Raw genomic sequence first — 112422 nt, forward strand, 5'->3', positions numbered from 1 at the left:
GCTGGTGGTGGCGAGCCGGCCGCCGGCCGACGCGGTGGCGCCGGACCTCGCGGTCCGCGCGCTGGCCCGGTTGACCGGGGTACGCGGCGCCGTGCGCCAGCACCTCGCGCCGCTCACCGTCGCCGAGGTGGCCGAGGTGCTGACCCAGGTGTACGACGGTGCCCGCCCCACCGAGCCGGTGGCCGCCGCGGTCTGGCGGCGTACCGGCGGCAACCCGTACGTGCTGACCGAGCTGCTCGCCGCGCACGCCGGCCGGGGTCCGGACGGCCTGGTCGACGAGCCGCTGCCCGAGCACCTGGTGCCCCGGCCGGCGGCCCCGCCCGACGCGGAGCTGACGAGCCGGGAGATCGAGGTGCTCGGCTGTCTGGTCGCCGGGATGTCCAACAAGCAGGCCGCCCGGGCGCTCGGCATCTCGGTGCGGACGGTGACCGTGCACGTGTCGAACCTGCTGCGCAAGACCGGTTCCGCGTCGCGTACGGAGGCGGCGCTCTGGGCGGTGCGGCACCGGCTGCCGGTCTCCGCGCCGCCGGGCTGACCGGTCAGCGGCGCGGGTAGCGCAGCAGCAGGCTGGCCCGTACCTGCTCGTCGCCGTCCGCGGCGTAGCTGTGCGGTACGTCGGACGTCCAGCGCAGGTAGCCGCCGGGGCCGGCGGTCAGGGGGGCGTCCACCGGCCCGGCGCGCAGCACGCCGGAGAAGACGGTGACGTGTTCGGTGACCCCGGACTGGTGCGCGGGGGAGAGCTGCGCCGGTCCAGGGCTGACCCGCATCCGGTACAGCTCGTACGTCGCGTCGGTGTCGGAGAAGACCTCCAGCAGGGTGGCGCCGACCGCGGCGCCGCGTACCGTCGGCGTCTCGGCCGGCCCGGAGAGGACGGCGGTGAGCGGCACGCCGAGCTGCGCGGTGACCGCGTACAGGGTCTCCAGGGTCGGGTTGCGGGTGCCGTTCTCCAGGCCGGAGAGGGTGGCCTTCCCGACGCCGGCCAGCCGGGCCAGCGTGGACAGCGACATGCCCCGCTCCTCGCGGAGCGCGCGGACCCGCGGGCCGACCGTCCCGAGGGCTGGATCGGGATGTGCTGGAGGCGTGGCCATGCCGCTATGGTGCTACACGTCGCCGTTCCGTAAACGGAACGGCTGGCGGAGGGGGAGGCCCATGGCGGGCAGACTGCAACCGGTGCTGGCCGGGATCGTGACGGCCCTGGTCGGCTTCGCCAGCTCGTTCACCGTCGTGCTCGCCGGCCTGCGCGCGGTCGGCGCCGACGATGCGCAGGCCGCCTCCGGCCTGCTGGTGCTCTGCGTGGCGGCCGGGCTCTGCGCGGTCTGGCTCGGGCTGCGACACCGGCTGCCGATGGCCGTCGCCTGGTCCACCCCGGGCGCCGCGCTGCTGGTCGCCACCGGTCCGGTCCCCGGCGGCTGGCCGGCCGCGGTCGGGGCGTTCCTGGTCGCCGGCCTGCTGATCGTGGCCGCCGGGCTGGTCCCCGCGCTCGGCCGGGCGGTCGCGGCGATCCCCGCGCCGATCGCCAGCGCGATGCTCGCCGGAGTGCTCCTGCCGCTCTGCACCGCTCCGGTCCGGGCGCTGGTGGAGCTGCCCCGGCTGGCCGGGCCGGTGGTGCTCACCTGGCTGGTGCTGCACCGGTTCGCCCGCCGCTGGGCGGTGCCCGCCGCGCTGGCCGTGGCGGCGGTGGCCATCGCGCTGACCGCCGACGGCGCCGGGCCGGCCCGGCCGCGCCTCGCGCCGGTCGTCGAGCTGACCGCGCCGGCCTGGACGGTGTCGGCGATCGTCGGGCTCGCGCTGCCGCTGTTCCTGGTCACGATGGCCGCGCAGAACGTGCCCGGGATGGCGGTGCTCGCCGGGTACGGCTACCGGGCGCCGCTCGGCTCGGCCCTCCGGGTGACCGGGCTGGCCAGCGCGCTCGGCGCGCCGGCCGGCGGGCACGCGGTCAACCTCGCCGCGATCACCGCCGCGCTGGCCGCCGGCCCCGATGCGCACCCGGATCCGGACCGGCGCTGGATCGCCTCGGTCACCGCCGGGATCGGCCTGGCGATGCTCGGCCTCGGCGCGGGCGTGGCCACCGCGCTGGTGTTGCTCTCCCCGCCGATCCTGGTCGAGGCGGTGGCCGGGCTCGCGCTGCTCGGTGCGCTGGCCGGCGCGGTCTCGGCGGCCGTCGCGGAACCGGACGCCCGGGAGGCGGCCGTGGTCACCTTCGTGGTGACCGCGTCCGGGGTGAGCCTGCTCGGCGTGGGCGGCGCGTTCTGGGGCCTGCTCGCGGGCTGGCTGATGCTGCTGCTGTTCCGCCGCCGGCGGCCCGGTGGGGACGACCCGTCGGCCACGGCCCGCTCGGCTGCCGAGACCGTGCAGCCGGTCGACCCGGTGCCTCCGGTCGACGGCGTGCCGGCTCCCGTTGCCGGGCAGCCGGTCGGCACCCCGCCAGCGGCCGACGGGGTTGGCGGCCGCGGGCGGACGTCGTTGTCGGTGCCGCCGGTCCGTTGAGGGTCGGTATGGGGCCGCTTCCTTTGGAGCTGAATCGTCTACGTCATCACCCCGCCGGGCGGCCGAATCAGGACGCCCCGTCGACCTCGAGGCCGATCTCCATGAGGCGTAGGCGTACCCCGGTGACGTTCTCCTCCACCATCCGCTTCAGCGCCCGGGCGTTGTCCAGCGTGTCGAGGACGACCAGGGCGTGGCTCAGCCCCAGGTCGTCGTCGTCCGCGCCCCACCAGCCGCGGACGAATCCCGGGCTCTGCCGGGTCACCTCCGCCATGTGCGTGAACTGGCCCGACCGCTCCTCGGGATCCGACGAGGTGCCGCGCTGCTCGCCGATGACCATCCACATGCGACCAGCCTAGAGTGGGGCGGAGCGGATCGGCTGGTGGGCCCGCCGGCGGGTCGGTCGTGCTTGCCGGTGTCGGCGCGGCGATTCGTTTACGACATCAGCTCCACAGCGCGCGTGCACCGACCCCCGTCGGCGCACCGGCACAGGACCGGGCTCACTCCTCCTCGGGCAGCTCCGTGGCGGGGACGGTGAGGCGTACCTGGTCGTCGGAGACCGCGGCGATCCGGTCGGCGAGCACGTAGACCGCCCCCGTGCGGGCCAGTTCGGTGGAGACCTTCAGGTAGCCGCTGCGGAGCAGCCGGGCGGCCAGGTCGGCCGGCACCTCCGGCTCCTCGACCGCCGCCGACTCGATCAGCTCGTCGAGGCTGCTGCCCGGGTCGGCGGTGGGCGCCTGCACGGTGACCGCGGTCGGATCCCCCCGCTGGACGAGATCCACGGTGCCGACCTCGACCCCGGTCGAGTCGACCACCCGCATGCCGGTGGTGACCCGGGAGACGATCGCCTGCTGCTGCGTACCCTGCTGGTTCATCCAGGCGCGGTTCCCGGGCGGACCCTGCACTAAACGGGCGGGGTCCAGCCGCTCGGCGGTCGGGGCGACAGCTCGCGCCAGCCGTCCGGCCCCTCCAACAGGGCCCGGACCGTCTCCTCGGCCTCGTCGGCGCTGGCGTACTCGTAGAACTGGGAGACCCCCTCGGCGCCGCCGGCCCGCTGCTCGACGTGCCAGCGGTCCCCGTCCACCCGGAGGAAGACGTCCCGCCGGGCCAGTCGCCCCCATTTCCCGTTCCACCAGTGCCTGCGCTGCTCCATGGCGGGACTCTATCGAACATGTGTACGACGCGGGACGGCCCCTGCGGGATTCCCACAGGGGCCGATGTGCATGCGGTACGTCAGCGACCGACGGGCGGCTCGTTCCGGCGACCCAGCACGTCGTCCAGCGCTCCGCGCTGCTGCCCCGGGGTGGCGTGACCGGCGGTGACCAGCGCGTCCCGGATCTCGGTGAGCAGCCTGACCTCCTCGCTCGGCGCCTTCGGCGGCGGCTCCTCGCCGCGCCGCCGACGCTCGGCCAGCTTGTTCATCGGGAACACCACGAGGAAGTAGAGCACCGCCGCGGTCAGTAGAAACGTGATGAGCGCGTTGAAGAAGTTCGCCCACAGGAACTTCTGTTCCCCGAGCGTCCACACACCGGCGGTCACCTCGGTGCCGCCACCGAGCAGCTTGATCAGCGGCTTCAGGAAGCTGTCCGTGAAGGAGCTGACCAGTCCGGTGAACGCGGCGCCGATGACGATGCCGACCGCCAGGTCGACGACGTTTCCGCGCATGATGAAGTCTTTGAAGCCCTTGAGCATCCGTACTCCTGTGCTGTCCGATTTTGTGTCCCGGACAACCTATGCCCCGGAGGGCGACTCCAGGAAAGCACCGGCCTCGATCGCCGCGCGGGCCGGATCGCCCTCGGAGATCGCGGCCACCAGTCGACCGTGGTCGACGTACCGCTCGGGCTCCAGCGCGTCGCCCATGGCCTGCGCGACGGTGCTGCGCAGCGCGGCGCCGACCGAGGCGTACAGCTCGGCGAGCATGCCGTTGTGCGCGGCGGCGACCACCGCGGTGTGCAGCGCGGCGTCGGCCTCGACGAAGTCGTCCACCCGGCCGGAGCGCCAGGCGGCCTCCCGCGCGGCGAGCGCGGCGTCGAGCGCCGCCAGGTCATCGGGGGTACGCCGCAGCGCGGCGAGCCGGGCCGCCTCCACCTCGAAGGCGCGGCGCACCTCGACCACCTCGGCCATCCGGTCGTCGGTGAGCCGGCGAGCCACCACCGGGGCCAGCTCGTCGGTGGACACCACGTACGTCCCGGAGCCCTGACGGCACTCCAGCACGCCGGCGTGGACCAGGGCGCGGACGGCCTCCCGGACGGTGTTCCGCCCGACCCCGAGCGCGGCGACCAGCTGCGGCTCGGTCGGGATCCGGCCGCCCACCGGCCACTCGCCGCCGAGGATCCGGGCCCGGAGCTGGGCGATCGTCTCCCGTACCCGCTGGCCGCGCGGCGGCACGGCGACGGAATCGACGGGCGGTGTCACCGGTTACACCTGCTGCCGAAATTCATCCCATGATTGTAGGTTCGAGGTCATGACCCCGCCAACCGCCAGCACCGAGGCCCCGATGCGGGACCGGACCCCGACCGCCGAGGGCACGCCCACCACCGACGTGACGCCCGGCCCGTCCCCGGCCGCCACGCGGGTCGGCGCCCCGTCCCCGGCCACCGGGGGCGCGCTGGTGCTGGTCGGCATGCTGCTGGTCGCGCTCAACCTGCGGGCCGCGGTGACCAGCCTCGGCGCCCTGCTCGACGAGGTGCGCGGCGGCCTGGGTCTCTCCGGCACGATGGCCGGCTTCGTCACCACGCTGCCCACCATCGCCTTCGCCGGCCTCGGCGCGCTCACCCCGTGGCTGGTCCGCCGGTACGCGCCGGCCCGGGTCCTGGTCGTGGCGATGGTCGCGCTCACCGTCGGCCAGGTGCTCCGGGTGGCGACCGACTCCGCGGCGGTCTTCGTGCTCACCAGCGCGCTGGCGCTGGCCGGCATCGCGGTGGCGAACATCCTGCTTCCGATGCTGGTCAAGCAGCACTTCCCGCACCGCACCGGGCTGGTCACCGGGGCGTACACGATGGCGTTGACCATCGGCACGACGGTGGCTGCCGCCTCCGCGGTGCCGGTCGCGCACGCCGTCGGCTCCTGGCGGGCCGGGCTGGGCGTCTGGGCCGGGCTGGCCGCGGTGGCCGTACTCCCGTGGGTGCCGCTGGCGCTGCGGGCCCGCGCCACCCGGCAAAGGGCGACCCCGGCGGCCGTCGCCACCCCGACCCGGGTCCGGCCCGAGCGGACCCGGCTGGGCTGGGCGATGGCGGTCTACTTCGGCGCGCAGTCGCTCAGCGGGTACGCGATCATGGGCTGGCTGGCGCAGCTCTTCCGGGACTCCGGCTACGCGCCCGAGGCGGCCGGGCTGCTGCTGGCCGGGGTGACCGCGCTCGGCGTGCCGGTCGCGCTGGGGATGCCGACCCTGGCCGGCCGGCTGCGCACGCTGCGCCCGTTGGTGCTCGCGCTGACCGCCTTCTCCACCGCGGCCTACCTGGGCCTGGCCCTCGCACCGCGCGGCCTGGCTCCGCTCTGGGTGCTGCTGCTCGCCCTCGGTCAGGGCGCCTTCCCGATGATCCTCACGACCATCGGGCTGCGCGCCCGCACCGCCGAAGGCACGGTGGCGCTGTCCGCCTTCGCGCAGAGCACCGGATATGTGATCGCCGCGCTCGGCCCGCTGCTGGTCGGCATCCTCTACGAGGCGACCGGGGGCTGGACCGCACCGCTCGGCTTCCTCCTCGTGGCCCTGGTCGTGCAGACCGGCGCGGGCATGGTGATCGCTCGTCCCCGCTACATCGAGGACGAGCGCTGAGGGAGAAGGATCAGGAGGAGGCCGGCGTGGGGTCACCCGCGACGGCCTGCTCGACCGTCGGGTACGTGTGCAGCACCTCGACCAGCCCGCTCACCTCGAGGATGCGCAGGACGCCGCGCTGCGGGGCGGCCAGCCGGACCACACCGCCGGCCTCGTCGCAGCTGTTCTTGGCCCGGACGAACACCGACAGCCCGGTGGAGTCGCAGAACGACACCTCCGACAGGTCGAAGACGAGGCGGCTGCGCCCCTTGTCCAGCAGATCCGTGATCTGGTCCTGCAGCTGCGGTGCCGTCGCCATGTCCAGCTCGCCCGCGACCGACACGACGACCACGTCGCCGCGCTGTTCCGTGTGCACCGTCAGGGACATTCGTCGACCTCCTGTGTTCGGTGGAACGGTATCCCACGAAGCGGGGGACACGCAGAACGGGAGCCGAGACGGGTGCCCACGATCATCCTTTGCCCCAGGGCAAGTAGTCTGACGTGCCCCGGTGATAGAGTCCGGCCGGTTCGCGAGTCCAGGGAGGTCACCATGGCGTTGAGCGCCGAGGAAAGCGGTCGGCTCGCCCGCTTGCTGAGTGAGCACGCGGACCGGCTGACCCAGCGTTGGACGGAAAGGGTCGGCGCGTCGCTGCGCGGCCGCCTCAGCCAGGCCGAGTTCGCCCGGCAGGTGCAGGAGCTGCACCGTAGCATGATCGACGCGACGCGGAACGGCCTCACCGAGCTGTCGGCCGAGCAGGGTGGCGAGCTTCGTGCCGTGCTCGCCGAGCTGTCCCGTGGCCGGGCCCGGCAGGGCTTCACCGCCACCGAGACGGCGATCAGCGTCTTCGCCGTGAAGGACGTGCTCCTCGAACTGATGGAGGAGAGCCCGGACGCCGGCACGCTCCGCGACTTCGTGGCGTTCTCCGCGCTGATCGACCAGATGGGGCTGTTCACCTTCGAGAGCTTCGTGCGCACCCGGGAGAGCCTGATCGCCGACCAGGCCGAACAGCTGCTCGAACTCTCCACCCCGGTGGTGAAGATCTGGGAGGGCGTGGTCGCCGTCCCGCTGGTCGGCACGCTCGACTCGGCCCGCGCCCAGGTGGTGATGGAGCGGCTGCTCCAGACCCTGGTCGACACCGGCTCGCCGTACGCGATCATCGACATCACCGGTGTGCCGGCGGTCGACACCCAGGTCGCCCAGCACATCCTCAAGACGGTGGTGGCCGCCCGGCTGATGGGCGCCGACTGCATCATCTCCGGCATCCGGCCGCAGATCGCCCAGACCATCGTCGCCCTCGGCATCGAGTTCGGGGACATCGCCACCAAGGCGAGCCTCGCCGACGCCCTGCGCCACGTGCTTCGGCTGACCGGCGTCGACAGCGCCCGCCGCCACCAGCGCCGGGAGTCCTGATGGAGCGGGTGCCGGTCCTCAAGATCGGCGACATCCTGCTGGTCTCCATCCAGGTCGACATGTCCGACCAGACTGCCGTGACGCTGCAGGAGGACCTGGCCGAGCGGATCGTCGCCACCGGCTGCCACGGCGTGATCATCGACATCACGGCGCTCGACATCGTCGACTCGTTCGTCGGGCGGATGCTCTCCACCATCGCGTCCATCTCCAGGGTGCTCGACGCCGAGACGGTGGTGGTCGGGATGCGTCCCGCCGTGGCCATCACCCTGGTCGAGCTCGGGCTGTCGCTCAACGGCATCCGGACCGCGCTGAACGTCGAGCGCGGCATGGAGCTGATCGCGGCGGCGCGCGCCGACGAGTGGGTGCTGACCGACGGCGACGAGGACGCCGAAACGACGGCCACGACATGACCGCCGGTGTCGACCTGGGCGCGCCGCAGATTCAGGCGATCCGCAGCGACGACGACGTCGTCCGGGTACGGCAACTGGTGCGTACGGTGGCGGTGGCCGCCAAGCTCTCGCTGGTCGACCAGACCAAGCTGGTCACCGCCGCCAGCGAGCTGGCCCGCAACACCCTGATCTACGGCGGCGGCGGCAGCGCCGAGGTGGCCAGCGTCGACGACGGCCGCCGGCGGGGGGTACGCATCGTCTTCGCCGACTCCGGCCCGGGCATCCCGGACCTCGACCTCGCCCTCACCGACGGGTACACCACCGGCGGCGGCCTCGGCCTCGGCCTCAGCGGGGCCCGTCGGCTGGTGGACGACTTCGACGTCGTCACCGCCGTCGGCGAGGGCACCCGGATCACCATCACCAAGTGGTCCCGATGAACGGGGACGTGGTCGCCGACCACGGTCTCTGGTTCCGGGTGGAGAGCAGCAGCGCGGCCAGCGGCGTACGCCGGGCGGCCGAACGGCTCGGCGCCCAGTTGGAGCTGGGCGAGCGGCGGATCGCCGACCTGGCCATCGTCGCGGCCGAGCTGACCAGCAACCTGGTCAAGCACGCCCAGGAGGGGGTGCTGCTGCTCCGCCCGGTGCGCCGGGCCGGGCGGGCCGGAGTGGAACTGGTCGCCATCGACTCCGGGCCCGGCATGGCGGACCTCACCGTCTCCTCGCAGGACGGGCACTCCACCACCGGGACGCTCGGCATCGGCCTGGGCGCGATCGCCCGGCAGGCGAGCTGGTACGACGGCTACTCCCGGCCCGGCCGGGGCACCGTCCTCGCCGTGCAGCTCTGGTCCGGGCCGGCGCCGGCGGAGTCCTGGGCGGGTGGGCTGGTCCGGCCGATCACCGGCGAGCAGGTCAGCGGCGACGGGTACGCCGTCCGGATCGCCGAGGAGCGACGCCAGGTGTTGGTCTGCGACGGACTCGGGCACGGCCCGCTGGCGGCGGCCGCCACGGAGGCCGCGCTGCGCGCGTTCCGGACCGCGCCGGTCGGCCCGCCGGGCGCGGTGGTGGAGCACCTGCACCGGGCCATCGCGCACACCCGGGGCGCGGCGCTGGCGGTGGCCGAGCTGGACCGGGCCGCGGGCTTGCTCCGGTACGCCGGTCTCGGCAATATCGCTGCCATGATCGTGGTGGCGGGCGAGCGGCGGCGGGGCCTGGTCTCGCTGCCCGGCATCGCCGGCCATCAGCGCCCCGTGGTACGGGAGTACGACTACCCGTTCGCCGCCGACGCGACGCTGGTGATGCACAGCGACGGCGTGGTCGACCGCTGGGACCTCGCCGACTACCCCGGCCTGGTCGAGCGGACCCCCCTGGTGACGGCCGCCACGCTGCTCCGGGACGCGGGCACCCGCCGCGACGACGCCTCCGTACTGGTTGCCCGGGCATCGTCGTGACCCCGCCGGCCGGCGCATCCCCGCTGCTGCAGATGGCGCTCCGGGTCGAGCACGACATCTTCCTCGTCCGGCAGCGCGGTCGCGAGGTCGCCGCGGCGGTCGGCCTGGAGCACCAGGACCAGGTCCGCATCGCCACCGCGCTCAGTGAGGTGGCCCGGGACCTGCTGGGTAGCGTCGGCGGGGCGGACGTCACCTTCTCGGTCGGCTTCGATGTCGTCGCCGGGCGGCCTCTCCTGTACGTGGACCTCGCGCCGACGCGCCCGCTGCCCGGCGGCGGCTACCAGCCGCAGTCCGGCGCGGTGGCGCGGCTGGTGGACATGCTGGGCGTCGTCACGGACGAGGGGGATACGGTCGTGAGGATGTCCCGACGTGTCCCGGCCGACTCCCCGGCGCTGACTCCGGAACGCCTTGCCGAGCTCCGTGCGGAGCTGGGCAGCAGCGCTCCGGGCTCCGTGCTGGACGAGCTGGCCGCCCAGAATGGTCAGCTGATCGCCGCGCTGGACGAGGTGCGCAGCCAGCGCGACGAGCTGGAGGTGCTCAACTCCGAGCTCCAGGAGACCAACCGTGGCGTGATGGCGCTCTACAACCAGCTCACCGAGGAGCTGGAGGAGACCAACCGCGGGGTGGTGGCGCTCTACGCCGAGCTGGACGAGAAATCCGCCCAGCTGCGCGCGGCCAGCGAGTCGAAGAGCCGCTTCCTGGCCAACGTCAGCCACGAGCTACGCGCCCCGGTCACCGCGATCATCGGGCTGTCCCGGCTGCTCGCCGACTCCGCCTCCGATCCGCTCACCGCCGAGCAGGCCCGTCAGGTCGGGCTGATCCGCTCCTCGGCGGCGGACCTGCTCGGTCTGGTCAACGAGCTGCTGGACCTGGCGAAGGCCGAGTCGGGCCGGATCGAGCCGAACTGGACGGACGTCGACCTGCGCGCGCTCTACGGCCAGCTGCGCGGCACCCTGCGCGCGCTGGCCACCCGGCCGGAGGTCGAGCTGGTGGTGGAGGAGCCGTCGCATCCGGCCCTCGTCCGCGCCGACGAGGTGCTGCTCGCCCAGGTGCTGCGCAACCTGCTGCACAACGGGCTCAAGTTCACCGAGCGGGGCGAGGTGCGGCTGCGCGCCCAGCGGCGGGACGACCGCTGGGCGCTGTCGGTCTCGGACACCGGCGTCGGGATCCCGCCGGAGCTGCACGAGCGGATCTTCGAGGAGTTCTACCAGGTGCCCGGGGCGACCCGGGTCGGCGGCACGGGCCTCGGCCTGCCGTACGCGCGCCGGCTGGTGACCCTGCTCGGCGGCACGCTGGAGCTGTCCAGCGAGCCGGGCCGGGGTAGCACGTTCACGGTGACCCTGCCCGCGGGCGGAGCGTGACGGTGGACGGCGGCGCGACGACCGTGCTGGTGGTCGACGACAGTCGGGCCAAGCGCTACCTGCTGGTCAGCTGGCTGACCCGGGCCGGGTTCGCGACGATCGAGGCGGAGAACGGCGCCGAGGCGCTGGCCCGGGTGGAGACCGACCCGGTGGACCTGGTGGTGCTGGACGTCCGGCTGCCGGACCTGAGCGGCTTCGAGGTCTGTAAACGGATCAAGGAACGCAACCCGGCGACCCCGGTCATCCACGTCTCCGCGCACGCGGTCGACGTGGTGGACCGGGCGCAGGGGCTGACCCGGGGCGCCGACGCGTACCTGGCCGAGCCCATCGAGCCGGAGGAACTGGTCGCCACCGCGCACGCGGTGCTCCGCTACTACCAGGCGCGGCAGCGGGCGGAACTGCTCGCCGAGCGGCTGGCCGCGCTCGCCGACGCCACGGTGCAGATGCACGCCGCCTCGAACTTCGTCCGGCTGCTGCAGGCCGCGGCGGCCGGCGCGGCGCAGATCTTCAAGAGCCCGGCGGCCGTCGTCGCGGAGACCTTCGACGGCGACTGCCTGGCCGGGGTCGTGGCCGGGCCGGACGCCGAGCCCGAGGTCGTCCCGTGGGCGGTGGACGACACCGGGGTGCCGATCGGTGCCACCGTCCGGGTGGACGAGCCGGCCGAATGGGGGTGGATCGACTGGCCGGCCGGCGACACGGTGACCGTGGCCGCCGCCAAGCTGCGCGAGGACCGGCCCCCGCTCTACGTGGTGGTGCCGACCTCGACCCAGACGGTACGCACGCCGGTGCTGGTGCAGCTCGCCCAGGCGATCGCCTCGGCGGTGGAGGCGCAACGCTCCTTCGACGAGGAGCACCGGATCGCGGTCACCCTCCAGCGCAGCCTGCTGCCCCGCCGGCTCCCCGAGGTCGCCGGCCTCGACCTGGCCGTGCGGTACGAGCCGGCCAGTGCCCGGACCGAGGTGGGCGGCGACTTCTACGAACTGGTGATGCTCGACGGGCACCTGCTGATGGCGATCGGCGACGTCGCCGGCCACTCGCTGCACGCCGCGACGGTGATGGCCGAGCTGCGGCACGCGGTGCGGGCGTACGCCGTGGAGGGGCATCAGCCCGGGGTGATCCTGGATCGGGTCAACGAGCTGATGCGTACCCTGCTGCCGAACGAGCTGGCGACCATCTGCGTGCTGCTGCTGCACCCGGCCAGCGGGCTGATCCGGCTGGCCAGCGCGGGGCACCTGCCGGCGCTGGTCAGCGCGGACGGTCGGGTGGAGTTCGTCGAGCAGGCCGCCCCGCTGCTCGGGGTCCGCGCGCCGCGCCCGCCGGACCTGGAGTTCGTACTGCCGGCCGGCGCGACGCTGGTCCTCTACACGGACGGGCTGATCGAGCGGCGGGACGCCACGATCGACGAGGGGATGGCGGCGCTGGGCGCGGTCGCCAGCCGGGTGGACGACGACCTGGACCAGTTCTGCCAGCGGCTCCTGGTCGAGCTGGCCCCGCCGGAGATTCACGACGACGTCGCCGTGGTCGCGGTCCGCCGCCACTGACGCCGGCGCCCCCTTCGCTCGCGGCGGGACGGCGGGTCAGCGCAGCGAGCGGGCGTAGGCGGCGGGGGAGACCCCGGCGACCGCGGTGAACTCGCGCACCAGGTGAGCCTGGTCGCTGTAGCCGAGGTCGCTGGCGAGCACCGCCCAGTCCAGCGGACCGCCGGCGGCCTGCTCGATCGCCTCCTGGAGCCGGTACCGCCGGATCACCCACTTCGGACCGACGCCGATGTGATCGAGGAAGAGCCGCTGCAGCCGCCGGGTGGAGCTCCCGTGCCGGCGCGCGAAGTCGTCGACCCGCAGGATGGAACGGTCGGCGCGGATCTCCTCCACCAGCGCGCTGGCCTCGGCGGCGAGTGGATCCGGTGCGGGCGCCCAGCCGGTGAGCAGCTCGTCCAGCCGCCGGCACCGGTCGTCGTCGCTGCCGGGGCAGACCGGGCCCGCGGCGCGGAGGCCGACGGTGGCGAGCGGCCGGCGCCGGCCGGTCAGCTCGGCGACCGGGCGCGGCCAGAAGGGCCGGAAGCCGCCGGGCCGGAACAGGACGCCGCTGACTCGGCCGGTGCCGTGCAGGGTGATGACGAAGAGTTCGTCGCCGGGGCCGGCCACCTCGGCGGTCTCCGGACCGCCGTCCTGGCCGTGGAACACCACGTTGACCGCCGGATGCGGTACCACCCGCTGGGCGAAGGGCTCGGTCAGCTCCCAGTCGATGAGCCAGTAGTGCTCGACGTACGGGCGCAGCGCGGGGGTGGGCAGCCGGCGGCGGAAGCGGACCTGCCGCAGCAGCCGGCCCGGGTCGAGGATGCCCCGACTGTCCCGCCGCGCTTGCTGTCGCATTTTTTCAAGACCACCTTCATACGCTGGCCCTATGAGTACGAAGACTAGTGAGTTGCTGGCCGTCGCCGCACCTCGGACGGTGGCGGTGGTCCGGGGCATCACCGACGATCAGCTCGACCTGCCCACGCCGTGCCCCGACTACGCGGTGCGCGATCTCCTCAACCACCTGTACGACGTGGTGGTCAACTTCCAGGAGCTGGCCCGGAAACGGGAGGTCGACTGGTCGGCGAAGAACGACCACCTGACCGAGGGCTGGCGGGACCGGTTCGCGGCGGAGGCCACCCGGCTGGTCGAGTCCTGGGAAGACCCGGCCACGATGGAGGGCGTCTCGCCCGGTATGGGCCTGCCGCAGGAGACGGTCGGCCAGATGGCCCTGACCGACCTGACGGTGCACGCCTGGGACCTGGCCCGGGCCACGGGCCAGCACCTGGCGGTCGAGCCGGAGGTCCTCGCCGCGCTGCACGGCTTCATGGACCGGATGGGTGACACCGGCCAGCAGATGGGCGCCTTCGCCGAACCCGTCCCCACCCGCGCCGACGCCACCGACCTGGACCGCCTCCTGTGCCGCACCGGCCGCAACCCCACCTGGCGCCCTTGACATTCACTATTCGCTGAGTGAATAGTAGCGAGCGTGTCCACTCAGCACGTACTGCTCGGGTTGCTGGCGGGTGGGGCGCGGCACGGGTACGAGCTGAAGCGGGCTCACGACGCGCGGCTGCCCCGGGCCCGACCGCTCGCCTTCGGGCAGGTCTACGCCACCCTGGCCCGCCTCCAGCGGGACGGGCTGGTGGTGCCCGCCGGACAGGAGCGGGACGGCGGCCCGGACCGCACCGCGTACGCGCTCACCGACCAGGGGCGGGCCGCACTGGAGCACTGGCTCGGCACCGTCGAGCCACCCATGCCGTACCTGGCCAGCACGCTCTTCGCCAAGGTGGTCGTCGCGCTGCTGGCCACCGATGTCGACCGGGCCCGGGCGTACCTGACCGCCCAGCGCCGGGCGCACACCGAGCGGCTGCGTGAACTGACCGCGGTCAAGACCGCCCCCACGGCCAGTCTGGACGACATCGTCGCGGCCGACTTCGCCATCGCTCACCTCGACGCCGATCTGCGGTGGCTGCACACCACCCTGGACCGGGTCGCCGACTGGCACCGGGAGGTGCACTCGTGACACAGCTGGCAGCTCGCGGCGTGGTCAAGGCGTACGGCAGGACGCCCGCGTTGGCCGGGGTGACCGTCGACGTCGCCGAGGGGGAGATCGTCGCGGTGACCGGCCCCAGCGGCTGCGGCAAGTCGACCCTGCTGCACTGCCTGGCCGGCATCCTCCGCCCCGACGCGGGCGAGGTCACCTGGCGCGGCGAGCGGATCGACACCTGGTCGGAGGGGGCCCGGTCCCGGCTGCGCCGCACCGAGTTCGGGGTGCTCTTCCAGTTCGGTCAGCTCGTCGCCGAGCTGACCGCCGCGGAGAACGTCGCCCTTCCGCTGCTCCTCGCCGGCACGGGGCGGCGGGTGGCGCGGACGGCGGCGCTGACCTGGCTCGAGCGGCTGGGGGTGGCCGACGTGGCCGACGTCCGGCCGGGCGAGATGTCCGGCGGGCAGCAGCAGCGCTGCGCCACCGCCCGGGCGCTGGTCACCGAGCCCCGGGTGCTCTTCGCGGACGAGCCGACCGGCGCGCTGGACACCCTCGCCGGCGAGCAGGTGCTCACCCAGCTGGTCCGGCTCGCCCGCGAGCAGCGCACCACCGTCGTGCTGGTCACCCACGAGCCGCGCATCGCCGCGTACGCCGACCGGGAAGTGGTGCTCCGGGACGGCCTGGTCGACCACACCGGGCTGGGCCTGGACCTGCCGCTCGCGGGCGGCCACCGGTGAGGCCGGCCACCCTGCTCCGGCTGGCCGTGGCCGGCACCCGGACCGACACCGCCCGGGTGGCGCTGACCGCGCTCAGCGCCACCCTCGCCACCCTGGCCGGGCTGGCCGCGGCCACCGTGCTGGCCATCCCGACCCAGGTCTGCTGCGGGGGCCGGAACCTGTCCGAGCAGTACAGCAACGCGCTGCTCCGCGAACCGGGGCTGCGCGGCGGCACGGCGCTGGCGCTGCTGCTGCTCACCGTGCCGGTGCTGGCCCTGGCCGGCCAGTGCGCCCGGCTCGGCGCCCCGGCCCGGGACCGCCGGCTCGCCGCGCTGCGGCTCGCCGGGGCCACCCCGGGCCAGGTGACCCGGATCGCCGTGCTGGAGACCGGGGTGGCCAGCCTGCTCGGCACGCTGGTCGGGCTCGGCGCGTACCTCGCCGGCCGGGAACTGCTGGACCGGCCGGACGCGCGGGGCCGGCTCGCCCTGCCCACCGACGTGCTGCCGCCGGTCGGCGTTCTCGCGGCGCTGGTGGTCGGGCTGCCGCTGCTGGCCGCGCTGGTCAGCGCCGTGCTGCTGCGGGGGGTCAGCGCCACCCCGTTCGGGGTGGTGCGGCGGGGCGTCCGGGAACGCGCCCCCGGTCCGTGGGCCGGCCTGCTGATCGTCTCCGGGCTGGCCGCGTTCGCCTCGTTCAACCCGCTGCTGAACTGGTACCAGGACCGCCACCGGACGCCACCGGTGCTGCTGCCCCCGCTACTGCTCCTCGGGGGCGGCCTGGCCGCGCTGGTGGGCGTGGTGATCGGCACGGGCTGGCTGTCGTACACGGCGGGCCGGCTGCTGCACCGGTACGGCCGCGGCCCGGCGGCGCTGCTGGCGTCCCGCCGGCTGACCACCGATCCGTGGGCCGGCAGCCGCACCTTCGCCGCCCTGCTGGCGGCCGTCGTCGTGGGCGCCGGCGCGGCCGGCATGCGCGCGATGATGCTGGCCCAGGTCGAGGTCCACCGGCGTACCGGCGCTGTCGAGGACACCGACGGCTTCTACCTGCGCACCATGGACCTGGTCGACCTCGCCGTCGGCGTGGCGATGGCGATCGCCGCCGGCGGGTTGGTCGTCGCGCTGGTCGAGGGGATCGTCGCCCGGCGGCGGGCGTACGCCGCGCTCGTCGCCACCGGGGTGCCGCGCGGCGCGATCGGCCGGTCGATCGCCTGGCAGGCTCTCGCCCCGGCGGTGCCGGCGGTCGGGGTGGCGCTCGCCGTCGGCTTCTTTTTCAGCCGCGGTGTCGCCGGCGGCCCGGTCCGGGGCGGTGGTGCGATGGTCAAGGTGTGCGACGCCGGGGAGCAGCTCTGCGCCGACCCGGCGACCCGGGCCCAGCACGTCCGGTTCGTGTGGGTGCCCGAGCTGACCGTCTTCCCCGACGTACCGCTGGGTCAGCTGGCCTGGGTCGGTGCCGGCGCCCTCGCCGCGGTGCTGGTGACGGTCGGGGTGGGCCTGGTCTTCCTGCGCTCCAGCACCGCCGTGGAGGAGCTCCGGACGACCTGATGTGACGCTCTCGCCGCCGGAAACGCTGTTAAGTCCGGAGGCCCGCCGGTCGGGCCCCGTGCCGGCCCGCTCGGCCGGCGGAACACGGAACATCGGGAGATCACCAGCATGCAGAACCAGCCCGGCGGCGCGCCGCCGGTGTTCGTCGACCGGACCGGACGGCGTCGCCGGCTCACCGTCATCGCCGGTGCGGCGATGGGCCTCGGCCTGCTGACCAGCCTCGGGCTGATCCTCGCCGGCCTCTTCTTCGACTCCTCCGTGCCGCTGCCCGGCTGGTCGGAGACGAGGCAGCGGGCCCCGATCGAGGCCGGGGTGGACGCACCCGGCGAGGTACGCCCGGAAAGCAGTCCCAGCCCGCAGCCGGCGACCTCCGGACCGGCGCAGTCGGCCGCGCCGACCTCGGCCGGTGCCACCACCGCGACCAGGACCGTCGCCCCGCTGCCCCGGCAGTCCACCAGCCCGCCCGGCCAGGGCGCGGAGCGGCGCAGCACCGCCAAGCCCAGCCGGACCGCGGGCAAGCCCTGACGATGCCGAGACACGTGGCGCGGCCCGATCCGCGGGCGCACTGGTTGCTGCTGATCCTCGGTCTGCTCGTCCTGCTCGCCGCGCTGAGCTTCAACGGGCTGGTCACCAACGTCGGCGGCGGCTCCGGCCCGTCGGACGCCCCCGCCTCACCCGGCCCTCGGCAGGTCAGCACCGGTGGGCCGGTGCTGCGGCTGGACGGGCCGACGCCGGTCGCCCGGCGGCTGCCCCCGCGGACCGTCGCGCTCACCTTCGACGACGGTCCGGACCCGCGCTGGACGCCGCAGGTTCTCGACGTGCTGCGCCGGCACCACGCCCACGCCACCTTCTTCGTGGTCGGCGCCCGGGTCGACGAGCATCCGGAGCTGGTCCGGCGGATCCTCGCCGAGGGGCACGAGATCGGCTCGCACACCTTCACCCACGCCGACCTGACCGCGGTCCCGAGCTGGCGCGCGAGGTTCGAACTCGCCTGGACCCGCAGCGCGATCGCCGGGGCCACCGGTCGCGAGGTGACCCTGCTCCGGCCGCCGTTCTCGTCGACCACGGCCTCCCTCACCGACGCGCAGTACCAGGCGCTGCGGGCGGCAGCCGGCACCGGCCACGTGGCCGTGCTCGCCGATCGGGATCCGAAGGACTGGCAGCGGCCCGGCGTACCGGCCATCGTCCGGGCCGCCAGCCCGCCGAGCGGGGCGGGAGCGGTGGTGCTGATGCACGACGGCGGCGGCGACCGGGCCCAGACCGTGGCCGCCCTCGACCAGCTGCTGCCCCGGCTGACCGGCGAGGGCTACCGGTTCACCACCGTCTCCGCGGCGATCAGCGCGCCGGACTCGATGGTGCCGGCCGGGGCGGGCGCCCGGCTCAGCGGCACCGCGCTGCGCTGGGCGCAGGTCGGCGCCGGCTGGCTGGCCGGGGCGATGAACCTGCTGCTCGGCGTCGCGCTGGTGCTCGGGATCGCCCGGCTCGCCGTGCAGGTGGTCTGCGCCCAGGCGCACGTCCGTCGGGTCCGCCGGCCGCACGGCGGCCGGCCCGAGGTGACCGGCCCGGTCTCGGTCATCGTGCCGGCGTACAACGAGGCGGCGAACATCGCCGCCACGGTGCGGTCGCTGGTGGCCAGCGCGTACCCGGCGCTGGAGGTGATCGTGGTGGACGACGGTTCCAGCGACGGCACCGCCGACATCGTCGAGCGGCTGCGGTTGCGCGGGGTGCGGGTGATCCGGCAGGCCAACGCCGGCAAGCCGGCGGCGCTGAACACCGGCATCCGGGCCGCCCGGGCGAACCTGCTGGTGCTGGTCGACGGGGACACCGTCTTCCAGCCGGACACCGTGTACCGGCTGGTGCAGGGCTTCGCCGATCCGACGGTCGGCGCGATCTCCGGCAACACCAAGGTGGCGAACCGGCGCCGGCTGCTCGGCCGCTGGCAGCACCTGGAGTACGTGATCGGCTTCAACCTGGACCGCCGGATGTACGACGTGCTGGAGTGCATGCCGACCATTCCCGGCGCGATCGGCGCGTTCCGCCGGGAGGTGCTGCTCGCGGTCGGCGGCGTCCCGTCGGACACCCTCGCCGAGGACACCGACCTGACCATGAAGGTGCTCCGGGCCGGCTGGCGGGTGGTGTACGAGGAAGGCGCGATCGCCTGGACCGAGGCGCCCTCGTCGCTGCGCCAGCTCTGGCGGCAGCGCTACCGCTGGTGCTACGGGACCATGCAGGCGATGTGGAAGCACCGGCACGCGCTGCGGGAGCCGGGCGCCGGCGGAAAGCTGGGGCGGCGCGGGCTGCCCTACCTGACCGTGTTCCAGATCCTGCTGCCGCTGGCCGCCCCGGCGGTCGACGTCTTCGCCCTCTACGGGCTGCTCTTCCTGCCCTGGTCGGCGCTGCTGCTGGCCTGGGCGGGCCTGCTCCTGCTCCAGAGCTGCACCGCCGCGTACGCGCTGCGGCTGGACCGGGAGCGGTACGGCCCGCTGTGGACGCTGCCGCTCCAGCAGCTGGTCTACCGGCAGGTGATGTACCTGGTGGTGGTGCAGTCGGTGGTCACCGCGGTGGTCGGCAACCGGCTGCGCTGGCAGCGGATGGTGCGTACCGGCGAGGCCGCCGCGCTGGTCGCCGGCCCCGCCGCCCGCTGACGCCGCCGGGGCCGGGGCTCGCGCCGGACCCGGCGGCATGGCCGGGATCGGGCCGGCGGCGGCGCGGTGCCGGCCCGGTCAGCGGCCGTCGAAGAGGCCCGCCGACCAGGAGACCACCACGCCGATCACGGCCGAGCAGCAGCAGATGAGCAGGGCGGCGGCGACCACGGCGAGGATCATCCAGGCGGTGCCGCGCCGGGCCGCGGCCGGTGTCGCCCCGGGTGCCGCCGCCTGGTCGTCGCTCACGGCGGCAGTCTATGCGTGCGTGGCCCAGCCGGGTCCGGCCCGATCGCGCCCGCCCCGGGCGGATCCGCCGGACACCCGCCGGGTCCACGTCGCCCCGGGGGTGCCGGCCCGCCCGGCGGAACCTGCCAGTGCGGCGGGCCGGTGGGCGGTCGGGGCAGGATGGGGCGATGGAGCTGATCTCGATCGACGACGTCCGGGCCGCCGCCGACGATCTCGCCGGGCCGGTGGTCCGTACCCCGCTGCTGCCGACGCTCTGGGACGACGAGCTGTGGCTGAAGCCGGAGAGCCTGCAACCCGTGGGGTCGTTCAAGCTGCGCGGGGCGACCCACGCGATCGCCCGGCTCGGCCCGGCGGCCCGGGCCCGGGGGGTGGTGACTCATTCGTCGGGCAACCACGGCCAGGCGCTGGCCTACGCGGCGCGGGCCGCGGGCGTCCGGTGCACGGTGGTCGTGCCGGAGGGGGCGCCGGGGGTCAAGGTGGACCGGATCCGGGCGCTCGATGCCGAGGTGGTGCTGGTCCCGCCGGTCCGGCGGCTCGCCGAGGCGGAGCGGATCGCCGCGGACACCGGAGCGGCGCTGATCCCGCCGTTCGACCACCCGTGGATCATCGCCGGGCAGGGCACCGTCGGCCTGGAGATCATCGCGGACCTGCCGGAGGTGGACGTGGTGCTGGTCCCGGTCGGCGGCGGTGGGCTCTCCGCCGGGGTGGCCACGGCGGTGCGGGCGCTCCGCCCGTCCGCGGCGGTGATCGGGGTGGAGCCGCTGCTCGCCGCCGACGCCCGGGACTCGCTCGCCGCCGGTGAGCTGGTGGTCTGGGACGTCGAACGGACCTACCGGACGGTCGCCGACGGGCTGCGGACCCAGCTCTCCGCGCTGACCCTCGCCCACCTGCGGGACCGGCTCGACGGCATCGTCACGGTGACCGAGGAGGAAATCCTCGCCGCCACGGGTCGGCTGGCGCGGGAGGCGCGCCTGGTCGCCGAACCGAGCGGCGCCGTGGCGGTCGCCGCCCGGCTCTTCCACCGCGAAGAACTGCCGCCCGGCCGCACCGTCGCCGTCGTCACCGGTGGCAACGTCGACCCGGCGCTGCTCGCCCGCCTGACCGCCGCCGCCTGAACCCTCCCGTGCGCTTTCCCGGAAAGCGTGGCTATCCGGGATCGAACAGCCACTCTTTCCGGGAAAGCGCTGGTGCCGTCGCGGCGTGGGCCGGGGGTCAGGGGCGGGCGAGGCGGTCCAGGATCCAGGCGTTGATGAACGCCTCCTCGCGCCAGGAGTCGTACCGGCCGCTGGGGCCGCCGTGGCCGGCGCCCATCTCGGTCTTGAGGAGGTAGTCGCCCTGCGGGGCGACCGCCCGCAGCCGGGCGATCCACTTGGCCGGCTCGTGGTACAGCACCCGGGTGTCGTTCAGGCTGGTCACCGCGAGGATGGCCGGGTAGTCGACCGGAGCCACGTTCTCGTACGGGGTGTACGACTTCATGTACGCGTACACCTCGGGGTCGTCGAGCGGGTTGCCCCACTCCTCCCACTCGGTGACGGTCAGCGGCAGCGACGGGTCGAGGATCGAGGTGAGTGCGTCCACGAAGGGCACCTGCGCCACGATGCCGGCGAACGCGTCCGGGGCCAGGTTCGCCACCGCGCCCATCAGCAGCCCGCCGGCCGAGGCGCCTCGGGCCACGAGCCGGTCGCTCGCCGTCCAGCCGGCCTTGACCAGGTGTCGGGCGCAGGCGACGAAGTCGGTGAAGGTGTTCTTCTTGGCCAGCAGCTTGCCCTGGTCGTACCAGCGCCGGCCCAGCTCGCCGCCGCCGCGGATGTGCGCCACGGCGAAGATGACCCCCCGGTCGAGCAGGGAGAGCCGGGCGACCGAGAACCACGGGTCCATGCTGGCCTCGTACGAGCCGTAGCCGTAGATGACGGCGGGTGCGGAGCCGTCGCGCGGGGTGTCCCGGCGGCAGACCAGCGAGATCGGCACCCGGGTGCCGTCGTCGGCGAGCGCCCAGTCCCGGTGCTGCTCGTAGTCGGCCGGGTCGTACGGCCGGCCGTCCGGACCGGGCCGGACCGGCTTGCGCTTGCGCAGCACCATCTGGCGGGTGACCAGGTCGTAGTCGTAGACCGAGTCCGGGGTGACCAGCGAGGTGTAGCGCAGCCGCACCTCGCGGGTGCGGTACTCCGGGTTGGCGTCCAGCCCGACGCTGTAGATCGGTTCGGGGAAGTCGATGTCGTACGGGTCGCCGCCGCCGACCGGGAGCACCCGCAGCCCGGTCAGCCCGTTGGTGCGCAGCGACACGAGGAGGTGGTTCTCGAACGCGTCGACGGACTCCAGCCGGGTGCCCGGGGAGTGCTCGATCAGCGGCGTCCAGTCGCCGGGCGCGTCGGCCGAGGTGAAGGCCAGCGCGAAGTCCTCCGCGCCGTCGTTGTGCAGGATCAGGAAGCGGTGCCCGTGGTGCTCCACCGCGTATTCGACGCCCTGCCGGCGCGGCGCGATGATCGCCGGTGCGCCGGTGGGGTTGGCCGCCGGGATCACCCGTACCTCGCTGGTGGTCTTGCTGTGGATGTCGATGACCACGAACCGCTCGGAGCGGGTCAGCTCGACCCCCACCCAGAACCGCTCGTCGTCCTCCTGGTGCACCACCACGTCCTCGCCCGGCCCGGTGCCGACGGTGTGCCGCCAGACCCGGTTGGGCCGCCAGGCCTCGTCGACGGTGACGTAGAAGAGCGTCGAGGCGTCGGCCGACCAGGCGGTGCCGTAGAAGGTGCCCGGGATCTCGTCGGCGAGCACGTCGCCGGTGCCGAGGTCCTTGATCCGCAGGGTGAACCGTTCGTCGCCGGCGAAGTCGGTGGAGTAGGCCAGCCAGCGCCCGTCCGGGCTGACGTCGAACGCGCCGAGCGAGAGGAAGTCGTGCCCCTCGGCGAGCAGGTTGCCGTCGAGCAGCACCTCCTCCCCGTCGAGCGGGGCGCCGTCGGCGCTGACCGGGGGCGCGGTCTCGCCGTCGCGGACGGCCCGGCGGCAGTGCACGCCGTACTGCTGGCCCTCGACCGTGCGGGTGTAGTACCAGTGCCCGTCCTTGCGGGTGGGCACCGACAGGTCGGTCTCCTGGGTGCGCCGGCGGGTCTCCTCGAACAGCTCCGCGCGCAGCCCCTCCAGGTGGGCGGTGCGCGCCTCGGTGTACGCGTTCTCCGCGGTCAGGTGGGCGATCGTCTCCGGGTCGTCCTTGGCGGCGAGCCAGGCGTACTCGTCGACGACGGTGTCGCCGTGGTGGGTGCGCTCGGTCGGGACACGCTTGGCTACGGGTACGGGCGACGGCTCCAGGTCGCGGCGCGGCGACAGACGCGCCGAGCTGGAGTTGTCGGGGGTCTCGGTGGTCACGGCGTCACGTTACCGGCCGGCGGCACACCGTCGCCGGGTACGCGCGGCACCGGTTCCGGCAACGCCGCCACCACCTCTTTCGAACACATGTACGATGACCCGCATGGCGGCTGCAGCGAGCTTCACGGACCGGCCCGGAGCCCTCGAGATCACCCAGCGACTGGCGGAGATCTGCGGTCCGCCGTTCGCCCGCTTCGCCGGCCCGGCCGACGAGGTGGCCGGCCGGACGGCCCGCTGGGTGGCGGTGCCGGGCGGCCCGCACGCCGCCGCCGAGGTGTTGCGGCTGGCCGCCGCCCACCAGCTCACGGTCGTCGCGCGCGGCGCCGGCACCAAGATCGACTGGGGTGCCGCCCCGGCCCAGGTCGACATCATGCTCGACACCGGCCGGCTGGCCGGCATCTGGCACGAGCCGCAGGGCTCGCCGCTCGCCGAGATCGGCGCCGGCACCCCGATCCGCGCGGTCCAGGCGACCCTGGACCGCACCGGCCAGCGACTGCCGATCGACGCGCCCTCGCCCGGGGCGACCCTCGGTGGGGTGCTCGCGGCCGACGAGGCCGGCCCGCTGCGGCACCGGCACGGCAGCCCGTGCGCACAGCTGGTCGGGGTCCGCTACCTGGACGCCGACGGCGAGCTGGTCAGTCTGGGTGCGGCCGGCACGGCGCTGCTCGGCCGGGCCGGTCCGGCGGGTGGCGCGGCGGCGCTGCTCGGCACCGGCCAGGTGCCGGGACTGGACGTGGCCCGGCTGCTCTGCGGCTCGCAGGGCGGCCTCGGCGTGCTGGTCTCGGCCACCATGCGGGTGCAGGCCGTGCCGGCGAGCCGGGTCTGGGTCACCCGGCCGGTCTGGACCCCGCTGGAGGTGCACGACCTGGTCCGGGCGGTGCTCGCCGCCCGGCTCGACCCGGCCGCCGTCGAGCTGGACCTGCCCGTCCCGGTCCCGTTGCCGCGCCGCCGGGTCCACCCCGACCACCCGTCCGTCCTCGGCCGGCCCGACCACCCCGCGGTCGCCGGGCGGTCCGCCGGGCCGGCCGCGGCGGGGAGCCTGGTGGCGCTGCTGGAGGGCGGTCCGGCTGACGTCGCCGAGCGGGCCGAGCGGCTGGTGGCCGTGCTCGGCGGGGAGGCGGTGGTCGGGCACGCCGCCCCGGAGTGGTGGGGGCATTACCCGTTCGCCCCGGGCGAGACGGCGCTGCGCATCGAGGTGCCCATCAACGACCTGCACGCCGCGGTGTACGCGCTGCGCGACGCGGCCGGCGGCCCGGTGCCGGTCCGCGGCTCCGCCGGGATCGGCACGGTGCACGCCGCGCTCCCCGGCTCCCTCCCGCCCGAGCGGGTGGCGTCGATCCTCGCCGCGGTGCGCGGGGTGCTGCTCGCCCGGCAGGGGCGCTGCGTCGTGGTGGCCGCGCCCGCGCCGGTTCGCCGCGCCGTCGACCTCTGGGGTGACCTGCCCACCCTGCCCCGCCTCCGCGCGGCCAAGGAGCACCTCGACCCGCACCAGCGCCTCGCCCCCGGCCGCCTCCCCGGCGGCCTCTGACCCCACCCCCGCTTGCCGACGAGCTTGGTGTCCGGAACCGGCTCGCGGGGGACGAAAACCCTTGATCGACACCGGCGGCGGGAGGCCGCCGAGGGTCAGAGAGCGTCGTTGCGGAGGACGAGGAGGGCGATGTCGTCGCGGGGAGCCTCGACCGAGAAGCCGATCGCGGTGGCGCGCAGCCGGGCGGCCACCACGTCGGCGGAGTAACCGGCCAGCGGGGCCGCCGCGTCGCGCAGCCGCTCGGTGCCGAAGAGCTCCCGCCCGCGGCGCCGCTCGGTCACCCCGTCGGTGTAGAAGATCAGCGCGTCACCCGGACCGAGCGGCACCTCGGCGGTGGGCGTGGCGATCGAGTCGAGCAGCCCGAGCGCGGTGCCGCCGGTGCCGACGAAGGTGGCGCCACCGCCGCCGCGCAGCAGCACCGGCCGGTCGTGCCCGGCCAGGTGCAGGGCCACGTCGAGCTGCCCGCCCCGGCCCGGCTCGACCGCCGCCATCGCCAGCGTGCAGTACCGGCCCCCGCCCCGCTCGACGAGCGTCTCGTTCAGCCGGCCCAGCACCTCCGGCAGCGGCTTGCCGTCGCCGGCCAGCACCCGGATCACGTCCCGGACCAGGCCGGTGACCGCCGCCGCCTGGACGCCCTTGCCCGACACGTCACCGATCACCACCAGCCAGCGACCGTCCGGCAGCGGCAGCACGTCGTAGAAGTCGCCGCCGACCTCGGCGTCGTCGCCGGTCGGGACGTACTCGGCGGCGAAGCCGATGCCCTCCACCACCGGGAGCACCGGCGGCAGCAGGGACTGCTGGAGGGTCTGCGCGACCCGGCGCCGCTCGGCGTGGATCCGGGCGTTCTCGATGGCCAGGGCGGCCCGGCGGGCCACGTCCTCCAGCACCGAGACCTCGTCCGGGTCGTGGCGGTGCCGCTGGTGCCGGCCGACCGCGAGGGTGCCGAGCCGCTGGCCGCGGGCGATCAGCGGGACGGCGAAGCCCTCCATCGGGGCGCCGAGCGGGACCTGCGACGCGCTCCGCGACGCCTCGCGCAGCCGGGCCTGGATCGACTCCGGCCCGGTCTCCTGGAGCACCTTGTGCAGGTGCGGCAGCACCGACTCGTCGGCGTGGCTGGACGCGGCGAGCCGCAGCCGGCCCCACTCGTCGGTGGTGTGCACCGCGCACCACTGGCCAAGCCGGGGCACCACCAGCTGCGGGATGAGCGCCATGGTCAGCTCGACATCCAGGGACTGGGCCAGCAGCTCGCTCGCCTCGGCCAGGAAGGTCAACCAGGCCGACCGGCGGACGTCCGCCCGGCGCAGCCGGTCGTTCTCCAGGTGCAGCGAGAGCCGCTCGGCGGCCAGCACGGCCAGCGGCCGGGCGTACGCCGACGGCGCCGCGTCCAGCTCCAGCTCGCCCGCGTACGGCCGGTGCACGGCCAGCGGCACCCGGATCAGCTCGTTGTCGTTGCGGGGCTGGCGGCCGTACCGGCCCAGGACCTGGGTGCCCTGCCCGTCGCCCCGGTCCAGCCGGACGACGCCACCGGCCGCGCCGACCATCTCCGCCAGCCGGGTCACCAGACCGGTGGCGAACTCCGGCAGCGGGTCCTCCGCGTACGGGTCGGGGCTGGTCTGCATCAGCTCGCTCATCGCGGCCGCGCTCGGTGCCCCGTGCTCCGCCTCGTCGCCCTGGCCGCCGGCGCCGTTGAGCGGGGCGTGCGCCTCCGCGACCGCGGCCGGCCGGGTGGGCGGGACGGCCCCAAGCCGGTCCAGCCGGAACCAGACGCCCTTCCCGGTGGGCAGGTAGGTGGTGCCCCAGCGGCTGGCGAAGTGGTCCACCAGCAGCAGCCCGCGGCCCCGCTCGGCGACCTCGGTGATGTCCTCGGTGTCGTTGCGCACGCCGACGACCAGCTCGTCCACCGGGCCGACGGCGAAGTCGGAGACGGTCACGGTGAGCCCGGTTCCGTCCGCCGCGACCTCGATGTCCAGTTCGGTGCGGGCGTGTTCGACCGCGTTGGTGGACAACTCGGTGGTGAGCAGCAGCGCCTCGTTGAGCAGTTCCTCCAGGTCCGCCTCGGCGAGGACGGACCGGACCAGGGCGCGGGCGGCGGCGGGCGTACGCCGGTCGGCCGGGAGTCGGACCCGCCGGACGTGCTCGTCCGAGCCGTCGGTCATGTCCGGTCCCGTCTCCGCTGACACGCTCCGTATCCTCCACCGCCGCCGCCCCGGCTGCCAAACCGGCCCGACCGGCCGCCAGGGGTCCGGATCTTCGGCGGCGAAGCCCTCTGGCGGTGGGAGCCGGCGCGGGGTGACCCGTGGGCGTGGCGAGCCGTCGCACACCTTGGCCTCGACGGGAACCCGGGCAGAATGGTGGGATGGCGGCCTGTCGGCACGAGCCACTGGCCCCGAGCTGAGCGAGGAATGATGACCACGGCGAAACAGTCGATAGCCGCGGACCCGTCCGCTCCCGATCACGAGGCGCTGCTCGGCGAGCTGGTGGAGGCGCTGCGGCGGGTCCGCCGCGGCGACCTCAAGGTGCGGCTGCCCCGCCGGGCCGGCCTGGCCGCCGAGGTGGCGGACGCCTTCAACGACGTGGTGTCGCTGCAGGAGCGGCAGCACCTCGACCTGCGCCGGATCAGCCGGATCGTCGGGCGGGACGGCCGGCTCACCGAACGCCTCGACGACGAGGGCCTGGACGGCTCGTGGGCGGAGGGCCAGCGGGCGATCAACTCGCTGATCGACGACCTGGGCCGGCCGACCACCGAGATCGCCCGGGTCATCGTGGCGGTGGCCGACGGCGACCTCTCCCAGCACATGGCGCTGGAGATCGACGGTCGCCCGCTGCGCGGTGAGTACCTGCGCATCGGCCGCACGGTGAACACGATGGTCGACCAGCTCTCGTCCTTCTCCAACGAGGTGACCCGGGTGGCCCGCGAGGTGGGCACCGAGGGCAAGCTCGGCGGTCAGGCGGACGTCCGGGGCGTGGCCGGCACCTGGAAGGACCTCACCGACTCGGTGAACACGATGGCGTCGAACCTGACCGGCCAGGTGCGGTCGATCTCGCAGGTGGCGACCGCGGTGGCGAAGGGCGACCTGTCGCAGAAGATCACGGTGGGCGCGCGGGGCGAGGTCGCCGAGCTGGCCGACACGATGAACTCGCTCACCGACACGCTGCGGCTCTTCGCCGAGCAGGTGACCCGGGTGGCCCGCGAGGTGGGCACCGAGGGCAAGCTCGGCGGTCAGGCGGAGGTGCCGAACGTCGCCGGCACCTGGAAGGACCTGACCGACAGCGTCAACTCGATGGCGTCGAACCTGACCGCGCAGGTGCGCAACATCGCCCAGGTCTCCACCGCGGTCGCCCGGGGCGACCTGAGCCAGAAGATCACGGTCGCCGCCCAGGGCGAGATCCTGGAGCTGAAGGACACCGTGAACACGATGGTGGATCAGCTGTCGTCGTTCGCCGACGAGGTGACCCGGGTGGCCCGCGAGGTGGGCATCGAGGGCAAGCTGGGCGGGCAGGCCCAGGTGCGCGGGGTCTCCGGCACCTGGCGCGACCTGACGGAGAACGTCAACCAGCTCGCCGGCAACCTGACCAGCCAGGTCCGCAACATCTCGCAGGTCTCCACCGCCGTGGCGAAGGGTGACCTGTCGCAGAAGATCACCGTGGACGCGCAGGGCGAGATCCTGGAGCTGAAGAACACGGTCAACACGATGGTGGATCAGCTGTCGTCGTTCGCCGACGAGGTGACCCGGGTGGCCCGCGAGGTGGGTACCGAGGGCAAGCTGGGCGGCCAGGCCCAGGTCAAGGGCGTCAGCGGTACGTGGCGGGACCTGACCGACAACGTGAACTCGATGGCGTCGAACCTGACGTCGCAGGTTCGCAACATCGCCTCGGTCACCACGGCCGTGGCGAAGGGTGACCTGTCGCAGAAGATCACGGTGGACGCCCGGGGCGAGATCCTGGAGTTGAAGTCCACGGTGAACACGATGGTGGATCAGCTGTCGTCGTTCGCCGACGAGGTGACCCGGGTGGCCCGCGAGGTGGGTACCGAGGGCAAGCTGGGCGGCCAGGCGGAGGTCAAGGGCGTCAGCGGTACGTGGCGGGACCTGACCGACAACGTGAACTCGATGGCGTCGAACCTGACGTCGCAGGTGCGCAACATCGCGTCGGTCACCACCGCGGTGGCGAAGGGCGACCTGGGCCAGAAGATCACCGTGGACGCCCAGGGCGAGATCCTGGAGCTGAAGAACACGGTCAACACGATGGTGGATCAGCTGTCGTCGTTCGCCGACGAGGTCACCCGGGTGGCCCGCGAGGTCGGCATCGAGGGCAAGCTCGGCGGCCAGGCGCAGGTGAAGGGGGTCTCCGGCACCTGGCGGGACCTGACCGAGAACGTCAACCAGCTCGCCTCGACGCTGACCACCCAGCTCCGGGCGATCGCCCAGGTTTCCACCTCGGTGACCCGGGGCGACCTGACGCAGCGGATCGCGGTCAAGGCGCAGGGCGAGGTCGCCGAGCTGAAGGACAACATCAACCAGATGATCGTCACCCTCCGGGAGACGACCAAGAAGAACGCCGAGCAGGGCTGGCTGGACTCCAACCTTGCCCGGATCGGCGGCCTGCTCCAGGGCCAGCGGGACCTCGGCGAGGTGTGCCGCATGATCATGATGGAGGTCACCCCGCTGGTCGACGCGCAGCTCGGCGCGTTCTTCCTGGCGGACAGCTCCGACGGCAGCATGCGGCTGCGGCTGACCGCGTCGTACGGCTACGTGGCCCGCGGGCACGACGTGACGTTCGGGCCGGGTGAGGGTCTGGTCGGGCAGGCCGCCCTCTCCCGCCGGACGATCCGGGTCAACGCCCAGCCCGACGGGCGGCTCGTGCTCCGCTCGGGGCTGGCCGAGACGCCGCCGGCCGACCTGGTGGTGCTGCCGGTCCTGTTCGAGGGCGAGCTGCTCGGCGTGATCGAGTTCGCCGGGGTGACCACCTTCTCCGACCTGCACCTGGCGTTCCTGGAGCGGCTGGTGCTCACCATCGGCCTGGCGGTGAACACCATCCAGGCCAACCGGCGTACCGAGGAGCTGCTGGCCCAGTCCCAGCGGCTCGCGCACGAGCTCCAGGAGCAGTCGGCGGAGTTGCAGCGGACCAACGCCGAGCTGGAGGACAAGGCCCAGCTGCTCTCCGAGCAGAAGGGCAACATCGAGACGAAGAACCGGGAGATCGAGCTGGCCCGGCTCGGCCTGGAGGAGAAGGCGCAGCAGCTCACCCGGGCGTCGGCGTACAAGTCCGAGTTCCTGGCGAACATGAGCCATGAGCTGCGGACGCCGCTGAACTCGTTACTGCTGCTGTCCCGGCTGCTGGCCGAGAACTCAGAGCAGAACCTCACCCGTAAGCAGATCGAGTTCGCCCGGACGATCCACAGCGCCGGATCGGACCTGCTCTCGCTGATCGACGACATCCTCGACCTCTCCAAGATCGAGGCTGGTCGGATGGACGTGGAGCCGACCGAGGTGCGCTTCTCCGAGATCCGCGGCTACGTCGAGCAGGCGTTCGCGCCGCAGGCCGAGGAGAAGGGCCTGGACTTCCAGGTCCGGGTCGACAAGGACCTGCCGGCGGCGCTGGTCACCGACGCGCAGCGGTTGCAGCAGATCCTGCGCAACCTGCTCTCGAACGCGGTGAAGTTCACCGACCACGGCGCGGTGACGCTGCGGATCGGGCTGGCGCCGGAGAACGCGGTGTTCGACCTGCCGGCGTTGACCAACGCCCGGCAGGTCATCGCCTTCACGGTGATCGACACCGGCATCGGCATCTCGGACGACAAGCTGTCGTTGATCTTCGAGGCGTTCCAGCAGGCCGACGGCACGACCAGCCGGCGGTACGGCGGCACCGGGCTGGGGCTGTCGATCAGCCGGGACCTGGCACGGTTGCTCGGCGGCTCGATCACCGTGTCGTCGGCGCCCGGGCAGGGCTCGACCTTCACCCTCTTCGTACCGGACGTGCTGGCGCCGGACGCGGTGGTGGCGCCGCTGCCACCCTCGCCGAGCCGCGCGGGCCTGCCGTCGTCGCTGCTCATGCCGATGGAGCTGCCCGAGGCTCAGGAGACGCCGGCGACCCGGCGGCTGGAGGGGGTGACGGTGCTGATCGTCGACGACGACGTCCGCAACGTCTTCGCGCTGACCTCCGCATTGGAACTGCACGGGATGACCGTGTTGTACTCGGACAACGGGGCGGACGGGGTCCGCCTGCTGGCCGAGCATCCGGAGGTGGACATCGTGTTGATGGACGCGATGATGCCGGACCTGGACGGATACGAGACCACCCGGCAGATCCGGCGCAATCACCGCTTCGCTGACCTGCCGATCGTCTTCCTGACGGCGAAGGCGATGCCGGGCGACCGGGAGTCGGCGCTCGCGGCCGGTGGCAGCGACTACATCACCAAGCCGGTCGACCTGGACGAGCTGATCGAGCTCATGACGTCCTGGATCGGCCGGAGTCGAGGCGAGGAGCATTCGTGACCCAGATGGCCAAGGCGCTGCTGGTGGACGACCGGCGGGAGAACCTGATGGCCCTGGAGGCGATCCTCCAGGGGCTTCCGGTCCAGTCGGTGGCGGTGGAGAGCGGCGAGGCGGCGCTGAAGCAGCTCCTGGTCGACGACTTCGCGGTGATCCTGCTGGACGCGCAGATGCCGGACATGGACGGCTTCGAGACCGCCAGCCACATCAAGCGGCGGGAGCGCACCCGGCACGTGCCGATCATCTTCCTCACCGCGGCGGACAAGGACGCCCAGCTCGCGCTGCGTGGCTACGCGGTGGGCGCGGTCGACTACCTGACCAAGCCGTTCGACCCGTGGGTGCTGCGGGCGAAGGTGTCGGTCTTCGTCGAGCTGTGGGTGAAGACCCGGCAGCTCGCCGCCCAGTCGGACGTGGTGCGGGAGCGGGACGCCCAGTGGCGGGTGCTCACCGACGCGGTCGACGAGGCCACCACGCTGCTGCGGGCCGACGACGGGACGGAGGCCCGGGACCGGGCGGTGGACATCCTGGAGCAGGCCCGCTGGGGCAGCACTTCCTGACGGTCAGGCGTCGGCGATGCGGCCGTGCCCGGTAGCGGCGCGCCGGGCCCGCCACCGTTCGCCGAGGGAGTCGATCTCCTCCTGTACGAAGAGGAAGAAGTCCCGCATCTCGGCCACCCGCTCGCCGGCCGGGGTGGCGCGCCCGTGCAGGGCGTCGACGCCACCGCTGGCGATGTCGATGAAGTTCTTGTAGAGCCCGGTCTTCGTGACGGTGGCCTCGTACCAGGGGTTGTCCGGCATCCGGTAACGGTCCCGACGGGAGCCCTTGACCGGCTCGCGGACCAGCATCCCGAACTGGGTGAGGTAGCGAACCGCGCCGGAGACCGCCGCGGCGCTGACGTCGAGCCGCACGCCGATCTCGGCGGCGGTGAGCGGTTCGTCGGCGCTCATCACGGCGAAGAGCACCCGGGCGGCCATCCGGGGGAAGCCGACCTCCGCGAACGCCATCGCCATCCGTTCGACGAAGAGGTGAACCTCTGTTTCGTCGGGTCGGGGTGGGCTGGCGTCGGTCATCTGCCGCGTCTCCTTCGCGTTCGTCGCATCTGATCGTCTCTCAGATCTCACTGTCTTCACAACTTTGTGAAACGAGTGTAACTTCCGAAGTATGGAAACTCCCATTGAGGTGTCCGGCCTCGTCAAGACCTTCGGCCGCACCCGGGCGCTCGACGGGCTCGACCTCTCCGTCCGGGCCGGCGAGGTGCACGGCTTCCTCGGTCCCAACGGCTCCGGCAAGTCGACCACCATCCGGGTGCTGCTCGGTCTGCTCCGGGCGGACGCGGGGGCCGTCCGACTGCTCGGCGGTGACCCCTGGCGGGACGCCGTCGCCCTGCACCGCCGGCTGGCGTACGTCCCCGGTGACGTCACCCTCTGGCCCAACCTCTCCGGCGGCGAGGTGATCGACCTGCTCGGGCGGATGCGCGGCGGGCTCGACCCGAAGCGCCGGGCCGAGCTGCTGGAGTCGTTCGAGCTGGATCCGCGCAAGAAGGGCCGGGCCTACTCCAAGGGCAACCGGCAGAAGGTCGGCCTGGTCGCCGCCCTCGCCTCCGACGTCGAGCTGCTCATCCTCGACGAGCCGACCTCCGGGCTGGACCCGCTGATGGAGGGGGTCTTCCAGCAGTGGGTCGGCCGCGCCAAGGCCGACGGCCGGACGGTGCTGCTCTCCAGCCACATCCTGGCCGAGGTGGAGGCGCTCTGCGACCGGGTGACGATCATCCGCAACGGCCGGACCGTGGAGACCGGCACCCTCGGCGAGCTGCGCCACCTGCACCGCACCTCGATCGACGCCGAGCTCACCGGCCCGCTGGACGGGCTCGCCACCCTGCCCGGCGTGCACGACCTGCGGGTCGACGGCAACCGGGTCCGCTTCGACGTGGACACCGTCGCGCTGGACGCGGCGCTGCGCCGGCTCACCGAGATCGGTGTCCGGAGCCTGGTCAGCCAGCCGCCCACGCTGGAGGAGCTGTTCCTGCGGCACTACGAAACCACCGACGAGGTGGTCGCATGAGCACCCTCACCGGCACCCGCCACCTGGTCCGGCTGATCCTGCGCCGGGACCGCGTCCTGCTCCCGCTCTGGGTGCTGGTCCTCGCCGTGCTGCCCGTCTCGTACGCGAAGAGCTTCTTCGCGCTCTTCTCCACCGCCGCCGAGCGGGCCGCGTACGCCTCCGGCACCGCCCGCAACCCGTCGATCGTCGCCCTGCTCGGCCCCGTGTACGGCGAGAGCGTCGGGGCGCTGACCGCCCAGCGCGGCGGTTTCCTGCTGGTGATCGTCGCGCTGGCCAGCCTGCTCACCGTGATCCGGCACACCCGCACCGAGGAGGAGGCCGGCCGGCGGGAGCTGCTCGGCGGCACCGTGCTCGGCCGGCACGCCGGGCTGACCGCCGCCCTGCTGGTGACGTACGCCGCCGACCTGCTGCTCGGCCTGGTCACCGCCGTCGGGCTGCTCGGCACCGGCCTCCCGGCCGCCGGCTCGCTGGCGTACGGGCTCGGCACCGCGCTGGTGGGCGTCGTCTTCGCCACCGTCGGCGGGCTCGCCGCGCAGCTCACCGAGACGGCGGGCGGCGCGCGCGGGATCGGGATCGCCGTCCTCGGGGCGGCCTTCGGGCTCCGGCTGGTCGGGGACACCGCCCGCAACGACTGGCCGAGCTGGCTGTCCCCGCTCGGCTGGGCGCCCCGACTGCGGGCCTACGAGGGGGAGCGCTGGTGGGTGCTGGCGCTGCCGCTGGCGGTGACCGTGCTGCTCGCCGCGGCCGCGTACCGCATCTCGGTGCGCCGGGACCTGGGCGCCGGGCTGCTGCCGCCCCGGCTCGGGCCGGCCACCGCCGGGCCGGCCCTGTCCGGGCCGTTCGGCCTGGCCTGGCGCCTGCACCGGGGGCAGCTGCTCTGGTGGTCGGTCGGCTTCGGCCTGCTCGGTCTGATCCTGGGCGGGGCGGCGGAGGCCGCCGGGAAGTCGGTCGAGGGCAACCCGCAGCTGGAGCAGATCATGGCCCGCCTCGGCGGCGCGTCCGGGCTCGCGGAGGCGTACCTCGGTGCCACGCTGAGCCTGGCCGGGCTGGCCGCCGCCGGGTACGGCATCCAAGCCGCGCTCCGGATGCGGGCCGAGGAGACCGGCGGGCTGGCCGAGCCGGTGCTGGCCACCGGCGTGCACCGGACCGGCTGGCTGCTGTCGCACCTGCTCTTCGCCCTGCTCGGCCCGGTGCTGGTGCTCGCCGTCACCGGGTTCACCACCGGCCTGACCTACGGGCTGAGCGTGCGGAACGTGCCGGGCGAGCTGCCCCGGCTGGTCGGCGCCGGGCTGGCCCAGGTGCCCGCCGCCTGGGTGCTGGCCGGTTTCGCGGTGCTGCTCTACGGGCTGCTGCCCCGGCTCGCCTCGATGGCCTGGGCGGTGCTCGCGGTCTGCGTGCTGCTCGGTCAGCTCGGCGCGGTGCTGGAGCTGAGCCAGTGGCTGCTGGATCTCTCCCCGTTCACCCACACTCCGCAGGTGCTGCGTGACCAGTGGCCCGCCACCCCGCTCTGGGCGCTCTCCGCGCTGGCCCTGCTGCTGGCGGCGGCCGGCCTGACCGCCTTCCGCCGCCGCGACCTGCCCACCACCTGACCCTGCCACCGTTGATCAAGAGGTCTGCGTCGGGCATCCGGCTCCGGATGAGGCAGGCCTCTTGATCGGCCGAGGGGCTCGCGGGATGCGGGTCAGGAGGCGGTCTCGTTGCGGATCATCAGGGCGGAGCGGAGGCCGGTGATGTCCAGGACCCGGAGGAGGAAGTCGCCGACGTTGCTCAGCACCAGCAGGCTCTGCGCATGGCTGGCCTTGCGGCTGAGCACGACGAGGGTGCCGAGGCCCTGCGAGTCGCAGAAGGTCACCCCGCCCAGGTCGAGCACGATGCGGGGTGGGGGATCGGCCAGCACCTCATTGACGACGGTCGACAGCTGGGCGGCCGTGAGCATGTCGATCTCACCGGCCAGGCGAAGCACAGCTTCGTCGCCCGTTCGGTGTACGGTGATGGACAGTTCGGCACGATCCACCCGGTCACCCTATCGCGACCTCGACCACCCGGCCCGCCGAGCGGGTGCCGCTGGCGTCCCGCCGGGTGAGCCCGGTAACCCCGGTGCGGGGTGGCTGCCGATTCGCCGTCCGGCGCTGACACAATGACGAAATCGTGACCGATACCTTTTCCCCCGGATCCGGCCGCTACCCGGCCGACGCGCCGGCCTCCGAGGCCCTGTTCGACCGCGCCAAGGCCATCGTGCCCGGCGGGGTGAACTCCCCCGTGCGCGCGTTCCGTGCCGTCGGTGGCACGCCGCGCTTCATGGTCCGGGGGGAGGGTCCCTGGATGTACGACGCCGACGGCCGGCGCTACGTCGACCTGGTCTGCTCGTGGGGGCCGCTGATCCTCGGCCACGCGCACCCCGAGGTGGTGGAGGCCGTCCGCGAGGCGGCCACGTTGGGCACCAGCTTCGGCACGCCCACCCCCGGCGAGGTGGAACTGGCCGCCGAGATCGTCGACCGCACCCCGGTCGAGCAGGTCCGACTGGTCAACTCCGGCACCGAGGCCACCATGTCGGCGATCCGGCTGGCCCGCGGCTTCACCGGTCGGCCGAAGATCATCAAGTTCTCCGGCTGCTACCACGGCCACTCCGATGCGCTGCTCGCCGCCGCCGGCTCCGGCGTGGCCACCCTCGGCCTGCCCGACTCGCCGGGCGTCACCGGCGCGGCGGCCGGCGACACCATCGTGCTGCCGTACAACGACCTCACCGCGGTCGAGGCGGCCTTCGCGGCCGAGGGGCCGCACATCGCGGCGATCATCACCGAGGCCGCCGCCGGCAACATGGGCGTGGTCGCGCCGCGCGACGGGTTCAACCAGCGGCTCGCGGCGATCGCCCACGCGTACGGCGCGCTGCTCATCGTCGACGAGGTGATGACCGGGTTCCGGGTCTCCCGCGCCGGCTGGCACGGCGTCGACCCGTCCGACGCCGACCTGTGGACGTACGGGAAGGTGATGGGTGGCGGCCTGCCCGCCGCGGCCTTCGGCGGGCGCACGGAGATCATGTCCAGGCTCGCCCCGGCCGGCCCGGTCTACCAGGCCGGCACCCTCTCCGGTAACCCGCTGGCCTGCGCCGCCGGCCTGGCCACGCTCCGGCTCGCCGACGACGCGCTCTACCGGAAGCTCGACGACACGGCCGCCGTCGTGGGCAAGCTCGCCGCCGACGCGCTGGCCGCCGCCGGGGTCCCGCACCGCCTGTCGTACGCGGGCAGCATGTTCTCGATCTTCTTCACCGACGCCGACGTGGTCGACTACGACAGCGCCCGCACCCAGCAGGTGCCCGCGTTCAAGGCGTTCTTCCACGCGATGCTCGCCGCCGGCGTCTACCTGCCGCCGAGCGCGTTCGAGTCGTGGTTCGTGTCGGCGGCGCTGGACGACGCCGCCCTGGAGCAGATCGCCGCCGCCCTGCCGGGTGCGGCGACGGCGGCGGCAGCGGCGGGTCACGGGGGGGTAGGGACGTGAGCGAGACGGTGGTCCACGTGCTGCGGCACGGCGAGGTGTACAACCCGGAGGGCATCCTCTACGGCCGGCTGCCCGGCTTCCGCCTCTCCGAGCTGGGCGTCCAGATGGCCAAGGCCGCGGCGCAGGGGCTCGCCGAGCGGAACGTCGTGCACGTGGTGGCCAGCCCGCTGGAGCGCGCCCAGCAGACCGCCGAGCCGATTGCCGGGCAGTTCGGCCTGCCGGTCGGGGTGGACGAGCGGCTGATCGAGAGCGCCAACTGGTTCGAGGGTAAGAAGGTCTCGCCGGGCGACGGCTCGTTCCGCGACCCGCGCAACTGGTGGGTGCTGCGCGACCCGGTCACCCCGTCCTGGGGCGAGGCGTACCAGGCCATCGCGGAGCGGATGTTCGCCGCGCTGCACGCCGCCCGGGTCGCCGCCGAGGGGCGCGAGGCGGTGCTGGTCTCCCACCAACTCCCGATCTGGACGCTGCGCCGGTACGTCGAGCGCAAGCGGCTCTGGCACGACCCCCGCAAGCGGCAGTGCGGGCTGGCCAGCCTCACCTCGTTCCACTTCGACGGCGCCAAGGTCGTCGGCATCGGCTACTCCGAGCCGGCGGCCCACCTGATCGCGATCTCGCCGACCGCCCGGACGGCCAAGGGGGCCTGATGCGCACCCGGAGGCCCCTCGCCGCCCTGCTCGCCGCCGTCGCCGTCGCGACGGCGCTGGTCGGCTGCACCGCCGGCAGCGAGGAGAGCAAGTGCGCCAACTCCGGCGGCATCATCGAGTGCGCCCCGGACCAGCGTTCGGCGGCCCCGAAGATCGCCGGTGAGCTGCTCGCCGGCGGCAACTACGACGTCGCGCAGGCCCGCGGCCAGGTCGTCGTACTGAACTTCTGGGGCTCCTGGTGTGCGCCCTGCCGGGCGGAGGCCGACGACCTGGAGGCCACCTACCAGGCCACCAAGGGCGCCGGGGTGACCTTCCTCGGCATCAACGTGCAGGACAGCAAGGACAAGGCGGCCGCCTTCGAGGAGGGCCGGGTCACCTACCCGAGCCTCTTCGACCCGGCCAGCCGGCTCGCGCTGGCCCTGGACATCCCGCCGAACACCATCCCGGCCACCGTCGTCCTGGACCGGGACGGCCGGATCGCCACGGTGATCCGGGCCGCCGTCACCCAGGAGGGCCTGCGGCCGATCGTCGAGCGGGTCGCCGCCGAGCAAACGGTCTCCGGATCCCGCTGATGGGCGACGCGTTCCGCGAGGTCGCCCAGTCGGGGCCGCTGCTGCTGGCCATCGGCGCGGCGGCGCTCGCCGGCCTGGTCAGCTTCCTCAGCCCGTGCGTCCTGCCGCTGATGCCGGGCTACCTGTCGTACGTCACCGGCCTGGCCGGCGCCGACCTGGAGGGCCGGGCGCGGACCGAGGCCCGGCCGGCCGGCGGGGCTGCCCCGACCGACGCCCAGGCCGGCGGCGGGGTGGCGGTGGCGGCCGGTGGGGTGGCCGTCGCGGCCCGGCCGGCGGCCGCAGTCAAGGGGCGGGTGCTCGCCGGGACGCTGCTCTTCGTCGCCGGCTTCACCGCGGTCTTCACCGCCACCGCGATCCTCTTCTCCAGCGTCGGCAAGGTCTTCTTCCAGCACGAACGCGCGCTGGAGATCGCCATCGGCGCGCTGGTGGTGGTGCTCGGGCTCGGCTACCTCGGCGTGATCCCCGGCATGCAGCGGGAGTTCCGGATCAACCGGTTGCCCGCCGCCGGGCTGCTGGGCGCCCCGGTCCTCGGCGCGGTCTTCGCGCTCAGCTGGCTGCCCTGCACCGGCCCGACACTCGGCGCGGTGCTCGGCATGGCCACGGTCGGCGGGCAGACCGACCGCGCCGTGGTGCTGGCCGTGGCGTACTGCCTCGGGCTGGGGACACCGTTCGTCGTCTTCGGGCTGGGCTTCCACCGCCTGCTCGGGGTCTTCCGCGCCGTCCGGCGCAACAGCCGCTGGGTCACCCGGATCGGCGGCGCCCTGCTGATCATCATCGGCCTGGCGCTGGTCACCGGCGGCTGGCAGAGCTTCGTGATCTGGTTGCAGACGCACGTCGGCGTGGGCGAGGTGAGCATCTGATGACGACCGTGGACGAGCGGCCGGCCGCGCCGGCCGGGGCGCCGCGGCGACGGGTCAACCCGGTGCTGGCCCTGCTGCGCAACTCGTGGCGGCAGCTGACCAGCATGCGTACCGCGCTGATCCTGCTCTTCCTGCTCGCGGTCGCCGCCATCCCCGGCTCGGTGCTGCCGCAGCGTGGGGTCAACCCGGAGAACGTCAACCGGTACTTCATCGACCACCCCGACCTGGCCCCGAAGCTCGACCGGATCGGCGCCTTCGCGGTCTTCGGCTCGATCTGGTTCTCCGCGATCTACCTGCTGCTCTTCACCTCGCTGGTCGGCTGCATCCTGCCCCGGATCCGGGATCACCTGCGGGCGCTGCGGTCCCGGCCGCCGGCCGCGCCGAAGCGGCTCGACCGGCTGCCCCAGCACGCGGTGCTGGCGGCCCCGGCCACCGCGGATGCGCAGGCGATCGCCGCCGTGCTGCGCCGCCGCCGGTGGCGGGTCCAGGTGCGCGGGAACGAGGTCTCCGCCGAGAAGGGATACCTCAAGGAGACCGGCAACCTGCTCTTCCACATCTCGCTGGTCGCCGTGCTGCTCGGGGTCGCGCTCGGTTCCTGGTACGGCTGGCACGGCAACCGGCTGCTCGTCGCGGGCGCCGAGAACGCGTTCTGCAACACCCGGCAGCAGTACAGCGAGGCGTCCCTGGGCCCGCGCGTGGACAGCGCCGACCTGCCGCCGTTCTGCCTCACCCTGGACGACTTCCACGCGAAGTTCCTGCCGTCCGGTCAGCCGGCCAGCTTCCGGGCCACGGTGACGGTGGACGAGCCGGACGGGTCGAAGCGGACCGCCGACTTCTCGGTCAATTCGCCGCTGCGGCTCGGCTCGGCCAACGTCTACCTGCTCGGGCACGGGTACGCCCCGATCCTCAAGTACACCGACAGGTACGGCCGGAGCCAGACCAGCACGGTGCCGTTCCTGACCACCGGCGACGCGAACCTCACCGGCGAGGGCGTGGCCGCCTTCCCGGACGCCAACGTCGACCCGAAGACCGGCAAGCGGGCGCCGGACCAGCAGGTCGCCTTCGACGGGCTCTACCTGCCGACCGCCCCGGACGCCGCGCCGTTCGTCGCGTCGGCCTTCCCCGAGGAGCGGAACCCGGCGGTCGTGCTGGTCGCCTACCGGGGCAATCTCGGGCTGGACGCCGGGATCCCCGGGTCGGTCTACAAGCTCGATCAGCGGCAGGTCGACAACGGCAAGCTCAAGCAGCTCGGCGACAAGAAGCTCGGCGTCGGCGAGAAGTGGACCCTGGACGACGGCAGCACGCTGGAGTTCCTCGGCACCAAGCCGTACGTCACCCTCGCCGTCCGGTACGCGCCGGGGCAGTCGCTGCTGCTCGCCGCCTGCGTGGTGCTGCTCGCCGGGCTGATGGGTTCCCTCTTCGGCCGGCGGCGGCGGGTCTGGTTCCGGGTGACGCCCCCGGACAGTGGATCTCCGACGAACGGTAGTAGCTTGGTGGAGGCCGGTGGCCTGCCGCGCACCGAGCATCCAGGATTCGCCGACGAGTTCGCCCAGCTGGTCGCCGCGGTCCGCGACGACGAGCGGGGCGCCGGGCGGGCGCGAGAAGGAGTCGAGTGATGTCCGCACTCTCCGACCAGCTGATCATGTACGCGACCCTGACCTACCTCGTCGCGATGATCAGCCATGCCGTCGAGTACGCCCTCGGCAACGCCCGGGCGGTGTCGGCGAAGGCGGCCACCCCGGCCCGCGAGCTGGTCGGCGCCGGCGTCGGCGGTGCCGGCGGGACGGTCGAGGAGCCGGTCACCCCGGCCGAGTCCCGGCACAGCCGCTCGGCAGCCCGGGCCGCCCTGGCCGGGCGGATCGCCACCTGGCTCACCACGCTCGCCGTCGCGCTGCACCTGGGCGCGGTGGTCAGCCGGGGCATCGCCGCCGAGCGGATGCCCTGGGGCAACATGTACGAGTTCGTGCTGACCGTCACCTTCATCGGGGCTGCGGCCTGGCTCGCGGTGCTCTGGAAGCAGCCGTCGCTGCGTCGGCTCGGGCTGTTCCTCACCCTGGTCATGGTGCTGCTGCTGGCGTTCGCCCAGTTCAAGTTCTACGTGCAGGTCTCGCCGCTGATGCCGGCGCTCCAGTCGTACTGGTTCGTCGTCCACGTGTCGACGATCATCTTCGCCTCCGGCATCTTCCTGCTCGGCGTGGTGCCGGCGGTGGCGTACCTGATGCGGGCCGGCTGGGAGCAGGGGCGGCGCAGCTTCCCGTACACGCTGGCCCGCCGGCTGCCGGCGGCGGCCGGACTGGAGCGGATGACCTTCGCGCTGCACGCCTTCGCCTTCCCGATCTTCACCTTCGCGGTGATCGCCGGGGCGATCTGGGCCGAGGCGGCCTGGGGTCGGGCGTGGGGCTGGGACCCGAAGGAGACCTGGGCGTTCATCTCCTGGGTGGTCTACGCCGGCTACCTGCACGCCCGGGCGACCCCGAGCATCAAGCGGAACGTGGCCACCTGGATCGCCATCCTCGGCTTCCTGACCATGCTGATGAACCTGTTCGGGGTGAACTTCTTCTTCACCGGCCTGCACTCGTACGCCGGCGTCAGCTGACCGACGCCGACCGCCGGGAGCCCTCGGGGTCCCCGGCGGTCGCGTCGTTTCCGGGAATCAGGAGACGGTCACCGCCGCGGTGTCGTTGGCCGGGTTGTCATCCATGCGCGGGTAGTTGTGGAGGATCCGAACCTCGCCCGACACGCCGAGCGGGCCGTCGACCCGCAGGTCGAAGCCGACCAGGAAGGTCTCGCCGGCCGCGAAGACGCCCCCGGGCTTGGTGCAGTACCAGGTGACCGGGGTGGTCGGGTCCGACTCCTCCTCGCTGCCGCTCGGCCAGCAGTTCGCCGGGCGGTTGGTCACGGTGGTCCCGGTGGGTGCCGTGAAGGTGAACCGGGCCGCGTTGTCGCCGGAGATGGTGGCGTCCGGTACGCCAGGGCCGTCGTTGCGCAGGCCCATCTCGACCCGGACGGTGTCGCCGGCCGACCCGGTCGCGGTCGCGCCGAGCGCGACCACGTCGAAGGCGCCGTGGATCGCGCGCAGGTAGTACTGGCCGGACGGGTACTGGTGATCGGGTCCGAGCACGTCGACCGGCTCCCCCACCTGGCGCAGCCGTAGCGACTGGTCGGCGTCGCGGCGGGTGAAGGTCACGCCCGCGGGCAGCAGACCGGCGGTGTCGGCGGGGGCCACGGTCTGGGTGATCCGCTTGTCGCCGAGCGCGGCCGGACCGACCGTGGTGGCGAAGCCGCCGGGGACCTCGTACCGGGCGCCGGGGGCCAGTTCGCCGCCGATGGTGCAGACCACGATGGTGCTGAGCTGGTCACCGGCGCCGTACCGGCAGTTGCGGTAGGCGGCGGGCTCCAGGCCGACCGGGAAGCGGAGGGTGACGCGCAGGTCGTCCACCGGCCGGTCGCCCGCGCTGATCAGCCCCACCGGCATGGCGAGCCGGTCGCCGGTAGCCGTGCCGGTGACGTACTCGTCGACCACGTCGACCGCGTCCGGGCCGGCGTGCACGGTGACGGCGGCCTGCTGCGCCCATCCGTCGACGCCGTCGGCCAAAACGGTGTAGCTGATGGCCCCGGTCGCGCCGTCGGCGGCGCCGGTCACCGCCCGGAGCACGATCGGCAGGGTGCCGTTCAGGGTGCCGAACTCGTCCGGCGTGGCGGACGGGGGCATCGGACAGGTGACCGCCGCGGCGTCGGTGGCGCACCAGTCCGGGAAGGCGGCGGTGGCCACTCCCGTCAGCCCGGTCAGGTCGAAGGTCACCCGGGGGTTGGTCGCCCCGGTGCTGCTCAGAGCCAGGCCGGCGGTGCGGGCCGGGGCGCCGGTGGCGCCGACGGTGGTGTCGCCGAGCCAGCCGCTCACCCAGCCGGGGTCGGTCTCCGCCGACGCGGGGCTCGCCACCGCGCCGACCATCGTCGCGGTCGCGAGCGCCGCCGCGCCGACCCGGAATGCGCCGGTGTCGCGCACAGATCTCATCGGACTCCCTTGAGGAAGGTGGACCGACCGGGCATCGGGCCCGATCGGCGCGCCGATCCTAAGGGGAGGCGGTACCGGAGCTGGTCCCCGTCCCCGTCCCCGGGCGACGCCGGCTGAGCACGTCGTCGACCCGCAGGGTCACCTGGTACGCCACCTCGGGCAGGTCGGACAGGTCGAGGCGGTCGGCCCGGAGGGCGAACTGGGCGTGCAGCTCGCGGGCCACGGCGTCGCGGATCTCCACCAACAGCGGGGAGAGCCCGTCCGGGTCGCCCGACACGTACGCGTCGTCCATCGGCCCATCCTCCGCCGCGCCCAGCCGGGGCAGGGCCCCGTGGCTCCTGCCCCGGCTCCGGGGACGCCGAATTTCACGCCGGGACGGGGTCAGCCGCCGAACCACCCGGGCACGTCGAGGCGGAAGAAGTTGGCCGAGGCGACCGTCCGCAGGTCGTCCTCCAGCGCGGCGACGCGCTCGGGGCCGAGCGTCGCCGCCCAGCGGTCGCGCAGCTCGTCGAAGACGACCGCCGAGCGGCGCAGCCCGTCCAGGCCGCGTTCGGTCACCCGGACCAGCTTGCGCCGGGCGTCCGCGAGGTCGTCGGCGCGCTCGAGGTAGCCCAGGGCGACCAGCCGGTCCACCGTCTTGCCGGCGGCCTGCTTGCTGACGCCGAGACGTTGCCCCAGCTCGGAGGCGGTGGTGCCGTCGACGCCGACGGCCTGGAGGACGAAGCCGTGCGCCGGCCGCAGCTCCGGGTGCCCCTGCCGGGCCAGTTCGGCGTGCAGGTCGTCGATGAGCGTGCGAAAGCCGGCGAGCAGCAGCAGCGGCAGCGCGAAGCCGGGACGGTCAGGCGTTGCCATACTCGACAACCCCGTTTACTATTTGGTCAACCACGTTGACTACCCTATCCGAGGGGAACTGCCTTGTCCCGACCGGTCTTCACCGCCCACACTCCCGACACCGCGCCCGCCGCCGCCCGCCCGACCCTGGACGCCGTGCAGAAGAATTTCGGCTACCTGCCCGCCGCCGTCGCCCTGATGGCCGAGTCCCCCCAGCTGCTGAAGGGCTTCCTCGGCGCCAACGCCGTCTTCGAGGCCGGCAGCCTGGCCCCGGTGGAGCGGGAGGTCCTGGTCCTCACCGTGGCCACCCGCAACGAATGCCATCTCTGCGTCGCCATGCACACCCCCACCCTGTCCGGCCACGGCGGTACGCCGGAGCTGGTCGGCGCGCTGCGGGCCGGCACCGAACTGCCCGACGCGCGGCTGGAGGCGCTGCGCCGGTTCACCCTCGCGGTCCTCGACCACCGGGGCGCCGTCCCGGACGCCGACCTCGCCGCCTTCCTCGACGCGGGTTGGCAGCCCCGCCAGGCGCTCGACGTGGTGCTCGGCGTCGGCACGTACACCATCTCGACCTTCGCGAACCGGCTCACCGGCGCGCCGCTCGACCCGTCCCTGGCCGCGTACGCCTGGCAGCCGGCCGCCTGAGCCGGCTCAGCCGCGCAGGAACGGCAGCAGCAGGGCGGTCAGCTCGGCCGGGCGCTCCTCGAACAGCCAGTGGCCGCAGTCCTGCACCACCTCGCCGGTCACCGTGTCGGCGTACCGGCGGACCTGCGCGGCCACCTGCTCGCCGAGGCTGGCCCGGGCGCCCACGGCCAGGACCGGCATCGGCAGCCTGGCCGACCGGTACCCGGCGTTGTCCGCCACGTCCTGCGCGAACGCCCGGAACCAGTCGAAGCTGGCCCGCAGGTGGTCCGGGTTGCGCAGGTGCCGGGCGTACTCCTCGATGTCGTCCGGGCCGAGGCTGCCCTTGTTCACCATGATCGAGTCGGTGAAGCGGTCCACCCAGAGCCGCTCCCGGCCGGTGATCAGCTGCTCCGGCAGGCCGTTGCCGACGTTGAAGAAGCCGAAGTTCCACACCGCCGGGCCGGCGGGGGTCAGGGCCGGGATCTCGTAGAGGCTCTCGTCCGGGATCGGCGCCTCGGTGAGCACCAGCCGGGACACCACGTCGGGATGGGCGGCGGCGTAGGCGTACGCGACCATCGTCCCCAGGTCGTGGCCGACCAGCCGGATGTCGTCGCTCAGGCCGAGTCCGGTGAGCAGCCCGTGCAGGTCCGCGGCGAGCGTCTTCTTGTCGTACCCGCCGGCCGGGGCGTCGCTGTCGCCGAAGCCGCGCTGGTCCGGCGCGACCACCTCGAACGAGCGCCCCAGCTCGGGCAGCACGTGCCGCCACATGTGCCAGCACTGCGGATAGCCGTGCAGCAGCACCAGCGGGGGCCCGCTGCCGCCCCGTACGTAGTTGAGGGTGACCTCGCCGACCCGCGCCCGCTGCTCGGTGAACCCGGCCGGAACCCGTCCCTCGCCCATCGTCGCCCCCTCACCGCAGGATCGCTCGACTACCCGGCGGCGGCCCCGGCATGCCCGGGCCGCCGCCGGCATCGGCCGCGTCACACCACCCGGCGTCGGCGAGCGGGAGGCCGGTACGGGAGACTGGCTCCCATGGCGGCTCGTGGCTTCCCGTACACCGATCTCAAGGACTTCCTCGCGGCCCTGGAGCGCGCGGGCGAGCTGCGGCGGGTCAGCGTCCCGGTCGACCCCACCCTGGAGATCAGCGAGGTGGTCACCCGGACCGTCCGCGCCGGCGGCCCGGCGCTGCTCTTCGAGCGGCCGACCCGCGGCGAGATGCCGGTGGCGATCAACCTCTTCGGCACCGAGAAGCGGATGGCGATGGCGCTCGGCGTCGACTCCCTCGATGAGATCGGCGCGCGGATCGGCGCGCTGATCAAGCCGGAGCTGCCGGTCGGCTGGTCCGGCATCCGCGAGGGCCTCGGCAAGGTCATGCAGCTCAAGTCCGTGCCGCCGCGCAAGGTGAAGACCGCGCCCTGCCAGGAGGTGGTCTACTCCGGGGACGACGTCGACCTGAACCGGCTGCCCGGGCTCCAGGTCTGGCCCGGTGACGGGGGCGTCTTCCACAACTACGGGCTGACCCACACCAAGCACCCCGAGACCGGCAAGCGCAACCTCGGCCTCTACCGCCTCCAGCAGCACAGCCGGAACACCCTCGGGATGCACTGGCAGATCCACAAGGACTCCACCGCCCACCACGCGGTCGCCGAGCGGCTCGGCGAGCGCCTGCCGGTCGCGGTCGCGATCGGCTGCGACCCGGTGGTCTCGTACGCGGCCAGCGCGCCGCTGCCCAGCGACATCGACGAGTACCTGTTCGCCGGCTTCCTGCGCGGCGAGCGGGTCGAGATGGTCGACTGCCTCACCGTCCCGCTGCAGGTGCCGGCGCACGCGCAGATCGTGCTGGAGGGCTACCTGGAGCCCGGCGAGCGGCTGCCCGAGGGCCCGTTCGGCGACCACACCGGCTTCTACACCCCGGTCGAGCCGTTCCCGGTGCTGCACATCGAGACGATGACCATGCAGCGGAACCCGGTCTACCACTCGATCGTCACCTCCAAGCCGCCGCAGGAGGACCACGGCCTGGGCAAGGCCACCGAACGGATCTTCCAGCCGCTGCTCAAGCTGCTGATCCCGGACATCGTCGACTACGACCTGCCGGCCGCCGGGGTGTTCCACAACTGCGCGATCGTGTCGATCCGCAAGCGCTACCCGAAGCACGCGCAGAAGGTGATGAACGCGATCTGGGGCGCCCACCTGATGTCGCTGACCAAGCTGATCGTGATCGTCGACGCCGACTGCGACGTGCACGACTACAACGAGGTCGCCTTCCGCGCCTTCGGCAACGTCGACTACGCCCGCGACCTGCTCCTCACCGAGGGCCCGGTGGACCACCTCGACCACGCGTCGTACCAGCAGTTCTGGGGTGGCAAGGTGGGCGTCGACGCGACCCGCAAGCTGCCCACCGAGGGTTACACCCGCGGTTGGCCGGAGGAGATGACCATGTCGCCGGAGGTCACCTCCCTGGTCGACAAGCGCTGGAAGGAGTACGGGATCTGATGGCGGTCCTCGACGCGCCGGCCGAGAAGCCGGGCCGGGTGAAGTCCTTCCTCAAGCTCGTCACGATCGAGCACTCGGTCTTCGCGCTGCCCTTCGCGTACCTGTCCGCGCTCACCGCGATGCGGGTCGACGGCGGGCACGTCCGCTGGCTCGACCTGCTGCTGATCACCGTGGCGATGGTCGGGGCGCGCACGTTCGCCATGGCCGCCAACCGGATCCTCGACCGGCGGATCGACGCGCGGAACCCGCGTACCGCGAACCGGGAGCTGGTCACCGGGGCGGTGAGCGTGCGGACGGCCTGGACCGGCGCGGCGGTCGCGCTGGTGGTCTTCCTCGCCGCCGCCGCCCTGCTCAACCCGCTCTGCCTGGTGCTCGCCCCGCTCGCCGTGGTGCCGCTGGTCGTCTACCCGTACGGCAAGCGGTTCACCAACTGGCCGCACGCCATCCTCGCGATCGCCCAGGCGGTCGGCCCGGTGGGGGCCTGGCTCGCGGTGACCGGCACCCTCGCCGGCTCCGGGCCGGCCTGGCTGCTGGGCGCGGCCGTCGGCCTCTGGATCGGCGGCTTCGACCTGATCTACGCCTGCCAGGACGACGAGGTGGACCGGAAGATCGGCGTGCACAGCGTGCCCGCCCGGTACGGCCGGCGCTTCGCGCTGCACGCCTCCACCGTCGCGCACGTGGTCACCTTCGGGCTCTTCATCTGGTTCGGCGCGCTGGTCGGCTTCGGCTGGCTCTGGTGGATCGGCCTGGCGTTCACCGCGGTCGCGTTCGGCTACCAGCACCTGGTGGTCACCCCGACCGACCTGAGCAAGGTCAACCGGGCGTTCTTCACCGCCAACGGCTTCGTCGGCATCGCGCTCTTCGTCTTCGCGCTGCTCGACCTGGTGGTCCGGCTCGACCTGCGCCCCTGACCGGCGGGCTCAGGACCCGGGGGCGACCGGGTAGCGGGCGCTTTCCAGCGTCCAGTCCACCGTGCCGCGAACGGCGTGGGCCACCCCGTCGAGATGGGCGGTGACCGCCTCGTCCAGCGTCGGACCGAACGACGGCACCGCCGCGCGCAGCGCCACGAACCGGGCCATCCCCGCCCGCCAGCGCTCGGCCACCAGCTCCACCGCCGTCTCCACCGGTACCCGTTGCTCCGTCGCCACCGCCAGCACCAGGTTGTGGCCGCCGGCGCTGGCCCGGTCCTGCTCCAGCGACGCCAGGTCGTTGAACCAGGAGAGCAGGTCGTTGCCGAGGTGGGCGATCCGGCGCAGCGCGGGATGGTGGTAGACCGCGTCGGGTAGCGGCCGGCCGGCCGCGAACTCGATCAGCGGGTACGACACGTAGGCCGCCGAGGTCGCCCGGCGCAGCGCCACGTACTCCGCCACCCCGGGCGCCCGGCCGGTGGCCTTGGCCACCGCCTCCCGCCAGGCTCCGTCGAGGTGATCGGCGACGGCGTCGGTGAAGCGCGCCCGCCAGCGGGCCGGCATCCGCCGCCGCGGCTCCCGCCAGGCCTGTACGAGCAGCCGCCGCAGCGGCCCGGAGAAGCTGGGATGGCGCGCCCGCGGCCCCTCCCGCAGCAGGCCGAGCACCCCGTCCCGCAGCGCCCGGATCTGCGGTGGCGTCAGCCGGTCCGGCCGATCGCACGCGTCGTCGACCAGGAAGAACCAGGTGAACAGGGCGGTCAGCACCCGCAGGTCCGGCTCGGTGGCGTCCGGGAAGAGCCGGCCGGCGTACCGGGCGAAGCCGGCCCGGTCCAGCCGGTCCAGCGCCGCGGCGTCCAGCGGCAGGCCGAGGCGGGTCAGCTGGCCGAGCAGCCACACCTGCGTCGGGTCGGCGTACGGGGAGAGCCGGGGCGCGATCGGGCAGGCGGACCGCAGCGCCTGGAGCACCGCCTCCGTCATCCCGAACCCTCCCTCTGCCCGTGGATCGCCGACGGAAGCATGGCAGCTACCCGCGACGAGTGTGGTCCGGCGGGACAACGATGCGTGTCCCGGGACAAGCGGGACGCTCCGGACCCGTACCCGCCGGGGGTGCCCGCCCGGCTTCGGGACCGACCAGGCAGGCTTGTCGCATGCGTGAACCATGGGTGGTGGGCGTCTCCGGCGCCTCCGGCACGCCGTACGCGGCGGCGGTCGTCCGCGGCCTGCTGGACGCCGGCGAGGCGGTCGACCTGATCGTCTCGCGGGCCGCCCGGCTGACCATCCTCGACGAGACCGGCCGGCCGTTCCGGGACGGACACTGGGCCGAAGACCTGGCCGCCTGGCTGGGGCGCGACCTGGCCGGCGCGGACCTACGGCACTGGCCGGCGGGGGACCTCGCGGCGGGGCCGAGCAGCGGCTCCTACCGGGTCCGCGGCATGGCGGTGGTGCCGGCGAGCACCGCGGCCTGCGCGGGGATCGCCATCGGGCTCTCCAAGGACCTGCTGCAGCGGGCCGCCGAGGTCAACCTGAAGGAGCGGCGGCCGGTGGTGGTGGTGCCCCGGGAGACCCCGGTTACCCGCAGCCACCTGGAGCATCTCATCGCGCTGCACGACGCCGGCGCGGTGGTGCTGCCGGCCAGCCCCGGGTTCTACGGTGCCGGCGCGTCGGCGACCGCGCAGCAACTGGTCGACTTTGTGGCCGGCAAGGTGCTGGACGCGCTCGGCGTGCCCCACACGCTGTTCCGTCGCTGGTCCGGCGAACTGGCCGCGGCCCAACGGGACGCGGACCGGTCCTGACGGCCGGTCCGCGTGCCGATCCGTAGTCAGTACATGCCGGCGTTGGCCGGTCCGGGGCCGGTCGAAGCGGTCGGGCCCACGTTGCGTGGCTTGCCCATGTCCTCCGCCTCGTCCAGCATGCCCTCCCCCTCAAGCAGGGCCCGCACCTCGGATTCCCGAAACCGGCGATGCCCGCCTGGAGTCCGGATGCTGCCGATCCGGCCGGCCGCCGCCCAACGCGTCACAGTCTTCGGGTCAACCCGAAACAGCGCGGCGACCTCACCCGGTGTCAGCAGGCGATCTCCAGTGTCCACAGCCCCCTCCTCGCGTCGACGAAGCCCCCGGCTGAACACACTGCCCCCGGCCGGTGCGAGCCCAGAGCCGTCATGAGGGACGTATGGCAATTACAGCACCAGCGACCTGGCCTGTCCGCCAAAACGCGAAAAACGCACGGCTTGAGAAGTTAGTAAATGCTACCGGCAGAGAACTCCCATGACCATCTGTTTGTGAATGGGTACATGTTGTCACGTTCAACTGCTGCCGAGCGTCGGACGTTACGCCCCAACGGCTAGGGTCACAATCCGTGGACGCGATCGACCTGAGCCTTGTGGAACTGCTGCGCGGCAACGCCCGCCTGTCGTACGCCGAGCTGGCCCGCCAGGTGGGCCTCTCCGCCCCGGCCGTGCACGAACGGGTCGGCAAGCTGGAGAGCAGCGGGGTCATCCGGGCGTACCGGGCCGAGGTGGAGCCGGAGGCGATCGGGCTCGGCGTGACGGCGCTGATCGGCATCGTCGAGGACTCCGGCGGCGACACCGACGACGTGCTGGAGGCGTTCCGGGTGATGCCGGAGATCGAATCCTGCTACTTCATGGCTGGCGTGGAGTCCTTCCTGCTCAAGGCCCGGGTGGGCACCATCGCCGAGCTGGAGCAGCTGATCGTCCGGCTGAACCGCACCCCGGGCGTGGCCTCCACCCGTACCGGGATCGCGCTGTCGACCAAGTGGGAGAACCGCCCCCAACCCCTTGAGTTGCCGCCCGCCTGACCACTGCCCGCGCCGGTCGCTGATTCGTTCACGACATCAGCTCCACAGCGTCCCAGCAGCAGGGGTGGGCCGGCCAAAGTCCGCCGCGTCGGCGGTGCCGGCGCAGCGGCCCTGGCGCGGATGGGTTCCCGGCGATACCGTGCGCCGATGACGACGCCAGCGCCGCGAGCGGCCAAGGTGCGCGGAGCGGCGGTGGACGCCGGAGCCGCCGTGGTGACCGGGGCGGCCGGCGGGCTCGGCCGGGCCATCGCCGCCGCGCTGCACGCCGACGGCTGGCCCGTGCTCCTGACCGACCTGGACGCCGGCGCGGTCGCCGCCGCCGCGGCGCCGCTCGGCGGCTGGTCCCGGGCGCTGGACGTGCGCGACGAGGCGGCCTGCGCCGCGGTCGCCGCCGAGGCGGCGCAGTCCGGGCCCGGCGGGCTGGGGCTCTGGGTGAACAACGCGGGGATCCTGGTCACCGGGCCGTCCTGGGAGCACGATGCGGCGACCCGGCGGCGGGTGGTCGAGGTGAACGCGCTCGGCGCGATGACCGGGACCCTCGCCGCGCTGGAGATCATGCGGGCCCAGGGCCGCGGGCACGTGCTCAACGTCGTCTCGCTCGCCGGCCTGATCGCCGCCCCGGGCGAGACGGTCTACGCGGCCAGCAAGCACGCGCTGCTCGCGTTCAGCCTGGGTACCCTGTCCGACCTGCGGATGGCCGGGCTCCGGGGCGTACACGTGTCGTGCCTGTGCCCGGACGGGATCTGGACGCCGATGCTGCACGACCGGCTCGACGACCCCGGCGCGCTGGCCTCCTTCACCGGGACGCTGCTGACGCCGGAGCGGGTGGCCGCGCGGGCCGCGCGGCTGGCCCGCCGGCCCCGGCCGGTGGTCAGCCTGCCGCGCTGGCGCGGCGCGCAGGTCCGGCTCCTCGACGCGCTGCCCCGGCTCGCCCTCGCGCTCACCCCGGTGGTCCGAGCCGCCGGCCGGGCCGGGCAGCGCCGGCAGCGCCGCCGGGTCGGGCCGGACCCGAGCTGACCTCGCTTGTAACGTTGCCCGCGTGACACATCTGGACCGATGCGACGAGGCCAGCCGGACGTGGGTGACCGAGGCGATCGCCACGGTCGAGGCCGACGCCAACCGGTCCGCCGACACCCACCTGCTGCCCTTCCCGCTGCCCCGCGAATGGGGCATCGACCTCTACCTCAAGGACGAGTCGGTGCACCCCACCGGGTCGCTGAAGCACCGGCTCGCCCGATCGCTCTTCCTCTACGGGCTCTGCAACGGCTGGATCGGGCCGGGCACCACCATCGTCGAGGCATCCTCCGGCTCCACGGCCGTCTCCGAGGCCTACTTCGCCCGGATGCTGGGGCTGCCGTTCATCGCGGTGATGCCCGCCTCCACGTCGCCCGAGAAGATCGCCCAGATCGAGTTCCAGGGGGGTCGCTGCCACCTGGTCCAGGATCCGGCGAAGGTGGTGATCGAGGCGCGCTGGCTGGCCGAGGACTCGTGCGGGCACTTCATGGACCAGTTCACCTACGCCGAGCGGGCCACCGACTGGCGGGGCAACAACAACATCGCCGAGTCCATCTACGCGCAGCTCGCGCTGGAGCGGCACCCCGTGCCCGCCTGGGTGGTGGTGGGCGCCGGCACCGGCGGCACCAGCGCCACCATCGGCCGGTACGCTCGCTACCGACGGCTGCCGACCAAGCTCTGCGTGGTCGACCCCGAGAACTCCGCGTTCTACCCGGCCTGGCAGGCCGCCGACTGGTCGGTGCGGACCGACCGCGGCTCCCGCATCGAGGGCATCGGCCGGCCGTCGGTCGAGGCGTCCTTCCTGCCCTCGGTGGTGGACCGGATGGTCCAGGTGCCGGACGCCGCGTCGCTGGCCGCGATGCGGGCCGGTTCGACCGTGCTCGGCCGTCGGGTCGGCGGGTCGACCGGCACCAACTTGTGGGGCGCGTTCGGGCTGATCGCCGAGATGCTGGCGGTCGGGCGGACCGGGTCCGTGGTCACCCTCATCTGCGACGCCGGCGACCGCTACGCCGACACGTACTACGCCGACGACTGGGTGGCCCGTCAGGGGTTCGACCTCGCCCCGCACCTGGCCACCATCGACCGCTTCCTGGCCACCGGCGCCTGGCCGGCCTGACCGCCCGGTTCAGCGCGGGTCGATCCGCTCGGCCAGGCCGGGATAGCGGACCACGAAGCCGTCCGGGTCGACGTCCAGGTCGGCGGTGAAGGTGTCGCTGGCGAAGCGCACCCGGCCCGGCCCGAGCGAGGTGTAGGTCTGTTCGGCGGGGACCACCACCAGGCCCGGCACCAGCACCCAGGCGACGGTCACCCGACGCGCCTGGTCCGCCGGCCCTCGGCTCAGCCCGAGGCGGCGTACCGGCAGGGTGTTGAAGAGCGGGGAGCCGCTCAGGTCGATGTCGAGCGCGTCGGCCAGCCGGCCCGGGTCGTCCGTACCCGGCAACCCCGCCGGGGCGTGCCCGGCCGCGCGCAGCGCCGCGTCCAGGTCACCCTCCTCGCCGGTACGTACCCGCCAGCCGTCCCCGGTCCGCTCCAGCCGTACGGTCCGCGACCAGCCCGCCCCCTCGACCGCCGCCTCCAGCCGGGTGGCCGCCCAGTCCGGCCCCACCGTGAGCTGGTAGCGGCAGGTGTACGGGATCGGGTCCACCGCGAGCGCCACACCCCGCGCGGCGAGGCCCTGGCCGCCGTCGAGGAGGACATGCTCGGCCCCCGCGGTGTCCGTCCTGGTCCAGAAGAGCGACTTCGGCATGGTCGGCATGAACCGGACGTTACGCGACGGCGTGAACAGCGGCACGGGATGCGGAAACGCCGCCGCGGAGCGTGCGCTCCACGGCGGCGTGCCGGATCGGATCAGTGGGTACGTGCCGGCGGCCGCCCGCCGGAGCCGCGCCGGTCGTCGCGCGGCCGGTCGTCCCCGCCCCGCCCCTCCGGGCGGAAGCCGCCCCGGCGGTCCGCCGGACGGAAGTCGCCGCCCCGGTCCCCGAAGCGCCGCTCGCCCTGCGCGCGGTCCTCGAAGCGCCGGTCACCGGCCGGACGGTCGCCGAAGCGCCGTTCGCCCTGGGGCCGGTCGTCGTAGCGCCGTTCGCCCTGGGGACGGTCGCCCTGCGGACGGTCGTCGTAGCGTCGCTCGCCGGTCGGCCGGTCGCCGAAGCGCCGTTCGCCCTGGGGCCGGTCGTCGTAGCGTCGCTCGCCCTGGGGACGGTCGCCCTGCGGCCGGTCGTCGTAGCGCCGCTCGCCGGTCGGCCGGTCGCCGAAGCGTCGCTCGCCGGACGGGCGGCCGAACCGCTGGTCGCCCCGGTCGCCGAACCGGCGCTCGCCCCGGTCGAACGAGCCGCGCCCGTCCCGGTCGCCGAAGCGGCGCGGGCCGGACGGGCGGTCGCCGTACCGGCGCTGCTCCTGCGGCTCCGCACGGACCGGGACCCCGCTGGGCTCGCGTGCGCCGATCAGCTCCGCGAGCGCCGGGTCGCCGGCGCGGACCCGGGTCTCCGCCGGGTGGACCCCGGCCTTCTCCAGCATGGCCAGGGTGGTGCGGCGCTGCTTCGGCAGCACCAGGGTGGCCACCGCGCCGGACTCGCCGGCCCGGGCGGTACGCCCCGCCCGGTGCAGGTAGTCCTTGGGGTCCTTCGGCGGGTCGACGTGCAGTACCAGCGTGACCCCGTCGACGTGGATGCCGCGGGCCGCCACATCGGTGGCGACCAGCACGTTCATCCGGCCCTCCCGGAACTCCGCCAGGGTCTTCGTCCGCATCCGCTGGGTCTTGCCGCCGTGCAGCCCGCCGGCGCGTACGCCCACCGCGGCGAGCTGCTCGACCAGCCGGTCCACGCCGAGCTGGGTACGCGCGAAGAGCATCGTCCGGCCGGCCCGGGCCGCGATCGAGGCGGCCACCGCGAACTTGTCGTGCGGCGGGACCAGCAGCAGGTGGTGCTCCATGGTGGAGACCGACGCGGTCGACGGGGCGGTCGAGTGGGTGACCGGGTCGGTCATGAACCGCTTGACCAGCGAGTCGACGTCACCGTCCAGGGTGGCCGAGAAGAGCAGCCGCTGGGCGTCCGCCGGCGTCTTCGACAGCAGCTCGGTGACCTCCGGCAGGAAGCCCATGTCGGCCATCTGGTCCGCCTCGTCGAGCACGGTGATCTCGACGTCGTCCAGGTTGCAGACGCCGCGCGCGACCAGGTCACCGAGTCGCCCCGGAGTGGCCACGATGATCTCCACGCCCCGGCGGAGCGCGTCGATCTGCCGGTCGTACGGGACGCCGCCGACGGCGGTCTTCAGGAAGATGCCGACGGCCTTGCCGAGGGGCATCAGCGCGTCGTTGACCTGCATGGCCAGTTCCCGGGTGGGCACCAGGACCAGGGCGCGGGGGTACAGCGGCCGGGCCCGGTTCCGCTCGGCGAGCCGGGCGATCATCGGCAGGCCGAAGGCGAGGGTCTTGCCGGAGCCGGTCTGGCCCCGGCCGAGCACGTCGTGACCGGCGAGGGCGTCCGGCACGGTGGCCTGCTGGATCTCGAACGGGGTGGTGATGCCCTGCCGGGCGAGCGCGGCGACGAGCTGCCGGGGCAGGCCGAGCGCGGCGAAGTCGGGGGTTTCGGCGCCGGAGATCTCCTGCGCCGGAGCGTCGGGGACTGCGGGGAACGTGCCGGGGTCAGCGAAGGTGGTCAACAAATGCCTTTCAAGCGGGGCGCATCTTCGCGATGGCCCGCTGCGGCTGAGTGCCGCCGAATCGCCCGCAAGATCGCCCATGGGCGCGCGCCAGGCGCGCCGGGTCAGTGATCTGGACAAGTGTACGGCGGCGGGCCGAACCCGCCACGCGCCGCGAGGGCGTAGTGGGCGGGCTCACCCCGCTCCCGCCCGACCGTCACCGGCCGGTCAGCCCGCTCAACGCGTCGTTGGCCAAAAACACCACGAGCAGGCTGATCGCGATCAGCAGCCCCAGCGCCGCGGCCAGCACGATCACCACCCTGGTGTTGCGGGACCGGGTCGTCGGGGCGTCCTCGGCCCAGCCCTGAGCCAGGATGTGCCCGGTCAGCGAGCCGGAGTTCTCCAGCGGGTTGCCCGTCGGCAGCGACACGGTGGCGAAACCAGGCCCGTCGGTGCCGCCGTACGCCGTGCCGGCCAGGTCCGCGCCGCCCGGGTACGGCGCGGGGACCGGTCGCCCGACGACGGGGGCCGCGCTGACCGGCCGGTCCGCGGCCGGCGCCGCGCTGGTCGGGTACGAGACCCCGGCACCGGGCGCGGCGGCGCGGTGCTCGGTGGGATTTGTCGACGGCGGCCAGGCGGGCAGTGCCGGCGCCGGCACCACCGGCGGTGCGGATACCGGCCCGCCCGCCGGGGTGGCCATGGCGGGCGGGGGCGGGAACGGCGGGGCGGGCATCGGGCCCGGCGGCGGCGGTGGTGCGGGCACCGGGGGGCCGGGTGGCGGCGTCGGGGGCCCGGGCAGCGGGGGAACCGGTCCCGGCGGGGTCGGCCGGGGTGCGGGCGGGGGAGTGGGCACCGGCGGGAACGGGCGCTGCGGTTCCGGCACGGGCGGCGCCGGGGAGGGAGGCATCGGCCCCGGTACGGGCGTGGGGGCGGGCTCGGGTTCCGGGGTGGGTGGCACCGGGGGCTTGGCCGGCTCCGGCGGCTGGGCGGGCTCGGGCGGCTCGGGATTCACCGGCCCCGCCCGGTAGATCTTGGTGCCGCCCGCCTTCGCCGCCACCGCGGCCCCGGCGGCGCCCCCCTCGCCCGGGGAGACCCGGCGCAGCCCGGGCACGGAGGCGCTGGCCCGGGCGGGTGCCGCTTCGGCCGGGTCGCGCGGCCCGGGCACCAGCGGCCCCGGCGTCCCGCCGTCCGGCGCGACGGTGGAGCCGGCCTGAGTGGAGCCGGAGGTGGCGGGCGCCGGATCGACCGGCGGTTCGGCCGCGGCGGTCGCCCGCTCCGGGGCCTGGCCGGGCCGCTCGGCGGCGGCGAAGCCGGACCAGGTCGAGGGCGGCGACGCCGAGGCGCCGGGCTGTCGGCGGTCCAGCGGCGGGACCGCCTCTGCCGGGCCGCCCGCCCGGTACGTGGTCGCGGTGGCCGGTGCGCCGGGACGTTCGCCGGCCGGCGGCGGCGCGGCCGCGCCGGCGACGCTGACCCGGGCGCGCGCCACGGCGGGAGCGCTGCCCGCCGGGGCAGGGTCGGCGGCCCGGTCGGTCACGGCGCGGTCGGGTGCGGGATCGGCCGGCCGGTCGGTGGAGCCGGGCACGGTTCCCGGATGGACCGTCCCCGCGCGAACCTCATGCTCGTCCATGCTCGCCCTCCGCGCCCACGCTCGCACTCGGACCGCCGTGAGCGGGCCGGAAGTGCCTGGATCTCACCGTGCCACATTCCGGCCCGGCAGCACAGCCGGAGTGGACGGTTGGCGGTCAGCCGCTGGTGCTCGGGCTGCTCGAGCTGACCTCCAACGAGCTGTCCGTCGGGGCGGCGCTGCTGGTCGTGGAGGCCGGCTCGGTGGGCGTCGCCGAGCTGGGCGAGTCGGACGGGCTGGGCGTCTCCGTCGGCGACGGCGACGGAGACGGCGAGGTGCTCGGCGACGGCGAGGTCGACGGGCTGGTGGTGGGGGTCGGCTTCGTGGTCGTGGTGGTGGGCTTCGGCGTCGCCGTACGGGTCGGCTTCGGGGTGGCCGTCCGGCTGGGCGTCGCGCTCGGCTTCGGCGTCGTGCCGGGCGTCGGCGGGGCGGTCGTCGCGGTGGGCAGCGGGACGGCGGGACCGCGCACCGCGCCGACGACGCGGGTCGCGGCGTAGAGCCGGGTCCACCGGACGACGGAGATCTTCACGACGTCACCCGTCCGGGGCGCCTCGACCATCTTGCCGCCGCCGATGTACATCGCGACGTGGTGGATGCTCTGCCAACTGCTGCCCGAGGCGAAGAAGAGCAGGTCACCGGGGAGCAGACCGTTCGGATCCACGGTGCGGGAGCGGGTGGCGTAGTACTGGTCCCGGGAGACCCGGGGCAGGTCGTGGTAGCCGGCCGCCTCGTACGAGGCGAGCATCAGGCCGGAGCAGTCGAACCGGTCCGGCCCCTCCGCCGCCCACAGGTACGGGTCGCCGAGCTGGGCCAGCGCGTACCGCACGGCGGCCAGCGCCCGCGGGTCGGCGACCAGCCCGCTGACGTTCTGGCTGCTGACGTACGAGATGCCGATCCGCTGCTCGGCGGCGTCCTCGCGCTTCTCGATCTCGATCAGCCGCGCGGCGTTGTCCCGGCGCAGCTTGAGCAGCACGGCTTCCTGCCGGTGCAGGGCCGCCTCGGCGGCCACGTACGCGGCGTTGCGGTCCTGCACCCGCGCCTCGGCGGCGGCGTGCGCCTCCCGGGCGATCTGCTCGGCCGCGGTGGCCCGGGCGACCTCGCCGTCGACCGCGGTGGTGGCGCCCTCGGCCTTGTCGCCGCGGATGATCCGCTGGAGCATGCTGAGGTCGTGCAGGTCGGCGCCGAACTCGCCGGGCGGCAGCGCGGCGGCGGCCTTGACCGCGTCGGCGGCGGCGGTCTTGGCGCTCTCCTGGGCGCGCAGCAGCGCCTCGTGGGCCCGCTGGAGCTCGGCGGCGGCGGGGGCGAGCTGGGCCCGCGCCTCGTCCCGCTCGCCCTTGACCTTCAGCAGCTCGTCGCCGAGCTGGCCGACCAGCGCGTCCACCGCGTTGATCTGGGCGATGAGCGGGCCGTCGGCGGGGTTGCCGGTCGCCGTGCCGGGGGTCGTGCCGAGCGCGCCGGGCGTGCCGGCACCGGGCAGGCCCGGTACCGAACCCGGCAGCCGCAGACCGCCCGCGACGACCGGGCGGGCCCCGGTGTCGGGAATCGTGTCGGGCAGCGGTGGCTGGGCCCAGGCCGGGGTGGCGAGCGCGGCGGCGGCCACCGCGCCGAGCAGCGCGGACCAGAGCGCCGGCCGCAGCACCGGCGACACCGCCGGACTCCTGCGTGCCTGTCGTCGGCCCTGTGCGCTGTCGACCATTCCGCTCCCCGTCCGGTCTGGTGCGTTCCGCACCCGGTTGGGCGCGGTGATCCGGGACGGTACCGGTGTGTGTGTTCCGCCCCACCCTGTCTTACCTCACGGAGGCAGGGATGTCGATGCGCGGAGGGTGACGACCGGCTGATGGTCCGGTGAAGTACGCCGCCGGGGTTGACCGGCTCGCCGGTTCGTCTGGGGGGAGACGTACGCTCGACCGGGACCGCAGGTGGAAGGGACGTGGCTTTCGATGGACGCCGGACTCAAGCGCGAGCTCGAAGCGAAGGTGTACGCGGGCGAGCGGCTGACCCGCGAGGACGGGATCGCCCTCTACGACAGCGACGACCTGGCCTGGCTGGGCCGGCTGGCGCACCACAGGCGCACCGAGCTGAACGGTGACCGGGTGATGTTCAACGTCAACCGGCACCTCAACCTCACCAACGTCTGCTCCGCCTCGTGCGCGTACTGCTCGTTCCAGCGCAAGCCGGGTGAGAAGGACGCGTACACGATGCGCATCGACGAGGCGGTCCGCAAGGCCAAGGAGATGGAGGACGAGCAGCTCACCGAGCTGCACATCGTCAACGGCCTGCACCCGACGCTGCCCTGGCGCTACTACCCGAAGGTGCTGCGCGAGCTGAAGGCGGCGCTGCCGAACGTCAAGCTCAAGTGCTTCACCGCGACCGAGGTGCAGTGGTTCGAGAAGATCAGCGGCCTGAGCGCCGACGAGATCCTCGACGAGCTGATGGACGCCGGCCTGGAGTCGCTGACCGGCGGCGGCGCGGAGATCTTCGACTGGGAGGTCCGCCAGCACATCGTCGACCACGCCTGCCACTGGGAGGACTGGTCGCGGATCCACCGGCTGGCCCACTCGAAGGGCATGAAGACCCCGTCGACGATGCTCTACGGCCACATCGAGGAGCCCCGGAACCGGGTCGACCACGTGCTGCGGCTGCGCGAGCTGCAGGACGAGACGGGCGGCTTCGCGGTCTTCATCCCGCTGCGCTACCAGCACGACTTCGTCGACTCCGCGGACGGCAAGATCCGTAACCGGATCCAGGCGCAGACCACCATGGCGTCGCCGGCCGAGTCGCTGAAGACGTTCGCGGTCTCCCGGCTGCTCTTCGACAACATCCCGCACCTCAAGAACTTCTGGGTGATGCACGGCCTGTCGGTCGCGCAGCTCTCGCTCAACTTCGGCGTGGACGACCTGGACGGCTCGGTCGTGGAATACAAGATCACGCACGACGCCGACTCGTACGGCACCCCGAACACGATGCACCGGGACGACCTGCTGCACCTGATCTGGGACGCCGGGTTCCAGCCGGTCGAGCGGGACACCCGCTACAACGTGGTCCGGGAGTACGACAAGGCGCCGTCGCTGGCCGAGCGCCGCGCCGAGCCGCAGCAGGTCTGGGCCTGATCGCGCACCGATGACCGAGCAGCAGCAGCGCGCCACCTTCCCCCGGCGGGACGCCGAGGGGCGGATCCTCACCCTGGGCGACCTGCTCGGGGTGAGCCTCGCCGGCCTGGTGATCGGGGTGCTGGCGCTGGTGCTGTTCGAGTGGGCGTTCGCCGCGCTGGGCGATGGCGGCTTCGGCGGCACCAACGGCTGGCTGGCGGTGATCCTGCCGGCCTGGCTCTTCTGGGACGACTTCCGGGCCTGGGAGTTCGGCGCGGCCCGGGTGATCGCCGCCCTGGCCGGCGCGGTGGTCGGGGTGTTCGCCGGGCTGCTGGCGGCCGGGCTGGCCGGGGGGCTGCCGCCGCTGGTCTCCGGCGCCCTGGCCGCGGCGGTGTTCACCGTGGCGTACGCGGTCATCTGGTTTCATGGCGTCCACTGGCTGGCCCGGCGGACGGGCTGAACCCGCACCGACCGGGAGACCGGAAGGCGGAGAACGGAGTGCGAACGTGAGCGCGGCGGTCAAGTACACGCTGGGCCGGATCGGGCTGTTCGTCGGCGTGCTGGCGGCCCTCTGGTTCGTCGACATGAACATGTTCCTGCGGCTGATGCTGGCGCTGGTGTTCTCCGCCGCGCTGTCGTTCTTCCTGCTCCGCGGCTGGCGGGACGAGATGGCCGGCGAGATGGCCGAGGCGGCGGAGCGCCGCCGCGCGGAAAAGGAGCACCTCCGCTCCGCGCTGGCCGGCGAGGACCAGCCCGACCAGGCCGACCCGCACCGCGAGGGCTAGGCCGCGAACGGGGCAGCGGAATCGGGAAGTCCCCGCTAGGGTCTGCCGCCATGGAAAAGATCAACGGGTGGCGGACGAAGGTCTTCGTCTGGATCGGTCTGCCGGTCATCGCCGCCATCGGACTCATGCTGGGTGCCACCGACCTCGCCCCGACCTGGGAGGCGAAGAACGGTGGCGGCACGCCGGGCACGTTCACCGCGGTGGACGAGGAGTGCTCCCGGCGCAACTGCGAGTGGCACGGTGACTTCGTGGCCACCGAGGGCGGCGCCCGGCGCGCCGACGTCATCCTCTACGACGCGCCCGACGGGCTGACCCGGGGCGGCACGGCCGAGGCGCGCGACACGGGCGCCCGCAAGGGCGTCTTCTCCACCACTGGCGGGTCGACCTGGCTGCTGCTCACCGGCCTCACCGTGGCCGGTCTGGCCGCCGCGGTGGCCTGGGTGGTCATCATCGTCCGCACGGTCCGTCGGCGGCGGACCGCCGACGAGACGTCCGCCCCGCCCACCACGTTCGCCCCGTCGCGCTGAGCCGGGGCCACGAATCCTGACGGACCCGCCCTGACCGGCGAGCACCTACCGAACAAGCCCCACCGACGAGCCCGGCACGGAACTCCGTGCCGGGCTCGTCGCGTCCGTGCCGGCTGTCACCAGTTGGTGGAGCCCGCGACGACGGGCCAGGCCACGTCGGTCGGCTTGATCAGGTAGGCGATGCCGCCGGAGCCGCTGCCGGTGCCGCCGCTGGCGGTGGTCCGCTTGGTACGCAACCAGATCTGCTCGAACTGGTCGCGCTTGTAGACGTTCCGGACCGCCTCGTTGCTGGACGAGGCGGGGTCGTTGGCGATGACATCGCCGCCGGCGGTGAAGCCGACCACCACCATCAGGTGGCCCGAGGTGCCGTAGCCCGCCCCGTCCAGCTCGCTGGCGAGGAAGGACTGGCTGGTCACCACGGGGATGCCGGCGGCGATGAAGTGCTCCAGCTCATCGAGCGAGTGCAGCCGCGTCACCTTCGCCTCCAGCCCCGGGAAGCCGGCCGCGTACGCGGTGTTGAACGGCCAGTTGCCGGCGCCGTCGTACTGGTAGTCGTAGGTCATCCGGGCGGCGTGGTTGACCGTCGGGTCGGGGTAGGTCGGGTCCACCCAGGACGTGTCGGCCGCCGAGGGCTTCCGGCCCCAGTACTCGACCACCATCTCGGTGGAGGTCGGCGAGCACCAGGCCTCGCCGCCGCCGTCGTACTCCGGGTAGTGGCCGGCGTGGATGTTTTGTGAGTAGCGCGGGACGGCCAGTTCGGTGCCCCAGGCGATGTGGCCGGCGCTGGGGGTCACCGTGAACCGGTCCGGCACGTTCGAGCTCATCGCGCCGAGCGAGCGGACCACCGGCGAGGCGGTCTGCGCCGGGTCACGGTAGAGGGTCAGCCGCAGTTGGTACGCCTGGAGCAGCACCCCGGCGCTGGTGTCGTCGATGGAGAACGTGTCGGTCCAGATGCTGGAGATCTTGTCGCCCTGCTTGTCGACGGTGGTCCGCTTGATGTCGGCGTCGCCGGAGGCCCAGCGACCCATCACGTACCAGGGGGTCTGCCCGCCGGTGGTGTAGGTGCCCTGGAGTTCGACCTGGATCCAGGTGCCGGCGGGGGTGTCGGCGTTCCAGGAGGCGACCAGCTCGCTGGCGCCGAAGCCGACCTCGGTCAGCGGAGTCGTCCAGGTGCCGTACGCCCAGGTCCGCTTGCTCTTGGCGTGCGGGTCCTTGTACACGGTCGTGCCGACCGGGGTGCCGAGGGTGAGGCCGGCAGGGGTGACCAGCGTGCCGGCGGCCGTGCCGGCCTGCCAGCCGGCGTCGCCGGACCAGCCCTGCCAGGTGATCTGCTCGTCGTGGGTCACCGACTCGGCGGTGACCTGAGCGACGGCCCCGGCGGGGGCGGTGGTGCCGAGGAGGGCGAGCGCGGTTACGCCGGCAAGGGCGATGGCGCGCAGGGATGTCGTGGCCATGGCAGCTCCACAGGAGTGAGGCGTCGTTGCCGTTCACTGTCCCGCGTGGAAGGAATTTTCGCCAGGTGTTGACGGATGGAAAACCATTGCCGGTGTGAGGATGCGGTCGGGATGGATCGCTATAGCGATGAACATTGATATGACCATGTGACTACTGGTGGAGTGTGCGGACAACGGGATCCCCCGTACCCCGAGGAGGTTGTCCATGGCCCTCCGCATGTCCGCCCTGCGCCGACGGCTGGCGATCGTCGCCGCCGTCGGCCTGGGCTTCGTCACGGTCACCGCCGGGCCGGTCTTCGCGCGGCCGGCCCCGGACCGTTCCGCCGAGCCGGCCGCCGCCGGCTACCGGGTGCTCGGCCCGCGCACCCTCGCCGACCGGAACGCGGTCGCCCGCACCGGCGCGGCGATCGACTACTCCGAACACGGCGTCCTGCACGTCACCGCCACCGGGTCCGAGGCCGCCGCGATCACCCGGCTCGGCTTCCGGCTCGAAAAGGACGCCGCGCCCGCCCCCACCGGCGAGGCCGGCACGCTGGCCTTCCCGCCGGCCGACTCCAACTACCACGACTACGCCGAGCTGACCGCGCTGGTGAACCAGGTGGTCGCCGACCACCCGGCCATCGCGAGAAAGACCAGCATCGGCACCTCGTACGAGGGCCGCGACCTGATGGCGGTGAAGATCTCCGACAACGTCGGCACCGACGAGAACGAGCCGGAGATCCTCTTCAACGCCCAGCAGCACGCCCGTGAGCACCTGACCGTCGAAATGGCGATCTACCTGCTCAACCTCTTCACCGACAGCTACGGCAGCGACTCCCGGATCACCACCATCGTCAACTCCCGGGAGATCTGGATCGTCCCCAGCGTCAACCCGGACGGCAGCGAGTACGACATCGCCACCGGCTCCTACCGGTCCTGGCGGAAGAACCGGCAACCCAACAGCGGTTCGACGTACGTCGGCACCGACCTGAACCGGAACTGGTCGTACCAGTGGGGCTGCTGCGGCGGCTCGTCCGGCTCCACCTCGTCGGAGACCTACCGCGGCCCGTCCGCCTTCTCCGCGCCGGAGTCCAGCGCCCTACGCAACTTCGTCAACAGCCGGGTGGTCGGCGGGGTGCAGCAGCTCAAAGCCAACATCGACTTCCACACCTACTCGGAGCTGGTGCTCTGGCCGTTCGGCTACACCACGTCGAACACCCCCACCGGGATGAGCGCCGACCAGTACAGCACCTTCGCCACCATCGGCCAGCAGATGGCGGCCACCAACAACTACACCCCGGAGCAGTCCAGCGATCTCTACATCGCCGACGGCACCAGCATCGACTGGATGTGGGCCGCCCACGGCATCTGGGCGTACACCTTCGAGATGTACCCGGGCTCGGCCACCGGGGGCGGCTTCTACCCGCCCGACGAGGTGATCCCCGCGCAGACGTCCCGCAACCGGGAGGCGGTGCTGCTGCTCTCCGAGTACGCCGACTGTCCGTACCGGGCGATCGGCAAGCAGTCCCAGTACTGCGGCACCGGCGGCGGCACCACGGTCTGGTCGGACACCTTCGAGACCGCCACCGGCTGGACCATCAACCCGGCCGGCACGGACACCGCCACCACCGGGGCCTGGGAGCGGGGCGCCGCCCAGGCGACCAGTTCCTCCGGCGCCAAGCAGCTCACCCCGTACGCCGGGAGCAACGACCTGGTCACCGGCCGGCTCGCCGGCACCGCGGCAGGCGACTACGACGTCGACGGCGAGGTGACGAGCGCCCGGTCCCCGGCCGTGACCCTCCCCGGGACCGGCACGCTCACCCTCTCCCTGGCCTGGTACCTGGCGCACGGCTCGAACGCCTCGTCGGCCGACTACCTGCGGGTCAGCGTGATCCACAGCGGTGGCACCACCACCCTGCTCAACGTCGCGGGCGCGGCCACCGACCGGGACGGCGCGTGGGCGGTGGCGAACCTCAACCTCACCCCGTACGCCGGTCAGTCGGTGCGGATCCAGGTGGAGGCCGCGGACGCGTCCGGGGCCAGCCTGGTCGAGGCGGCCGTGGACAACGTCACGATCACCAGTTCCTGATTCCGGGTGGGGCCCCGGTGCCACCCCCGCCGGGGCCCCACCCACCCCGCCCGTCCGGACGATCTCCGCTGCTCGTGCGCTACCGTGGCACCGACCAACCCGCAGCGAAGCCGGTGCGAAACCGGCGCTGTCCCGCAACTGTGATGCCCCGCACGGCGTCGGCCCCGGCCGGCGCCGACGTGTGTGGGGCGAGCCAGGTCGCCTGCGGCGCGGTCGCGACACGCGCCTTCGAGGAAGGGCGCCTCGCGGACGGGCACGCGAAGGCGGTCCCTGTCGGCGAAGCACCACACTCCTCGACCGACAGGAGGACCCATGTCCAGACGTACCCCCCGGCTCTTCGCCGCGGCCCTCGCGGTGGCCGCGCTGGCCCTCGGCGCCTGCGCCGAGAAGACCTCGACCGACACCCCCGCCGGGGGCAGTTCGGCGGCGGCCGCCTTCCCGGTCACCGTCGGCAAGCTGACCCTGGAGAAGCGCCCGGAGAAGATCGTCTCGCTGTCGCCGTCGGCGACCGAGATGCTCTTCGCCATCGGCGCCGGCAAGCAGGTCACCGCCGTCGACGACAACTCGAACTATCCGGCCGAGGCGCCGAAGAGCGACCTGTCCGGCTTCCAGCCGAACGCCGAGGCGATCGCCGGCAAGAGCCCCGACCTGGTGGTGCTCTCCAACGACACCAACAAGATCGTCGACCAGCTCACCACGCTGAAGATCCCGGTGCTGCTCACCCCGGCGGCCACCACGCTTGACGACAGCTACCAGCAGATCACCGACCTGGGCGCGCTCACCGGCCACCCGGCGGAGGCCGCCGACGTCACCAAGAAGATGAAGGACGACATCGCCGCGCTGACCAAGGACCTGCCGCAGCGGGCGAAGAAGCTGACCTACTACCACGAGCTGGGCCCGGAGCTGTACAGCGTGACCAGCAAGACCTTCATCGGCTCGATCTACACGCTGGCCGGCCTGGAGAACATCGCCGACCCGTCGGACGCCGACGGCAAGAACGGCGGCTACCCGCAGCTCTCCCAGGAGGTCATCGTCAAGGCCAACCCGGACTTCGTCTTCCTGGCCGACACCAAGTGCTGCAAGCAGAACGCGGACACGGTCAAGGCCCGCAGCGGCTGGGCCGGCGTCACCGCGGTGAAGAACAACCAGATCGTCGCCCTCGACGACGACATCGCCTCGCGCTGGGGCCCGCGGGTCGTCGACCTGCTCAGGGCGATCGTCGACGCCACCGCCAAGGTGCCCGCGTGATCCATCGGTGACCGTGCGACCAGCGGAATCCGCCGACCGGCCGGCCGGGACGCTTGACGCGTCCCGGCCGGCCGGCGTGCCCACGTCCAGGTCGGGCCGGGTCGGCCGCTCGGCGCCCGCGCCGGGATCCGGCGGTACGCCCCGACCGGCCGGCCTGCGCACCCGCTGGCTGGTCGCCGGGGTGGTCGCGGTGCTGGTCGCACTGGTCGCCGGGGTGTCCCTGGGCCCGGTCAGCCTGCCGCCGGGCAGCGTCGCCGCGGAACTGATCAACCTGCTGCCAGGGGTGCACCTGGAGAGCGGGCTGACCGAACGTGAGATCGCCATCGTCACCGAGCTGCGGCTGCCCCGGGTGGTGCTCGGCCTGCTGGTCGGCGGGCTGCTCGCCCTGGCCGGCGGCTGCTACCAGGGGGTGTTCCGCAACCCGCTGGCCGACCCGTACCTGCTGGGCGTGGCGGCCGGCGCCGGGCTCGCGGTGACCGCGGTGATCGCCCTCGGCGCCGGGGCCGGCGGCGCGCTGACCGGGATTCCGGTCACCATTCCGCTCGCCGCGTTCGTCGGTTCGCTCGGCGCGGTCGCCCTGACGTACCTGCTCGGCGCGGCCGGGGGACGGGACCGGTCACCGGCGACGCTGATCCTGGCCGGCGTGGCGGTGTCGGCGTTCCTCGCCGCCGGGCAGACGTACCTGCTGCAACGCCACTCGGAGAGCATCCAGCAGGTCTACTCCTGGCTGCTCGGCCGGCTGGCCACCGCCGGCTGGCACGACGTCCTGCTGATCCTGCCGTACTTCGTGCTGACCGCCGTGGTGGTGCTGCTGCACCGGCGCGAACTCGACGTGCTCTCCGTAGGCGACGACGAGGCGACCAGCCTGGGCCTGCACCCGCAGCGGTCCCGCTACCTGCTGATCGCCGCCGCCTCGCTCGGCACGGCCGCCGCGGTCTCCGCCTCCGGCCTGATCGGCTTCGTCGGGATCATCGTGCCGCACACCGTGAGGCTGCTCGCCGGATCCAGCTACCGGGTGATCCTGCCGCTGTCGATGCTCTTCGGCGGGGCGTTCCTGGCGCTGACCGACGTGGTCGCCCGGACCGCGGCCGCCCCCGCCGAGATCCCGATCGGCGTGGTCACCGCCCTGCTCGGCGGCCCGTTCTTCGTGCTGGTTCTGCGTACCGCCCGCCGGGTGTTCACGTGAGCGCGGGAAGCGGGTCGAGCCGCGCGGCGGGGAACGCAGGCGGCCCGGTGAGCGTCCCGGCGGTCGAGGTGCGGGAGCTGCGGGTCACCCTGGGCGGCGCGCCGATCCTGGCCGGCGTCGACCTCAGCGTGGCCGTCGGCGAGTGGGTCACCGTGATCGGCCCGAACGGCGCCGGCAAGTCGACCCTGTTGCGCGCCGTCGGCGGCCTGCTGTCCGCGCCTGGCGCGGTCTCCCTCTTCGGTACGCCGATCCAGTCGCTGCGCCGCCGGGACCGGGCCCGGGTGGTGGCCACCGTGGCCCAGTCCCCGGTGGTGCCGGCCGGCATGTCGGTGCTCGATTACGTGCTGCTCGGCCGCACCCCGTACATCCCGCCGCTCGGGCGGGAGTCGGCCGCCGACCTGGCCGCCGTGCACGAGGTGCTGGACCGGCTGGACCTCGGCGGGTTCGGACGCCGGGAGCTGGCCACCCTCTCCGGCGGCGAGCGGCAGCGGGTGTTCCTGGCCCGGGCGCTGGCCCAGGGCGCCACCCTGCTGCTGCTGGACGAGCCGACCAGCGCGCTGGACATCGGCCACCAGCAGGAGGTGCTGGAGCTGGTCGACCAGCTCCGCCGGGAGCACGGCCTCACGGTGCTCGCCACGATGCACGACCTCTCGGTGGCCGGCGAGTACGCCGACCGGATGGTCCTGCTCGCCGACGGCCGCGTCGCCGCCGTGGGCCCACCCCAGGAGGTGCTCACCGAAACCCTGCTGGCCCGGCACTACCGCGCCCGCGTCCGGGTGATCCCCGGCGAACACGGCCCCCTCGTCGTCCCCGTCCGCCCCCGCTGACCCCTCCCGACGCCGCTTCGACGAATGACGACTCTTTCCCGGGAAGGAGGGGAGGGATCAGGAGAGGGCGGTGATGGAGAAGAGGGCGCCCTGGGGGTCGCGGAGCGCGGCGGTGCGGCCGGCGGGGTTGTCGCGGGGCGGGACCAGGATGGTGCCGCCGAGCTCGGCGGCGCGCGCGGCGGTGGCGTCGGCGTCCTCGACGGAGAAGTAGACCGACCAGTAGGCCGGCAGGTCGGCCGGCAGCTCCGCCAGCGGCGGCATCATGCCGGCCACGACCCGCGCCCCGCAGCGCCAGCCGGTGTAGGTGATCGAGCCCACCTGCTGGTCCTCCGGCTGCCAACCGAAGACCAGCGCGTAGAACTCCTTCGCCCCCTCCGGGTCGGGGCTGACCAGCTCGTTCCAGCACATCGCCCCGGGCACGTTGAACAGCTCGGCGCCGCGCATCGCCATCGGCTGCCAGACGCTGAACACCGCACCGGCCGGGTCGGCGAGAACCGCCATCCGGCCCTGGTCCAGGACGTCGAACGGGGCGACCACGACCTGCCCGCCGGCCGCCTCCACCCGGGTGGCCGCCAGGTCGGCGTCGTCGGTCGCCACGTACGTCGACCAGATCGGCACCTGGTCCGGGGTGGCGGGCGGACCGGCCCCGGCGACCGCCCGGCCGCCCTTGAGGAAGACGGTGTAGCCGCCCGCCTCCGGCTCCGGGGAGACCCGACCGGTCCATCCGAACAGCTGCGGATAGAACCGCTTGGCGTCGGCCAAATCCGGGGTGGCCAGGTCGGCCCAGCAGGGCGTGCCGGGCTCGACGGTGCTCACGCTGACCCCTCTCGGCGGGGACGCGCCCCGACGGCACGCCCTGCCGGCATCGTGGCACCGTCCGCCGCCCGGCGGGCCGGATTCGGTCAAGACGTCGGCGGTGCCGGGTCAGCCGAGCGGCTCCGGCAGTGGCTCGGTGTGCAGCACGGAGAGCCGGGAGACCGCCCGGGTCAGCACCACGTAGAGGCGGTGCAGCCCGCGTGGCTCCGCCGCCACGATGGCGGCCGGCTCGACGACCACGACGTGGTCGTACTCCAGGCCCTTCACCAGCGTCGCGGGGACCACGGTGACCCGCGCCGCGGTCTCCACCTCGTCGGCGGTCGCGGTCTGGACCCCGTCGGCGGCGAGCGCCGCGCGGAGCCGGTCCACCGCGTCGTCGGCGGCGATGACGCCGACCGAGCCGTCGTGCCCGAGCGCCGCCCGCACCTCGGCCACCGTCGCCGCGACCAGGTCGTCCACGGTACGCACGTCGAGCGCGCCGTCGCGGCGCAGCGACTCGGCCGCGGGTACGTCGACGGCGAGCGCCGGCAGCAGCCGGTTGGCGAACGCGACCACCGCCGCGGGCACCCGGAAGCCGATGCTGAGCGGCACCACCAGCGCGTCCGGCTTGCCCAGGTGGGCCAGGGACACCCGCCAGTCGGTGGCCGCCCACGGGGCGGTGCCCTGGGCCAGGTCCCCTAGGAGGGTGATCGAACCGTGCTCGCTGCGCCGGGCGATGGCCCGGCACTGCATCGGGGAGAGGTCCTGCGCCTCGTCGACGACCACGTGCCCGAAGCCGGCGGGCCGCTCGATCAGCCCGGCGGCCTCGTCGATCAGCACCGCGTCGGCGGTGGTCCATCTCGTCGCCTTCGGGGTGCGCCCCAGCTTCGTCCCGGCCCGCAGCAGGGCCTGCTCGTCGGCGGTGAGCAGCCCGTCCGCCGCAGCGGCGAGCGCCTCCGGGTCACCGAGCAGGCTGTGCACCAGCCCCTCGGGGCTGAGCGCCGGCCAGACCGCGTCGAGGAAGGCGCTGACCGGCTTCGCCCGGCCCATCCGGCGCAGCCAGGCGTCGCTCGGTGACTCGGCGCGGCGCGCCTCGGACTGGCGTTGCAGCAGCCCCACCACCCGGGCCAGGACCCGCTCCCGCCCGGTCGCGTACGGCAGCCCCTCCCCGCGGGTCTCCTCGACCACCCGGTGCAGCGGGTCGACGCCGATCCGCCAGCGGAACGAGCCGTCCGAAACCATGATCGGCTCGGTCGGCGCGCCGATGTGCCGGTCCACCGCGCGGCGCAGCACCTCGGCCATCCGGATGTCGTGCTTGAGGGTCGCCACGGCCGGGTCGTCGACGGCCCGGACCGGTACCCGGGCGATCAGGTCCTCCACGGTGGCCTGCGCGACCTCGACCTCGCCGAGCGCCGGCAGCACCGCCGCGATGTACGACAGGAAGGCCCGGTTCGGCCCGACGATCAGCACGCCCGAGCGGCGCAGCCGCTCCCGGTGCAGGTAGAGCAGGTACGCGGCCCGGTGCAGCCCGACGGCCGTCTTGCCGGTGCCCGGCGCCCCCTGGACGCAGATCGAGTCGGCCAGGTCGGCGCGGACCAGCTCGTCCTGCTCGGGCTGGATGGTGGCGACGATGTCCCGCATCGGCCCGACGCGCGGGCGCTCGATCTCGGCGGTGAGGATCCGGCTGGCCGTGCCCAGCTCCTCGCCCCGGTCCAGGTGCTCGTCCTCGAAGCTGGTCAGCGCTCCGGTGCTGAAGCCGAACCGGCGGCGGACGGCGACGCCCTGCGGGTCCCGCGCGCTGGCCCGGTAGAAGGAGCGGGAGATCGGGGCCCGCCAGTCCAGCACCAGCGGCTCGCCCGCCTCGTCGGTGACGTGCCGCCGCCCGACGTGGTAGTCCCGACCGGCGTGGTCGGGGTCGGCCGCACCGAAGTCCAGCCGGCCGAAGAAGAGCGGGGTGGTCGGGTCGTCGGCGAGTTCGGCGACTCGCCGGGCCATGTGGCGGCCCAGTTGTTCGGCGGTGTAGGCGTCCCCGGCGACCTTGTCGCCGGTGGCGAAGAGGGCCTCGGCGCGTTCCCGCATCCGGCGCAGGGCGGCGCGGGAGGTGTCCAGGTGGGTGCGTTCGGCGGTGAGTTCGTCGTCCAGGGTCTGTTCATGGGCGTGCAGGGTCATCCACGTACTCCTCGACACGGGAAAAACGCTGCCGCTCGCGTTTCCGACCTGATGGGTCGGCGCGGGGACGTCCTGTGCGGTGCTACTCACCACGGCCGTCAGGCGGGACAGAGCATGTTACTCCGGCCCCCGCCGGGGGCAACCGGTTTTGCCCAGCTCAGCACGACGGGTGGTGGACCAGGTCGACGACGTCCCGGCGCTGCTGATCAAGGCTCCAGTCGGTGACCTGCGCCAGGTCCAGGGTGACCGGAGGACGCCGACCCGGCCGGGGGGCAGATGCCGGCCGAGCCTAGCGGGGCGGCCGGGTGTGGCCCGGCGACGGTGTGCGGTGCCCGCGCGGGGAGGAATCATGGGGGCATGACCGAGGCGCGCCCCGAGCAGCGCCGGGTGACGATCAGCGACCCGCAGGTGATGCGGGCGCTGGCCCATCCGGCCCGACTCGCGATCATGGAACATCTCAGTTCGTTGGAGGGCGGGGCGACCGCGACCGAGTGCGCGGAGATCGCCGGGCTCTCGCCGAGCGCGACCAGCTACCACCTGCGGGCGCTGGCGAAGTTCGGGCTGATCGAGGAGGCACCCAGCCGGGGCGACGCCCGGGAGCGGGTGTGGCGGGCGTTCAGCCCGTCGTACTACGTGGAGTCGGGGCCGGAGGCCGACTCCGACGCCCGGGCGGCCGAGCTGGCCCTGGTGGACGCGCACCTCGTGCGGGACAGCCAGCGCGCCCGGGACTGGATCAGCCGCGCGCCGGACGAGCCGCGAGAGTGGTACGAGGCCGCCTGGTTCAGCGACACCCTGCTGCTGCTCACCGCCGGCGAACTCGCCGGGCTCAACGAGGCGATCCAGGAGCTGATGGAGCCCTACCGGCGGCGCCTGCGGGCGACCGACCCGCCCGAGGGGGCGCGCACGGTGGCCGTGCAGTACCCGGGATCTGCCTCGCCCTCGCGTACGCCGACCAGCCGGCCCTGGTCATCGCCCTGGTGGCGTTGCTCGCCACCGGTCTCGCGGTCATCCAGCCGGTGCTCGCCGCCCTGGTCCCGGCCATGGTCCGGGCCGACGACCTGCCCCGGGCCAGCGCGCTCAACCAGACCGCCGGCACGCTCGGCGCGCTCGCCGGGCCGGCGCTGGCCGGGGTGCTGGTCGGCACCTTCGGCGCCCGCCTGCCGCTGCTCGTCGACGCCGGCAGCTACCTCGCGCTGGTGGCGGCCGGGCTGCTGATCCGTACCCGCCGGGGTGGCGCGCGGGGGACGGCGCCGGCGGCTGCCGACGGCGCGTCCGTGCCGCCCACCTGGCGGCTGCGCCAGGATCCGCTGCTGGTCGTGATGGTGGGCAGCCTCGCCGCGGTGGTAGCTGCGGTCGGTGCGATCAACGTGGTCGAGGTCTTCTTCATCCGGGAGATCCTGGGCAGCTCCACCACCATGTACGGGCTGGTGACCGGCTCGTGGACGCTCGGCATCGTGCTCGGCGGCTGGCTCTTCGCCCGGCTCGCCCGGCGGCTCACCGACGACGGCGCGCTGCTCGGCGCCGGCCTCGCCCTGCTCGGCGGCTGCTGCCTGGCGGTACTGGGCTCGGCGGCGGTGCCCGCCGCGATGCTGCTCGTGCCGATCTGGCTGGCCGGCGGGGTGGCCAACGGCGGGGACAACGTCTTCAACAACCTGCTGCTGGCCCGCCGCGTCCCCGAGGCGTCCCGGGGCCGGGCGTTCGCCGTGTTCGGCGCCGCGGTCCAGGGCGCCGGGATGGCCGGTTACCTGATCGGTGGCCTCCTGCTGGAGCTGGCCGCACCCCGACCGCTGGTCGCCGGCGCCGGGGTGGCCGGCCTGCTGGTGGTCGCCGCGGTGGTGGCGCCGGTGCGGCGCGCGGTCCGCGCCGAGCGGGCGGCCCGGCTGCCTGCCGCCGGTCGGCCGGCTGCGGAGTTGGCCACTCCGGCACCCTCCCGCTGAGCCGGCGACGGACGGCGGGGATACCGTCGGGACATGGCTGACCGCATCGCCCGCCCTCGGGTCGGACACATCCAGTTCCTGAACTGCCTGCCGATCTACTGGGGGCTGATGCGGTCCGGCGCGCTGCTCGACGTCGACCTGTACAAGGACTCGCCGGACCGGCTGAACGCCGCGCTGGTCGCCGGCGACCTCGACATCGGGCCGATCTCACTCGTGGAGTACGTGCGGCACGCCGACGAGCTGCTGCTCCTGCCGGACCTGGCGGTCGGCAGCGACGGCCCGGTGCTGTCGGTCAACGTGGTCTCCACCCGGCCTCTCGCCGAGCTGGACGGCGCCCGGGTCGCGCTCGGTTCGACCTCGCGGACCGGCGTCCTGCTGGCCCAGCTGCTGCTCGGCGAGCGGTACGGCGTCCGGCCGGACTACTTCCGCTGCCCGCCGGACCTGACCCAGATGCTGCTGGAGGCCGACGCCGGGGTGCTGATCGGGGACGTGGCGCTGCGCGCCCTCTACGAGGCGCCCCGCCGAGGTCTGGCGGTCACCGACCTCGGGCAGGCCTGGCGGGAGTGGACCGGCCTGCCCATGGTCTTCGCCGTCTGGGCGGTCCGCCGCGACTTCGCCGCCGCCCACCCCGGCCTGGTGAAGGAGGTGCACGAGGCGTTCCTGCGCTCGCGCGACCTGTGCCTGGCCGAGCTGGACCAGGTCGCCGAGGCCGCCGCCCGGTGGGAGCCGTTCGACGCGGCGACCCTGGCGACCTACTTCCGCACCCTCGACTTCTCCCTCGGCGAGCGGCAGGTGGCCGGGCTGCGCGAGTTCGCCCGGCGGGCCGCCGCCGTCGGCGAGGCCCCGGCCCTGCCCGAGGGCGGTCCGGAGTTCTTCGCCGGCTGACCGGCCCGCGAGCCTGTCCCCTTGAACGGCGACGTGGCGGCATCCCGGCGACCGGGACACCGCCACGTCGGCGATCTGGGATGTGGCTCAGGTGGCCGGGCGGAGCAGCGCCTCGGTGATCTTCTGGCAGTTCTTCATGCCGTACTCGTAGCCCATGTTGATCGGGTAGCGGACCATCACGCCCATCGTCCAGGTGTCACCGATGGCCATGCAGTTGATGTGCATCTCCTGCTCGCGCTGCCGGTCGATCCAGCCGTTCTTGATGGCGATGGTCTTCTGCTGGGCGGTCGGGAACGCCTTGCGGATGCCGAAGTCGCCCACGCCGCGGACCAGTCGCATCTCGTTCAGCAGCCACTTCGTCCACTTCGGTCCGGCGGCCCGGCCGTCGGAGATGCAGAGCCCGAGCCGCGCGGTGTCCCGCGGGGACAGCGCGGTCCGGCTCCAGCCGCCGTCGGCGGCCACCTTGCTGTCGGTGAGCTTGCAGGTGGCGATCAGCCGCTTGATCGAGGCCGACCGGCCGACGCCGTTGTAGAACTGCTCGGCCCGGGTGTTGTCGCTGTCCCGAATGATCTGGGTGGCGTCGTCGAGTTTGGCGTCGCTCGGGGTCTGCCCGGCCTCGTTGGCCCGGCGCAGGTAGTCGGCGACGATCCAGGACTTGATCATCGAGGCGGTGGTGCTGGTCTCGCCCATGTTCTTCGAACCGATGATCTTGCCGGTCCGCTTGTCCAGCACGCTCCAGGCGTACCAGCCCTTGATGTCGAGGTCGAGTTCCTGGGCCTGGAACGGCAGCGGCTCGAGGGAGGGGGACGGCGACGGGGTCGGCTGGGGCCGGTCGCTGCGGTCGGTGGGCGTGTTGGTGGAACGGCCGGCCGACCCGGCCGGGTGGGCGGCGGTCGCGGGGCGCAGCGGGGAACCGGGGACCAGCCGGAGCGCGACGAGCACCAGGCCGACCAGCACGACGGCGACGGCGGCGAACGTCAGCGGGCGCTGGCTACTGCCCGGGCGGCGCCGGTTGCCGGCCATCAGAGCTTCCCGATCGGCTGCTGCGGCACCTTGAGGGCCGCGCCGGGCTGCGGGGTGACGAGCTGGGTGGCGACGCTGGCGCACACCTTCGCGCCGTAGTCGAGGCCGCTCTTCTGCGGGTAGCGCAGCATCACCGCGAGCGTCCACTTGTCGGTGACGGCGAGGCAGTTGACGTGCCACTGGACGTCCGCCCAGAGCATGGTGAAGCCGTTCTTGATGCTGACCGGACCCTGCGCCTTGATCTCGTCCGGCAGGCCGTCGATGATGCCCCAGCGGCCACCGCCCTGGGTGGTCTGCTGGTCCTTGACGCCGCCGCGGACCTTGGTCATCTCGCTGAGGACGAACTTGGTCCACTTCGGCCCGGCGGCCGTGCCGTCACCGATGCAGTCGCCCATCCGGACCGCGTCCCGCGGCGACATCTGGGTGTACGCCCACTTCGCCCGGGTCGGCTCGATCTTCGTGTCGGTCAGCTTGCACAACTTGATCAGCCGATCCAGGACCGGTCGCCGCCCGCCGGCGTTGTACAACGACTCGGCGGACTTGTCGTTGCTGTCCCGGATGGCGGTGACGATCTCCTGCTTCCGCTTGGCGCTCAGCGGCTTGTCGCCGAGCTGGTGCAGGTAGTCGGAGACGATCCATGCCTTGATCATCGACTCGGTCGAGTTGGTCGACGCCATGTTCTTGGCACCGCTGATCTTCCCGCTCTCCCGGTCCATCAGCGCCCAGGAGAAGAAGGCTCCGTTGAAGTTCACCGCGACCGGCCCGGCGGCCAGGGTGGGCGGGGGCGGTGTGGTGGGGGCGGGCGCGGGCACGTTCGCCACGCCGCCGCCGATGCCGCCGATGCCGGAGAGGCCGTCGCCGGAGAGGCGGGCGTACGCGGCGGGCACCAGCATGACGCCACCGATGAGGACCGCCACGATGGCGAGCACCATGGTCACGCGAGGTCGCATGAGTGGGTGAGCTCCAGATGTCTGGCCGGGGGACCGGCTTTTCCGTATGGGTACGGCCTGATCGCCGAGGCCGGGGGAGTGGCCGTGAGCTGGTGGCGATCGTCAGCAGCCGATCGGTGTGCCGGGGGAAGTCTACTTCCGGACCCGCTGGACGCCAGAACTCGACGCCCGGCGACTCGCCGCGAAGGCGGGGCAATGGACCGCTATGCCGCGCTTGGGGGGATTCATCTTCGCGGCGTGATCCAAGTCACAGGTTTGCGCAGGTCAGCGGCGTTCACCGGAAGCGGTCAACCGGTGACGGAAGGTGTGGCCGGTTTCCTGTTACACCCTCTGGTGTCTTCGGTCGAGAGCTGTAACACTGGCCTCATGTATGGCAACGACTTCTCCGCGCCGGACGATGCGCCCGGCGGTGGCCTGCTCGGCGAGGTCGAGGCGGCGGAGGTGGCGCTGCGGGAGGCCGCCGCCCGGGCCCGGCGCGGCGGCCCCGCCCCCGAGGAGGACCTCGAGGCGTACTTCGTGGACGTGATCGACGCCGACCAGAAGATCGAGCCGCGCGACTGGATGCCCGAGGCGTACCGCAAGACGCTGATCCGGCAGATCGCCCAGCACGCGCACTCCGAGATCATCGGCATGCAGCCCGAGGGGAACTGGATCAGCCGGGCCCCCTCGCTCAAGCGCAAGGCCATCCTGCTGGCCAAGGTGCAGGACGAGGCCGGGCACGGTCTCTACCTCTACGCCGCCGCCGAGACCCTCGGCATCAGCCGTGACGAGCTGGTCGAGCTGCTGCTCAACGGCCGGCAGAAGTACAGCTCGATCTTCAACTACCCGACGCTGACCTGGGCCGACGTGGGCGCGATCGGCTGGCTGGTGGACGGCGCGGCGATCGTCAACCAGGTCCCGCTCTGCCGCTGCTCCTACGGGCCGTACGCGCGGGCGATGATCAGGGTCTGCAAGGAGGAGTCGTTCCACCAGCGCCAGGGGTACGAGATCCTGCACACCCTGGCGCACGGCACCCCGGGCCAGAAGGCGATGGCCCAGGACGCGGTCGACCGCTGGTGGTACCCGTCACTGGCCATGTTCGGCCCGCCGGACGGAGACTCGACGCACTCGGCGCAGTCGATGGCCTGGAAGATCAAGCGGTTCTCCAACGACGAGCTGCGCCAGCGCTTCGTGGACATGTGCGTGCAGCAGGCCGAGATCCTCGGCCTCACCCTGCCCGACCCGGACCTGCGCTGGAACGACGACCGCCGGGCGTACGACTACACCCAGCCCGACTACGACGAGCTGATGCAGGTGATCAAGGGCAACGGGCCGTGCAACCGGCAGCGGATGGAACACCGCCGCCGCGCCCACGCCGATGGCGCCTGGGTACGCGAGGCCGCCGCGGCGTACGCCGCCAAGCGGGCAGAGCAGAAGGAGAAGGTCGCGGCATGACGGAGCAGTCGCCTCTGTGGGAGGTCTTCGTGCGGGCGCGGCGAGGGCTGTCGCACACCCACGTCGGCAGTCTGCACGCCCCCGACGCCGAGCTGGCCCTGCGCAACGCGCGCGACCTCTACACCCGCCGCCAGGAGGGCGTCTCCATCTGGGTGGTGCCGGCGGGCGCGATCACCGCGTCCAGCCCGGACGAGAAGGACGCCTTCTTCGACCCGGCCGCCGACAAGGTCTACCGCCACCCCACCTTCTACGAGGTGCCGGACGGGGTGGCCCACCTGTGACCGCCTCCTTCGACTTCGTGCTCTCCCTCGGCGACGACGCGCTGATCGCGGCGCAGCGACTCGGCGAGTGGACCTCCCGCGCGCCCGAGATGGAGGAGGACATCGCGCTGGCGAACATCGCCCTCGACCAGCTCGGCGCGGCCCGCCTGCTGCTGACGTACGCGGGTGAGCTGGAGGGCGCCGGCCGGGACGAGGACGCGCTGGCGTACCTGCGCGACGACCGGGAGTTCCGCAACTGCCTGCTGGTCGAGCTGCCCAACGGGGACTTCGCGGTCACCATGGCGAAGCTGTTCTTCCTGTCGGCGTACCAGCTGCCGCTCTACACCGCGCTGGCCGGTTGCTCCGACGAGCGGCTGGCCGCGATCGGGGCGAAGGCGCGCAAGGAGTCGGCGTACCACCTGGATCACAGCGCGCTGTGGGTGAAGCGGCTCGGCGACGGCACCGACGAGTCGCACCGCCGGATGCAGGCCGCGATCGACGAGGTGTGGCCGTACACCCATGAGCTGTTCGCGGCGGACCCGGCGGCGCCGGTCGACCCGGCCACCCTGCGGGCCGAGTTCGACGCCACCGTCTCCGCCGTGTTCGACGAGGCGACGCTGGCCCGGCCGGCGGCCGGCTGGACGCCCGGCGGCGGCCGGGACGGCGTGCACACCGAGCACCTCTCCTTCCTGCTGGCCGAGATGCAGGTGCTGCACCGGGCACATCCGGGGGCGAAGTGGTGAATCCGAGGGAGGCCGCGGCGGCGGTGGTGGACCCGGAGATCCGGGTCATCACCATCGACGAGCTGGGCATCCTGCGGGCGGTCGAGCAGGACCCGGCGACCGGCCGGGTGGTCGTCACCATCACCCCCACCTACACCGGCTGCCCGGCGATGGACGTGATCCGGGCGGACATCCGCCGGGCGCTCGCCGCCGCCGGCCACCCGGACGCCGAGGTCCGCACGGCCTACAGCCCGGCCTGGAGCACCGACTGGATCTCCGACCGCGGCCGGGCCAAGCTCGCCGCCGCCGGCATCGCCCCGCCGGCACCGGTACGCGCCGGCACCGTCGTGCCGCTGACCCTCGCCGTCCGGTGCCCGCGCTGCGGCTCCGCGGAGACCGAGCAGGTCAGCCGCTTCGGCTCCACCGCGTGCAAGGCCCTGTGGCGCTGCCGCTCCTGCTCCGAACCCTTCGACCACCTGAAGGCGCTGTGACTGTCACCATCACCCGTCCGGTCCGTCGCCGGCCGGCCTTCCACCCGCTGAGCGTCGCCGCCGTCGACCGGCTCACCGACGACTCGGTGGCGATCACCTTCGCCGTGCCCGAGGAACTGCGGGAGACCTTCGCGTTCTCCGCCGGCCAGCACCTGACGGTGCGGCGCACGGGTGCGGACGGGGAGGACGTGCGGCGGTCGTACTCGATCTGCTCCACCCCGGCGGAGCTGGCGCGGCACGGCCGGCTGCGGATCGGGGTGCGGGAGATCCCCGGCGGCGCCTTCTCGGCCTTCGCCTGCGGCGCGCTGCGCGGCGGCGACACCGTCCAGGTGCTGCCCCCGCTGGGGCACTTCACCACGGCGTTCGCGCCGGACCGGGTCCGCCACTACGGCGCGGTGGTCGCCGGTTCCGGCATCACCCCGGTGCTCGCGCTGGTCGCGACCGCGCTGTCCGTCGAGCCGGCCAGCACCTTCACCCTGGTGTACGGCAACCGCACGGCGAACACGGTGATGTTCGCCGAGGAGCTGGCCGACCTGAAGGACCGCTTCCCGACCCGGCTGCACCTGGTGCACGTGCTCTCCCGCGAGCAGGGCGAGTCGCCGCTGCTGTCCGGGCGGATCGACGCGGACCGGCTGGGCCGGCTGCTCGACACCATCGTGCCGGGTGACGCCATCGAGGAGTGGTTCCTCTGCGGCCCGTACCAGATGGTGGTGGACGCGAAGGCGGTGCTGACGGGTCGGGGGCTGCCGGACTCGGCGGTGCGCACCGAGCTGTTCCACGTCGACGCGCCGCCGGGGCCGGTGCGCCGCCCGGCCGATGAGCCCGGCGCGGGCGCGGAGGTGACGATCATGCTGGACGGCCGCTCGTCGAGCTTCACCATGGGCCGCGACGAGCGGGTGCTGGACGCCGCGCTCAAGGTCCGCGGCGAGCTGCCGTACGCCTGCAAGGGCGGGGTCTGCTCCACCTGCAAGGCCAAGGTCGTGGCGGGCGAGGTGACCATGGCCCGCAACTACGCCCTGGAGCCCGACGAGGTGGCGGCGGGCTACGTGCTGACCTGCCAGTCCAGCCCGACCACGGACAAGGTCGTCGTCGACTACGACGCGTGACCCGCCGACCGGCGGCCCTCGGCGTACCCGTCAGAAGAACGCCAGCGGGGTGGTCGAGGCCCCCGAGGCTCCCGTCACGGGCAGTGGAGGGGCAGTGAGCAGGAACTCCCAGCGGTCGAGGCGGGCGCAGGTGGCGGCGAGGTCCTCCAACCACCACAGCTCGCCGATCGTCAGCCCGAGGTCGCGGATCAGCCGGGAGTGCAGCGGGTAGGTGACGTCGTACGGCTTCTCGAAGGGCGTGACCTCGAACGTCCGGTTGTCCAGGGCGACAGCGGCGACCTGGTGGGTGTAGATCCAGTCCACCGTGGTGACGGAGAGCCCGGCGTGGTTGCCGGTCCAGTACGGGGTCTTGTCCTCGAGAGAGTAGAACCAGGGCAGCTCCCCGGTCCGGACGAGCAGGATGTCACCGGTGCGGACCTCGACGCCCTGCCGGGCCGCGCACGAGTCGAGCTGGTCGGTGGTGATGGCGTGGCCCGGTGACAGCCGGTCCACGCCCTGGTCCCGGGGCAGATCGAGCAGCACCCCCCGGCCGACGAGCCGGTCGGCGAGCAGGTGCGTGGAGCACCGCCGAGCCCCGCCGGCGGCGCCGACCGTGCCGATCCAGAAGCCGTTGTACATCGTGTCCTGATGGAAGGCGTGGCTCAGCCCGTCCCAGTGAGTGGCGCTCTGCAACGGCATGGCCAGGTGGTCGTCGGCGCCGTAGAAGCCGCCCGCCGCGCGATCGGGCACCAGGCCGGCGACGAGGTCGGCCCCGGTGAGCCAGTGGGTGTGCACGACCGAGGGTCGGGACGGGTGGACCGGCATCTCTTCGCCGATCGGGATGGCGCAGCCGACCACCTCGCCGGTGACCACGAGCCGGGTGGCGGCGCGCAGTCGGTCGGCGGTGATGAAGTTGGTGGTTCCCCGTTCGTCGAGGTCGCCCCAGCGGCCCCAGTTGTGCGGGACACGGTCGTTTCGGCGGCCGATGACCTTGCCGTGCTCATCGACGCGGTAGGTCGGCGGAGCCCATCCCCGTGACCAGTCCTCCACGATCCCTGCCTCTCACCATCAAAGCCATGTTGATGGTCGGAACCTACCAGCTATCGCTAATAGCCGGTAAGGTCTGGTCGTGACTGAATCCATCCGGGGGCAGCGGCCGGCGGCACCCGAGCCGCTCCGCTTGGTCCAGGACTTCGTCAACACCACCTGGCTCCGTACCGGCGAGGACGTGCTCACCAGCCCGGCGGCGCTCGGCGAGTGGCTGGCCACGCGCGGGCTGCTGCCGGCTCCGGGGGAGGTGAGCCGCGCCGATCTCGCACTGGCCATCGAGGTGCGCACCACGCTGCGGGAGTTGCTGGCGCGGGAACCCGGCCGGTCTCCGGCCCGCCCGTTGGCCGCGCTGTCGCTGCGGCCCGAGATCGACGAGCACGGCCGCCTGGGCTGGATGCCGTCCGGCGAGGGCGTGACCGCCGCGCTGACCCGGATCCTGATCGCCGCCTGGGAGGGCGACCGGTCCGGCGGGTGGGAGCGGCTCAAGCTGTGCGCTGCCCCCGACTGTCGGTGGGTCTTCTACGATCCGTCCCGCAACCGCTCGGCCACCTGGTGCAACATGGCGGTCTGTGGCGCGCGCGCGAAGTCCCGGGCCTACTACCACCGCAGACGCGCCGCCGATCACCCCGCCGCCGGCTGACACCGGCCGCCACGCCACCACGTCGCCGCATCGATGCCGGCGCGGTGCCGAGGCACGAATTCCCGTCGTGTCGACTGGTGCGGGCCGGCACATCAGGTGAGCGGTGGCGCCAGGTCACAGCGGTGGGCACGGTGGAATGCGGGCCGGACCGGCGACGTAGGCTCAGAGCCGTGACAGCGAACCGGGAGATCGACGACATCCTGCAGCGCGGCGCGGACGGCGGGCGGATCACGCCCGAGGAGGCCTTGCTGCTCTACACCGAGGCGCCCTTCCACGCGCTCGGCGAGGCGGCGGACGCGGTACGCCGGCGGCGCTACCCCGACAACATCGTCACGTACCTGATCGACCGCAACATCAACTACACCAACGTCTGCGTGACGGCGTGCAAGTTCTGCGCCTTCTACCGTGCCCCCAAGCACAAGGAGGGCTGGACCCACCCGACCGAGGAGATCCTGCGCCGCTGCGGCGAGGCGGTCGAGCTGGGCGCCACCCAGGTGATGCTCCAGGGTGGCCACCACCCGGACTACGGCGTGGAGTACTACGAGGAGCTCTTCTCCTCCGTGAAGCAGGCGTACCCGCAGCTCGCCATCCACTCGATCGGGCCGAGCGAGATCCTGCACATGGCCAAGGTCTCCGGCGTCAGCCTGGACGAGGCGATTGCCCGGATCAAGGCGGCCGGGCTGGACTCGATCGCCGGGGCCGGCGCGGAGATGCTGCCGGACCGCCCCCGCAAGGCGATCGCGCCGCTGAAGGAGTCGGGCGCGCGCTGGCTCGAGGTGATGGAGCTGGCGCACCGGCAGGGCGTCGAGTCCACCGCGACCATGATGATGGGCACCGGCGAGACCAACGCGGAGCGGATCGAGCACCTGCGGATGATCCGCGACGTGCAGGACCGTACCGGCGGTTTCAGGTCCTTCATCCCGTGGACGTACCAGCCGGAGAACAACCACCTCAAGGGCCGTACCCAGGCCACGACGCTGGAGTACCTGCGCCTGGTGGCGGTGGCCCGGCTGTTCTTCGAGACGGTGCCGCACCTGCAGGCGTCCTGGCTGACCACCGGCAAGGACGTCGGCCAGCTCGCCCTGCACATGGGCGTGGACGACCTCGGCTCGATCATGCTGGAGGAGAACGTCATCTCCTCCGCGGGCGCCCGGCACCGCTCCAACCTGCACGAGCTGATCGGGATGATCCGTTCCGCCGGCCGGATTCCGGCGCAGCGGGACACCCTCTACAACCGGCTGGCGGTGCACCGGACGCCGGCCGACGACCCGAGCGACGACCGGGTGGTCTCCCACTTCTCCTCGATCGCCCTGCCGGGCGGCGGGGCGGGGAAGTCGCTCCCGCTCGTCGAGGTCAACTGACCCCCCACCGGCACGTCCCGCGACACTCCGGTCGACCGTCGGTGACCGTCCCGCCAGCAGGGACGGTCCACCGAACGGTCAGTCAATAGTTGTCGAAGGGCGAGTTTCGGCTGCCCGTTCGCGGGAGGGCCGTCTCCGGCCGCCGCCAACAAGCCCCATCAATTCGGGCATTCCTTAAGTGACTCTTAGGCGTGCAGGTAGTGAAGGGGCGGCGCGGGGGGTGGCGTGGATGATCGTGGATCGCTAACGTGCGCGCTCGTACGTTTCCTTCACCCCACGGGGGGCTTCTTCCATGATCTTCCGTAACCGGCCGCTGGTGCGGCTCGGTGCTGCCGCGCTGCTCGCCACCGGTGCGTTCACCGTGCTCGGCACGCCCGCCCAGGCCGCCGGCACCGAGACGGACCTCTCGCTCGACGTGGTGGGCACCCGGGTTGCCGACAAGGCCAGCTACAAGGTCGGGTTCGCCAAGGTGACCAACAAGGGCGAGAACACCCCGTCCGAGCTCTCCGTCCGCGCCGAGTTCTCCAAGGTGGACTGGACCAAGGTCGGCGTCATCCCCGCCGTCGATGACCCCGAGTGCGCCCTGGAGGGCAGCAACGAGCAGCCCACCGCCATCACCTGCGCGGTTCCGACGGCGGAGCTGCCGGGCGCGGGCGAGACGCTGGACGTGCCGGTCTTCCTCATCAAGCTGGTCGACTCCCTGGACGAGGCGTACAGCGCCCCGGTGAGCCTCACGATCATCTCCGCGGACGACACCGACAAGTCCAACAACACCAAGACCGTCACGGTGGAGTTCACCAAGGAGAGCGGCGCGGACCTGACCGTGCTGGCCGACGACGTGAAGAACGCCGTCACGGTCAAGAACGGGAAGATCCAGGCGACCGGTGACCTGCACGCGGGCGACACCGCGCAGCTCATCTACACGGTGTGGAACCAGGGCGACCTGGCCACCGCCGGCCTCACGGTCAAGGTCAAGCTGCCCAAGGGTGTGACCTTCACCGAGCTGGAGCCGGAGTGCGGTTACAAGGCGGACCGGGCCGAGCTCCTCTGCACCTACGCCAACCTCCCGTTCGTCCCGCAGGAGCAGGACATGAAGGACGGTGACAACGTCACCGCCGGTGGCCGCTTCTACCACCTGCTCACCGTGGGCGAGGACGTGGAGGCCGGCGCACTGACCGGTGGCACCGTCGAGGTCGAGCCGATCATGCCGGCCAAGGGCGTCACCGCCCAGTCGACCGAGATCAAGAACGTGCCGGAGAACATGACCCCGATCAACGGTGACGACCTCGACGCCAGCGACAACACCGACGGCTACGCTGTCGTCGTGGCCGCCGCGGGCGGCTCCGGTGGCGGCATCGGCGACGACGAGGGCGACGGCGGCCTGCCGGTGACCGGCGCCAAGGCCGGCCTGCTCGGCGGCGTCGGTCTGGCCGTCCTCGCCGCGGGTGGGGCGATGTTCCTGGTCGCCCGTCGGCGCCGGGTGGTCCTGGTGACCCCGGGCGACGAGAAGCCGAACGTCTGACGGTCGTCCTCCATCGGCCCATGAGGGCCGTTCACATAACGCACGGCAGCAGGGGCGGGATGGGCAACCATCCCGCCCCGACTGTGTCCGGCCCCGCCCGGCCACCCGTCGACCACCGGCCCACGGTCGGCTGGCAGAGTGGAGGGGTGAGCCGTACCCCGCAGGGCCAGCGCGCCAGCCTGGACAAGCAGCCGCACGAGGTCGCCGCGATGTTCGACGGCGTGGCGGCCCGCTACGACCTGACCAACACCGTCCTCTCCTTCGGGCAGGACCGGTCGTGGCGGCGGGCCACCCGGGCCGCGCTCGGCCTGCGCCCCGGCGAGCGGGTGCTGGACGTGGGCGCGGGTACCGGCGTCTCGACCGAGGAACTGGCCCACTCCGGTGCGTACGCGGTGGGCGCGGACCTGTCGCTGGGCATGCTGCACGCCGGCAAGCAGACCCGCCCGCGGGTGCCACTGCTGGCCGGGGACGCCCTCCGGCTGCCCTTCGCCGACGCCAGCTTCGACGCGGTGACCATCTCCTTCGCCCTGCGCAACGTCAACGACACCAACGCGGCGCTGCGCGAGCTGGCCCGGGTCACCCGCCCCGGCGGCCGGCTGGTGGTCTGCGAGTTCAGCACCCCGGTCAACCCGGCCTTCCGGACGGTCTACCTGTCGTACCTGATGCGGTCGCTCCCGGCGGTGGCGCGGAGGGTCTCCAGCAACCCGGACGCGTACGTCTATCTCGCCGAGTCGATCCGGGCCTGGCCCGATCAGTCGGCCCTGGCGGCGCGGATCGGCGCGGCCGGCTGGGGACGGGTGGCCTGGCGCAACCTCACCGGCGGCGTGGTGGCGCTGCACCGCGCGATCCGCGACTGAGCGGGCGGCCGGTACTCGGCCAGTAGCCCACTTTTCGTGAATATCCGCTTTTGGTCCACTTTGCCCCGTAGGCTCGCGCCATGACGGGACGAGAGCAGGCGGCCGCGCCGGCGGCCACCGACGACGACGCCGCGGAACTCATCGCGCAGCTGAAGGAGCTGGCCGGCGCCGATCCCGCGGACGTCCGTCAGGTGGTCGCCGAGGTGCTCGCCGCGCTCGACCGCGCGGCCGGCGGCGCACTCCGCGAGCATCTGCCCGAGACCATCCGCGCCGATGCCGGGCTGAACCCGGTCCGCCCCGCCCGCCCCTGAGGTCGAAGTGGACCGCGACCGGCACGTTTCCGGGAAGTTAGGTACCCCTCACCGGCTAAGGGTGTAACCCCGGTCATAGACTCCAACCCGATCGGCTTGTGAAGCATTTCACGAGCATGCGGGAGGAGGCGCAGATGACCGCGGTGGAGAACGACGCCGACGTGATCGTCGTGGGCGCCGGTCCCGGAGGATCGGCGACCGCGTACCACCTGGCTCGACACGGCGTGCGTGTGCTGCTGCTGGAGAAGACCGAGTTCCCCCGGGAGAAGGTCTGCGGCGACGGGCTGACCCCGCGCGCCGTCCGGCAGCTCATCCGGATGGGCGTGGACACCTCACCTGAGGCCGGCTGGCTGCAGAACAAGGGCCTGCGGGTGATCGGCGGCGGGGTACGCCTGGAACTGGACTGGCCCGACCTGGCCAGCTTCCCCAACTACGGCCTGGTCCGCACCCGGCTCGACTTCGACGACCTGCTCGCCCAGCGGGCGGTGTCCGCCGGGGCGAAGCTGCGCACCAGCGTGAACGTCGTCGGCCCGGTGCTCGACGCGGACGACCGGGTGATCGGCGTGCAGGCGGAGGTCGGCCCGGAGAAGGAGACGGCCACCTTCCGCGCCCCGCTGGTGGTCGCCGCGGACGGCGTCTCCGGCCGTTTCCCGCTCTCCCTCGGGCTGGCCAAGCGGGAGGACCGGCCGATCGGCGTGGCCGTCCGCCGCTACTACCGCTCGCCCGCCAAGCACGACGACGACTACCTGGAGTCGTGGCTGGAGCTGCGCAGCAAGGACAGCGGCGACAACCTGCTCCCCGGGTACGGCTGGATCTTCGGCCTCGGTGACGGGCGGGTCAACGTCGGCCTGGGCGTGCTCAACTCCTCCTCCGCCTTCGGCAAAACGAACTACCGGCGGCTGCTGACCGACTGGCTGGCCAACACCCCCGAGGACTGGGGGATGACCGACGAGTCGAACGCCGAGGGCCCGATCCTCGGCGCGGCGCTGCCGATGGGCTTCAACCGGGTGCCGCACTACACCCGCGGCGTCCTGCTGGTCGGCGACTCCGGCGGCATGGTCAACCCGTTCAACGGCGAGGGCATCGCGTACGCGATGGAGTCCGGCGAGCTGGCCGCGGAGATCGCGGTGCAGGCGCTCGCCCGGCCGGCCGGCGCCGAGCGGGAGCGGGCGCTGATGGCGTACCCGCAGGAGCTGAAGGCCCGCTTCGGGGGCTACTACCGGCTCGGCGGCATCTTCGTGAAGCTGATCGGCCGTCCGGAGATCATGCGGATGGCCACCAGGCACGGCATGCCCCACCCGACGCTGATGCGCTTCGTGCTCAAGCTGCTGGCCAACCTGACCGACCCGCGTGCCGGCGACGCGATGGACCGGGTCATCAACGCGATGACGAAGGTCGCGCCAGCCGTCTAGACCACCGCTTTCGGGCCGGCGACGACCCGGGTGCGGACAAAGATCGACCCCCCGCTGACGCAGGTCAGAGGGGATGTGAATAGTGTGATTTTCGTCAAGCACCAGGGGCAGGGGAAGGACGAGCAGGAGAAAAGATGTCGCTCTCGCCTTACGCACCGATCATCGGGCTGTTCGCCCTCGCCGCGGGGTTCTCGCTGTTCTCCGTGGGCGCCGCCCGCTTCGCCGGTCCCCGGCGCTTCAACAAGGCCAAGCTCGAGGCGTACGAGTGCGGCATCGAGCCGAGCCCGCAGCCGGTCGGCGGTGGCCGGTTCCCGGTCAAGTTCTACCTGACGGCGATGCTCTTCATCGTCTTCGACATCGAGATCATCTTCCTCTACCCGTGGGCGGTCTCCTTCGACGCCCTGCCGATCTTCGGCTTCGTGGAGATGGTCATGTTCATCGTCGCGGTCTTCGTCGCCTACGCCTACGTATGGCGGCGCGGCGGCCTGGACTGGGACTGAGGGAGGTACGCAGATGGGTATCGAGGAGAAGCTTCCCGCCGGCGTCCTGCTCACCTCCGTGGAGAAGCTGGTCAACTGGTCGCGGAAGTCGTCCGTCTGGGGCGCCACCTTCGGCTTGGCCTGCTGCGCCATCGAGATGATGGCGGCCGGTGGTCCGCACTACGACATGGGCCGCTGGGGCATGGAGGTCTTCCGCGCCTCGCCCCGCCAGGCCGACCTGATGATCGTCGCCGGCCGGGTGAGCCAGAAGATGGCCCCGGTACTGCGCCAGATCTACGACCAGATGGCCGAGCCCCGCTGGGTGCTCTCCATGGGCGTCTGCGCCAGCAGCGGCGGCATGTTCAACAACTACGCCATCGTCCAGGGCGTCGACCACGTGGTGCCCGTCGACATGTACCTCCCGGGCTGCCCGCCCCGGCCGGAGATGCTCATCGACGCCATCCTCAAGCTCCGCGAGAAGATCATGTACGAGCCGCTGGGCCCGAACGGCCGCAAGATGCTGGAGGCCCGTAAGGAGCGCGGTGACGTGCCCGTCGTGCCGTACGGCTCGATGCCGTCGTCGTACCGCAACGACAAGGCCCGGCGCGCCGAGTGGACCCAGGCGGTCCGCGAGGGGCGCGAGGAGCAGCTGCGGATCGAGAACTGGATGAAGGCCCAGAACCACCTCCACGCGCAGGGGGGCCCGAAGTGACCGCACCGAACGACAAGAACAACGACGGCGGCGTGCCGGTACCCACCACCCCGGCCGGCGCCAGCACCGGCGCCCCGGCCGAGTACCCGCCGTCCAGCCCCGCCGGGCGCGGGATGTTCGGCATGCACGGCTCCGGCGACGTCTCCGGCTACGGCGGCCTGGTCCGCCAGCGCAAGCCGATCGAGGAGGCCGCCCGACCGTACGGCGGCTACTTCGACGAGGTCCGCGACGCGCTGGAGGAGGCGTACCCCGCCTTCGGCGACGCGATCGAGAAGGTCGTGGTCGACCGCGGCGAGCTGACCCTGCACGTCCGGCCCGAGCGGATCGCCGAGGTCTGCCAGGTGATGCGGGACGACCTGGCACTTCGCTTCGAGCTCTGCTCCTCGGTCTCCGGAGTGGACTACCTGGGCGCCGACTCCCGCCGGCTGCACGTGGTCTACCAGCTCACCTCGATGACCTACCGGCGGCGGGTCCGGCTGGAGGCCGCGGTCTCCGCCGAGGACCCGCACCTGCCGAGCGTCACCGCCGTCTACCCGACCGCCGACTGGCAGGAGCGGGAGACGTACGACATGTTCGGCATCGTCTTCGACGGCCACCCCAACCTGACCCGGATCCTCATGCCGGACGACTGGGAGGGGCACCCGCAGCGCAAGGACTACCCGCTGGGTGGCGTGCCGGTGGAGTACAAGGGCGCGGAGATTCCCCCGCCGGACCGGAGGAGGTCCTACCAGTGACCACGTCCAACTACGCGACCGAGCGCGAGACCACCGAGGGCAAGGTCTTCACCGTCACCGGCGGGGACTGGGACCAGGTCGTCGCCGGCACCGACCCGATCAACGACGAGCGGATCGTCGTCAACATGGGTCCGCAGCACCCGTCCACGCACGGCGTGCTCCGGCTGATCCTGGAGCTCGAGGGCGAAACGGTCCGCGAGGCCCGTTCGGTCGTCGGCTACCTGCACACCGGCATCGAGAAGAACCTCGAATACCGCAACTGGGTCCAGGGCTCGACCTTCGTGACCCGGATGGACTACCTGGCCCCGCTGTTCAACGAGACGGCGTACGCGCTGGCAGTGGAGAAGCTGCTCGGCGTCACCGACGAGGTGACCGAGCGGGCCACCACCATCCGGGTGCTGATGATGGAGCTGAACCGGATCTCCTCGCACCTGGTGTGGCTGGCCACCACCGGCATGGAGCTGGGCGCGATCTCGATCATGCTGTACGGCTTCCGCGAGCGGGAGTACATCCTCGACATCTTCGAGACCATCACCGGCCTGCGGATGAACCACGCGTACGTCCGGCCGGGCGGCGTGGCGCAGGACGTGCCGGACGAGGCGATCGTCAAGATCCGCGAGTTCCTCAAGATGATGCCGAAAAAGCTCAAGGAGTACGAGGACCTGCTCTCCGGCCAGCCGATCTGGACCGAGCGGACCAAGGGCGTCGCGGTGCTCGACGCGACCGGCTGCCTGGCGCTCGGCGTCACCGGCCCGGTGCTGCGCTCCGCCGGTCTCGCCTGGGACCTGCGCAAGACCATGCCGTACTGCGGCTACGAGACGTACGAGTTCGACGTGCCGACCCACCCGGACGGTGACGTCTGGGGTCGCTACCTGGTCCGGCTCGCCGAGATCCGGGAGTCGCTGAAGCTGGTCGAGCAGGCGCTGGACCGGTTGAAGCCGGGCCCCGTGATGGTGGCCGACCGCAAGATCGCCTGGCCGGCCCAGCTCGCCATCGGCGTCGACGGCATGGGCAACTCGCTGGAGCACGTCGCCAAGATCATGGGTCAGTCGATGGAGTCGCTGATCCACCACTTCAAGCTCGTCACCGAGGGCTTCCGGGTTCCGCCGGGCCAGGTGTACGTCGGCATCGAGTCGCCCCGCGGTGAGCTGGGCGTGCACGCGGTCTCCGACGGCGGCACCCGGCCCTACCGGGTGCATTACCGGGAGCCGAGCTTCGTCAACCTCCAGGCCCTTCCGGCGATGGCCGAGGGCGGCCTGATCGCCGACGTGATCGCCGGTGGCGCCTCGCTGGACCCCGTGATGGGTGGATGTGACCGATGACTGTCTTTACTGAGCAGACCCGCGAGCGGGCGCGGGAGATCATCGCCCGCTACCCGGCCGACCGGTCCCGCTCGGCGCTGCTGCCGCTGCTGCACCTGGTGCAGTCTGAAGAGGGCTACGTCTCCCCGGCCGGCGTCGAGTTCTGTGCCGAGGTGCTCGGCCTGAACAAGGCCCAGGTCGGCGCGGTGGCCACGTTCTACACCATGTACAAGCGCAAGCCGACCGGCGACTACCTGGTCAGCGTCTGCACCAACACGATGTGCAACGTGCTCGGCGGCCAGGAGGTCTACGACGCGCTCGCCGAGCACCTGGGCGTCGGGCACGACGAGACCACCGCCGACGGGAAGATCACCCTGGAGCACGCCGAGTGCCTGGCGGCGTGCGACTACGGGCCGGTGATGACCGTCAACTACGACTTCTTCGACGGCGTCGACCCGCAGGGTGCCCTCGGCGTGGTCGAGGAGCTGCGCGCCGGCGGCCGGCCGATGCCGACCCGGGGCGCCCGCCTCTGCACGCTCAAGGAGATGGCGGTGCAGCTCGCCGGCTTCGCCGACGAACGCGACGGCGCGGTCGCCGACGGGGGCCCGGGCGAGCCGAGCCTGCGCGGCCTGCGGCTGGCGGAGCAGCACGGCATCTCGGTGCCCGGCTACGACCCGAACACCCCGATCCGCAGCAAGGCCGAAGCCGACGAGGCGGCGGCCCGGGCGAAGGCGGCCGAGTCCGGCGCGAAGCCGGCCCCGGCGGCCGAGCCGGCCAAGTCCGCCACGCCGGTGAAGGGTGGCGACGGTGCGTCCGCCCCCACGGGTACGCCGGGCAGCGCCGGCGCCGCCGAGCCGGTGCAGGCGACCGGCAGCACCGCGCCGGACGTGAAGGCGCCGGACGACAAGTCGCCGCAGGTGCGTACCGCCGAGACCCGGCAGCCGGACGCGCGGACCGCCGTGCCCGACGCCCCCGGCACCAAGGTCCCGGTCGACACCACCGCCCCGGCGCCGCGCGACGCGCAAAAGGCGCAGGCCGCCGGCGCGGCGGCCAATCCGCCGGCCGGCGACGGCAAGCCCGCCGGCGATGAGGCCGGCGCGCAGGAGCGGAACCTCAAGGAAGCGTCGGCGGGCGCCACTGGCGCGGGCCCGGCGGTCGGGAGCGAAACGGGGGGCCAGAAGTGACCACTCCTCGGCCGGAGACGCTGGCCAAGCTGACGCCGGTGCTGACCAAGCGCTGGCTCTCGCCGGACGCCTGGCGGATCGGCACCTACGAGAAGCTGGACGGCTACGCCGCCCTGCGCAAGGCGCTCAAGGCCCACCCGGACGACCTGATCCAGCTGATCAAGGACTCCGGGCTGCGCGGCCGTGGTGGCGCGGGCTTCCCGACCGGGCTCAAGTGGGGATTCATCCCGCAGGGCGACGGCAAGCCGCACTACCTGGTGGTCAACGCCGATGAGGGCGAGCCGGGCACCTGCAAGGACCTGCCGCTGATGACGCACGACCCGCACGCGCTGATCGAGGGCGTGATCATTGCCTCGTACGCGATCCGGGCGAACCGCGCCTACATCTACATCCGGGGCGAGGCGGTGCACGCCGCGCGCCGGCTGCGCAACGCGGTGGCGGAGGCGCAGGCCAAGGGCTATCTCGGCCGGAACATCATGGGCACCGGCTTCGACCTGGAGCTGGTGGTCCACTCCGGCGCCGGGGCGTACATCTGCGGTGAGGAGACCGCGCTGCTGGACTCGCTGGAGGGCTTCCGGGGCCAGCCCCGGCTGCGCCCGCCGTTCCCGGCGACCCACGGCCTGTACGCCAGCCCGACGGTGGTCAACAACGTCGGCACCATCGCCAGCGTGCCGTACATCGTGCTGGGCGGGGCCGACTGGTGGAAGACCATGGGCACGGAGAAGTCCTCCGGGCCGATGATCTACTCGCTGTCGGGCCGGATCGCCAACCCCGGCCAGTACGAGTGCTCGATGGGCGTCACGCTGCGCGAGCTGATCGAGCTGGCCGGCGGGATGCAGCCCGGGCACGAGCTGAAGTTCTGGACCCCGGGCGGGTCGTCCACGCCGCTGCTCACCGCCGAGCACCTGGACGTGCCGCTGGACTTCGAGGGGGTGGCGGCGGCCGGCTCGATCCTGGGCACCACGGCCACCCAGATCTTCTCCGACCAGGACTGCCCGGTGTACGCGACCTACCGGTGGCTGGAGTTCTACCACCACGAGTCGTGCGGCAAGTGCACCCCGTGCCGCGAGGGCAACTACTGGATGGTCCGGGTCTACCGGCGGATCCTCGCCGGCCAGGGCACCCACGAGGACCTGGACACCCTGCTCGACACCTGCGACAACATCCTCGGCCGCTCGTTCTGCGGCCTGGGTGACGGTGCGACCAGCCCGGTGACCTCGTCGCTGAAGTACTTCAAGCAGGACTACCTCGACTACATCGAGGGTCGTACCGCGCCGAAGCTGTCGGACAAGCAGCTGGTGGGAGCCCACTAATGACCGACGTAGCCAAGCAGACCGAGACCGTCACGCTGACCATCGACGGCGTCGAGGTCACCGCCCCCAAGGGCGCGCTGCTGATCCGGGTCGCCGAGCAGTTGGGCACCGAGATCCCGCGCTTCTGCGACCACCCGCTGCTGGCCCCGGCCGGCGCGTGCCGGCAGTGCCTGGTGGAGGTGGAGGGCCAGCGCAAGCCGGTCGCCTCCTGCACCCAGACGGTCGCCGACGGCATGGTGGTGCGGACCCAGCTCACCTCCCCGGTCGCGAAGAAGGCCCAGGAGGGGGTGATGGAGCTGCTGCTCCTCAACCACCCCCTGGACTGCCCGATGTGTGACAAGGGCGGCGAGTGCCCGCTGCAGAACCAGGCGATGTCAACCGGCCGCACCGACTCGCGCTTCCACGAGCACAAGCGGGAGTACGAGAAGCCGATGGCGATCAGCACCCAGGTGCTGCTCGACCGCGAGCGCTGCGTGCTCTGCCAGCGCTGCACCCGGTTCTCCGAGGAGATCGCCGGCGACAAGTTCATCGACCTGATGGGCCGGTCGTCCGCCGAGGAGATCAACATCTACCGGGACGACGCGTACGGCGAAGAGGGCGACGCGGGTGACGTGCCGTTCAACTCGTACTTCTCCGGCAACACCGTGCAGATCTGCCCGGTGGGCGCGCTGACCGGCGCGCAGTACCGGTTCCGGGCCCGCCCGTTCGACCTGGTCTCCACGCCCAGCGTCTGCGAGCACTGCTCGGCCGGCTGTGACCAGCGCACCGACTGGCGGCGCGGCAAGGTGCTGCGCCGGCTGGCCGGCGACGACCCGGCGGTGAACGAGGAGTGGAACTGCGACAAGGGGCGGTGGGGCTTCCAGTACACCCGCGCCTTCGACCGGATCACCACCCCGCTGGTTCGCGACGAGCGCAGCGGTGAGCTCCGCGAGGCCTCCTGGAGCGAGGCGCTGACCCGCGCCGCCGAGGGGCTGCGCGCCGCCCGGGACTCCGGCCAGGGCACCGCGGTGCTGACCGGCGGCCGGCTGACCGTCGAGGACGCCTACGCGTACGCGAAGTTCGCCCGGGTCGCCCTGAACACCAACGACATCGACTTCCGGGCCCGGCCGGTCTCCCGCGAGGAGGCCGACTTCCTGGCCAGCAGCGTCGCCGGGGTCACCGACGTCACCTACACGGACGTGGAGAACGCGCCCGCGGTGGTGCTGGTCGGCCTGGAGCCGGAGGAGGAGTGCCCGATCCTCTTCCTGCGGCTGCGCAAGGCGTACCTGAAGAAGAAGCTCACCGTGTACGCGATCGCGCCGTTCGCCACCCGCAGCCTGGAGAAGCTCGGGGCCAAGCTGGCCCGGGTGGTGCCGGGCGAGGAGGCCAGCGTGCTCGCCGAGCACGCCACGGTCGCCGAGGCGCTGAGCCAGCCCGGAGCGATCCTGGTGGTCGGCGAGCGGCTGGGCGCGGTGCCGGGCGGGCTCTCCGCCGCTGCGGACATCGCCCGGCGTACCGGTGCCAAGCTGGCCTGGGTGCCGCGGCGCGCGGGTGACCGCGGCGCGGTCGACGCCGGCTGCCTGCCCAACCTGCTCCCCGGTGGCCGGGTGGTCACCGAGCCGGCCGCCCGCGCCGAGCTCGGCGAGGCGTGGGACATCGCGGCCGGGGTGATCCCGAGCCAGGCCGGCCGGGACACCGACGGCATCCTCGCGGCCGCGGCGAACGGCCAGCTCGGCGCCCTGGTGGTGGCGGGCGTGGACCCGGCCGACCTGGCCGACCCGCGGCTGGCCGAGCAGGCCCTCGACGGGGTGCCGTTCCTGGTCAGCCTGGAGCTTCGGATGAGCGCGGTGGCCCGCCGGGCAGACGTGGTCTTCCCGGTGGCCCCGGTGGTCGAGAAGGCGGGCAGCTTCCTCGACTGGGAGGGCCGGCTGCGCCCCTTCGACGCGGTGCTGGAAACGGCCGCGATGACCGACGGGCGGGTGCTCGACGCGCTCGCCGCGCAGCTCGACGTGCGGCTCGGCACCGGTGACGTGCTGAGCGTCCGCCGGGAGCTGGGCGCGCTGCCGCCGAGCCGGCTGACCCGGCCGGCCGCGCCGTCCGTCGAGCCGGCCACCGTGCCGCAGCCCGGCGCCGGTGAGGCCGTGCTGGCCACCTGGCACCAGCTGATCGACCTGGGCAGCCTGACCGACGGCGACGAGCACCTCGCCGGCACCGCCCGCCCGCCGGTGGTCCGGCTGGGCAAGGGCACCGCCGAGGCGCTCGGCGTCGCCGACGGCGACCCGGTGACGGTGGGCACCGACCGCGGTGCGGTCACGCTGCCGGCGGCGATCACCGAGATGCCGGACGGCGTCGTCTGGCTGCCGACCAACTCACCCGGCTCGACCGTGCGGCGCAGCCTCGGCGCGACGTCCGGCACGGTCGTCCGGATCTCCGTTCCCGCCGCCACCGGCGCGGCCGTCCCGACCGGACGGGTCGCGGCGGACGAGGCCGGGCGTCCGGGGCCGCTCCTCAACGCAGGGGGTGTCCAGTGAGCGCGCTCTACCTGGCGCAGGACCCGACGCTGGCCGACTTCGGCAAGGACCCGTGGTGGCTGGTCCTCATCAAGATCGTGTTCGCCTTCGTCTTCGCTCTGCTGGCCACGCTGCTCGGCGTCTGGTTCGAACGCCGGGTCGTGGGCTACATGCAGGTCCGGCCCGGCCCCAACCAGGTCGGCCCGTTCGGCCTGCTGCAGACCCTCGCCGACGGCCTGAAGATGGCCTTCAAGGAGGACATCCTCCCGCGGGCCGCCGACAAGGTCGTCTACTTCTTCGCGCCGACCATCTCGGTGATCTGCGCGGTGACCGCGCTGTCGGTGGTGCCGTTCGGCCCGATGGTGAGCATCTTCGGCCACCACACGCCGCTGCAGGTCACCGACGTGCCGGTGGCGGTGCTGGTGCTGCTGGCCTGCTCCTCGATGGGCATCTACGGCATCGTGCTCGGTGGTTGGGCCTCTGGCTCGACGTACCCGCTGCTCGGCGGTCTGCGGTCCAGCGCCCAGATGATCTCGTACGAGGTCGCGATGGGGCTGAGCATCGTGGCGGTGTTCATGACCGCCGGCACGATGTCCACCAGCGGCATCGTCGCCGCCCAGGCGCACGGCACGCGGCTCAACCTCGGCGGTTGGGAACTCGCCGCCCCCGGTTGGTACGCGATCCTGCTGCTGCCCAGCTTCATCATCTTCTTCATCTCGACCGTCGGTGAGACCAACCGGGCGCCGTTCGACCTGCCCGAGGCGGAGTCGGAGCTGGTCGCGGGCTTCATGACCGAGTACAGCTCGCTGAAGTTCGCGCTCTTCATGCTCTCCGAGTACGTGTCGATGGTGACCATGTCCGCGGTCACCACCACGCTCTTCCTCGGCGGCTGGCGGGCGCCCGCGCCCATCACCACCTTCTGGGCCGGCGCCAACTCCGGCTGGTGGCCGATGCTCTGGTTCTTCGGCAAGGTGCTGATCCTGGTCTTCGTCTTCGTCTGGCTCCGGGGCACGCTGCCCCGGCTGCGCTACGACCAGTTCATGCGCTTCGGCTGGAAGGTCCTGCTCCCGATCAACCTGGTCTGGATCCTGGTCCTGTCCGGGCTGCGCTCGATCGAGGGCTGGCAGACCCGGGACCGGCTGCTCGCCACCGCGATCGGCGCGGGCGTGCTGCTGCTGGCCACGCTGCTCTGGCCGTCGAAGAAGCGGGAGCCCAAACCGACGCTCCAGGAACAGGCCAACAGCCGACCGCACGGCAGCTTCCCGCTGCCCCCGATGGACCTGCAGGTACCACCGAGCCCGCGCACCAAGCGCGTGGTCGCCGAGCGGGAGCCGGCCAACATCGCCACCGGCTCCGACTCCAGGGAGGTGTGACGTGGGCGCGATCACCGGAACGTTCAAGGGCTTCGGTGTCACCTTCTCGCACATGTTCAGGAAGGTCGTCACCACCGACTACCCGTTCAAGCCGCCGGTCTCGGCGCCGCGCTACCACGGGCGGCACATCCTCAACCGGCACCCGGACGGGCTGGAGAAGTGCATCGGCTGCGAGCTGTGCGCCTGGGCCTGCCCGGCGGACGCGATCTACGTGGAGGGTGGCGACAACACCGACGAGCAGCGCTTCTCGCCGGGTGAGCGGTACGCCAGCGTCTACCAGATCAACTACGCCCGGTGCATCTTCTGCGGGCTCTGCATCGAGGCCTGCCCGACCCGTTCGCTCACCATGAGCAACGAGTACGAGCTGGCCCGGGACAACCGGCAGGACCTGATCTTCACCAAGGAGCAGCTGCTCGCGCCGCTGCTGCCGGGGATGGAGCAGCCGCCGCACCCGATGCGGCTGGGCGACAGCGAGAAGGACTACTACATCGGGTCGCTGACCAACCCGGGCACCTCGGCCGGCGCGGAGCACTCGCCGATGGGGCCGGGCCGGTACCACGTGGAGGAGCACCCGGGCGTGACCTTCCCCGGCGCCGAGCAGGCGGCCCAGCGGGCGGCGGCAGGCAAGGGAGAAACGGCATGACCACGCAGACGGTGCTCGCCGAGGCGGCCTCGGTCTCCGGCGGCGAGGCGGTGACGTTCTGGATCCTGGCCCCGCTGGCGCTGATCGGCGCGATCGGGATGGTCTGGGCCCGCAACGCGGTGCACTCGGCGCTCTGGCTGGTGCTGACCATGCTCTGCCTGGGCGTGTTCTACGTCCTCCAGGCGGGCCCGTTCATCGGCATGGTGCAGATCATCGTCTACACCGGCGCGATCATGATGCTCTTCCTGTTCGTGCTGATGCTGGTCGGTCGGGACGCCTCGGACTCGCTGATCGAGACGCTGCGCGGGCAGCGGGTCGCTGCGGTGGTGCTCGGGCTCGGCTTCGCCGGCCTGATCGGCAGCGGCCTCTACCGGGCCCTCCACGGCGTCCGGGCGGTCGGGCTGGAACAGGCCAACGCCGAGGGGAACGTGCAGGGCATCGCCCGGCTGCTCTTCACCAAGTACGTCTTCGCCTTCGAGTTGACCTCCGCGCTGCTGATCACGGCGGCCGTCGGCGCGATGGTGCTGGCGCACGTCGAGCGGCGCAAGGAGGACCGGATGGATCAGGTCGCCACCATGAAGGCCCGGTTCCGCCCCGGCAACTACCCCGGCCCGAAGCCCGGCCCGGGTGTCTTCGCCACCTCCTCCTCGGTGGCCACCCCGGCCCGCCTGCCCGACGGCCGGCTGACCGACCGCAGCATCCCGGAGATCCTGCCGGTCCGCGAGCTGACCGCCGAGGAAACCTCGCTGAAGGGGACGGAAAAGAAGTGACCCCGGACTACTACCTGATCCTCGCGGCGGTGCTGTTCACCATCGGTGCCGTCGGCGTGCTGGTGCGGCGCAACGCGATCGTGCTGTTCATGTGCGTCGAGCTGATGCTCAACGCGGCCAACCTGACGCTGGTCACCTTCAGCCGGATCAACGGTGACCTCAACGGCCAGATCATGGCGTTCTTCGTGATGGTGGTGGCCGCGGCCGAGGTCGTGGTCGGGCTCGCGATCATTATGTCGATCTTCCGGACCCGGCGCTCCGCGAGCGTCGACGACGCCAACCTGCTGAAGTACTGAGGGGCCCTGCGGTGGAAGAGACTGTGGAGTTTGCTTCGGCCAGCGGCCTGCTGGGCAGCGTCTGGCTGCTGGTGGCCATCCCGCTGGTCAGCGCGGCGATCCTGCTGCTGCTCGGCCGGCGGGCCGACCGCTGGGGGCACTGGCTGGGCGTCGGCGCCATCGGCGCCGCGTTCGTGCTGGGCCTGACCTACTTCTTCCAGCTGCGCGGCCTGGAGAACAAGTCGGTCGAGCTGAGCCTCTGGCAGTTCATCTCGGTCGGCGACTTCAAGGTGGACTTCGGTCTGCTCTTCGACCCGCTGGCCGGCGTCTTCGTCCTGCTGATCACCGGGGTGGGCTTCCTGATCCACCTCTACGCGGTCGAGTACATGGCGCACGACGAGGGCCGGCGGCGGTTCTTCGGGTACTTCAACCTCTTCGTCGCCGCGATGCTCCTGCTGGTGCTCGGCAACAACTACGTGATGCTCTACTTCGGCTGGGAGGGCGTCGGTCTGGCGTCGTACCTGCTAATCTCCTTCTGGTACGGGCGACCCAGCGCGGCCACCGCCGGCAAGAAGGCGTTCCTGATGAACCGGGTCGGCGACGCCGGCCTGGCGATCGGCATCTTCGTCATGTTCGCCACCCTCGGCACCACCCAGTACGACCAGGTGTTCAACGGCGTCGGTGCGCTGACCAAGACCACCGTGCTGGTGCTCGGCCTGCTGCTGCTGCTCGGCGCGGCCGGCAAGTCCGGCCAGTTCCCGCTCCAGGCCTGGCTCCCCGACGCCATGGAGGGCCCGACCCCGGTGTCGGCGCTCATCCACGCGGCCACCATGGTCACCGCGGGCGTCTACCTGATCGCCCGCTCCAACCCGATCTTCTCGGCCGATGCCACGCTGCAGCTCGTGGTGGTCAGCGTCGGCGCGCTGACCCTGCTGATGGGCTGCGTCATCGGCGCGGCCAAGGACGACATCAAGCGGGTGCTCGCCTGGTCGACGGTCAGCCAGATCGGCTACATGTTCCTCGGCGTCGGGCTCGGCGGCGGGGCGTACGCCCTGGCCATCGTGCACCTGCTGGCGCACGGCTTCTTCAAGGCCAACATGTTCCTCGGCGCCGGCTCGGTGATGCACGGCATGCACGACCAGGTGGACATCCGCCGCTTCGGCAACCTGTCGAAGTACATGCGGGTCACCTGGCTGACCTTCATGATGGGCTGGCTGGCCATCATCGGCATGTTCCCGTTCTCCGGCTTCTTCTCCAAGGAGCCGATCATCGTGGCCGCGTTCGAGCGGGAGGGCTGGACCGCCTGGCTCTTCGGCGGCGCCGCCCTGGTCGGCGCCGGGCTGACGGCCTTCTACATGACCCGGCTCTTCGTGCTCACCTTCCACGGCCCGGCCCGCTGGACCGAGGACATCGAGCACCCGCACGAGTCGCCGAAGCTGATGACCATCCCACTGGTCCTGCTGGCGATCGGCTCGGTCGCGGCCGGCTTCCTGCTGTCCACCTCCGTGCCGGACTGGCTGGAGGCCACCGCCGGGCTGGGTGGCCAGGAGAAGCCGCACGAGGCCGTTCTGGCGCACTGGCTGATCACCGCGCTCTCGCTGCTGGTCACCGTGCTCGGCGCCGGCCTGGCCTGGGCGCTGTTCCGCGCCGGCACGGCCACCGCGCCGCAACCGGCGGGCGTGCTGGTCACCGCCGCCCGCCGCAACCTCTACACCGACACCGTCAACGAGGCGGTCTTCGAGAAGCCGGGCATCTTCCTCACCCGGGCGCTGGTCTTCCTCGACAACCGGGGCGTCGACGGGCTGGTCAACGGCCTCGCCGCGGCGGTCGGCGGTGGCTCCGGCCGGCTCCGGCGGCTGCAGACCGGTTTCGTGCGGTCGTACGCGACCTCGATCCTGACCGGCGCGCTGCTCGTGGTGGCGGCGTTCCTGGCGGTGCAGGCGGGGTGGCTGGCGTGATCGACCTCTTTCCGGCCGCCCCCGCCGGCGGGCCACGCAGTCACGACGGAGGTAAGGCCGAATAATGTCCAACTTCCCGTTCCTCTCGGTGCTGACCGTGGCACCGCTGGTCGGCGCCCTGATCGTGGCGCTGCTGCCGCGCCGGTCGCCGGAACTGGCCAAGCAGGTGGCGTTCGGCTGGTCGCTGCTGGTGCTGGTGCTGTCGGTGATCATGTGGATCACCTTCCAGGCCGATGGTGACCGGTTCCAGTTCCGCGAGTCGTACGCGTGGATCCCGAACTGGGGCGTGAACTTCACCTTCGCGGCCGACGGCATCGCGCTGGTCATGCTGATGCTGATCGCGATCCTGGTGCCGCTGGTGATCCTGGCGTCCTGGCACGACGCCGAGTCGTCCAAGCGCTCCGTGCCGGTCTACTTCGCCCTGCTGCTCATCCTCGAGTGCACGATGATCGGCGTCTTCGCCGCCGCCGACGTCTTCCTGTTCTACGTGTTCTTCGAGGTCATGCTCGTGCCGATGTACTTCCTCATCGGCAGCTACGGCGGCCACCAGCGGCAGTACGCGGCGGTGAAGTTCTTTCTCTACTCGCTGGTCGGCGGCCTGTTCATGCTGGCCGCGGTGATCGGCCTCTGGGTGGTCGGCGGGAAGACCTTCGACTGGCAGGCGCTGAGCCAGGTGGACATCTCCACCGGCACCGGGCGCTGGCTCTTCCTCGGTTTCTTCCTCGCCTTCGCGATCAAGGCGCCGTTCTTCCCGTTCCACACCTGGCTGCCGGACGCCGGTGGCGCGGCCCCGGCCGGTGCCGCCGCGCTGCTGGTCGGCGTGCTGGACAAGGTCGGCACCTTCGGCATCCTGCGCTACTGCCTGCCGCTCTTCCCCGAGGCGTCGCGCTGGTTCGCCCCGTGGGCGCTGGCGCTGGGTCTGATCGGCATCATCTACGCCGCGCTGCTGGCGGTCGGCCAGAACGACCTCAAGCGGCTGGTGTCGTACACCTCGATCGCGCACTTCGGTTTCATCGGCGTCGGCATCTTCGCCTTCACCACCCAGGCCGGCACCGGTGCGGTGCTCTACATGCTCAACCACGGTCTCGCCACCGGCCTGCTCTTCCTGGTGGTGGGCATGCTGATCGCCCGCCGCGGCTCGGCCCTGATCAGCGACTTCGGCGGTGCCGGCAAGCTGGTCCCGCTGTTGGCCGGGGTGCTCTTCTTCGCCGGTCTGGCCTCGCTGGCCCTGCCCGGCACCGCGCCGTTCGTCTCCGAGTTCCTGGTGCTCATCGGCACCTTCACCACCAACAAGCCGGTCGCGGTGATCGCCACGCTCGGCATCATCCTGGCCGCGGCGTACGTGCTGTGGATGGTGCAGCGCACCACCCAGGGCACCCTCAACCCGGCCCTGACCGAGGTCGAGGGCATGCGCCGTGACCTCTCCCTGCGCGAGAAGGTCGTGGTCGCCCCGCTGATCGCACTGATCGTGCTGCTCGGCTTCTATCCCAAGCCGGTCACCGATGTCATCAACCCCGCCGTCCGCGCGACCATGCAGGACGTCGGTCGGACCGATCCCGCCCCGACGGTCGGCAGCGTCCAGGAGGCCGCAAAATGACCGAGCTGAAGTTGCCGTCGATCGACTACGCGGCGCTCGCTCCGATCCTGATCATGCTGGGTGCCGCCCTGGTCGGCGTCCTGGTCGAGGCGTTCGTGCCCCGGCGCCTGCGCAACGGGGTGCAGCTCGCGCTCGCCCTGGTGGCGGTGCTCGGCGCGCTGACCATGGTCATCCTCAACTCGGACGACCGGCTGATCACCGCGGGCCAGGCGCTCGCGGTGGACGGTCCGACGCTGTTCCTCCAGGGCGCGATCCTGATCCTCGCCGCGATGGCACTGCTGCTGATCGGTGAGCGCTCGGTCGAGCGCGGCGGGGCGTTCGTCGCGCACGCCGCGGTCACCGCCGAGTCGGCCGACGACCGGCGCCAGGCCGACGGCGTCGGCGGCACCACCGAGGTGTACCCGCTGGCCACCTTCGCGATCGGCGGCATGCTGATCTTCGTGGCGGCGAACGACCTGCTGACCATGTTCATCGCGCTCGAGGTCTTCTCGCTGCCGCTCTACCTGCTCTGCGCGCTGGCCCGCCGCCGGCGGCTGCTGAGCCAGGAGGCGGCGATGAAGTACTTCCTGCTCGGCGCGTACGCCTCGGCGTTCTTCCTCTTCGGTGTGGCGCTGATCTACGGCTTCACCTCCGGCATCCCGGGCCGGGTCGCCGGGGTCGACTTCGCCACGGTGCACGCCGCGGTCACCGACTCCCCGGCCAGCCCGGTGCTGCTCTTCGCCGGCATGGCGCTGCTCGCCATCGGCCTGCTCTTCAAGGCCGCCGCGGCGCCGTTCCACGTCTGGACGCCGGACGTCTACCAGGGCGCCCCGACGCCGGTCACCGGCTTCATGGCCGCCTGCACCAAGGTCGCCGCGTTCGGCGCGCTGCTGCGGGTCTTCCACGTCGCGTTCTCCGGGGCGGCCTGGGACTTCACCCCGGTCCTCGGCGCGGTGGCGGTGCTGACCATGCTGGTCGGCGCGGTGCTGGCGGTCACCCAGACCGACATCAAGCGGCTGCTGGCGTACTCGTCCATCGCGAACGCCGGCTACCTGCTGGTGGGCGTGCTGGCGCCGAGCAAGGACGGGCTCTCCGGCACGATGTTCTACCTGGTGGCGTACGGCTTCTCGGTGCTCGCCGCGTTCGCCGTGGTGACCCTGGTCCGGGACGCCGACGGCGAAGCCACCCACCTGTCCCGCTGGGCCGGGCTGGGCCGGCGGTCGCCGTTCTTCGCGGCGATCTTCACCTTCATCCTGCTCGCCTTCGCCGGTATCCCGCTGACCAGCGGCTTCACCAGCAAGTTCGCCGTCTTCGCCCCGGCGCTGGACGCCAACCAGGCCTGGCTGGTGATCGCCGGCGTGCTGACCAGCATGGTGCTGGCCTTCCCGTACCTGCGGGTCGTGGTGATGATGTGGCTCTCCGAGCCGGGCGACGCCACCCCGACGGTGACCGTGCCGGGCGCGCTCACCTCGGCGGCCCTGGTGATCGGCGTGCTGGCCACCCTGGTGCTGGGCGTCGCCCCGGCGCCGCTGCTCGACCTGGCCAACGGTGCCGCCGAATTCGTCAGATGACAGAGGTTCTCCCACCGGGGGCCGGTACGCAGTCGCGTACCGGCCCCCGGTCGGTATCCCCCTGTCCGGGGCAGGTCGAACGGGTGTGGCATGGTTGAAGACGTGGTGATTCCGGCTGGCGAGCGTTCAGGTGCCACCGGCTCCGGCGGTCGTCGGGGTCCGGAGGGTACGGGTCAGATCGGCGCGCTCGGCCTGCACCTCGCCGACCCCCGCGTCGAGGCTTCCGTGCTGGGCCTGCTGGACAACGTCGAGGGTGCGCTGCGGGCCAGCGTGGCCAGCGCCGACCCGCTCGTGACCGAGGCGGCCCGGCACCTGGTGGAGGCCGGCGGCAAGCGGTTCCGCCCGCTGCTGGTGGCGCTGGGCGCCCAGTTCGGCGACCCGACGGGCACGCAGGTCGTACCGGCCGCGGTGGTGATGGAGCTCACCCACCTGGCCACGCTGTACCACGACGACGTGATGGACGAGGCGGCCGTGCGTCGGGGTGCCCCGAGCGCCAACTCCCGCTGGACGAACTCGGTGGCCATCCTGGTCGGCGACTACCTCTTCGCCCGGGCCGCGGACATCGCGGCCGACCTGGGCCCGGAGGCGGTACGGCTGCAGGCGCGCACCTTCGCCCGGCTGGTCCACGGCCAGATCGCGGAGACCGTCGGCCCGCGCGGCGGCGAGGACCCGGTGGCTCACTACCTGCACGTCATCGCCGAGAAGACCGGTTCGCTGATCGCCACCTCGGCCCGCTTCGGTGGGATGTTCGGCGGGGCGTCGCCGGAGCACATCGAGGCCCTGGCCGGATACGGCGAGACGATCGGGGTGGCCTTCCAGCTCTCCGACGACCTGCTGGACATCGCCTCCGAGTCGAGGCAGTCCGGTAAGACGCCGGGCACCGACCTGCGTGAGGGCGTACCGACCCTGCCGGTGCTCTACGCGCTCGCCGCGGACGACTCGGACGCCGCCTCGGTGCGGCTGCGGGAGATCCTGGCCACCGGCCCGCTGGTCGACGACGTGCTGCACGCCGAGGCCCTCGGCCTGCTCCGCGAGTCCCCGGCGCTCAAGCGCGCGCGGGAGACCGTCCGCAGCTACGCCGAGGACGCGAGGACGCGGCTCGGCCCCCTGCCGCAGAGCCCCGCCCGCCGCGCCCTCGAATCCCTCTGCGACTACATCGCCGACCGCACCAGCTGACCCGCCCGGACCCCCGCCCCCAGGGTGAGGCGGCCGGGACCAGGGGTCAGGGGTGGGTGAGGAGGCGGCTGCCGGTGAGCATGAGGGTGGCGGCCACCAGCATCGACGCCGCCGCGACGCTCCACATGGTGGGGTAGCCGAGGTGGGCGGCGACGGTGCCGAGGCCGAGCGGGCCCAGGCAGCCGCCGGCGTACACGCCGGTCTGGGTGATCGAGGTGGCGGCGGCCGGGGCCTGCGGATGCAGCTTGACCACCGCGAAGTTCATCAGCCCTGGCCAGGCCCAGCCGAGGCCGAAGCCGAGCACCACGCCGGCGACCAGCGGCGCCGGGCCGGCCACGGCGAGCAGGCCCAGCCCGGCGGCCCCGACCACCAGCATCCCGGCGATCAGGGCGACGTGGCCGCGCTCCCGACGGTCGGCGAGCCAGCCGGCGCCGACCCGGGCGGCCACGCAGACCGCGCTGCCCAGGGTCAGGGTGAGGCCGGCCAGGCCGGGCGAGAGCCCGCGGTCGGCCGAGGAATCCACCACGAAGGTGCCCAGCGCGTTGGCCGCCGCCGCCGCGAGGGTCGCCGCCAGGCCGACCACCACGAGCGCCCACGTCGCCCGGCCCGCCCGCGCGGCGGCGGGCCGCGCGGGCCGGGGGCGCTCCTGCGGGGGTACGGCCGGCAGCGCGATCAGCGCGGCCCCGGCGGCCGCCACGAACGCCCAGCGCCAGCCGGCGGTCAGCGCGATGGTGGGCACCGCCGCGCCGGCCAGCAGCGTGGAAACCGGGATCGCGGCCTGCTTCACCCCGAACGACAGCCCCTGGCGGTGCGCGGGCACGTGCCGGGCCAGCGCGGCGTTGCTGGCGAGCTGGCCCAGCGCGTTCGCGGCGGCGCTGAGGCCGAGCAGCGCCACCAGCACCGGGTACGACCGGGCCAGCGCCGCCACGGCCAGTAGCGACCCGGCGGAGAGCAGGATCCCGGCGCGGGCCACCACGGCCGGGCCGTACCGCTCGACCAGTGCCCCGGAGGGAACCGAGGCGAGCGCGCTGATCCCGAAGTAGACCGAGACGGCCAGCCCCAGTCCGGCGGGGGAGAAGCCGAGGTCGTCGCCCATCTGCACGGCGAGCCCGCCGACCAGGAAGACGGGCAGCACGCAGGCGATCGTGGTGGCGGTGGCGCCCGCGCTGGCCCGGACGGTACGGCGGAACGTGGCCGGTGCGGGGTGGAGTGCGGTGTCGGTCATGGTCACGCAAACCTACGCCGACCACGTTTTGGCAGCGCATCGTGTCCGTCGGTGCACGGGCTGTGGCCGGTGATCTGGCATCCTCGATCCGAACAGGCATTTCGCACTCGGCCTGTTTTTCATATGGTGTAAGTCCCCGGCGGCGGAGGTGGTTGTGCGCGACCCCTTGGCGGAACCTTCGGACCTGATCCGGAGCGTGTCCCGCGCGCTTCGAGTGCTCGAGTCGGTCGGCCGTGCGCCCAAGGGCCTGACCGTGAAGCAGATCGCCCGCCGCTGCGAGCTGACCGTGGCCACCACCTACCACCTGGTCCGCACCCTGGCGTACGAGGGCTACGTGATCCGCCGGGAGGACGGGACGTACATCGTCGGGCTGGAGGTGGCCGACCGCTACCGGGAGCTGGTCACCGCGTTCCGCGGGCCGGTCGCGGTCGGCGAGTCGCTGCGCCGGGCGGCCGCCGACACCGGGTACAGCCACTTTCTCGGGCGCTTCGTGGGCGGGCAGGTGGCCATCACGGCGGTCGCCGAGGGTCCGCGCACGCCGTACCTGGAGGACCTGGTCCCGGGCTTCGACGAGGGCGCCCACGCCACCGCGCTCGGCAAGAGCCTGCTCGCCACCCTCACCGCCGAGCAGCGCTTCCGCTATCTGCGCGACTACGGCATGCGCCCGTTCACCAGCGCCACCCTGACCACCATCGAGAGCTTCGAGGCCGACCTGGCGGCCGGGGACCGCCGCGGCATGCAGCTGGAGCTGGGGCAGTTTCGGCAGGGCGTGGCCTGCGCCGCGGTGCTGGTCACTCCAGACAAGGACATCGAGCGCCGGGTGGTGCTGGCCTGCGCCCTGCCGGCCAGCGAGATGATGACCTCCGCCCGGGTGATCCGGGCCAAGCTGCTCACCGTCGCCCGGGCTGTCGCCGACGGCATCGCCGCCGACGCCTGACCCGCACGACAAAGGGCCCCCGCCGTGCCGGATCGCCCGCGCGTACCCGGCGGACGCTGCCAGGGCCCGGTGAGCTGGCGCCGGCCCGAGGGTGGACCGAACGTGAACACCTCCGGCGCGAGCTGCGGTGAACCGATCGGGGTCACCGCACGTATTCACGGGCGAACGCATCGCCGGACTCGCCGCCGGAATCGAGGTGACCGCCATCAGTGACCACGACGCCCAACTGCTGCGCGCCCTGCACGACGAGCACGCCGACGCGCTCTTCGCGCACGCTCTGCGGCTGGTCAACGGCGACCGGACCCGGGCGGAGGACCTGGTGCAGGAGACGCTGCTGCGGGCCTGGCGGCACCCGGAGTCGCTCGACCCCCGGCGTGGCTCGGTCCGGGCCTGGCTCTTCACCACCGCCCGGAACCTCGCGATCGACGCCTGGCGGCGCCGGTCCACCCGGGTGGGCGAGGTCTACACCGACGAGTTGCCCGAACCGCCCGAGACCGTCGACGAAGCGGAGCGCGCGGTGGAGGCCTGGACCGTGGCCGAGGCGCTGAACCGGCTCAGCCCGACCCACCGGGAGGTGCTGGTCGAGTGCTTCTACCAGGGGCGGTCGGTGGCCGAGGCCGCCGCCCGACTCGGCGTACCACCGGGCACGGTGAAGTCGCGGACGCACTACGCGCTGCGCTCACTACGGTTGGTGCTGGCCGAGATGGGGGTGACCGGATGACCCGCTGCGAGTTCGCGCACGACGACGGCGCGTACGTGCTGGGCGCCCTTGCCCCCGCGGACCGGGCCGCCTACGAGCGGCACCTGGCCGGCTGCGCGGCCTGCCGGGAGGCGGTCGCCGAGATCGCCGTGCTGCCCGGCCTGCTGGGCCGGCTCGACCCGGCCGGGCTGGAGCAGTTCCTGCCGTCCGCGTCGGAGACCTCCCGGGTGCCCGCGCTGCTCGACGCCGCGCGGGAGCGCCGGCGCCGCGAGCGGTTCCGGTCCGGCCGGCGGTACGCCCTGACCGCCCTGGCCGCCGCCGTGCTCGCCGTGCTGGCGGGCGTCGGGGTGACCCTGGTCCGCCCGGCCGACGATCCGCCGCCGCAGGTGCCGCTGGTGGCCATGCGCCCGGTCGCCGGCGCCGTCCCGGTGCACGCCGAGATCGGGCTGCACGGCACCGACTGGGGCACCGAGGTCACCATGCACTGCGGGTACGACCGGCGGGCCGGGCACCGCGAGGCGTACACCTTCCGGCTGGTGGCGCACGGCCCGGACGGCGCGACGGAGCAGGTGGGCTCCTGGCTGGCCGCCCCCGGCGACGACGTCAGATTCACCGGCGTCACCCACTTCACCAAGGGTGAACTAGTCCGCCTGGAACTCCTCCGCGCCGACGACACCCCCGTCCTCGCCTACGACACCCGCTAACCCCCCACCCCCACCCCCCACCCCCACCCCCCACCCCCACCCCCACCCCCACCCCCGCTTCCGCGATCTTGCAGTTGGTGCCCCGGCAAACCGGGCATTCCCCCCGTTCGACGGGCCCGAACTGCAAGATCGGCGGGCTCAGGGGGCGGTGGGGGTGGCGGTCTGGGGCTCGGTGCGGGTGCGGGTGCGGGTGCGGGTGTGGGATTGGTGGGCTTGGTGGAGGGCGTCGACGGTGAAGACGATCAGGGCGAGCCAGACCAGGGCGAAGCCGGCGAGACGGGCCGGGGGCATGGGCTCGTGGAAGATCAGCACCCCGCAGCCGAGCTGGAGGATCGGCGCGAGGTACTGGAGCATGCCCAGCCCGGACAGCGGCAGCCGGTTCGCCGCGCCGGCGAAGAGCAGCAGCGGGATTGCGGTGGCCGCTCCGGCCAGCACCAGCAGCACGGTGTGCCCCGTCGAGAGGTGCCCGAACGTCGACTCGCCACGCCAGCTGAGATACCCGAGGTACGCCAGCGCGGGCAGCGCCAGCACCGCCGACTCGACGAAGAGCCCCTCCGCGGCCGGCAGCCCGAGCCGCTTCTTGACAAACCCGTACCCGGCGAAGCTGAAGGCCAGGGTCAGCGCCAGGTAGGGCAGCCGGCCATAGTCGACGGTGAGCACGGCCACCGCGAGCGCGCCGACGCCCAGCGCGGCCCACTGGGCCGGACGCAGCCGCTCCCGCAGCACGAAGACCCCGAGCAGCACCACGACGAGCGGGTTGATGAAGTAGCCGAGGGCGGTCTCCACCACCCGGTCGGAGTTCACCCCGTAGATGTAGGTGCCCCAGTTGACCGCGATCAGCGCCGCGGCGGCGGCGATGCCGGCCAGGGCCCGGGGCCGGCGCAGCAGCGCCCGCAGGAAGCCGACGTTGCGCATGGCGGCGAGCAGCAGCGCCACGAAGGCCACCGACCAGACGATCCGGTGGGCGAGGATCTCCACCGGCCCGGCCGGGCGCAGCAGCTTCAGGTAGATCGGGAAGAAACCCCAGAGCAGGTACGCGCCGAGCCCGTACAGGTAGCCGAGGCGGATCGGATTCACGCCTCCACCGTAAGTGGCGAAGGGCCCTGCTGATCCTTTCCGGTGACCTGGGTCACCCGTTGGTCGAGCTGCATCCACCGACCCGGATCCACCGGGGCGAAGCCGACCCTGGCGTACACCCCGTGGGCGTCCGCGGTGGCCAGCACGATCCGGCGTACGCCCAGCTCGGCCAGGTGGTCGCGGACCGCGCCGGCCAGCCAGGTGCCGAGCCCGCGACCGCGCGCCGCAGGGTCGACGTAGACGTCGCAGAGCCAGGCGAAGGTGGCCCGGTCGGTGACCACCCGGGCCACCGCCACCTGCCGGCCGTCCCCCGGCCGGTAGATGCCGAACCCGATCGAGCCGGCGAAGGCGCGCACCACCGTCTCCCGGTCCCGCCCGAGCGCCCAGTACGCATCGGTGGAGAGCCACCGGTGCACGCGGTCGAGGTCGAGCCGGTCGGGGTCGGTGCTGAGCTGGTAGCCGTCGGCGCGGGTCAGGGTGAACACCCCGTCGACCCTAGCCGCGGGCCGACCCGGGCCCACCAGCCAATTCCCGCCCACTGGTCTGGCCGGTGGGCGGGAATCGGAGGCGTAGGACGGTCAGTCGCGGTCGAGGACGGCGCCGAGGATCCATGTGACGATGCCGACGAAGAGCGCGCCGAGCACCGCCCCCGGCCAGAAGTCGTCCACGTGGAACGGCAGGCCGGCCTGATCGGCGATCCAACTGGTGAGCAGGAAGAGCAGCCCGTTGACCACCAGCGCGATCAGGCCCAGGGTGAACAGGTAGAAGCCGCAGCCGACGGTCTTGATGATCGGCTGAAGCACCGCGTTGACCACGCCGAAGATCACCGCGACCAACACCAGCGTGGTCACCGTCTCGGTGACCGAGTCCGAGTCCAGCGTGATGCCCGGAATGAGCAGGGTGGCCAGCCAGAAGGCCACCGCCGTCGAGGCGAGCCGGATCAGAAGACCCTTCAGGAAATCCATGGCCGGGATCGTGCCACGGACCGTCCACCGGCGGAACCCGGAAGATCGGCGGATCCACGCCGGTGCCGGCCGGGCGGGCTCAGCGGCGCGCGGGCCGACCGACCAGTTGCGACTCGATCGGCGTCGGGGAGAGCAGCGCCCAGCGCAGGGCCCGCCGGTTGACCACCGCGACCATGTCGTCCCGGATCCGGGTCAGCCACTCCGCCGAGCCGCCCAGGCCCAGGGCGCTGCCGGCCAGGGCCGCCTCGCCCGGGTCCAGCGGTTGCAGGATCGCCAGATCGGCGCGGGCCAGCACGTCCACGTCCACCGGGGTGAGCTCGTCCCGCACCACCAGGGTGGACCGCCAGGCTCCGTCCGCCCCGGCGCCGTCCGGCGCCGCCCCGGTGTCGACCACGAGCAGCAGCGGCCGCATCGGTGACCCGGGTGCGCCGCCGACCGGCCGTCCGGGGGGGATCAGCGGGACCGCGCCGCCGGGCGTGCCGACGCCGCGGACGAAGGGCTCCCAGGTGCGCGGTCGGGTGGTCTGCACGGCCACCCGGGCGCCCAGGGCCAGCGCGCGCAGGACGAGCAGCTGCGCGGCCCGTACGCCGCCGACGAGCAGCAGTCGGGTCGGCTCGGGGCGGAACAGCCGGACGGTGACCGCCGCGCCGTGCCGGTTCGCGCCCACCATCAGCCCGGCCTCGCCGAGGGGCAGCTCCAGCGCGTCCAGCGCGGCCGGGGCCGCCCCGGCGATCGGGTCGCGGGCCGGCGCCGACGCCAGCGGCAGGGTGCCGGCCAGCCCGGCCAACTGCTCGCCGTCGAGCCGGCGGACCTCGCCGCCCAGGTCGGCCACCAGCCGGCGCAGCGCCCGGTCGGCCACCGCCAGCTCCGCGGCCGTCCCGGCGGTCAGCCGTACGGTCAGGTCCGCCGGCACCGGCGCGGCGTCGGCGGCAGGGCGCGGCCCGACGCAGAGCGCGACGGTGGTGGCGGTGGCCGGAAGCGCCAGCAGCCGGGGCACCAGCCGCCGCGCGGCGTCGGAGCGCGGATCCGGCCAGTGCCGCAGCCGGTACGCCACCTGGCGCAGCCCGCCGGCCGACACCGCCGGCCAGGACTCGCGGATCGGCGCGTCACTGTCGTGGTGGGCCAGCTCGGCGATCACCCGCAGCGCGGCCGGCGTACCCAGCGGGCGGCCGGTCAGCGGGCCGAGCCGGCGGATGATCCGCCGGACCGTGCCGGAGAGGGCGCGGCGCAGCTCCTCGTCCGACCAGCCGTCCGCGCGCAGCACCCGGACGGCGAGCACCGCCCGCTCCCGTCCCGCCAGCCGCCCGTCGGTGAGCTGGCGGTACGACGTGCCGGCGGTGCCCGCGCCGGTGCCCGGTGCCGGGGCGGGTGCCGCGGCGAGCAGCAACTGGATCCGGATCGGAGGGCTCTCCTTGCCCGAAGCCGGCAGCAGCGCCAGCGGCGGGGGCAGCATCCGCTGACCGTCGCCGAGCAGGTCGCCCGGATCACCGATCTCCAGCAGCGCGGTCAGCCCGTCGGCGTCGTCGATCACGGCGGCCGGACCACCGGCCAGCTCGGCCGCGCGCACGCCCGCGCCGGGGGCCACCAGCTCGATGAGCGCGGCCGGTCCGGCGGCCGGGGCGAGCGCCCGCCGCCGGGTGAGGTACGCCAGGCCGACGGCCAGCCATTCGAAGAGCCAGCGGCCGCGGAACCGCACCCAGGCGGCGGAGAGCAGCAGGGCGGCCAGCAGCAGGGCGGCGGCGGTCACCACCACGCCCCGGCCGACGGCGGCGACCAGGGCCGCAGCGGCGAGCTGGGTCGCCACCACCTGGCCGGCTCGCAGGCCCGCCGTCGCCCGACCCCCGACCGCCGTCCATCGTGGTGTTCGGGGTGGGCGGACCGCCGTCGGGACCGGGGCTGCGGTCCTGGTTGCCGTCACCACGCCTCCTCCGCCGATCCTCGGGTGACGATGGCGTGGCTCATCGTAAGGGTTCCCGGTGGCGGTCGTCGTCCACAGGGGATGCCGAGGGGGTAGCAGAACCGGACTCGGGCGGCTACCGTCAGCGACGAGTTCCGTCGAGCGCGCAGCCGATCCGCCCCACGACGCCGGCCCCGCGCCACGGATCGTCCACGATGGTCGCTTCCGCGACCAGCCACGACCGAGGAGGCGAGGTGACGTCCGGGGTGTCCCAGACCCAGGCAGAAGCCGCGGTGATGCAGCAGACCGCCGCGAAGTTCGAGCAGGTGGACCAGTCGTTGCAGGCCATGCTGAGTGGCCTGATGGCCGAGCTGGAGGTCTTGCAGCAGGCCTGGCGGGGCGCCGGCGGGCGTTCGTTCGAGCAGGTCAAGCAGCAGTGGTCGCAGGACCAGGCGGCGTTGCAGCGGGCCCTGCGGGAGACCGCCACCGCGATCCGCACCGCCGGCCAGCAGTACGACGTCTCGGACACCGAGGCCGCCAGCCGGGTGGCCGGCACCAATCGCGGCATCCAGTTGCCGCTCTGACCCACCCGGAAAGGGAGACCCGATGGACCACGGTGTGCTGGTCGTCAATTTCGCCGCGCTGCAGCAGGCGGGCGCGGACATCCAGAAGGCGCTGAACACGCTCGACAGCCAGCTCGGGCAGCTCGAACGCGACGCCGCCCCGCTGGTGGCGAGCTGGACCGGCGCGGCCCGCGAGGCGTACGAGCGGCGGCAGGCGCGCTGGCGGTCCGCCTCGCAGGACCTGCAG

Annotated in this window: 108 protein-coding genes, 2 pseudogenes and 1 riboswitch (2 of these 111 only partly in view); of the genes and pseudogenes, 76 read left to right on the forward strand and 34 right to left on the reverse strand. The window is 73.1% G+C overall.

The annotated features are described in order from the left end of the window. Nucleotides 1-535: the 3' portion of a helix-turn-helix transcriptional regulator gene (locus I8N68_RS05950; RefSeq protein ID WP_200208819.1), read on the forward strand. It extends 488 nt beyond the left edge of the window; only the last 535 of its 1023 coding nucleotides appear in the window; its start codon lies beyond the left edge, outside the window; the stop codon is at nt 533-535. Nucleotides 536-539: 4 nt separating this feature from the next. On the opposite strand, the gene I8N68_RS05955 is transcribed toward I8N68_RS05950, so the two are convergent. After that, nucleotides 540-1088 (reverse strand): helix-turn-helix domain-containing protein, encoded by a 549-nt coding sequence (locus tag I8N68_RS05955; RefSeq protein ID WP_200208820.1) that lies wholly within the window; start codon nt 1086-1088, stop codon nt 540-542. Between the two features lie 61 nt (nt 1089-1149). On the opposite strand from I8N68_RS05955, the gene I8N68_RS05960 reads away from it, so the two are divergent. After that, nucleotides 1150-2487 carry a benzoate/H(+) symporter BenE family transporter gene (locus I8N68_RS05960; protein ID WP_234038827.1) on the forward strand — a complete coding sequence of 446 codons (1338 nt, stop codon included), beginning with the start codon at nt 1150-1152 and terminating at the stop codon, nt 2485-2487. A 67-nt stretch (nt 2488-2554) separates the two neighbouring features. Here I8N68_RS05960 and I8N68_RS05965 read toward each other — a convergent pair whose 3' ends face one another. The 5 genes from I8N68_RS05965 to I8N68_RS05985 all read right to left on the reverse strand — a co-directional run bounded on the left by I8N68_RS05965 (nt 2555) and on the right by I8N68_RS05985 (nt 4899). Next, complete coding sequence (locus I8N68_RS05965; protein WP_200208821.1) at nt 2555-2830, reverse strand: hypothetical protein; 276 nt, start codon at nt 2828-2830, stop codon at nt 2555-2557. A gap of 154 nt (nt 2831-2984) precedes the next feature. Next, nucleotides 2985-3359 (reverse strand): hypothetical protein, encoded by a 375-nt coding sequence (locus I8N68_RS05970; protein WP_200208822.1) that lies wholly within the window; start codon nt 3357-3359, stop codon nt 2985-2987. 29 nt (nt 3360-3388) lie between these two features. After that, the gene (locus I8N68_RS05975) at nt 3389-3637 is read right to left on the reverse strand and encodes a hypothetical protein (protein WP_200208823.1); all 249 of its coding nucleotides are present in this window, start codon (nt 3635-3637) and stop codon (nt 3389-3391) included. 80 nt (nt 3638-3717) lie between these two features. Continuing rightward, nucleotides 3718-4176: a large conductance mechanosensitive channel protein MscL gene (gene mscL, locus I8N68_RS05980; protein ID WP_200208824.1), complete on the reverse strand. Its 459-nt coding sequence runs from the start codon at nt 4174-4176 to the stop codon at nt 3718-3720. A gap of 39 nt (nt 4177-4215) precedes the next feature. Beyond that, a complete protein-coding gene (locus tag I8N68_RS05985; protein WP_200208825.1) occupies nt 4216-4899 on the reverse strand; it encodes a FadR/GntR family transcriptional regulator in 684 nt (227 codons plus the stop codon). Between the two features lie 49 nt (nt 4900-4948). Here I8N68_RS05985 and I8N68_RS05990 point away from each other — a divergent pair, with 49 nt between their 5' ends. Then, nucleotides 4949-6259 carry a CynX/NimT family MFS transporter gene (locus I8N68_RS05990; RefSeq protein ID WP_234038828.1) on the forward strand — a complete coding sequence of 437 codons (1311 nt, stop codon included), beginning with the start codon at nt 4949-4951 and terminating at the stop codon, nt 6257-6259. A 10-nt stretch (nt 6260-6269) separates the two neighbouring features. Here I8N68_RS05990 and I8N68_RS05995 read toward each other — a convergent pair whose 3' ends face one another. After that, nucleotides 6270-6626 (reverse strand): STAS domain-containing protein, encoded by a 357-nt coding sequence (locus tag I8N68_RS05995; RefSeq protein ID WP_200208826.1) that lies wholly within the window; start codon nt 6624-6626, stop codon nt 6270-6272. A 162-nt stretch (nt 6627-6788) separates the two neighbouring features. On the opposite strand from I8N68_RS05995, the gene I8N68_RS06000 reads away from it, so the two are divergent. The 6 genes from I8N68_RS06000 to I8N68_RS06025 are packed head-to-tail and all read left to right on the forward strand — an operon-like array spanning nt 6789 to nt 12387. Continuing rightward, entirely contained in the window at nt 6789-7649 is an 861-nt protein-coding gene (locus tag I8N68_RS06000) for an STAS domain-containing protein (protein ID WP_200208827.1), read from the forward strand. Further along, entirely contained in the window at nt 7649-8059 is a 411-nt protein-coding gene (locus I8N68_RS06005) for an STAS domain-containing protein (protein WP_200208828.1), read from the forward strand. Before I8N68_RS06000 ends, I8N68_RS06005 begins: the two co-directional genes overlap by 1 nt. Next, nucleotides 8056-8475: an ATP-binding protein gene (locus I8N68_RS06010; protein ID WP_200208829.1), complete on the forward strand. Its 420-nt coding sequence runs from the start codon at nt 8056-8058 to the stop codon at nt 8473-8475. Before I8N68_RS06005 ends, I8N68_RS06010 begins: the two co-directional genes overlap by 4 nt. Next, nucleotides 8472-9485 (forward strand): SpoIIE family protein phosphatase, encoded by a 1014-nt coding sequence (locus I8N68_RS06015; RefSeq protein ID WP_200208957.1) that lies wholly within the window; start codon nt 8472-8474, stop codon nt 9483-9485. The genes I8N68_RS06010 and I8N68_RS06015 overlap by 4 nt, the downstream gene beginning before the upstream one ends. 32 nt (nt 9486-9517) lie before the next feature. Then, a complete protein-coding gene (locus tag I8N68_RS06020) occupies nt 9518-10846 on the forward strand; it encodes an ATP-binding protein (RefSeq protein WP_200208830.1) in 1329 nt (442 codons plus the stop codon). Between the two features lie 2 nt (nt 10847-10848). Next, nucleotides 10849-12387, forward strand: a complete 1539-nt coding sequence (locus I8N68_RS06025) for a SpoIIE family protein phosphatase (RefSeq protein ID WP_200208831.1) — start codon at nt 10849-10851, stop codon at nt 12385-12387. Between the two features lie 36 nt (nt 12388-12423). Here the strand turns inward: I8N68_RS06025 and I8N68_RS06030 are convergent, their stop codons facing one another. Continuing rightward, nucleotides 12424-13218 (reverse strand): helix-turn-helix domain-containing protein, encoded by a 795-nt coding sequence (locus I8N68_RS06030; RefSeq protein ID WP_200208832.1) that lies wholly within the window; start codon nt 13216-13218, stop codon nt 12424-12426. A gap of 31 nt (nt 13219-13249) precedes the next feature. Between I8N68_RS06030 and I8N68_RS06035 the strand changes: the two genes are divergently transcribed. The 6 genes from I8N68_RS06035 (at nt 13250) to I8N68_RS06060 (ending at nt 19246) form a co-directional block, all read left to right on the forward strand. Then, nucleotides 13250-13816, forward strand: coding sequence for a TIGR03086 family metal-binding protein (locus tag I8N68_RS06035; protein ID WP_200208833.1), 567 nt, complete (start codon nt 13250-13252; stop codon nt 13814-13816). Nucleotides 13817-13849: 33 nt separating this feature from the next. Then, nucleotides 13850-14386 carry a PadR family transcriptional regulator gene (locus I8N68_RS06040; RefSeq protein ID WP_200208834.1) on the forward strand — a complete coding sequence of 179 codons (537 nt, stop codon included), beginning with the start codon at nt 13850-13852 and terminating at the stop codon, nt 14384-14386. Next, the gene (locus I8N68_RS06045) at nt 14383-15084 is read left to right on the forward strand and encodes an ABC transporter ATP-binding protein (protein WP_200208835.1); all 702 of its coding nucleotides are present in this window, start codon (nt 14383-14385) and stop codon (nt 15082-15084) included. The genes I8N68_RS06040 and I8N68_RS06045 overlap by 4 nt, the downstream gene beginning before the upstream one ends. Continuing rightward, nucleotides 15081-16601, forward strand: a complete 1521-nt coding sequence (locus I8N68_RS06050) for an FtsX-like permease family protein (protein ID WP_200208836.1) — start codon at nt 15081-15083, stop codon at nt 16599-16601. Before I8N68_RS06045 ends, I8N68_RS06050 begins: the two co-directional genes overlap by 4 nt. A gap of 108 nt (nt 16602-16709) precedes the next feature. Further along, nucleotides 16710-17126, forward strand: coding sequence for a hypothetical protein (locus tag I8N68_RS06055; protein ID WP_200208837.1), 417 nt, complete (start codon nt 16710-16712; stop codon nt 17124-17126). A gap of 2 nt (nt 17127-17128) precedes the next feature. Continuing rightward, entirely contained in the window at nt 17129-19246 is a 2118-nt protein-coding gene (locus I8N68_RS06060; protein ID WP_200208838.1) for a bifunctional polysaccharide deacetylase/glycosyltransferase family 2 protein, read from the forward strand. Nucleotides 19247-19324: 78 nt separating this feature from the next. On the opposite strand, the gene I8N68_RS06065 is transcribed toward I8N68_RS06060, so the two are convergent. Beyond that, nucleotides 19325-19492 carry a hypothetical protein gene (locus tag I8N68_RS06065; RefSeq protein ID WP_200208971.1) on the reverse strand — a complete coding sequence of 56 codons (168 nt, stop codon included), beginning with the start codon at nt 19490-19492 and terminating at the stop codon, nt 19325-19327. Between the two features lie 167 nt (nt 19493-19659). Here I8N68_RS06065 and I8N68_RS06070 point away from each other — a divergent pair, with 167 nt between their 5' ends. Continuing rightward, nucleotides 19660-20607, forward strand: coding sequence for a threonine ammonia-lyase (locus I8N68_RS06070; RefSeq protein WP_200208839.1), 948 nt, complete (start codon nt 19660-19662; stop codon nt 20605-20607). A gap of 97 nt (nt 20608-20704) precedes the next feature. On the opposite strand, the gene I8N68_RS06075 is transcribed toward I8N68_RS06070, so the two are convergent. Beyond that, nucleotides 20705-22798 carry a S9 family peptidase gene (locus I8N68_RS06075; RefSeq protein ID WP_200208958.1) on the reverse strand — a complete coding sequence of 698 codons (2094 nt, stop codon included), beginning with the start codon at nt 22796-22798 and terminating at the stop codon, nt 20705-20707. A gap of 160 nt (nt 22799-22958) precedes the next feature. On the opposite strand from I8N68_RS06075, the gene I8N68_RS06080 reads away from it, so the two are divergent. Beyond that, the gene (locus tag I8N68_RS06080; protein ID WP_200208840.1) at nt 22959-24383 is read left to right on the forward strand and encodes an FAD-binding oxidoreductase; all 1425 of its coding nucleotides are present in this window, start codon (nt 22959-22961) and stop codon (nt 24381-24383) included. Between the two features lie 95 nt (nt 24384-24478). Here the strand turns inward: I8N68_RS06080 and I8N68_RS06085 are convergent, their stop codons facing one another. Continuing rightward, nucleotides 24479-26563: a SpoIIE family protein phosphatase gene (locus I8N68_RS06085; RefSeq protein ID WP_372433677.1), complete on the reverse strand. Its 2085-nt coding sequence runs from the start codon at nt 26561-26563 to the stop codon at nt 24479-24481. A gap of 225 nt (nt 26564-26788) precedes the next feature. Between I8N68_RS06085 and I8N68_RS06090 the strand changes: the two genes are divergently transcribed. Together I8N68_RS06090 and I8N68_RS06095 are read left to right on the forward strand one after the other, a co-directional pair. Continuing rightward, a complete protein-coding gene (locus I8N68_RS06090; RefSeq protein ID WP_200208841.1) occupies nt 26789-30877 on the forward strand; it encodes a hybrid sensor histidine kinase/response regulator in 4089 nt (1362 codons plus the stop codon). Beyond that, nucleotides 30874-31431, forward strand: a complete 558-nt coding sequence (locus I8N68_RS06095; RefSeq protein WP_200208842.1) for a response regulator — start codon at nt 30874-30876, stop codon at nt 31429-31431. The genes I8N68_RS06090 and I8N68_RS06095 overlap by 4 nt, the downstream gene beginning before the upstream one ends. 3 nt (nt 31432-31434) lie before the next feature. Here the strand turns inward: I8N68_RS06095 and I8N68_RS06100 are convergent, their stop codons facing one another. Beyond that, on the reverse strand, nt 31435-31944 hold the full coding sequence (locus I8N68_RS06100; RefSeq protein WP_200208843.1) for a GbsR/MarR family transcriptional regulator: 510 nt from the start codon (nt 31942-31944) through the stop codon (nt 31435-31437). Nucleotides 31945-32035: 91 nt separating this feature from the next. Between I8N68_RS06100 and I8N68_RS06105 the strand changes: the two genes are divergently transcribed. Then, the gene (locus I8N68_RS06105) at nt 32036-32935 is read left to right on the forward strand and encodes an ABC transporter ATP-binding protein (RefSeq protein WP_200208844.1); all 900 of its coding nucleotides are present in this window, start codon (nt 32036-32038) and stop codon (nt 32933-32935) included. Further along, entirely contained in the window at nt 32932-34524 is a 1593-nt protein-coding gene (locus I8N68_RS06110) for an ABC transporter permease (protein WP_200208845.1), read from the forward strand. The genes I8N68_RS06105 and I8N68_RS06110 overlap by 4 nt, the downstream gene beginning before the upstream one ends. Nucleotides 34525-34616: 92 nt before the next feature. On the opposite strand, the gene I8N68_RS06115 is transcribed toward I8N68_RS06110, so the two are convergent. Further along, complete coding sequence (locus I8N68_RS06115) at nt 34617-34949, reverse strand: STAS domain-containing protein (RefSeq protein ID WP_200208846.1); 333 nt, start codon at nt 34947-34949, stop codon at nt 34617-34619. A 134-nt stretch (nt 34950-35083) separates the two neighbouring features. On the opposite strand from I8N68_RS06115, the gene hemL reads away from it, so the two are divergent. From hemL to ccsB, 6 genes are read left to right on the forward strand one after another with little or no spacing between them, the layout of a single operon-like run. Continuing rightward, a complete protein-coding gene (gene hemL, locus I8N68_RS06120) occupies nt 35084-36430 on the forward strand; it encodes a glutamate-1-semialdehyde 2,1-aminomutase (RefSeq protein ID WP_200208847.1) in 1347 nt (448 codons plus the stop codon). Then, nucleotides 36427-37074, forward strand: a complete 648-nt coding sequence (locus tag I8N68_RS06125) for a histidine phosphatase family protein (protein WP_200208848.1) — start codon at nt 36427-36429, stop codon at nt 37072-37074. Before hemL ends, I8N68_RS06125 begins: the two co-directional genes overlap by 4 nt. Then, nucleotides 37074-37646 carry a TlpA family protein disulfide reductase gene (locus I8N68_RS06130; RefSeq protein ID WP_200208849.1) on the forward strand — a complete coding sequence of 191 codons (573 nt, stop codon included), beginning with the start codon at nt 37074-37076 and terminating at the stop codon, nt 37644-37646. Before I8N68_RS06125 ends, I8N68_RS06130 begins: the two co-directional genes overlap by 1 nt. After that, nucleotides 37646-38506 (forward strand): cytochrome c biogenesis CcdA family protein, encoded by an 861-nt coding sequence (locus I8N68_RS06135; RefSeq protein WP_200208850.1) that lies wholly within the window; start codon nt 37646-37648, stop codon nt 38504-38506. Before I8N68_RS06130 ends, I8N68_RS06135 begins: the two co-directional genes overlap by 1 nt. After that, nucleotides 38506-40122, forward strand: a complete 1617-nt coding sequence (resB, locus tag I8N68_RS06140; protein ID WP_200208851.1) for a cytochrome c biogenesis protein ResB — start codon at nt 38506-38508, stop codon at nt 40120-40122. Before I8N68_RS06135 ends, resB begins: the two co-directional genes overlap by 1 nt. Next, nucleotides 40122-41102 (forward strand): c-type cytochrome biogenesis protein CcsB, encoded by a 981-nt coding sequence (gene ccsB, locus I8N68_RS06145; RefSeq protein WP_200208852.1) that lies wholly within the window; start codon nt 40122-40124, stop codon nt 41100-41102. Before resB ends, ccsB begins: the two co-directional genes overlap by 1 nt. Nucleotides 41103-41159: 57 nt before the next feature. On the opposite strand, the gene I8N68_RS06150 is transcribed toward ccsB, so the two are convergent. The 3 genes from I8N68_RS06150 to I8N68_RS06160 form a co-directional block, all read right to left on the reverse strand. Continuing rightward, entirely contained in the window at nt 41160-42521 is a 1362-nt protein-coding gene (locus tag I8N68_RS06150) for a hypothetical protein (RefSeq protein WP_200208853.1), read from the reverse strand. 58 nt (nt 42522-42579) lie between these two features. Continuing rightward, nucleotides 42580-42813 (reverse strand): hypothetical protein, encoded by a 234-nt coding sequence (locus I8N68_RS06155; protein WP_200208854.1) that lies wholly within the window; start codon nt 42811-42813, stop codon nt 42580-42582. An 89-nt stretch (nt 42814-42902) separates the two neighbouring features. Next, nucleotides 42903-43373: a MarR family winged helix-turn-helix transcriptional regulator gene (locus tag I8N68_RS06160; RefSeq protein WP_200208855.1), complete on the reverse strand. Its 471-nt coding sequence runs from the start codon at nt 43371-43373 to the stop codon at nt 42903-42905. A gap of 63 nt (nt 43374-43436) precedes the next feature. Here I8N68_RS06160 and I8N68_RS06165 point away from each other — a divergent pair, with 63 nt between their 5' ends. After that, complete coding sequence (locus I8N68_RS06165) at nt 43437-43997, forward strand: carboxymuconolactone decarboxylase family protein (protein WP_200208856.1); 561 nt, start codon at nt 43437-43439, stop codon at nt 43995-43997. Nucleotides 43998-44003: 6 nt separating this feature from the next. Here the strand turns inward: I8N68_RS06165 and I8N68_RS06170 are convergent, their stop codons facing one another. Further along, complete coding sequence (locus I8N68_RS06170; RefSeq protein ID WP_200208857.1) at nt 44004-44876, reverse strand: alpha/beta fold hydrolase; 873 nt, start codon at nt 44874-44876, stop codon at nt 44004-44006. Nucleotides 44877-45008: 132 nt separating this feature from the next. Between I8N68_RS06170 and I8N68_RS06175 the strand changes: the two genes are divergently transcribed. Further along, on the forward strand, nt 45009-46469 hold the full coding sequence (locus I8N68_RS06175) for a menaquinone biosynthesis decarboxylase (RefSeq protein ID WP_200208858.1): 1461 nt from the start codon (nt 45009-45011) through the stop codon (nt 46467-46469). Then, on the forward strand, nt 46469-47380 hold the full coding sequence (gene mqnP, locus I8N68_RS06180) for a menaquinone biosynthesis prenyltransferase MqnP (protein WP_200208859.1): 912 nt from the start codon (nt 46469-46471) through the stop codon (nt 47378-47380). The genes I8N68_RS06175 and mqnP overlap by 1 nt, the downstream gene beginning before the upstream one ends. 9 nt (nt 47381-47389) lie before the next feature. On the opposite strand, the gene I8N68_RS06185 is transcribed toward mqnP, so the two are convergent. Next, nucleotides 47390-48355, reverse strand: a complete 966-nt coding sequence (locus tag I8N68_RS06185; RefSeq protein WP_200208860.1) for a terpene synthase family protein — start codon at nt 48353-48355, stop codon at nt 47390-47392. Between the two features lie 170 nt (nt 48356-48525). On the opposite strand from I8N68_RS06185, the gene I8N68_RS06190 reads away from it, so the two are divergent. Then, entirely contained in the window at nt 48526-49170 is a 645-nt protein-coding gene (locus I8N68_RS06190; protein ID WP_200208861.1) for a UbiX family flavin prenyltransferase, read from the forward strand. A 26-nt stretch (nt 49171-49196) separates the two neighbouring features. Here the strand turns inward: I8N68_RS06190 and I8N68_RS06195 are convergent, their stop codons facing one another. Further along, a complete protein-coding gene (locus tag I8N68_RS06195; RefSeq protein ID WP_091603534.1) occupies nt 49197-49463 on the reverse strand; it encodes a BldC family transcriptional regulator in 267 nt (88 codons plus the stop codon). A gap of 269 nt (nt 49464-49732) precedes the next feature. Between I8N68_RS06195 and I8N68_RS06200 the strand changes: the two genes are divergently transcribed. The 3 genes from I8N68_RS06200 (at nt 49733) to cds1 (ending at nt 52322) form a co-directional block, all read left to right on the forward strand. Next, nucleotides 49733-50191 (forward strand): Lrp/AsnC family transcriptional regulator, encoded by a 459-nt coding sequence (locus tag I8N68_RS06200; RefSeq protein ID WP_200208862.1) that lies wholly within the window; start codon nt 49733-49735, stop codon nt 50189-50191. Nucleotides 50192-50338: 147 nt separating this feature from the next. Beyond that, the gene (locus I8N68_RS06205; protein WP_200208863.1) at nt 50339-51208 is read left to right on the forward strand and encodes an SDR family NAD(P)-dependent oxidoreductase; all 870 of its coding nucleotides are present in this window, start codon (nt 50339-50341) and stop codon (nt 51206-51208) included. A 22-nt stretch (nt 51209-51230) separates the two neighbouring features. Next, nucleotides 51231-52322 carry an L-cysteine desulfhydrase Cds1 gene (gene cds1, locus I8N68_RS06210; protein ID WP_200208864.1) on the forward strand — a complete coding sequence of 364 codons (1092 nt, stop codon included), beginning with the start codon at nt 51231-51233 and terminating at the stop codon, nt 52320-52322. Between the two features lie 9 nt (nt 52323-52331). On the opposite strand, the gene I8N68_RS06215 is transcribed toward cds1, so the two are convergent. The 4 genes from I8N68_RS06215 to I8N68_RS06230 all read right to left on the reverse strand — a co-directional run bounded on the left by I8N68_RS06215 (nt 52332) and on the right by I8N68_RS06230 (nt 58161). After that, entirely contained in the window at nt 52332-52952 is a 621-nt protein-coding gene (locus I8N68_RS06215) for a putative glycolipid-binding domain-containing protein (protein WP_200208960.1), read from the reverse strand. A 101-nt stretch (nt 52953-53053) separates the two neighbouring features. Next, complete coding sequence (locus tag I8N68_RS06220; protein ID WP_372433678.1) at nt 53054-54862, reverse strand: DEAD/DEAH box helicase; 1809 nt, start codon at nt 54860-54862, stop codon at nt 53054-53056. Nucleotides 54863-55058: 196 nt separating this feature from the next. Beyond that, nucleotides 55059-56468 carry a hypothetical protein gene (locus I8N68_RS06225; RefSeq protein WP_200208866.1) on the reverse strand — a complete coding sequence of 470 codons (1410 nt, stop codon included), beginning with the start codon at nt 56466-56468 and terminating at the stop codon, nt 55059-55061. A 115-nt stretch (nt 56469-56583) separates the two neighbouring features. Continuing rightward, nucleotides 56584-58161 carry a C40 family peptidase gene (locus I8N68_RS06230; RefSeq protein ID WP_200208867.1) on the reverse strand — a complete coding sequence of 526 codons (1578 nt, stop codon included), beginning with the start codon at nt 58159-58161 and terminating at the stop codon, nt 56584-56586. A gap of 244 nt (nt 58162-58405) precedes the next feature. Between I8N68_RS06230 and mqnE the strand changes: the two genes are divergently transcribed. From mqnE to I8N68_RS06250, 4 genes are read left to right on the forward strand one after another with little or no spacing between them, the layout of a single operon-like run. Further along, nucleotides 58406-59575: an aminofutalosine synthase MqnE gene (mqnE, locus tag I8N68_RS06235; protein WP_200208868.1), complete on the forward strand. Its 1170-nt coding sequence runs from the start codon at nt 58406-58408 to the stop codon at nt 59573-59575. A gap of 10 nt (nt 59576-59585) precedes the next feature. Further along, nucleotides 59586-60014 carry a hypothetical protein gene (locus tag I8N68_RS06240; protein WP_200208869.1) on the forward strand — a complete coding sequence of 143 codons (429 nt, stop codon included), beginning with the start codon at nt 59586-59588 and terminating at the stop codon, nt 60012-60014. Nucleotides 60015-60060: 46 nt separating this feature from the next. Next, a complete protein-coding gene (locus tag I8N68_RS06245) occupies nt 60061-60339 on the forward strand; it encodes a DUF4229 domain-containing protein (RefSeq protein WP_200208870.1) in 279 nt (92 codons plus the stop codon). A gap of 50 nt (nt 60340-60389) precedes the next feature. Beyond that, the gene (locus I8N68_RS06250; protein ID WP_200208871.1) at nt 60390-60866 is read left to right on the forward strand and encodes a hypothetical protein; all 477 of its coding nucleotides are present in this window, start codon (nt 60390-60392) and stop codon (nt 60864-60866) included. 116 nt (nt 60867-60982) lie between these two features. Here the strand turns inward: I8N68_RS06250 and I8N68_RS06255 are convergent, their stop codons facing one another. Further along, nucleotides 60983-62320, reverse strand: a complete 1338-nt coding sequence (locus tag I8N68_RS06255) for a C39 family peptidase (RefSeq protein WP_200208872.1) — start codon at nt 62318-62320, stop codon at nt 60983-60985. A 205-nt stretch (nt 62321-62525) separates the two neighbouring features. On the opposite strand from I8N68_RS06255, the gene I8N68_RS06260 reads away from it, so the two are divergent. The 4 genes from I8N68_RS06260 to I8N68_RS06275 all read left to right on the forward strand — a co-directional run bounded on the left by I8N68_RS06260 (nt 62526) and on the right by I8N68_RS06275 (nt 67649). After that, nucleotides 62526-64388, forward strand: a complete 1863-nt coding sequence (locus tag I8N68_RS06260) for a M14 family metallopeptidase (protein WP_200208873.1) — start codon at nt 62526-62528, stop codon at nt 64386-64388. A 109-nt stretch (nt 64389-64497) separates the two neighbouring features. Continuing rightward, nucleotides 64498-64586: riboswitch (cobalamin riboswitch) on the forward strand. A gap of 114 nt (nt 64587-64700) precedes the next feature. Continuing rightward, nucleotides 64701-65636 (forward strand): ABC transporter substrate-binding protein, encoded by a 936-nt coding sequence (locus tag I8N68_RS06265; protein WP_200208874.1) that lies wholly within the window; start codon nt 64701-64703, stop codon nt 65634-65636. 154 nt (nt 65637-65790) lie between these two features. Further along, the gene (locus tag I8N68_RS06270) at nt 65791-66822 is read left to right on the forward strand and encodes a FecCD family ABC transporter permease (RefSeq protein WP_200208961.1); all 1032 of its coding nucleotides are present in this window, start codon (nt 65791-65793) and stop codon (nt 66820-66822) included. A 47-nt stretch (nt 66823-66869) separates the two neighbouring features. Beyond that, on the forward strand, nt 66870-67649 hold the full coding sequence (locus tag I8N68_RS06275) for an ABC transporter ATP-binding protein (RefSeq protein ID WP_200208875.1): 780 nt from the start codon (nt 66870-66872) through the stop codon (nt 67647-67649). Between the two features lie 57 nt (nt 67650-67706). Here the strand turns inward: I8N68_RS06275 and I8N68_RS06280 are convergent, their stop codons facing one another. Beyond that, nucleotides 67707-68465 (reverse strand): VOC family protein, encoded by a 759-nt coding sequence (locus tag I8N68_RS06280; RefSeq protein WP_200208876.1) that lies wholly within the window; start codon nt 68463-68465, stop codon nt 67707-67709. A gap of 108 nt (nt 68466-68573) precedes the next feature. Continuing rightward, the gene (locus I8N68_RS06285; RefSeq protein ID WP_200208877.1) at nt 68574-70613 is read right to left on the reverse strand and encodes a HelD family protein; all 2040 of its coding nucleotides are present in this window, start codon (nt 70611-70613) and stop codon (nt 68574-68576) included. A 411-nt stretch (nt 70614-71024) separates the two neighbouring features. On the opposite strand from I8N68_RS06285, the pseudogene I8N68_RS33845 reads away from it, so the two are divergent. The 3 genes and pseudogenes from I8N68_RS33845 to I8N68_RS06295 form a co-directional block, all read left to right on the forward strand. After that, a pseudogene (locus I8N68_RS33845) lies at nt 71025-71189 on the forward strand (ArsR/SmtB family transcription factor); the annotation flags it as partial. Between the two features lie 185 nt (nt 71190-71374). Continuing rightward, the gene (locus I8N68_RS32725; RefSeq protein WP_372433679.1) at nt 71375-72550 is read left to right on the forward strand and encodes an MFS transporter; all 1176 of its coding nucleotides are present in this window, start codon (nt 71375-71377) and stop codon (nt 72548-72550) included. A gap of 33 nt (nt 72551-72583) precedes the next feature. Further along, nucleotides 72584-73435, forward strand: a complete 852-nt coding sequence (locus I8N68_RS06295) for a menaquinone biosynthetic enzyme MqnA/MqnD family protein (protein WP_200208879.1) — start codon at nt 72584-72586, stop codon at nt 73433-73435. A gap of 87 nt (nt 73436-73522) precedes the next feature. Here the strand turns inward: I8N68_RS06295 and I8N68_RS06300 are convergent, their stop codons facing one another. Continuing rightward, nucleotides 73523-74458, reverse strand: a complete 936-nt coding sequence (locus I8N68_RS06300) for a hypothetical protein (RefSeq protein WP_200208880.1) — start codon at nt 74456-74458, stop codon at nt 73523-73525. After that, nucleotides 74458-75408: a hypothetical protein gene (locus I8N68_RS06305; RefSeq protein ID WP_200208881.1), complete on the reverse strand. Its 951-nt coding sequence runs from the start codon at nt 75406-75408 to the stop codon at nt 74458-74460. Before I8N68_RS06305 ends, I8N68_RS06300 begins: the two co-directional genes overlap by 1 nt. 366 nt (nt 75409-75774) lie before the next feature. Here I8N68_RS06305 and paaA point away from each other — a divergent pair, with 366 nt between their 5' ends. The 5 genes from paaA to paaE are packed head-to-tail and all read left to right on the forward strand — an operon-like array spanning nt 75775 to nt 79421. Further along, complete coding sequence (gene paaA, locus I8N68_RS06310; RefSeq protein ID WP_200208882.1) at nt 75775-76842, forward strand: 1,2-phenylacetyl-CoA epoxidase subunit PaaA; 1068 nt, start codon at nt 75775-75777, stop codon at nt 76840-76842. Beyond that, on the forward strand, nt 76839-77123 hold the full coding sequence (paaB, locus tag I8N68_RS06315) for a 1,2-phenylacetyl-CoA epoxidase subunit PaaB (protein ID WP_091081942.1): 285 nt from the start codon (nt 76839-76841) through the stop codon (nt 77121-77123). Before paaA ends, paaB begins: the two co-directional genes overlap by 4 nt. Next, a complete protein-coding gene (gene paaC / locus I8N68_RS06320) occupies nt 77120-77845 on the forward strand; it encodes a 1,2-phenylacetyl-CoA epoxidase subunit PaaC (RefSeq protein ID WP_200208883.1) in 726 nt (241 codons plus the stop codon). Before paaB ends, paaC begins: the two co-directional genes overlap by 4 nt. Further along, nucleotides 77839-78315, forward strand: a complete 477-nt coding sequence (paaD, locus tag I8N68_RS06325; RefSeq protein WP_200208884.1) for a 1,2-phenylacetyl-CoA epoxidase subunit PaaD — start codon at nt 77839-77841, stop codon at nt 78313-78315. The genes paaC and paaD overlap by 7 nt, the downstream gene beginning before the upstream one ends. Next, on the forward strand, nt 78312-79421 hold the full coding sequence (gene paaE / locus I8N68_RS06330) for a 1,2-phenylacetyl-CoA epoxidase subunit PaaE (protein ID WP_200208885.1): 1110 nt from the start codon (nt 78312-78314) through the stop codon (nt 79419-79421). Before paaD ends, paaE begins: the two co-directional genes overlap by 4 nt. A 30-nt stretch (nt 79422-79451) precedes the next feature. On the opposite strand, the gene I8N68_RS06335 is transcribed toward paaE, so the two are convergent. Next, a complete protein-coding gene (locus I8N68_RS06335) occupies nt 79452-80450 on the reverse strand; it encodes a cyclase family protein (RefSeq protein WP_200208886.1) in 999 nt (332 codons plus the stop codon). A gap of 79 nt (nt 80451-80529) precedes the next feature. Between I8N68_RS06335 and I8N68_RS06340 the strand changes: the two genes are divergently transcribed. The 21 genes from I8N68_RS06340 (at nt 80530) to I8N68_RS06440 (ending at nt 104107) form a co-directional block, all read left to right on the forward strand. Further along, complete coding sequence (locus I8N68_RS06340; protein ID WP_200208887.1) at nt 80530-81090, forward strand: CGNR zinc finger domain-containing protein; 561 nt, start codon at nt 80530-80532, stop codon at nt 81088-81090. Between the two features lie 170 nt (nt 81091-81260). After that, complete coding sequence (gene mqnC / locus I8N68_RS06345) at nt 81261-82451, forward strand: cyclic dehypoxanthinyl futalosine synthase (RefSeq protein ID WP_200208888.1); 1191 nt, start codon at nt 81261-81263, stop codon at nt 82449-82451. A 292-nt stretch (nt 82452-82743) separates the two neighbouring features. Next, nucleotides 82744-83973 carry a hypothetical protein gene (locus I8N68_RS06350; protein WP_200208889.1) on the forward strand — a complete coding sequence of 410 codons (1230 nt, stop codon included), beginning with the start codon at nt 82744-82746 and terminating at the stop codon, nt 83971-83973. A 146-nt stretch (nt 83974-84119) separates the two neighbouring features. After that, complete coding sequence (locus tag I8N68_RS06355) at nt 84120-84830, forward strand: demethylmenaquinone methyltransferase (RefSeq protein ID WP_200208890.1); 711 nt, start codon at nt 84120-84122, stop codon at nt 84828-84830. Between the two features lie 80 nt (nt 84831-84910). Next, on the forward strand, nt 84911-85141 hold the full coding sequence (locus tag I8N68_RS06360; protein ID WP_200208891.1) for a hypothetical protein: 231 nt from the start codon (nt 84911-84913) through the stop codon (nt 85139-85141). A gap of 134 nt (nt 85142-85275) precedes the next feature. Beyond that, a complete protein-coding gene (locus I8N68_RS06365; protein ID WP_200208892.1) occupies nt 85276-86553 on the forward strand; it encodes a geranylgeranyl reductase family protein in 1278 nt (425 codons plus the stop codon). Between the two features lie 134 nt (nt 86554-86687). Further along, on the forward strand, nt 86688-87053 hold the full coding sequence (locus tag I8N68_RS06370) for an NADH-quinone oxidoreductase subunit A (RefSeq protein ID WP_200208893.1): 366 nt from the start codon (nt 86688-86690) through the stop codon (nt 87051-87053). Nucleotides 87054-87066: 13 nt separating this feature from the next. After that, complete coding sequence (locus I8N68_RS06375; protein WP_200208894.1) at nt 87067-87744, forward strand: NuoB/complex I 20 kDa subunit family protein; 678 nt, start codon at nt 87067-87069, stop codon at nt 87742-87744. Further along, a complete protein-coding gene (locus I8N68_RS06380; RefSeq protein WP_200208895.1) occupies nt 87741-88478 on the forward strand; it encodes an NADH-quinone oxidoreductase subunit C in 738 nt (245 codons plus the stop codon). The genes I8N68_RS06375 and I8N68_RS06380 overlap by 4 nt, the downstream gene beginning before the upstream one ends. Then, complete coding sequence (locus I8N68_RS06385; protein ID WP_200208896.1) at nt 88475-89800, forward strand: NADH-quinone oxidoreductase subunit D; 1326 nt, start codon at nt 88475-88477, stop codon at nt 89798-89800. The genes I8N68_RS06380 and I8N68_RS06385 overlap by 4 nt, the downstream gene beginning before the upstream one ends. Then, nucleotides 89797-90963 (forward strand): NADH-quinone oxidoreductase subunit NuoE, encoded by a 1167-nt coding sequence (gene nuoE / locus I8N68_RS06390; RefSeq protein ID WP_200208897.1) that lies wholly within the window; start codon nt 89797-89799, stop codon nt 90961-90963. Before I8N68_RS06385 ends, nuoE begins: the two co-directional genes overlap by 4 nt. Further along, nucleotides 90960-92276, forward strand: a complete 1317-nt coding sequence (gene nuoF / locus I8N68_RS06395) for an NADH-quinone oxidoreductase subunit NuoF (protein ID WP_200208898.1) — start codon at nt 90960-90962, stop codon at nt 92274-92276. Before nuoE ends, nuoF begins: the two co-directional genes overlap by 4 nt. Continuing rightward, complete coding sequence (locus tag I8N68_RS06400) at nt 92276-94786, forward strand: NADH-quinone oxidoreductase subunit G (protein ID WP_200208899.1); 2511 nt, start codon at nt 92276-92278, stop codon at nt 94784-94786. Before nuoF ends, I8N68_RS06400 begins: the two co-directional genes overlap by 1 nt. Next, the gene (nuoH, locus tag I8N68_RS06405) at nt 94783-96138 is read left to right on the forward strand and encodes an NADH-quinone oxidoreductase subunit NuoH (protein WP_200208900.1); all 1356 of its coding nucleotides are present in this window, start codon (nt 94783-94785) and stop codon (nt 96136-96138) included. Before I8N68_RS06400 ends, nuoH begins: the two co-directional genes overlap by 4 nt. Nucleotide 96139: 1 nt before the next feature. Then, complete coding sequence (gene nuoI / locus I8N68_RS06410) at nt 96140-96781, forward strand: NADH-quinone oxidoreductase subunit NuoI (protein ID WP_200208901.1); 642 nt, start codon at nt 96140-96142, stop codon at nt 96779-96781. Continuing rightward, nucleotides 96778-97551 (forward strand): NADH-quinone oxidoreductase subunit J, encoded by a 774-nt coding sequence (locus I8N68_RS06415; protein WP_200208902.1) that lies wholly within the window; start codon nt 96778-96780, stop codon nt 97549-97551. Before nuoI ends, I8N68_RS06415 begins: the two co-directional genes overlap by 4 nt. Continuing rightward, on the forward strand, nt 97548-97847 hold the full coding sequence (gene nuoK / locus I8N68_RS06420; protein WP_088959269.1) for an NADH-quinone oxidoreductase subunit NuoK: 300 nt from the start codon (nt 97548-97550) through the stop codon (nt 97845-97847). Before I8N68_RS06415 ends, nuoK begins: the two co-directional genes overlap by 4 nt. Nucleotides 97848-97858: 11 nt before the next feature. Beyond that, entirely contained in the window at nt 97859-99784 is a 1926-nt protein-coding gene (gene nuoL / locus I8N68_RS06425) for an NADH-quinone oxidoreductase subunit L (protein WP_307812646.1), read from the forward strand. A gap of 64 nt (nt 99785-99848) precedes the next feature. After that, the gene (locus I8N68_RS06430) at nt 99849-101381 is read left to right on the forward strand and encodes an NADH-quinone oxidoreductase subunit M (protein WP_200208903.1); all 1533 of its coding nucleotides are present in this window, start codon (nt 99849-99851) and stop codon (nt 101379-101381) included. Further along, nucleotides 101378-102931, forward strand: a complete 1554-nt coding sequence (gene nuoN / locus I8N68_RS06435) for an NADH-quinone oxidoreductase subunit NuoN (protein WP_200208904.1) — start codon at nt 101378-101380, stop codon at nt 102929-102931. The genes I8N68_RS06430 and nuoN overlap by 4 nt, the downstream gene beginning before the upstream one ends. A gap of 90 nt (nt 102932-103021) precedes the next feature. Beyond that, complete coding sequence (locus tag I8N68_RS06440) at nt 103022-104107, forward strand: polyprenyl synthetase family protein (protein ID WP_200208905.1); 1086 nt, start codon at nt 103022-103024, stop codon at nt 104105-104107. 46 nt (nt 104108-104153) lie between these two features. Here the strand turns inward: I8N68_RS06440 and I8N68_RS06445 are convergent, their stop codons facing one another. After that, nucleotides 104154-105332 (reverse strand): MFS transporter, encoded by a 1179-nt coding sequence (locus I8N68_RS06445; RefSeq protein WP_200208906.1) that lies wholly within the window; start codon nt 105330-105332, stop codon nt 104154-104156. A 154-nt stretch (nt 105333-105486) separates the two neighbouring features. On the opposite strand from I8N68_RS06445, the gene I8N68_RS06450 reads away from it, so the two are divergent. The 3 genes from I8N68_RS06450 to I8N68_RS06460 all read left to right on the forward strand — a co-directional run bounded on the left by I8N68_RS06450 (nt 105487) and on the right by I8N68_RS06460 (nt 107673). Continuing rightward, the gene (locus tag I8N68_RS06450) at nt 105487-106269 is read left to right on the forward strand and encodes an IclR family transcriptional regulator (RefSeq protein WP_200208907.1); all 783 of its coding nucleotides are present in this window, start codon (nt 105487-105489) and stop codon (nt 106267-106269) included. Between the two features lie 226 nt (nt 106270-106495). After that, complete coding sequence (locus I8N68_RS06455; protein WP_130340273.1) at nt 106496-106990, forward strand: sigma-70 family RNA polymerase sigma factor; 495 nt, start codon at nt 106496-106498, stop codon at nt 106988-106990. Further along, nucleotides 106987-107673, forward strand: a complete 687-nt coding sequence (locus I8N68_RS06460; protein ID WP_200208908.1) for an anti-sigma factor family protein — start codon at nt 106987-106989, stop codon at nt 107671-107673. The genes I8N68_RS06455 and I8N68_RS06460 overlap by 4 nt, the downstream gene beginning before the upstream one ends. A gap of 138 nt (nt 107674-107811) precedes the next feature. Here I8N68_RS06460 and rarD read toward each other — a convergent pair whose 3' ends face one another. The 4 genes and pseudogenes from rarD to eccE all read right to left on the reverse strand — a co-directional run. Then, the gene (gene rarD / locus I8N68_RS06465) at nt 107812-108750 is read right to left on the reverse strand and encodes an EamA family transporter RarD (RefSeq protein ID WP_200208909.1); all 939 of its coding nucleotides are present in this window, start codon (nt 108748-108750) and stop codon (nt 107812-107814) included. Continuing rightward, nucleotides 108747-109235 carry a GNAT family N-acetyltransferase gene (locus I8N68_RS06470; protein WP_200208910.1) on the reverse strand — a complete coding sequence of 163 codons (489 nt, stop codon included), beginning with the start codon at nt 109233-109235 and terminating at the stop codon, nt 108747-108749. The genes rarD and I8N68_RS06470 overlap by 4 nt, the downstream gene beginning before the upstream one ends. A 93-nt stretch (nt 109236-109328) precedes the next feature. Continuing rightward, nucleotides 109329-109715 (reverse strand): phage holin family protein, encoded by a 387-nt coding sequence (locus tag I8N68_RS06475; protein WP_200208911.1) that lies wholly within the window; start codon nt 109713-109715, stop codon nt 109329-109331. A 79-nt stretch (nt 109716-109794) separates the two neighbouring features. Continuing rightward, nucleotides 109795-111673 (reverse strand): annotated as a pseudogene (gene eccE / locus I8N68_RS06480) (type VII secretion protein EccE); the annotation flags it as partial. Between the two features lie 205 nt (nt 111674-111878). On the opposite strand from eccE, the gene I8N68_RS06485 reads away from it, so the two are divergent. Together I8N68_RS06485 and I8N68_RS06490 are read left to right on the forward strand one after the other, a co-directional pair. After that, nucleotides 111879-112196, forward strand: a complete 318-nt coding sequence (locus tag I8N68_RS06485; RefSeq protein WP_200208965.1) for a WXG100 family type VII secretion target — start codon at nt 111879-111881, stop codon at nt 112194-112196. A gap of 22 nt (nt 112197-112218) precedes the next feature. Continuing rightward, nucleotides 112219-112422, forward strand: partial view of a WXG100 family type VII secretion target gene (locus I8N68_RS06490; protein WP_200208912.1) — the 5' portion only. 90 nt of this gene lie beyond the right edge of the window; the window shows 204 of its 294 coding nt (coding positions 1-204); it begins with the start codon at nt 112219-112221; its stop codon lies off the right edge, out of view.

This window comes from Micromonospora coerulea, from assembly GCF_016598485.1.
Classification (GTDB): Bacteria; Actinomycetota; Actinomycetes; order Mycobacteriales; family Micromonosporaceae; genus Micromonospora; species Micromonospora coerulea.

What these genes read in the sequence shown, in the direction of transcription:
- I8N68_RS05955 (WP_200208820.1), bottom strand. Translation starts at nt 1,088, where the DNA reads ATGGCCACGCCTCCAGCACATCCCGATCCAGCCCTCGGGACGGTCGGC.
- I8N68_RS05960 (WP_234038827.1), top strand. Translation starts at nt 1,150, where the DNA reads ATGGCGGGCAGACTGCAACCGGTGCTGGCCGGGATCGTGACGGCCCTG.
- I8N68_RS05965 (WP_200208821.1), bottom strand. Translation starts at nt 2,830, where the DNA reads ATGTGGATGGTCATCGGCGAGCAGCGCGGCACCTCGTCGGATCCCGAG.
- I8N68_RS05970 (WP_200208822.1), bottom strand. Translation starts at nt 3,359, where the DNA reads ATGAACCAGCAGGGTACGCAGCAGCAGGCGATCGTCTCCCGGGTCACC.
- I8N68_RS05975 (WP_200208823.1), bottom strand. Translation starts at nt 3,637, where the DNA reads ATGGAGCAGCGCAGGCACTGGTGGAACGGGAAATGGGGGCGACTGGCC.
- mscL (WP_200208824.1), bottom strand. Translation starts at nt 4,176, where the DNA reads ATGCTCAAGGGCTTCAAAGACTTCATCATGCGCGGAAACGTCGTCGAC.
- I8N68_RS05990 (WP_234038828.1), top strand. Translation starts at nt 4,949, where the DNA reads ATGACCCCGCCAACCGCCAGCACCGAGGCCCCGATGCGGGACCGGACC.
- I8N68_RS05995 (WP_200208826.1), bottom strand. Translation starts at nt 6,626, where the DNA reads ATGTCCCTGACGGTGCACACGGAACAGCGCGGCGACGTGGTCGTCGTG.
- I8N68_RS06000 (WP_200208827.1), top strand. Translation starts at nt 6,789, where the DNA reads ATGGCGTTGAGCGCCGAGGAAAGCGGTCGGCTCGCCCGCTTGCTGAGT.
- I8N68_RS06005 (WP_200208828.1), top strand. Translation starts at nt 7,649, where the DNA reads ATGGAGCGGGTGCCGGTCCTCAAGATCGGCGACATCCTGCTGGTCTCC.
- I8N68_RS06010 (WP_200208829.1), top strand. Translation starts at nt 8,056, where the DNA reads ATGACCGCCGGTGTCGACCTGGGCGCGCCGCAGATTCAGGCGATCCGC.
- I8N68_RS06015 (WP_200208957.1), top strand. Translation starts at nt 8,472, where the DNA reads ATGAACGGGGACGTGGTCGCCGACCACGGTCTCTGGTTCCGGGTGGAG.
- I8N68_RS06020 (WP_200208830.1), top strand. Translation starts at nt 9,518, where the DNA reads ATGGCGCTCCGGGTCGAGCACGACATCTTCCTCGTCCGGCAGCGCGGT.
- I8N68_RS06030 (WP_200208832.1), bottom strand. Translation starts at nt 13,218, where the DNA reads ATGCGACAGCAAGCGCGGCGGGACAGTCGGGGCATCCTCGACCCGGGC.
- I8N68_RS06035 (WP_200208833.1), top strand. Translation starts at nt 13,250, where the DNA reads ATGAGTACGAAGACTAGTGAGTTGCTGGCCGTCGCCGCACCTCGGACG.
- I8N68_RS06055 (WP_200208837.1), top strand. Translation starts at nt 16,710, where the DNA reads ATGCAGAACCAGCCCGGCGGCGCGCCGCCGGTGTTCGTCGACCGGACC.
- I8N68_RS06060 (WP_200208838.1), top strand. Translation starts at nt 17,129, where the DNA reads ATGCCGAGACACGTGGCGCGGCCCGATCCGCGGGCGCACTGGTTGCTG.
- I8N68_RS06070 (WP_200208839.1), top strand. Translation starts at nt 19,660, where the DNA reads ATGGAGCTGATCTCGATCGACGACGTCCGGGCCGCCGCCGACGATCTC.
- I8N68_RS06080 (WP_200208840.1), top strand. Translation starts at nt 22,959, where the DNA reads ATGGCGGCTGCAGCGAGCTTCACGGACCGGCCCGGAGCCCTCGAGATC.
- I8N68_RS06090 (WP_200208841.1), top strand. Translation starts at nt 26,789, where the DNA reads ATGACCACGGCGAAACAGTCGATAGCCGCGGACCCGTCCGCTCCCGAT.
- I8N68_RS06100 (WP_200208843.1), bottom strand. Translation starts at nt 31,944, where the DNA reads ATGACCGACGCCAGCCCACCCCGACCCGACGAAACAGAGGTTCACCTC.
- I8N68_RS06105 (WP_200208844.1), top strand. Translation starts at nt 32,036, where the DNA reads ATGGAAACTCCCATTGAGGTGTCCGGCCTCGTCAAGACCTTCGGCCGC.
- I8N68_RS06110 (WP_200208845.1), top strand. Translation starts at nt 32,932, where the DNA reads ATGAGCACCCTCACCGGCACCCGCCACCTGGTCCGGCTGATCCTGCGC.
- I8N68_RS06130 (WP_200208849.1), top strand. Translation starts at nt 37,074, where the DNA reads ATGCGCACCCGGAGGCCCCTCGCCGCCCTGCTCGCCGCCGTCGCCGTC.
- I8N68_RS06135 (WP_200208850.1), top strand. Translation starts at nt 37,646, where the DNA reads ATGGGCGACGCGTTCCGCGAGGTCGCCCAGTCGGGGCCGCTGCTGCTG.
- resB (WP_200208851.1), top strand. Translation starts at nt 38,506, where the DNA reads ATGACGACCGTGGACGAGCGGCCGGCCGCGCCGGCCGGGGCGCCGCGG.
- ccsB (WP_200208852.1), top strand. Translation starts at nt 40,122, where the DNA reads ATGTCCGCACTCTCCGACCAGCTGATCATGTACGCGACCCTGACCTAC.
- I8N68_RS06150 (WP_200208853.1), bottom strand. Translation starts at nt 42,521, where the DNA reads ATGAGATCTGTGCGCGACACCGGCGCATTCCGGGTCGGCGCGGCGGCG.
- I8N68_RS06155 (WP_200208854.1), bottom strand. Translation starts at nt 42,813, where the DNA reads ATGGACGACGCGTACGTGTCGGGCGACCCGGACGGGCTCTCCCCGCTG.
- I8N68_RS06160 (WP_200208855.1), bottom strand. Translation starts at nt 43,373, where the DNA reads ATGGCAACGCCTGACCGTCCCGGCTTCGCGCTGCCGCTGCTGCTGCTC.
- I8N68_RS06170 (WP_200208857.1), bottom strand. Translation starts at nt 44,876, where the DNA reads ATGGGCGAGGGACGGGTTCCGGCCGGGTTCACCGAGCAGCGGGCGCGG.
- I8N68_RS06175 (WP_200208858.1), top strand. Translation starts at nt 45,009, where the DNA reads ATGGCGGCTCGTGGCTTCCCGTACACCGATCTCAAGGACTTCCTCGCG.
- mqnP (WP_200208859.1), top strand. Translation starts at nt 46,469, where the DNA reads ATGGCGGTCCTCGACGCGCCGGCCGAGAAGCCGGGCCGGGTGAAGTCC.
- I8N68_RS06185 (WP_200208860.1), bottom strand. Translation starts at nt 48,355, where the DNA reads ATGACGGAGGCGGTGCTCCAGGCGCTGCGGTCCGCCTGCCCGATCGCG.
- I8N68_RS06190 (WP_200208861.1), top strand. Translation starts at nt 48,526, where the DNA reads ATGCGTGAACCATGGGTGGTGGGCGTCTCCGGCGCCTCCGGCACGCCG.
- I8N68_RS06205 (WP_200208863.1), top strand. Translation starts at nt 50,339, where the DNA reads ATGACGACGCCAGCGCCGCGAGCGGCCAAGGTGCGCGGAGCGGCGGTG.
- I8N68_RS06215 (WP_200208960.1), bottom strand. Translation starts at nt 52,952, where the DNA reads ATGCCGAAGTCGCTCTTCTGGACCAGGACGGACACCGCGGGGGCCGAG.
- I8N68_RS06225 (WP_200208866.1), bottom strand. Translation starts at nt 56,468, where the DNA reads ATGGACGAGCATGAGGTTCGCGCGGGGACGGTCCATCCGGGAACCGTG.
- I8N68_RS06230 (WP_200208867.1), bottom strand. Translation starts at nt 58,161, where the DNA reads ATGGTCGACAGCGCACAGGGCCGACGACAGGCACGCAGGAGTCCGGCG.
- mqnE (WP_200208868.1), top strand. Translation starts at nt 58,406, where the DNA reads ATGGACGCCGGACTCAAGCGCGAGCTCGAAGCGAAGGTGTACGCGGGC.
- I8N68_RS06240 (WP_200208869.1), top strand. Translation starts at nt 59,586, where the DNA reads ATGACCGAGCAGCAGCAGCGCGCCACCTTCCCCCGGCGGGACGCCGAG.
- I8N68_RS06250 (WP_200208871.1), top strand. Translation starts at nt 60,390, where the DNA reads ATGGAAAAGATCAACGGGTGGCGGACGAAGGTCTTCGTCTGGATCGGT.
- I8N68_RS06255 (WP_200208872.1), bottom strand. Translation starts at nt 62,320, where the DNA reads ATGGCCACGACATCCCTGCGCGCCATCGCCCTTGCCGGCGTAACCGCG.
- I8N68_RS06260 (WP_200208873.1), top strand. Translation starts at nt 62,526, where the DNA reads ATGGCCCTCCGCATGTCCGCCCTGCGCCGACGGCTGGCGATCGTCGCC.
- I8N68_RS06265 (WP_200208874.1), top strand. Translation starts at nt 64,701, where the DNA reads ATGTCCAGACGTACCCCCCGGCTCTTCGCCGCGGCCCTCGCGGTGGCC.
- I8N68_RS06285 (WP_200208877.1), bottom strand. Translation starts at nt 70,613, where the DNA reads ATGACCCTGCACGCCCATGAACAGACCCTGGACGACGAACTCACCGCC.
- I8N68_RS06295 (WP_200208879.1), top strand. Translation starts at nt 72,584, where the DNA reads ATGGCTGACCGCATCGCCCGCCCTCGGGTCGGACACATCCAGTTCCTG.
- I8N68_RS06300 (WP_200208880.1), bottom strand. Translation starts at nt 74,458, where the DNA reads ATGGCCGGCAACCGGCGCCGCCCGGGCAGTAGCCAGCGCCCGCTGACG.
- I8N68_RS06305 (WP_200208881.1), bottom strand. Translation starts at nt 75,408, where the DNA reads ATGCGACCTCGCGTGACCATGGTGCTCGCCATCGTGGCGGTCCTCATC.
- paaA (WP_200208882.1), top strand. Translation starts at nt 75,775, where the DNA reads ATGTATGGCAACGACTTCTCCGCGCCGGACGATGCGCCCGGCGGTGGC.
- paaB (WP_091081942.1), top strand. Translation starts at nt 76,839, where the DNA reads ATGACGGAGCAGTCGCCTCTGTGGGAGGTCTTCGTGCGGGCGCGGCGA.
- I8N68_RS06350 (WP_200208889.1), top strand. Translation starts at nt 82,744, where the DNA reads ATGATCTTCCGTAACCGGCCGCTGGTGCGGCTCGGTGCTGCCGCGCTG.
- I8N68_RS06360 (WP_200208891.1), top strand. Translation starts at nt 84,911, where the DNA reads ATGACGGGACGAGAGCAGGCGGCCGCGCCGGCGGCCACCGACGACGAC.
- I8N68_RS06365 (WP_200208892.1), top strand. Translation starts at nt 85,276, where the DNA reads ATGACCGCGGTGGAGAACGACGCCGACGTGATCGTCGTGGGCGCCGGT.
- I8N68_RS06370 (WP_200208893.1), top strand. Translation starts at nt 86,688, where the DNA reads ATGTCGCTCTCGCCTTACGCACCGATCATCGGGCTGTTCGCCCTCGCC.
- I8N68_RS06375 (WP_200208894.1), top strand. Translation starts at nt 87,067, where the DNA reads ATGGGTATCGAGGAGAAGCTTCCCGCCGGCGTCCTGCTCACCTCCGTG.
- nuoE (WP_200208897.1), top strand. Translation starts at nt 89,797, where the DNA reads ATGACTGTCTTTACTGAGCAGACCCGCGAGCGGGCGCGGGAGATCATC.
- I8N68_RS06400 (WP_200208899.1), top strand. Translation starts at nt 92,276, where the DNA reads ATGACCGACGTAGCCAAGCAGACCGAGACCGTCACGCTGACCATCGAC.
- I8N68_RS06415 (WP_200208902.1), top strand. Translation starts at nt 96,778, where the DNA reads ATGACCACGCAGACGGTGCTCGCCGAGGCGGCCTCGGTCTCCGGCGGC.
- I8N68_RS06430 (WP_200208903.1), top strand. Translation starts at nt 99,849, where the DNA reads ATGTCCAACTTCCCGTTCCTCTCGGTGCTGACCGTGGCACCGCTGGTC.
- nuoN (WP_200208904.1), top strand. Translation starts at nt 101,378, where the DNA reads ATGACCGAGCTGAAGTTGCCGTCGATCGACTACGCGGCGCTCGCTCCG.
- I8N68_RS06440 (WP_200208905.1), top strand. Translation starts at nt 103,022, where the DNA reads ATGGTTGAAGACGTGGTGATTCCGGCTGGCGAGCGTTCAGGTGCCACC.
- I8N68_RS06445 (WP_200208906.1), bottom strand. Translation starts at nt 105,332, where the DNA reads ATGACCGACACCGCACTCCACCCCGCACCGGCCACGTTCCGCCGTACC.
- I8N68_RS06460 (WP_200208908.1), top strand. Translation starts at nt 106,987, where the DNA reads ATGACCCGCTGCGAGTTCGCGCACGACGACGGCGCGTACGTGCTGGGC.
- I8N68_RS06475 (WP_200208911.1), bottom strand. Translation starts at nt 109,715, where the DNA reads ATGGATTTCCTGAAGGGTCTTCTGATCCGGCTCGCCTCGACGGCGGTG.